The sequence below is a fragment of the Pseudomonas sp. LS2P72 genome (assembly GCF_054897865.1).
The window spans coordinates 2102778-2218120 of sequence record NZ_CM142708.1 but is presented as its reverse complement, the minus strand read 5'-3'; the positions used below and the strand labels follow the sequence as shown (position 1 = coordinate 2218120).

Here is a 115343-nt window from a genome sequence, read left to right as displayed (position 1 = left end):
TCGATCTTCGACAAGGCCTTCGGCGCATCGCCCTGCTCGGCCATGCCCAGCAGCATGCGGCTGTTGCAGTAAGTGCCGCTGTTGTACACCGACAGCGCCGCGGTCAGGACCACGAAGTTGAGGATGTGCGCAGCGGTGTCGCTGCCGAGCATCGAGAACACTTGAACGAACGGGCTGCCGCTGTAGGAATCACCCGACGCGTTCAGGGTCGCCAACAGGCTGTCCCATGGCGTCAGCGACAGCAGGATAACCAACGCACCGATGTAGAAAATCAGGATCCGGTAGATCACCTGGTTGATGGCTTTCGGGATCACGGTTTTCGGCTTGTCGGCTTCTGCTGCGGTGAAACCGAGCATTTCCAGGCCGCCGAAGGAGAACATGATGATCGCCATGGCCATCACCAGGCCGCTGACACCATTCGGGAAGAAACCGCCGTGGACCCACAGGTTGGTCACCGACGCTTGTGGGCCGCCGTCGCCGCTGACCAGCAGGTAGCTACCCAGCGCAATCATGCCGACGATGGCCACGACCTTGATGATCGCGAACCAGAACTCGGCCTCACCAAAGACTTTGACGTTGGCCAGGTTGATCAAGTTGATCAGGACGAAGAAGCCGGCTGCCGAGACCCACGTAGGGATGTGTGGCGCCCAGTAATGGATGTACTTGCCGACCGCGGTCAGCTCCGACATGCCCACCAGAATGTACAGAATCCAGCAGTTCCAGCCCGACAGGAAGCCGGCGAAACCACCCCAGTATTTATGGGCGAAGTGGCTGAAGGAACCGGCCACAGGCTCTTCGACGATCATTTCGCCGAGCTGGCGCATGATCATGAAAGCGATGAAGCCGCAGATGGCGTAGCCGAGGATCATCGACGGGCCAGCGGATTTCAGGACGCCGGCCGAGCCGAGGAACAGCCCGGTACCAATTGCGCCACCGAGGGCGATCAGTTGAATATGGCGATTTTTCAGGCCGCGTTTCAGCTCGCCTGAATGCGAGTTTTGTCCACTCATGAAAAGGGTCTCACGCAAGGTTTGATGATGTTCGTTAGACGTTACTGCTCGGTTGCGATTTCAAGCAGCGCCGATCAAACCCCAGCGAAGGCAAAAGGAGTTCAGCGTTTTTACAACGGTCATGCGTCACCTGTTTGTTTTTATCTGTGACGAAATCGAACCCGACACGCTTGTGGCGCGGCGGAGTGAACAAGGCGGATAGCCTCGAGGTTTGCGCAGATGCGCAGGAGGTCACAGTTAAAACGCGGCGCATTGTACACCTGTAACCCCCTGCTGCCAGACACCACTGGATCAGCGTGTCATTTGCCGGGATTGCCTGTGTCCGCCTCGAGGGGCTCGAGCGGCTGCAAAAATAGAGTCAGACCTTTGCGGGTCATCGACGGAAGCGACGGAAAAATCGCTCCATGGGGAGAGATGGAGATGAGTCACGGCGTACATTGCGCCTCCTTCTTGTTATGCACCTGCACGACAGGCATGGGGCGCATCTCACCCTTCAACCGCGCCTGAAACAAGCGGGCCAGAGCCCTGCGGAGGAGCGAATTGGCTGGTGGGCGGAAGGTTTTCCTTACATCCCTTCCGCAAGCGGCAAACCAAGGGCTTTGAGGCTTGATTTCGTCAGGATTTCTTTACATGCCGTAACATAAATTTTCCGAATCAGATCTGACTGTAGGCTGACTGCAAATTGACGGTAGGACGTTTCTGTAGGGAATGGTCGAGTTAGTTTTTTGTTTTTTATTAACAAATTGTCTAATTAAAAACAGAATAAAAAGTTCAAACAAATCTTATTTGATTATTTTTTTGCAATTTTAAAACCACTGAACTAGGTTTTCAGCGACTTGCCGAGACGCATCAATCAGCAAGTTGGCGGGTTGTTCAATGACTGAAAACGCGCCGCAGCACTTACCGAAAAGTCATCTAGGAGATTCACAATGCAAGCACTTGAAAAAGACTTGGAAACTGAACTGCAACTGGACGATTGGTTTGAAGCACCGACCCATGAAGCCGCCGTTGAAATGATGCAAGCCGATGCGGTTGTTCCGTTCGGCACGGCGATGTGGCCTCTGTAAGACATCCCGGCAGGCACAATCCGGCCGGTTGTGCCTGCCACTTTTTCTCGGTTTGTCAGGGAGGACTACATGGATAAGCAACGCGCCATTTCGCATTTCCTTTACTACCTCGAACATCACCCTGCCCTTGCCGGCATCAACCCGGCGAAGGTCTTGCTCGGCCACACGGCTGATTACCAGGCACTGACGGGCGCCATCGCCGAACAGGTCAGCAACAGCCCACGATTCAGCTTCAGCGCACTGCGACTGGACCTGGAACCCACGGAATTACTGGCCCAGGCGATTGCCGACAGCGACCTGTACATTTTCTTCTACGACTCCTCCACCCTGCCCAACCCACGCCCCGACGGCCCGGAATTTATCCGTGCGCTGCAAGGCGTCATGGCCGAGAACTGGAAGAAGTCGCTGCTGTTCAAGGATTACGGCGATTACTTCTACGACACGTTCAGTGTCACCCCGCAACGCATTGCCGGGTTGAACAGCCATTTGATCCAGCGCATGTCCCATGCCACCACGTTAAGTTTCAGAGATGATCACGGCTCGTGGTTCGAAACACCGTTGAGCAGTATCAAGAAGTGGACCGACATAAACGGTGTCGGCAACTTCGATCTGGCGCCCGGTGAAATTGCCACGCACAGCGAGGCCATTAACGGTCGGGTCAAGTTCATGGGGACTTTTCTCAGCACCATTCCATTTGCCCGCAAATACGGGGTGCTGGAGTCGCCACTAGAGTTGTGGATCGAGAACTCGACCATCAGCAAAATCGCCACTGATGTGCCGGGGCTGGAACATGACTTCAACAAGTACCTGGAGGCCAATCCATCCAATCGGCGGATTGAGGAGTTGGGGATTGGCACCAATGAAGGCGTGAAGACGCTGTATGCACGCAATGCAGGGTTTGAGGAGCGTCATTGCGGGCTGCATCTGGGATTGGGGGGTGGCGCGAAGGGTAGCCATCATCTGGACCTGATCTTCTCCAGCGGCGTGTTGGCGCTGGATGATGAGCCGGTGTTTGATGGGCGGTTTGTGTTTTAGCCACAAAGTAGGCGGTGCAGCTACGGGCCTCATCGCCGGCAAGCCGGTCTCGCTCCCACAGGTGACCGCGTTCCTCCCTGACATTTCGGTCCACTGTGGGAGCGAGACCGGCTTGCCGGCGATGAGGCCCGAACAGTCACCACCTTACTTAAAGCCAGAATCGAGTAGGAGGCGGCTTCACAGCCGCCGTCCTCTCACACCACCGTACGTACGGTTCCGTATACGGCGGTTCAGGTTATGCGGCTAAGCCGGTTTATCGTATCCAGTATCGAGACCAACCCGAGTCGATCCCACAGCTTCTTCGGTAGCGCCTGATTCATATGCGACGCTCCCGAGTTCCACCATGGGCCTCGGCCATTGGTCGCCGATTTCCACGCCCGCGCCTCGTCGAGTCCCAAACGTATCAAGTTGCGCGCCCTCGTAGAGGGCCGCTTCCATTGACGCCAGATGACACAACGAAGTTTGTGACGCACCCATCCGTCCAGTTCCTCAAGTGGCCGCTTGCTCTGAGTCAGCTTGAAGTAGCCAGCCCAACCACGCAGTACGGGCGTTACTTGCTCGACGATATACCTCATTGAGCGAGCCCGTATCCGACGCAAGATTTCCCTGAGTCGATCGCGTAGGCGGTGCAGGCTTATGCTCGCTACCCTCAGCTTTGGCTGTTTATGCCAGCTCATCCCATAGCCCAAGTAGTCGCAGACCCAAGGCCGTGCTACGCAGCTCTTTTCCCGATTCAGCGTCAGTTTCAGACGCTGATTCAGGTAGCGCTCAACCCCAGCCAACACTCGCTCACCCGCACGACGACTGCGCACATAAATGTTGGCGTCGTCGGCATAACGCACGAAGCGATGGCCTCGCCGTTCCAGTTCGCGATCGAGTTCGTTGAGCAGGATGTTCGACAGCAACGGCGAGAGCGGGCCGCCTTGCGGCGTCCCTTCCTGCCGTCGGCTGACGAGTCCGCCCGACATCGTTCCCGCTTCGAGGTAACGACGGATCAGCGCGAGCACCCGCTTATCTTCGATTTGACGCGTCACGTAAGCCATCAGGACATCGTGGTTGACCCGATCAAAGAACTTCTCGAGATCAAGTTCCACGCACCAGCGGTGACCCGCTGCCACATGGTCCCGAGCGGTTTCGAGGGCTTGGTGGGCGCTTCTGCCCGGACGAAAACCGTAGCTGTAGTCCGAGAACAGCGGGTCGAAGATCGGCGTGAGCTGTTGCAGCAGAGCCTGCTGGATCAGGCGATCCACGACGCTGGGGATACCCAGCTGTCTTGTGCCGCCTTTGGGTTTGGGGATGTCGACGGCGCATACACCTTGCGGGTGGTACTCACCGGCCAGCAACCGATCCTTGAGGGTCGGCCAATACTGTTTTACGTAGCCCGCCAAGTCATCGACCGTCATGCCATCGGCACCCGGTGCGCCCTTGTTGCTGACCACGCGGTGATACGCACGCTTGAGGTTCGCCGGTGCAAGCACCCGCGCCATCAGCGTGTCCGGCTCCGCGTTCGTCCACGCCACAGACGCCGTCGATACCTCTGCCCTGTCAGCCGTCATCCTCGGATACTGTCCGGGACTCGGGGTAACAGTCTTCTCTGGGAGAAATTTCTGCATTTCGATACTCGACGAGACTCTGACGCCTACTGGCGGCATAACCTGTTCGGCCCTTGGTGACGTGGTTATTCGTCACTTACTACGGCCTCGGCTGACTTCTGCACGTTCATCCCGTCGCCTCTCGACGCTCGGTAGCACAGTGGCAAACGTGCAGATCTCCCAGGGTAATTCGCGCGACCTTCCTGCTTATGCCTGTCGGATTTACGTCACAGCGTTCCGTGCAAGTATTGGGCTTTGACGATTTGGGCCGTCTTACCCCGCTGCGCCGCCTCTATCCGCTTCCTGTTCGTCAGGCCAGCATTTTGCCTCGGGCTTCCTTCAGATTCGCAGTCACCCGCGACACCCTTGCCTCTGGCTAACACTTCCCCTTGCCGGGTGTGTAGAGGACTCTCACCTCCAAGTCACCAGCGTGGCCACCACAGCCAAACTGGTTGCGCTTACGCGCAACGCGCCATGCCTGGCGCACCCAAAAAAAACGCCAACCCGAGGGTTGGCGTTTTTCATGTGCCGCTTACCGATTACTCAGGCTTGCGACGACCGAAGCCCGGACGTTGGCCCGAACCGGCTGGCGCACCGCGGCGTTTGCCCGATGGCGCGTCCTTGTCGACCAGGACGATGCCTGGACGCTTCTTCGCCGGTGCCTTGGCCGGGCGCTTGGTGTCGGAAGGACGGTCTGCCACCGGCGTACCGCGACCCGACTCACCACGAGACTCACCACGACCGGCTGGAGCGCCGCGATCGCTACGACCACCGCTTGGTGCTCCACGGCCTTCGCCGCGCTCGGTGCGACCATTGGCCGGACGTGGCGTGCGTGGACCGCGCTCGCCGTCAGCACGAGGTGCTGCTGGTTTGCGGGCTGGACGTTCGCCTTCGATATGCGGCTCACGAGTATCACGTGGAGTAGCCGCTGTCTGGTTACCGATGGCTGGACGCAACGAACGCACGCGCTCGGTCTTGCCCATCGGACGCGACGATTTACGCTGCATGCGGTCGAGCTTGTCTTTGCTCTTGGCGTTCATCTGCGGCATGGCCACAGGCGTCAGGCTAACTTCAGCACTCAGAATGTCGACTTCGTACTGGCTCATTTCGCGCCAGCGGCCCATTGGCAGGTCGGAGTTGAGGAACACCGGACCGAAACGCACGCGCTTCAGACGGCTGACCACCAGGCCCTGGGATTCCCACAGACGACGGACTTCGCGGTTGCGACCTTCCATCACCACGCAGTGATACCAGTGGTTGAAACCTTCGCCACCCGGCGCCTGCTTGATGTCGGTGAACTTGGCCGGGCCGTCTTCGAGGACGACGCCTGCTTTCAGACGCTCGATCATCTCGTCATCGACTTCGCCACGCACACGCACCGCGTATTCACGGTCCATTTCGTAGGAAGGGTGCATCAGGCGGTTGGCCAGCTCACCGTCGGTGGTGAACATCAGCAGACCGGTGGTGTTGATGTCCAGACGACCGATGTTGATCCAGCGACCTTCTTTCGGGCGCGGCATCTTGTCGAAAACGGTCGGACGGCCTTCCGGATCAAGGCGGGTGCAGATTTCGCCGTCAGGCTTGTTGTACATGATCACGCGGCGTACCGACTCGGCGGCTTCTTCGCGCTTGATCACCTTGCCATCAATGGTGATGGCGTCGTGCATGTCGACGCGCTGCCCGAGGGTGGCGTCTTTGCCATTGACCTTGATGCGGCCGTGGCTGATCCAGGCTTCTACGTCACGGCGCGAGCCGACGCCGATACGGGCGAGGACTTTCTGCAGTTTTTCGCCTGCTGGGCCGATTTCCTGGTCGTCTTTCTGGTCGTTGATACTCATCTGGGCACCTCCCGGTGTGGTCTGTTCAGGCAGCTCTGAAGTGAGGGTCCTGAAGAGTTGAAAGCTGGTACTCCGGCGAAGGTATCGCCGGAGGGTCGCGAATCATACGCTCATGGAAGCATTCGCGCATCAGAGACTAGCTGATCAATGGAGACTTACCTGGATTTCCGCCGACCGGTGGCACCAATTTCGAATTCAATACAGATCCAATGTGGGAGCGAGCCTGCTCGCGATAGCGGTGTGTCTGGCAGCAATGATGTTGACTGACACGCCCTGATCGCGAGCAGGCTCGCTCCCACAGGATCCGAGTCAATCTTCGAACTGACGACGCTCGGCCTCGATTGCTTCTGCCAAAGCCTTGGCTTCGGCTTCTTCGTCGCTCAGCTCAGGCTCGGGCTTGTGTTGTTCAAGGGCGGCAACGGCGGCCAGGAGTTTTTCGCGAGCCTCGGCAACGCCGAGCACATCATCTTCTTGCTCTTCTTCGACAGTGGCTTCGGGCTCGACCTGAAGTTCAACTGCGATGTCAGGTTCAGATTGATCCACGACCTCTTCGGTCTCGGCCACCTCACCATCGCGCAGCAGATCATCGAAATCGGTCTTGAGTCCCTCCTCCATCGTGTCCAGTTCCAGCAACAGTGTATGGAAACTGGTTTCTTCCTTCGGCTCTTCCGGCTCGGCACTGGCATCCGCCAGTTCCTGCAACCCGGCAGGCACTGGTGCGTCGTCAAAGTCGAGCACCGGATCAGGTTCAAGCTCGCGCAGCTCGGCCAATGGTGGCAAATCGTCTAGATTCTTCAGGTTGAAATGGTCGAGAAACGCCTTGGTGGTCGCAAACATCGCCGGCTTACCCGGCACGTCGCGGTAGCCGACGATGCGGATCCACTCACGCTCCAGCAAGGTTTTGACGATGTGACTGTTGACCGCCACGCCCCGCACGTCTTCGATCTCGCCCCGGGTGATCGGCTGACGATAGGCGATCAGCGCAATGGTTTCGAGCATGGCGCGGGAATAGCGCTGCGGCCGCTCTTCCCACAAACGTCCTACCCACGGCGAGAACTTTTCGCGGATCTGCAGACGATACCCGGAGGCCACTTCCTTCAGCTCGAAGGCCCGGCCGTCGCAGGACTTGGCGAGAATCGTCAGGGCTTTCTTGAAGACCGGCGGCTCCGGCCGCTCGCCTTCTTCGAAGAGTTCGAACAGGCGTTCAAGCGATTGCGGTTTTCCCGAGGCCAACAGAAAGGCTTCAAGCAGTGGCGCCAGCTCGCGGGGTTCAGTCAGGTTCATGATTCAACTCGTTATTCGGCTCGGGCCCGCACGTGGATCGCTGCGAACGGCTCATTCTGCACCAGCTCGACCAAGGATTCCTTGACCAGTTCGAGAATCGCCATAAAGGTTACCACCACCCCCAGACGTCCTTCCTCAGCGGTGAACAGTTCGGCAAAGGGCACGAAACCGCCGCCCTTGAGGCGCTCCAGCACATCGCTCATGCGTTCGCGGGTGGACAGTGCCTCGCGGCTGACCTGGTGACTTTCAAACATGTCGCCACGGCGCAACACTTCTGCCATGGACAACAACAGCTCTGAAAGACGCACGTCTGGCAACAGCTTGCGTGCCCGGGCTTCCGGGGCGTCGAGCTTGGGGACGACCACGTCACGACCCACACGGCTCAGGCCATCGATGCCTTCGGCTGCGGCCTTGAAGCGTTCGTACTCTTGCAAGCGGCGGATCAGTTCGGCGCGAGGGTCGTCTTCTTCGGCCTCGATCGTTTCGGCACGCGGTAGCAACATCCGCGATTTGATCTCGGCCAGCATCGCCGCCATGACCAGGTACTCGGCGGCCAGTTCCAGGCGCACCGACTGCATCAACTCGACATAGCCCATGTATTGCCGGGTGATTTCTGCCACCGGGATGTCGAGAATGTTGATGTTCTGTTTGCGGATCAGATATAGCAGCAGGTCCAGGGGACCTTCGAACGCTTCAAGGAAGACTTCCAACGCATCCGGCGGAATGTACAGGTCCAGCGGCATTTCCATGACCGCCTGGCCATAGACCATCGCGAAGGGCAGCTCCTGCTGGGCGCCGGCCTGACTGTCGACAACGGGTTCTACTGCAGACATCTACGCCTCGGCCATGAACGGCGTCGGGTCGCCGCAACCAACGCGGATCACTTCCGGCTCGCCGTCGGCGAGGTTGATCACCGTGGACGCCTTGATACCGCCGAAACCGCCATCGATGATCAGGTCGACCTGATGCTCGAGCAACTGACGCATTTCGTAAGGATCGGTCATCGGGTCGGTGTCGCCGGGCATGATCAGGGTCACGCTCATCAGCGGTTCGCCGAGTTCCTCCAGCAGCGCCAGGGCAATCGGGTGGCTCGGCACACGCAAGCCGATGGTGCGTTTTTTCGGATGCAACAACAGCCGCGGGACTTCGCGGGTGGCGTTGAGAATGAAGGTATACGGGCCCGGCAAGTGGGCCTTGAGCAAACGGAAAAGGCCGGTGTCGATCTTGGCGAACAGCCCCAGTTGCGACAGGTCGCTGCAAATCAATGCGAAGTTGTGCTTGTCATCCAGTCCACGCAACCGGCGCACGCGCTCCACGGCATTCTTGTCGCCGATCTGGCAACCAATGGCATAGGACGAGTCTGTGGGATAAATCACCACCCCGCCGCTGCGGATGATCTCGACAGCCTGTTTTATCAGGCGCGCTTGCGGGTTTTCCGGATGAATCTGGAAAAATTGACTCACATTCTCTACCTGTTCAGACGGCGGCAATAATTGGGTCATGTTTGAATCGACACCACAGTGGTGGCAGATCCTCCGGAAGCGGGCGGTATTCACCGATCTCGGACCAGCCTCCGGGGCCATGAAAATCACTGCCGGCGCTGACCAGCAGACCGAACTCACGGGCGAGAATCGCCAGGCTGCCCACTTGCTCGGCGGGCTGATGGCCATTGACCACTTCGATCGCGTGGCCCCCTGCTTGAATATAGTCGGCAATCAGCCGGCGACGTTTGCTGCGAGTGAAATCGTAGTGCCACGGATGCGCCAGACTGACCCAGGCCTTCGCGGCGCGCAGGGTTTCGACGGTGTCTTCCAGGGTCGGCCAGTGTTGCTTGACGTCCCCCAGCTTGCCGGCACCCAGCCATTTGCGGAACGCTTCGGCGCGATCCTTGACGTAACCTTCACGCACCATCCAGTCGGCGAAATGCGGACGGGCCGGCGCGTTGCCGCTGTCGCCCAATTCCTGCTGGATGGCCCGAGCCCCTTCGAGCGCACCCGGCATGCCTTTCAACGCCAACTTGCGGCTTATTTCTTCGGACCGTAGCCAGCGGCCATCGTGCAATTTTGCGATAGCCTCGACCAACGGTGCGGCGTTGACATCGAAACCATAGCCCAGCACGTGAATGGTCGCGCCGCCCCAGGTGCAGGATAATTCGACGCCATTGACCAATTGCATCCCCAGCGCGGTCGCCGCACTGCGGGCCTCGTCGAGGCCTTCGAGAGTGTCATGATCGGTCAAGGCCAGAACTCGCACGCCTTTCTCGAACGCACGCGCAACCAGTATTGCAGGCGCGAGAGCACCGTCGGAGGCCGTGCTATGGCAGTGCAAATCAACATTCACAGGACTTTGTTACCTCAAATCAGCTGGCGCTATCGCGCGCCCATATGTTTGTTATTATGCCGCCACATCCTGCTTCTGGCTGCCACTGTGAAACAATTCATCGATTTCATCCCGCTTCTGCTGTTCTTCATCGTCTTCAAACTCGATCCACGGGTCGTCGATATCGCCGGTCACGAGTTGACTGTAGGCGGTATTTACAGCGCCACCGCCATGCTGATCATCAGCTCCCTGGTGGTTTACGGCACGCTGTTCATCAAGCAGCGCAAGCTCGAGAAGAGCCAGTGGCTGACCCTCATCGCCTGCCTGGTCTTCGGCAGCCTGACCCTGGCGTTCCACAGCGAAACCTTCCTGAAATGGAAAGCCCCGGTGGTGAACTGGCTGTTCGCCCTGGCGTTCATTGGCAGCCACTTCATCGGTGAGCAACTGCTGATCAAACGCATCATGGGCCACGCGCTGACCCTGCCGGAGCCGGTCTGGACCCGCCTGAACATCGCCTGGATCGGGTTTTTCCTGTTTTGCGGTGCCGCCAACCTGTTCGTCGCGTTCACCTTTCAGGAATACTGGGTCGACTTCAAAGTCTTCGGCAGCCTGGGCATGACGCTGCTGTTCCTGGTCGCCCAGGGCATTTATTTGTCCCGCCACCTGCACGACGCCGATACCACAACGCCAAAAACCGAGGACTGACATGCTTTACGCAATCATTGCCACAGACGTCGCCAACTCACTGGAAGCCCGCCTGGCCGCACGGCCTGCACACCTTGAGCGCCTGCAAGTGCTCAAAGGTGAAGGTCGCATCGTTTTGGCCGGCCCACACCCGGCGGTCGACAGCAATGATCCGGGCGCTGCGGGTTTCACCGGCAGCCTGATCGTCGCCGAATTCGATTCCCTGAGCGCCGCTCAGGCCTGGGCCGACGCCGATCCGTATATCGCCGCAGGCGTCTACGCCAACGTTTCGGTCAAGCCGTTCAAGCAAGTCCTGCCGTAATATCCCTCCAGCGCGATGAACCTTATCGGTTCATCGCGCTCTCAACGCTCATTATTCTCGTTTACCGGCCGACAACCTGCCCAATACTCGTATTGGAATCAGGAGTGGCGATGCGCAAAGGTCCGTTGTGTCTGATGTTGGTGACGTTGTCGATGGTGGCCCCTGCTCACGGTGAAGAAAGCGCCGAGGGCGGTAATACCACACCGCTGTCTCTGAGCGCCGGCAGCCAGATCACCGAGTTGCAACAGCGCTTGAAGGTAAGCGAACAGCAACGAGAAGAACTGAGCAAACAACTGCAAAATACCGATGCCGAACGCGAAAGCGCCCAGCTGAGCCGGTTGCGCCAAGAGAATCAGCGCCTCAAGCTGCAGCTCAAGGAAGCCCAGGCCAGCAGCCCGCTGCCGCGTCTGTTGACCGATCAGCAACAGTGGTTCGTCATCGGCGCCGGAGTAGCGCTATTGGCGCTGCTCTGCGGTATCTTCGCCAGTGGCGCCACCAGAAAACGTAGGCAATGGCTAAATTGAGTGAGTCATGAGCGAGCTGTTATTGATTGATGACGACCAGGAGCTGTGTGAGCTCCTGAGCAGTTGGTTGAGCCAGGAAGGCTTCCAGGTCCGCGCCTGCCACGATGGTCAGAGCGCCCGTCGCGCACTGGCCGAAACATCGCCGGCAGCCGTGGTACTGGATGTGATGCTGCCGGACGGCAGCGGCCTGGAGCTGCTCAAGCAATTGCGCAGCGATCACCCGGACTTGCCGGTGCTGATGCTTTCGGCTCGCGGCGAACCGCTGGACCGCATCCTCGGCCTGGAACTCGGCGCCGACGATTACCTGGCCAAACCGTGCGACCCACGGGAACTGACAGCCCGCCTGCGCGCCGTGTTGCGGCGCAGTCATCCGGCAGCAGTCTCCAGTCAGCTGGAACTGGGCGACCTGTGTTTCAGTCCGGTGCGCGGCGTGGTCAGCATCGATGAACAGGAATTCACCCTCACCGTCTCCGAAAGCCGTTTGCTCGAAGCCCTGCTCAAGCAACCCGGCGAGCCGCTGGACAAACAGGAACTGGCGCAAATCGCCCTCGGTCGCAAGCTGACGCTGTACGACCGCAGCCTGGACATGCACGTCAGCAACCTGCGCAAAAAGATCGGCCCGCACCCCGACGGTCGCCCACGCATCGTGGCCCTGCGCAGCCGTGGTTACTACTACAGCCTCTGAAACTGACACAATTCCTTGTAGCAGCTGCCGAGCCTGCGAGGTCGCGTTCGGCTGCGAAGCAGTCGTAAAACCTGCATGCACGTTCTTTCAGATACACCGCGTCAGATGGATCACGACTGCTGCGCAGCCGAACGCAGCCTCGCTGGGGCTCGACAGCTGCTACACAAATCATGTTTCGTTAGAGAAATCGGTGAAAGTGATGGATTTGTCAGGTCAATCTGAACTCGTCTTTACCCAAGCTTTACGCTTCGCTGACCGCCGCTGACCTTGATCTCCGTAACCTGTACTCATCCGGAACGTACCGGGAACGAGACAAGGAGATTCACCATGCGCAAGACTCTTATCGCTCTGATGTTCGCTGCCGCCCTGCCGACCGTTGCCATGGCCATGCCTGAAGGTGCCGGCCCGATGGGTGGCTCGATGGACGGCTCACGCCATGGCGGTCAGATGCACGGCATGCACGGCAAAGGCCCGTACAGCCAGCTGGACCTGAGCCGCGAACAGCGCGAGCAGATCCGCAAAATCATGGGCGAGCAGATGCATGAGCGTCAGCAAGTGGTCGACAAGTACCTGGAAAAACTCTCGCCAGCCGACCAGAAGGCCATGAAAGATGAAATGGCGGCCAACCACAAGAAAGCGGAAGCCGACGTGCGTGCCTTGCTGAAACCGGATCAACAGAAGCAATTCGACGAGATCCAGAAAAAACAGGCTGAGCGTCGCGCCGAATGGGCCGAGTTCAAGGCCTGGAAAGCGCAACAGCCGCAAAAGGCGCAATAATGTTCTAGCGTCATATCACAGCCCAACGGTTAATCGCCGTTGGGCTTTCTTTGCTTGAGGATTTTCTGTGCGCTCATTGTTCTGGCGTATTCTGGCCAGTTTCTGGCTGGCCATCGCTCTGGTTGCAGGGCTCTCCATTCTGCTGGGGCACATGCTCAACCAGGACGCGTGGATTCTCAGTCGCCATCCCGGCCTCAATACCTTGGCCGAACAGTGGACGCAAACTTACGAATCACAGGGTGAAGACGCGGCCCAGGACATTCTGGAACAGCGCAAGCGCCAGTATCACATCAACGTTCAAGTGCTCAACGAGAGCGGTGATCCGGTGGTGCGCGGCACTTTCCCACGCAGAGCGGCGGCCTTCGAAGCGCGGCAGAATAACGACGACCGTCGCCTGCCATGGCGTCGTCTGACTGCGGAATACACCAGCGAAAAAACCGGCGACACCTACCTGCTGATCTATCGAATTCCGCACCCGGAACTGGACTCATGGCATCGCGAAAGCCTGCTCTGGCCATTGAGCGCGCTGGGTATCGCGCTGGTGGTACTGACCTTGTTCAGCCTGTTCGTGACGATGTCCATTACTCGCCCACTCAGCCGCTTGCGCGGTGCGGTGCATGATCTTGGGCAAACCACCTACCAACAAAACAGCCTGGTAAAACTGGCCAACCGCCGCGATGAGTTCGGCGTGCTGGCCAACGACTTCAACCGCATGGGCGCGCGTCTGCAAAGTTTGATTGGAAGCCAGCGGCAATTGCTGCGGGATGTGTCCCATGAGTTGCGTTCACCGCTAGCCCGGTTGCGCATTGCGCTGGCACTGGCCGAGCGGGCCAACCCTGAAGAACGGCAAAAACTCTGGCCGCGCCTCACTCGGGAGTGCGACCGACTGGAAGCGCTGATCAGCGAAATCCTGGTTCTGGCGCGGGTCGATGCCGACAACGCCAGCGCCGAAGAGGTTGATCTCAATGCGCTGCTCAACACTCTGCAAAAGGATGCTCAACTGGGTTCACCGGAACAGAACGTGCGCCTTGAGGCCGAGCCGCAGCTGAACCTCAAAGGCTGGCCGACGATGATCGAGCGCGCCGTCGACAACCTGCTGCGCAACGCTCAGCGGTTCAACCCGGTGGGGCAAGCGATTGAAATGCAGGCGGTGCGTCAGGGAGAACGGATTGTGGTCAGTGTGCGTGACCATGGGCCGGGCGTAGAGGCTGCGCATTTGAGCCAGTTGGGTGAGCCGTTCTATCGGGCGCCGGGGCAGGCGGCGGCTGGACATGGTTTGGGGTTGGCAATTGCGCGGCGTGCGGCGGAACGGCATGGCGGGAGTCTGGTGCTGGCTAATCATCCCGATGGCGGGTTTATCGCCAGCCTTGAATTGCCGTTGGTGCCTGGGGCCGTAGTCCAACCCTGACCCCCTGTGGGAGCGAGCCTGCTCGCGAAGGCGGTTTAACATTCAATAGATTTATTGACTGACCCGACGCTTTCGCGAGCAGGCTCGCTCCCACATTTGAACGGTGGTGTCAGGCTTTTCCGGGCCAGGCGCTGACAAACTCAGCCAGGTCGACTTTCTCCGCCACGCGCGGTTCCTTCTGCGGCGTACCCAGATAAAGAAACGCAATCACCTCTTCCCCTTCAGCCAGGCCCAACCCCTTGGCCACATGCGCCGAATACGCCAGTTCACCCGTGCGCCACACCGCGCCAATCCCTTGTGCATAAGCCGCCAGCAAAATCCCGTGAGCCGCACAACCCGCCGCCAGCAGTTGTTCGGACTTCGGATACTTGACGTGATCCTGCAACCGCGCAATCACCACAACCACCAATGGCGCGCGCAGTGGACCGTTACGCGCCTTGTCCAGTGCCGCCTCGGACACCTCACTGTCCTGCAGCTTCGCCGCTTCGGCCAGCAACTCGCCCATTTGCTCGCGCGCCGCGCCTTCGACTGTCAGGAAGCGCCAAGGCTGCAAGTGGCCATGGTCTGGCGCTCGCATCGCAGCGCCAAACAACACTTCGCGTTGTTCTGCGGTCGGTGCCGGTTCGAGCAGTCGTGGAACGGAAACACGGTTGAGCAAAGCGTCGAGAGCCTGCATCGGCCACCTCCTGAAAAAAATGTTTGGCTATTCTAGGGCCTGCCATCAATTATTGCCTGCGCCGCGTTGTCGCCTGAAAGCGGGCCAGGCAAGGCGCAGTCCGCCGGTAATGGTCGTTCCCTTGCCAAGGACTGCAACGCAGCCTGGCCCGCTTTCAGGCACAACCCGAAGGGCCGGGCCTGCTGTTGTGCAGGGCTGCGTTGCTCGGAGCTTATTTGGAATGACCAAACTACGCTCCTCGCGCCTTGCCCTGCACAACAGCAGACCCGGCGCGGCACAGGCAATAATTGATGGCAGGCCCTGCAACTGCGAAGGCGGCGCCGGTTTACATGCCCTGCCCCGCAGGTAGAATGGCGCCCTTCCCTATTTCAGCCCGAGCGGACTTCATGGCGTTGCCGACCTTACGGATTATTGGTTTCATCATCGGCATCTTCCTGATCACGCTGGCCATCGCCATGGTCGTGCCCATGGCCACTTTGGTGATTTTCGACCGCACCAGCGACCTGCCGTCGTTTCTCTGGGCGAGCATGATTACCTTTGTCGCGGGTTTGGCCCTGGTCATCCCCGGCCGTCCCGAACACATTCACCTGCGCCCGCGAGACATGTATTTGCTGACCGTCAGCAGCTGGCTGGTGGTGTGCATCTTCGCCGCGCTGCCGTTCCTGCTGACCCAGCGCATCAGCTACACCGACTCGTTCTTTGAAAGCATGTCCGGCATCACCGCTACCGGTGCGACGGTGCTCAGCGGCCTGGACACTATGTCCCCCGGCATCCTGATGTGGCGCTCGTTGCTGCACTGGCTCGGCGGCATCGGCTTTATCGGCATGGCGGTAGCGATTCTGCCACTGCTGCGCATCGGTGGCATGCGGCTGTTTCAGACCGAGTCGTCGGACCGTTCCGAAAAAGTGATGCCCCGTTCGCACATGGTGGCGCGTTTGATCGTTGCGGCCTACGTCGGCATCACCATTTTCGGCAGCCTGGCGTTCTGGTGGGCCGGGATGAGTCCGTTCGATGCGATCAACCACGCGATGTCGGCGATTTCCACCGGTGGTTTCTCAACGTCCGACCAGTCCCTGGCCAAATGGACGCAACCGGCGGTGCACTGGGTGGCGATCGTCATCATGATTCTGGGTGCCCTGCCGTTCACCCTGTATGTAGCGACCTTGCGCGGTAACCGCAAAGCACTGATCAAAGATCAGCAGGTTCAGGGGCTACTCGGCATGTTGCTGGTGACCTGGCTGGTGCTCGGCACCTGGTATTGGTGGACCACCCAGCTGCATTGGCTGGAAGCCCTGCGACATGTGGCGCTGAACGTGACCTCGGTGGTAACGACCACAGGATTTGCGCTGGGGGACTACAGCCTCTGGGGCAATTTCTCGCTGATGCTGTTCTTCTATCTGGGCTTTGTCGGCGGCTGCTCGGGCTCGACCGCCGGCGGGATCAAGATTTTCCGCTTCCAGGTCGCGTACATCCTGCTCAAGGCCAACCTTAACCAGCTGATTCACCCGCGCGCGGTGATCAAGCAGAAGTACAACGGTCACCGCCTCGACGAAGAGATCGTGCGTTCGATTCTGACCTTTTCATTCTTCTTCGCCATCACCATCTGCGTGATCGCGCTGCTGTTGTCGCTGCTCGGAGTGGACTGGATGACCGCCCTCACCGGCGCGGCCGCCACGGTGTCCGGCGTTGGCCCGGGCCTGGGCGAGACCATTGGCCCGGCGGGCAACTTCGCCACCCTGCCGGACGCTGCCAAGTGGATTCTCTCGTTCGGCATGCTGCTGGGCCGACTCGAGATCATTACGGTGTTTGTTCTGTGTATTCCGGCGTTCTGGCGTCACTGACAGGAGCAGACGCGCCCATCAGCCGCGTCCGGTACTCGCCGGGAGTGGCGTCGAACCAGCGGCGGAAAGCGCGGAAGAAGTTGCTCGGATCGGCGAACCCCAGCAGGTAGGCAATTTCCAGCAGGGTCATGGTCGGCTGCGCAAGGTATTGCTCGGCCAGTTCACGCCGGGTGTCGTCGAGCAACGTCTGAAAACTCGTGCCCTCTTCCTGCAAGCGTCGTTGCAAGGTGCGTTGCGACAGATGCAGGGTTTGCGCCACGGTATCGCGCTTGGGTTCGCCCTGGGGCAGCAAACGGCATAGCACCTGCCGCGCCTTGTGGGTTACGCGACTCTCGGAAAACCGCGCCAGGTACTCACCGGCAAACCGGTCATGCAACAGCGCCATCGCCTCGTTGGCGGTAGGCAGCGGTGCCTCCATGTCAGCGCGTTCGAAAATCAAGGCGTCATAAGGCGCGTTGAACACCAGCGGCGCATGGAAGGCTTGTTTATAGGGTTCGAGATCGACGGGTTCATCGCCCTGCACCAGCACCTTGCGCGGTTGCAGGGTGCGCCCGGTCAACCAGCCGCACAGCGCCAGGGCACAGGCCAGTGACGCTTCGGCGCTCTGCCGGGTCGGTGGCAGATGGTCGCCGTGGACGGTAAGGATCAGCGCGTAGCCTTCTTCCAGCAACCGGAAACTCAGGTCGGCACTTTCCGCAATGATCCGCTGATAGCGCACCAGCCGTTGAAAGCCTTCGGCCAGGGTCTGGCTGGACATCAAGGCGTAGCCCGCCACATGGAAGGAGGCCGGTCGCACCACCTTGCCCATGTTCAGGCCAATCGCCGGGTTGCCGGACAGCTCAACCGCGCGCTGCCACAGGCGTGTCATGGAATCTTGCGGGAAGCGCGCGTCCGGATCATCCAGTGCCGCGTAGTCGAGCCCCAGCTGCTTGAACAGCACCCGGCAATCCAGGCCGTCCATCTCCAGTGCTTTGACAATCCCCATCGCCCAGCTTGCAGAAGTCGTTCGTTCGCTCATGTCGTCCACTTACATGATGAGCCGCATGCTACGGCCAATTTCCGAAGGATACTAAAGTGGCGCCTATTGTCACTGGCTGATGCCAATGATCACTCTAGACTCAAATAAGCTACCCGCAGAACAACTTGCAGTCAGACCAATAACCACAGAGATCGCAGTCGTGGAAAACATCAAACGTTTCAACAGCTTCGCTGAGTTCTACCCGTATTACCTCAGCGAACACAGCAACAGTATCTGCCGACGATTGCACTTTATCGGCACGACGCTGGTTATTTTCATTTTTGCCCTGACCATTGGCAAAGGCGTCTGGCTGCTGTTATGGGCCCTTCCGCTGGCAGGTTACAGCTTCGCCTGGGCCGGACATTTTTTCTTCGAGAAGAACCGTCCTGCGACCTTTCAACATCCGTTTTACAGCCTGCTCGGCGATTTCGTCATGTACCGGGACATGATTCTGGGTCGCGTGCCGTTCTAGGCGCAATGAACCACAGGAGGACAGCCGATGAATGCCACCGCCCGTTTCACCCACATGCAGGACGGCACGCAGGAAGACTGGGCGATCATCGCCGCAGACTTCAGTGCCTATGCGAGGCAATTGCCGACACGGATTGTGGCGCATCTGAAATTACTGAAGGATGATTTTGGCGGCTTCCCGGTGGATCGTCTGACCCATTCCCTGCAAACCGCCAGCCGTGCCTGGCGTGATGGCCGCGATGAAGAATACGTAGTCTGCGCGCTGCTTCACGACATTGGCGACACCTTGGGTTCCTACAACCACCCGGACATCGCTGCGGCAATCCTCAAGCCGTTTGTCAGCGCCGAGAACCTGTGGATGGTCGAGAAGCACGGGATTTTCCAGGGGTATTACTTCTTCCATCATCTAGGGATGGACCGGCATTTGCGCGAGCAATTCAGTGGGCATCCGCAGTATCAGGCGACCATTGAGTTTTGCGCCAAATATGACGCAGCGGCGTTTGATCCGGCGTATGACACGCTGCCGCTGAGCTTCTTTGAGCCGATGATGGAGCGGTTGTTTGCGCATCCCAAGCATTCGATTTACAAAGCGGCGATGGAAGAACATTCGCCAGCCTGAAAACTGCTGGGGACTGCTGCGCAGTCCATTCGCGAGCAGGCTCGCTCCCACAGGTGACCGAGTTCCTTCAGGAAAATACGATCAAAAATGTGGGAGCGAGCCTGCTCGCGAAGAGGCCCGTCCAAACACCTTGTTCTTAAGCCGGCTCTGCCACCTTGACGGCCTTCAACTCCGCCTCCCGCGTCTGGGCATCCGCCAATCGATACAACTCGATCGATCCGTCCCAATGCTCGATCAGAGCAGTGCACGACTCCACCCAATCTCCGCAATTGAGGTAATCCACCCCGCCGACCTTGCGTATCTCGGCATGGTGAATGTGCCCACATACAACGCCGTGCAACTCGCGTTTGACGCATTCGTGAGCGATGGCTTCTTCGAAATCACTGATGAAGCTGACCGCGGTTTTGACCTTGTGCTTGAGGTACGCCGACAGCGACCAGTAACCGTAGCCATAACGGGCGCGCCAATGGTTGAGCCAGCGGTTGAGGGTCAGGGTGAATTCGTAGGCCGAGTCGCCGAGAAAGGCCAGCCAGCGGTGATACCTCGTGATCACGTCAAACTGGTCGCCATGAATGACCAGCAGATGGCGACCATCGGCGGTCACGTGCACGGCTTCATCCACCAGTTGGATATTGCCCAGAATCAGCTTCGAATAGCGGCGCAGGAATTCGTCGTGATTGCCGGTGACGTAGATCACCTCGGTGCCGCGCTTGCTCATGGTCAGCAAGCGGCGGATCACATTCGTGTGCGCCTGAGGCCAGTACATGCCGCCGCGCAGCTTCCAGCCATCGATGATGTCGCCGACCAGGTAGATCTTGTCCGCGTGATAGCCCTTGAGAAACCGCGACAGGTGTTCGGCCTGGCAATCCCGGGTGCCCAGATGCACGTCGGAAATCCACAAGGTCCGCACACGTTGCTTACGACTGGGTTTGGCGAGCTCGGCGCTGGTCATGGGCAACCCTCTGGAGTTTTTGCAAGCTTGCGCCGGTCGGGTTAATTGCCCATGACAGTGGCGAGTCAGTCCTGTGACAGCGCCCCACGATTACCCTCGGTGTAGACTGGCAGCCTTGCCCGGGAGACCTGCGATGAGACCGATCCTCACGCTACGCCAATACACGCATGACCTGATCGTCCATAGCCACGACCACGCGCAGTTGGTGTTCGGGCTGTCGGGTGCGCTGGATTTCGAGGTCGACGGGCGTGGCAGCCAGGTGGTCCAGCAGAGTTTCGTGGTAGTCCCGTCCGGTTTCCATCACGCCTGCGGCAGCGCCAATGGCAGCCGTTGCCTGGTGCTGGATGTGCCCAGCGACCAATGGGTTTCTCAGTCCCTGGGTGATCACGCCGAGGCCAGCCGTCGTTTGCTCGACAACGCCGGTCGCCTGCCGCTGGATGCAGGACAAAGCCAGTTGGTCAGTTGGTTGGCGGGCAGTCAGGTCAGCGATCCACTGATCGCGCAACAAGGCGCGGTGTTGCTCCTGGCCAGTCTCAACAACGCCAAACCCGAGATCGTCGGCGGTCGGCGCCTGCCTTATGCGGCGCTGAATGCGCACATCGATCAATACGCAGCCTACCCACTTCAAGTCGCCGATCTGGCGCGTATCGCTGGTCTGTCCAGCGCTCGGCTGCATGCGCGGTTCGTTGCTGAATGCGGGCAGACGCCGATGGATTACATCCGCAGTCGACGTCTGCACATGGCCGTAGGCTTGTTGCGCGATACGGGACTGCCAATCGGCGAGGTTGCCAGTCGGGTCGGTTACAGTTCGCAGAGTGCCTTTGCGGCGGCGGTGTTGCGGGAGTTCGGTGCCTCACCCGGCAAATTGCGGCGCGAGGTTGGCGACAAAAGGCAATAGTTTGCCGACAGACACAACTGGGGGTTTCACGGTTCAATGCAGGAGCTGCCGAAGGCTGCTCCTACATCTTTGTTCGCTTGTTGTTAAGGATTGCAATGACTCCCCGTACCGCCCTTGGCGCCTTGCATATTGGCGCATTGATGTTCGGCCTCACCGGTGTGTTCGGCAAACTTGCCGCGGCTTCCCCCGCCATTATCGTTTTTGGTCGTGCCGCGTTCGCGGTGCTGGCCTTAGCCGTTTTTGCGCGGTTCGCCAGCACTACTCGCTGGCAGCAACTCGAGGCTGTGGACTGGCGCCGACTGTTGCTCAGCGGTTTGCTGCTGGCCGGGCATTGGGTGAGTTTTTTCATTGCAGTGAAGATCGCAGGCGTGGCGATCGCGACCCTGGGTTTCGCCAGCTTCCCGGCGTTTACCGTGATCCTCGAAGGGTTGATCTTCCGCGAGCGAATTCGCGCCAACGAAATCCTTCTGGTGGTGCTGGTCAGTGTCGGGCTGGTGCTGGTCACCCCAGATTTCGATCTGGCCAGCGGCGCCACAATGGGTCTGCTGTGGGCGGTGGGCTCGGGTTTGCTGTTCTCTCTGCTATCGCTGACCAACCGCGCGAGCTCCGGGCGAATCCCGGCGGTGCAGGCTGCGCTGTGTCAGAACGTGGTGGTCGCGTTGTGCCTGTTGCCAGTGGCGGCACCGCAGTTGAGCGAAGTGCGCGCCATCGACTGGCTGTGGATCGGTCTGCTCGGGGTGTTCTGCACTGGCGTCGCTCACAGTCTGTTTGTTGCCAGCCTGGCGGTGATCAAGGCGCGGACCGCGGCAGTGGTTTTCGCCATGGAACCGATTTACGGCATCACCGTGGCCTGGCTGCTGTTTGATGAAAACCCGACACTGCGCATGCTGCTCGGCGGCGCGTTGATCATCGTGGCGATCGTGGTCTCCAGCCGACTCTCGGGCGGCTCAAGCAAGAAGACTGTTGCGGCAGAAGCCGCCTCTCACTGAGTGCGGTCGTTGTGCCCCAGGTCGCGGTCCGGATCAACTTGATCGCGGACCCGCTGCTTCAGCACTTTGGCCTCCGGGAAACCTCCATCAGCCTTGCGCTCCCAGATCTGCACATCGTCACAGAAAATGTGAAATACCCCACCGGTGCCGGGCACCAGAGACACTTTTCCCAGGTCGTCACCGAAGGTGCTGAGCAGTTCCTGGGCCAGCCAGGCCGCACGCAACAGCCACTGGCATTGCGTGCAATAGGTGATGATGATTTCCGGTTTGCGTGCAGTCATGATCGGCGAAACTCCTGAGCCAGAGGGCGCCGCTATGATAGCCCGGCGAGCAGGTTCCGGGCGGTCTGCTTCAACGGCTCGTTAGCTTCCTTGAGCAACTCATTGAGCAGTTCGATGGCGCTGTCCACATCGCCGTCATCAATGCAGGTCTGGGCTTGTTCCAGTTTGTCGGCACTGCTCGGCTCGGTCGGGGCCAGGTTCAGCGGTTCCAGCTCCAGCGACTGGCCGGGATCGCTGAACTCGTTGAGAAACGTGTCATCCAGAGACTGCGAATCAGGCTCGGCGACCCATTCAAGTTCGGGCTCGTCCAGCGTCGAGTCGTCGGGCATTTCAAACACCTCGGGCAAGACGTGCAGGTTCGAGACAAACGGCGGCTCGACCGGCGCGGATTCGCTCGATGGTTTCGCGGCGGGCGGAGAGTGCTCAAAAGGGCTGATCAGGTCCCAACTCGAATCCATCGACAGGTCATCCAGGTTCAACTGGAACTCATCGTTGGGCGCTGCTTCGGCAACCGCAGCCTTGGGCGGGATGCTTGACGCTGCGACGGTCAACGCTACCGCACTGCTCAATTTCGGGTGTCGGGCGCGGATATTCTGAAGTTCTTGCAGATCGTATCCGGCGTCACGCAGGTTGTTTTCCTGTGACTCATAGGCGGGTACGTCACCCTGTTTACCCAAGACCTCCAACAGCTGAACGGCCAGATCCGTGCGGTGCGGCTCCTTGATCAGCGCCTCTCGCAACAAACCGGCCGCTTCGGAAAAACGGCCATAGGTCAGATAAATATCAACCCCTTCAAACACATCGCCTGCGGGCGACTCTTCACTCGAGTCAGTTGCCGGTTGCAACGCTGACGATTGGGCAACCGGTTCTGCAGTGCGACTGAGCGCCGGTTCATCCCGTGACGGCAAAACAGGTAAAGCGTCGGGCAATGCCTGAACCTGTTGTCGTTGACGCCGAACGAACACCCCCAGCAACACCAGAGCCACCACCGTCAGCAACCCGATAATCAGCCCCCAATGGGTGGCCTCAGGTTCTTCGACCATGACCGGCGCGGGAGCCACAACGGCGGGTGCAACCGGTTCCACCGCTGCGGTCTTGATTTCCGCCAATTGGGTTTGCAGTTCCGTCACCTGCTTTTTCTGACCGGCGACCTGCTCCTCCTGGGCCTGAAGCTTCGCAGTCAATTCATCGATGGTTGCTTGCAGCTGCTGGTTTTGCAGCACACTGGCGGCCAGTTGTTCGGCAACCGGATCAATCACAGGCGCGGTGGCAGGTTGGTCGACGCGAGGAACAGGGGGCTTTTTGCTCTTCGTCGCAGGTGGCGTCGCAACGGCCGGCTCAACCGTCGGGAATCCGGAGGACTGAACGTCGTTCACCGGTTCGTCGGTGACGGGAACAATCCCCGGTGAACCCGGCGGATCGATCAGCACGGTGTACTCGCGCAGCACGCGCCCGTTAGGCTGATTGAGCTGCACCAGGAAATTCAGGAAAGGTTCATTGACCGGTTTGCTGGAGCTCACCCGGATCAGGCTACGGTTGCCACGCAGGATCGGCGTGAATTTCAGATTATTGAGAAAGAACACCCGATCGATGCCAGCGCGGCTGAACTCGTCCGCTGTCGCCAGGCTGACCGAGAGCTCGCCCTCCTCCAGTCCTGCGGCATCTTCCAGCGCAATGTCGGCACGCAACGGCTGATTCAACGCCGAATGCAAGGTGATATCACCCAGGCCCAACGCGGGGGCCAATGCCGAGTAAGTGACAGCACCACCGACCAGAAGCAGCCTGGCGCAACACCGCAAAACCATGTGCCAACTCTCAAGCATGAGCATCCCTTAGATAACCAGAACCATCTTGTACGCGTTCGCACATCCGGTACGAACACGATACTGCCAAGTAGTTCTTTATAGTCTGCCCAACGGGGTATCTCAAAAGTCCAGGGTACGTTTATGCCTCAAGACTTTTCCAGGTTGGCCAGAATGTGCCCGTGGACACGCATGCAGATCTTCAAATCCGCCTCATCGACGCCGTCGAACAACTCGTGGCGCAGTTGGGTGGCAATGGTTTCAATTTGTTCGATCAAGGGAAGGGCCGAGGCACAGAGGACGATTTTCTTCGCCCGGCGGTCTTCCAGCACCGATTGACGTTGCACCAATCCCTGGCTTTCGAGGCTGTCGAGCAATCGGGCCAGGGTCGGCCCTTCGACGCCGACACTTTGCGCCAGCTCACGTTGGGTGGGCGCATCTTCGAATCGCGCGAGGTGCAGCAGCACCAGCCAGCGCGCCTGGGAAAGACCCAGGCCAGCCAGACGGCGGTCCAGTTCGGCACGCCAGCCGCGCGACATCTGGGCCAGTTGCATGCCAAAGCGGTGTTGGTCGGTTAACGGCATAAAACACTCATGATCAGACTGAAATAAAGAAAAACTAATTATTAGTCAGCTAAGCATGACCCTTGGCCAGAGGCAAGGCTTGCTCCGTACTGAATCGTTACATCTATGTGGTAGACAACCTAAATCTCGAATTCGGATTGCAGCGCCGCCCGAACACAGTACAAAACCCCTTCCGGCACTCTCCCGGCAAACAGTGCAGTAATCTCCGACACGGGCGGCAATTCGCCCTCGCCGTCGAGGAACGCGTCCTGGATTTCGCCCATCAACTCTTCGGGCAGATCCAGCGCTTGCTCCAGCGACAACTGCTGCTTGCCAATCGCTTCGGCGAGCAGGGTGTAGACGTTCTTTTCCGAGCATTGCAGCTGACCGGCGATCTGCAACGGTGTCATGCCGGCTCGGGCCAGGGTGATCAGTTCGTGGCGCAGGTCGGCCACCACTTTCGGCGCCTCGACTTGCCCGCCGAGGACTTCGAGGAAGGCCTCGCCGTAACGCTCCAGCTTGCGCGCGCCAACGCCACTGACCGTGGCCATTTCCGACAGCGAGGTCGGTTGGCTGCGAAGCATTTCCAGCAGTGTCGAGTCGGGGAAGATGACGTACGGCGGCACACCATGCTCTTCGGCGAGTTTGCGACGCAGGGCGCGCAGGGCTTCCCACTGTTCGCGTTCTTCGCCGCGAACCAGTTGGCTCGCCTGGCTCTTGCTGCTTTTGGCTGTGGTTTGCGGCTTGAGGTCGCGACGCAGCTCCAGGGTTACTTCGCCCTTGAGCAACGGTCGGCAGGTGTCGCTCAGGCGCAGGCCGCCGTAGCCTTCCAGGTCGATGTCCGCCAGACCGCGGGCAACCAGCTGACGGAACAAGGAGCGCCATTCGCTCTCTCCCATCGCCTTGCCTACACCAAATACCGACAGATGCTGATGGCCGAAGCTGCGGACCTTTTCGTTATCCTTGCCCAGCAATACATCGACCAAATGCCCGACGCCGTAGCGCTGGCCGGTGCGGAAGATCGCCGAAAGCGCCTGACGGGCCGGCTCGGTGGCGTCCCAGGTCTGCACGCCATCGACGCAGTTGTCGCAATGGCCACACGGCTCGGGCATGTCTTCGTCGAAGTAGGCCAGCAGCGTCTGGCGACGGCAGCGGGTTTCTTCGCAGAGTGAGAGCATGGCGTCGAGCTTGTGCTGCTCCAGACGCTTGTGGCGCTCGTCGCCCTCGGAGTTCTGCAACATCTGCTTGAGCATCACCACATCTTGCAGGCCGTAAGCCATCCAGGCGTCTGCCGGCAGACCGTCACGGCCGCCGCGACCGGTTTCCTGGTAGTACGCCTCAAGGGATTTTGGCAAGTCGAGGTGAGCGACAAAGCGCACGTTGGGCTTGTCGATGCCCATGCCGAACGCCACGGTGGCGACCATGATCAGGCCTTCCTCATTGAGGAAACGCTTCTGGTGGTGAGCCCGGGTATCGTTGGGGAGACCGGCATGGTAAGGCAGCGCCGGGAAGCCTTGTTCGCTGAGAAACACCGCCACTTCGTCGACTTTCTTGCGCGACAGGCAATAGACGATGCCGGCATCGCTGCGCCGTTCGGCGAGGAACGCCAGCAACTGCTTGCGCGGCTGCTCTTTGGGCACGATGCGATAGAAGATGTTGGGGCGGTCGAAACTCGACAGAAAGCGCTCGGCATCCTGAAGATGAAGGCGGTCGACGATTTCTTCCCGGGTACGCTTGTCGGCGGTCGCGGTCAGGGCGATACGCGGGACGTTGGGGAACAATTCCGCCAACTGGCCCAGTTGCAGGTATTCGCGGCGGAAGTCGTGGCCCCATTGGGACACGCAGTGAGCTTCGTCGATGGCGAACAGGGAAATTTCAAGACTTTGCAGGAACGCCAGCATCCGTGGCTGAACCAGACGCTCAGGCGCGAGATAAAGCATTTTCACTTCACCGCGCTTGATCCGTGCCGCCAGATCGCGCTGCTGCTCGGCGCTGAGCGTAGAGTTCAATGCCGCCGCCGCGACGCCCAGCTCCTCGAGGGTAGCGACCTGGTCGTCCATCAGGGCGATCAGCGGCGAAACCACCACCGCCAGGCCTTCGCGCAACAGCGCCGGCACCTGGAAGCACAAGGACTTGCCGCCACCGGTAGGCATCAGCACCAGGGCGTCGCCGCCACTGGCCACGCGCTCAATGATTGCACCCTGACGGCCACGGAAACTGTCGTAGCCGAAGATGTCCTTGAGGACGCGTTGAGCCTGTTCGAGCATAGAAACTCCAAAAATCACAAAAACATCCCTGCAAGGCTGGTTCAGAACCACGAAGGCTGCACCGACAAATCGTAAGTGCGCATTGCATGACGCTTCACATTTCAGCCGCGACGCCGGCAGGGCATCACAAAACGCGCGAGTATACCCGACGCCTCCCTTGCGCAGGGCACCACTGATAAGACACATGAACCCAATGCCATGAAGAACCCTGTAGGAGTGAGCCTGCTCGCGATAGCGGCGCTACATTCAAAACAGAGTTGACTGGCCCACCGCTATCGCGAGCAGGCTCACTCCCACAGGGATTGCGGTGTTCCATACTCCTGCATGGGTCCAAATATCCCGCGCGGCTGGCCCAAGCGCTCAAGAAGGCCTAGAATTCCCGCATCTGTTTAATTCCCAAGGTAGCCCTTTAATGTCCTTCGCTGAGCAACTAACCCGCCTGCAAGTCTTCCTCGACGCCGACGAACTGCATGACGAGGCGCTGGACTACGTGGCCGCCCACGGCTACCTCACTGCGCTGTCGATCTGTTCCGAAACCGTTCCCGACCGTGAATGGATCGACGCCCTCTTCGCCGAAGAGCCGCATTACGCCGACGATACCGAGCGTGAAGCGATCGAATCCACCCTGTTGGCCCTCAAGGCTCACATCGCTCGCCAACTGGCGTCCGATGAAGAGTTCGAGTTGCCTTGTGACCTGGACCTGGGCGAAGAGCCGGACGATTCCGACCTGCGCGGCTGGTGCATCGGTTTCATGGAAGGCGTGTTCCTGCGCGAAGCGGCCTGGTTCGAAACCGCCGAAGACGAAGTCAGCGAAATGCTGCTGCCGATCATGGTCGGTTCGGGTCTGTTCGACGAACAGCCTGAGTTCGAAGACATCGCCAAAGACGCCAACCTGATGGACGACATGATCGTGCAGATCCCGGAAGCGCTGACTGCGCTGTACCTGCTGTGCCAGGCGCCTGACGAAAAACCGGCGATCCTCAAGCCTCGTCACCACTAAGGTTTTGCCTATGGACAACCCCATAGGCAACCGCTCCCTGATGTTGCGTTACGTGCTGCTGGCCATCGGCTGGCTGAGCGTAGCGCTGGGGGTGATCGGGATTTTCCTGCCGGTATTGCCCACCACGCCCTTCCTGCTGCTGGCGGCCGCCTGCTTCGCCCGCAGTTCGCCGCGTTTCTATCATTGGCTGGTTGAACATCCGCGGCTTGGGCCGTGGGTTCGCGATTACCTGAGCGGCAACGGTATCCCGCTCAAAGGCAAGGTCTACGCCCTCGGCCTGATGTGGGCGAGCATCCTGCTCTCCTGCTATCTGGTGCCCCTGCCGTGGGCGCGGGGGGTCATGCTGACCAGCGCGGTGCTGGTGACCCTCTACATCCTTAAACAGAAAACCCTGCAAAAGCCCTGAATTCACCACGCTCCCTGTAGCAGCTGCCGAAGGCTGCGTTCGGCGGCGAAGCCGTCGCTAGTCCATCCGCTGCGGTCTATCAGGTAAACCGCGTGTGCAGGGTTTACGACTGCTTCGCAGCCGAACGCAGCCTTCGGCAGCTGCTACAAGTCCGCGTACCAACCGACGATTTGTCCTGCCTCGCTGAAAACACCGCCTAGACTTCAGGCATCTGCACCCGAGCGGCCAGACATGTCCCGCAGTCCGCGTAGTCCAGGATGGTCAACGCTCCGACTTCGGCTCGGCGGATGGCTGTTGCTGATCACTTTTCTGTTGGCCGGGCTGGGCAGTGTCTGGGCTAACTGGAGTTTTACGCAGATTCTGCAAACCGCCGAACAACGCTACGGCACCCTCGGCCCGGGACGGGGAAGGATCGAGGCCTGGAGTCAGATGTTGCAAAGCGAAATCAACGCCCCCGAGCGCGAGCAACTGAACGCGGTCAATCGCTTCTTCAATCAGCAACTGAGCTTTCTGGACGACACCCGCATCTGGCACCAGACCGATTACTGGGCCACGCCCGTCGAATCCCTGATCAAGGGCTCCGCTGATTGCGAGGACTACGCCCTGGCGAAATATTTCAGCCTGCGTCAACTCGGAATTCCCAGCGAAAAACTACGCATCACCTACGTGAAAGCCCTGACCCAGAACCAGGCGCACATGGTGCTGACTTTCTACAACAGCCCCACGGCCGATCCGCTGGTGCTGGACAACTTGATCGGCGAGGTCCGCCCCGCCTCCCAACGCAAAGACTTGCTGCCGGTGTACGCCTTCAACGCAGAAGGCCTGTACTTGCCGGGAGCTAATGGCGGCAAACGCAGCAGCGACTCGAAAAAACTGTCGCGCTGGCAGGACGTACTCAAAAAGATGCAGGCCGAAGGGTTCGCCGTGGGCGACGGCTAGCCACCTGAGCAAGGAGCGATTTATGTCACTGCGTAAACAGTTGTTTCTCGCCATCTGCCTGTTCTTGCTGGTGGCGTTCAGCGGCAATTTTTTTGTCAGCCTGGAAAGCTCTCGCGACCAGATGCTCGGCCAGTTGCGCTCCCACGCCCAGGACGCCGCCACCGCGTTGGGTTTGTCGTTGACGGCGCAAATCGATGACCCGGCCATGATCGAGTTGATGGTCAGCTCGATTTTCGACAGCGGTTATTTCAGCAGCATTCGAATCATCAACATCGAGGATGCGCAGGTGCTGGTGGAGCGCAGTGCGCCGGGGCAAATCGACGGCGTTCCCGCCTGGTTTGTGCACCTGGTCAACCTGCACCCACCCGGTGGCGAAGCGCTGATCATGCGCGGCTGGGTCCAGGCGGCACGGGTCGAAGTGTTGAGCAATCCGCAGTTCGCCCTGGCCAAACTCTGGGACAGCACCCTCGGCAGCCTGATCTGGTTGCTGGTGTGCGGGCTGCTCAGTGCCGTGTTTGGTGGCTGGTTGCTGCGCCGGCAATTTCGTCCACTCGACACCATGGTCAAACAGGCCGAAGCCATCAGTAAACGCGAGTTTTTAAGCCTGCCGAAACTGCCGCGCACACCGGAGTTGAAACGCGTGGTATTGGCCATGAACCAGATGGTCGAGAAGCTCAAAGCGCTGTTCGCCGAAGAGGTCGCACGCAGTGAGAAACTGCGGGTCGAGTCCTATCAGGACAGCCTTACAGGCCTGGCCAATCGACGCTTGCTGGATGAAGAGTTGGCCGACGAGTTGCTGGTCTCCGAGCAGAGCAGCGACGGCCATTTGCTGATGCTGCGGATCAACGACCTGGTCGGTCTCAACCAACGCTTGGGCGGCCAGCGCACCGATGCGCTGATCAGCGCCGTCGGTGAATTGCTCAAGCGCCTGACCCAGCCACCGGAACGTCGCACCTGGCTTGCAGCGCGCAATCGCGGCGGTGAATTCAGCCTGCTGACGCCTGGCCTGGACAGCACCGACGCCGCACGCCTGGCCTGCGAAATCAGCGCCACCCTGGAAAACCTGCGCCTGACCGGCGCCAGCGACGCCATGCCGGTGGCGCATTTGGGAATCGCCCCTTACCACCCCGGTGAGCCGGCCAGTGACGTGCTCACGCGACTGGATCAGGCGTTGACCGAAGCCCGGCAACATCCCGAGCGCCCGTGGGTCCACTTGGCCGACTCCATCACCGCGCCGACCCCATCCCAAAACGACTGGCAAACCTGGATCGACGACGCCCTGAACCTAGGCAAGATGCAATTGTATTTCCAGCCGGTGGTGCAATGCGCCGACACCAGCCAGGTACTGCATCACAAAGTCCTCGCGCGCCTGCTCGACCCGCAGGGCGAGGCCATTGCCGCCGGGCACTTCCTGCCATGGATCGAGCGACTCGGCTGGTCGGCCCGGTTTGACCTGGTCATGCTCGAAGCCACCCTCGACTACCTCATCGCCAATCGTTGGCCCCTGGCGTTGAGCCTGTCCGGCAGCACCCTGCGCGATCCCGCGCAGTTGCAACACATCCTCGACATGCTCGAATCGCTGCCCGAACTTGCGCCCCTGCTGACTCTGGAAATCGACGAACGCCAACTGCCACCTCAGGACGAACTGCAACGCCTGAGCCACAGCCTGCTCAACACCGGTTACCGCATCGGCCTGCAGCATTTCGGTGGCAGCTTCGGCCAGATCGGTAACTTGACTCAACTGGGGCTGGCTTACTTGAAAATCGATGGTGCCTACATCCGTCACATTGATGAGCAGAGTGATAAAAAGCTGTTCATCGAGGCGATTTTTCGGGCGACCAACAGCATTGATTTACCGTTGATTGCGGAGATGGTGGAGACCAAAGGGGAACTGGAGGTGATCAGGGAGTTGGGATTGTTTGGGGTGATGGGCCGGTTGATTGGGCCGCCGGAACCGATGTAAGCAGTCCGACCGTTCGTCTTAAACGTGGGTTTACCTGTCATATATGACAGTAGGCAGAGACTGGAGCGCGTTATCTAATCCGACCGTATCGGTGCCGCCCATTCGGGAAGCCGGGCGCCTCTTATGGAAGGTATGCATTCATGAACAGCCCAATGACAAACGCTGACCCTGCCTCCAATCAACAAATCGTTGTATTCCCGCCCGATCGCGGCATCGGTGTGCTGGCCGTCGTCCCGCCCTACCCGGTTGGTTTCAAACCGCAAAGCGACGGTGCCTTGGGGATCAACATCAACATGGTGCACGGCGATCGTGACGGATTGCTGGTTTACATTCTGGCCTATCTGAATATGGCCATCGGCGACAACATCAAGGTTTACATCGAAACAAAAAACGCTCCTGTCGCTGATTTTTCAGTCACCGACGCGCATTTCGATGCTGAAGGTAACGCGAAAAACATTCCCTTCTATATTTCAACCAAAGACATGGAAGCCAGGTTTCTGCCCCCTGAGAACAAGGACTTCTGGTTCGAAGTTCAGCGAGTGAGCGGCAATCCCTCCGAAGGATCGCCTCCTGTACAGATGTTTTACAAACATCCGGCGCCGGGCGAAGCGGACACTGACGGTGGCAAGCCATTCAACCAGGGCCTCAAGTTGCCCATTGCCTCCGAAAGCGTCGTCGATCAGACAGTGATCGATGACGGCATGTTCGTAACCGTTCTGGAGTACTTCAATCAATCCATCGGCGACGTGGTGGTGCTTGCTTTCGGGTCTTTGCTCCTGGAGACCACTGTCACCGCATTAGGTGATGTTGTCTTTGAACTGATACCGGATGAGCTCGCCACCCTGGCACCCACCAACAGCTTGGTGGTGCGCTGGGAAGTGTTCGACGTGGTGGAGAACGCCAGCGGCTGGTCGGATGCGCTCATCCTCACGTTCAAACCCGGCGTGGTGTTGCTGACCGCACCGATCTTTGAACTGGCCGATCTCGACAACGTGGTGCATCACGATTGGCTCCTGGGCGGCACGATGCCGATTCTGGTTACGGGCGTATTCGCAGCGAATGATGTGGTCGTGCTTTTACTGAAGGGCTTCACCGAAGGTGGCGACCCGGTCAGCCACATCTATACCCAGACACTGACGGTCGCTAGCAGGACTCTGAATTTTCCGGTTGAAAACCACCGGGTGCAAAACGTGATCAGGGGGAGCTTGCGCGCCACTTACGAGTTGACCAGAGCGGGCAAGACCCAATGCTCGAAACCTGCCGATATCACCATCACCGGCGGAGCCTTTAAATTGGGCTTGCCGACTGTCTCGCCATTGGAAAACGACACGTTGCCGGTGGATACCGTCACGGCAACGGCTCAATTTGCCGACTACTGGCCCTTGAAAGAAGGCGCTCTCGTCCAACTTCTCTGGCAAACCACCGACGACGCCGGTATTGCGGTCCTGATCATTCTCCAGCAGGTCGTCACCGACCCGACATTACCGATCGTGTTCACGGTGGAGGCCAAATACATCGCGCCTCATCCCAGCGCCCCGCTGACGGTGCAATGCGCAATCACCAACCCAGAGGAGGTCAGGGTCGTTTCCGACCTGCTGCGATTGCAGATTGGCGATGAGAAAGCCATCGAGCTCGCCCCGCCGACGCTTGTAGGCGTCCAAGGACCGATTGATCCCTTGGGCGAAGATCGGACCATTCGAGTCGAGTACCCCGCGAGGATCGCGGGAGACCAGGCCAGACTGGTGCAGATGAGGGCTCCGGCCGCCCCCCCTCCTTTTGATCTGACAACGCTAAACCAGAACAACCGCGCCAACTGGGTGCTCGACGTCAGGTTTCGTGTCGCCAACCAGGGCACGAGGATTCAAAAGCGCTGGAACCTGAGGCGCGACGGCAAAAAAGTCGCTTCATCGCCGGGTGCGTATTTTGAGATCGCGCCGATTGCCCCTGGAGACTCGCGGCTCCCGACGCCGCGTATCAGCGGGGTATCAGGAGTCCTGGAGGTGAATAAGCTGACAGCCGCCAACCTGTTGGAAGTCGATCCATGGCCGGGACAGACTCAGGGACAAGCCAAGTTTCTGATATTTGAAGGCACCCATAAAAACGGCACGACAGTCAGCTATCAAGCACTTGAAGGCGAGCTGACGGGAGCGGAACAAGGTTCGAGAACGGCGTTATTTCTCGCCTGGCTCATCGAACTGAAAGATGAAACTGAATTACATATTGTTTTCTCGGTGAGGCTGGGTCAGGGGCAAGAGCCTCTGCCGTTTCCGACGCAGACATATCTGGTCGAGTCGCTGGTTGAACTACAGCCTGTGATTACCTCGTTGCAAGACCCGCAGGAGCGTGAGGTGACTCAAGGCAGCGAGACGGTAGCAACCACCATCACCGTGTACGGTCATGGAAGCGATAACGAGCAGATCCAGATTCTGGTGAACGGCGTGGTAGTAGAGACGGTGCGCACCGACGCCAGTGGCAACTTTGTCCAGGCGGTGACCGCTGAGGTCTATGACGACTCGAACACGATCCAGCTTCGAGCGCTTTATGGCAGCAACTATTCGTCCCCTACCCGCTCTTATATCCTTCGCCGTCCTCTGCAGATTCCTACGCATCAAATGAACCTGCACGGCTACAGGGTGTATACCGGCTGGCGGACCACAGGGCGTGATTTCCCTGGCAATACGGAAACCCGCACAGCGCAAAACGGCGTGGGCACGCGCCGCTTTTCGTCCAGTAATACGGGTGTGGCTACAGTCGACGCGAACGGCAAAGTCACCGGTCTTCGTAACGGCGTGGCATGGATCTACGTACAGGATCAATTCACCACCCTCGAGTTCTACGTAAGCGTGGCCAATGTTTATACCCTGGTAAAACTTGGCTATGGCCTGGATGTGGCGGCATCAGTCAGATGGATGAACAGTGTTCCTGGTTCGCAATCCGTAGTGCACGCTTTCTCGGCGATGCAGCAGGTTTATGGCCCGGAAGATAACTGGCAGCTGAGTCCACGTGATGCATGGGGCATGTGCTACCCGGCCGCCTGTCCCGCCGGCTACAACTACGCCTTCTCCTGGCGCAATGGAGGGCTTAATTGTGGTCGGGATCACCAAACTTATTTGTATTCTCCATGGTGCCTCAGGCCTTACTGAGCAGAAAAAGAAGGAAAAAGGGGACGCCCATTAGCCGTCCGATGTGTCGTCCCCGATAACTGAGTGAGAATAAGGACGTGTGGGTTCCCTCAGTTGGAACCGCCCCCTCACCCTAACCCTCTCCCAGAGGGCGAGGGGACTGACCGAGTCGTTTGGTCGAGTTACATCGACCTGAGAAACCGCGTCGAACTCAGGTTCTTGAGTGCGGTTCATAAATTGAGCCACGCAGGCAGGTCCAGGTCACCTTCAGTCATGAGAAACCCACGGTCAGTCCCCTCTCCCTCTGGGAGAGGGTTAGGGTGAGGGATGGATTCCGAACTGAACGACGAACCCACAAACACCAAAAAACCCGCCATCCCTTTTCACAGGAATGGCGGGTTTTGTCGTTTCAGATCACACCGTATCCACCTTCAACGAATGGTCATTCAACATCCCGTTGATAATCGTCGCCGTATCGTGCCCCCCCGCAATCACCCCACCCGCCCCCGGCGTAACCCCGTAATGGCTGGCCAGATTCACACCCGCCAAATCAATGGTCTGATTCGGCGCGGCGCCAGCCATGGCGCTGACATCAATACTGGTGACCAGTGAGTCGCCGCTGCCGGTGACTTTGAAGTGCAGGTAGTCATCCAGCGAAGCCGCCGTGCTGTTTTCCCCTTGCAGCAGTTGCGACAGGTCGAGTTTGTCGATGCCCGGTGTGAAGTCGGTGACCACGTCGTGGCCGCTGTTGCCTTTGAGCCACTGGAAGGTGTCGGCACCGCTGCCGCCGGTGAGGGTGTTGTTGCCCAGGCCGCCGATCAGGAAGTCGTCGCCGCCCCCGCCGTTGAGCATGTCGTTACCCAGGCCGCCGTTGATGATGTTGCTGTTGTTGTCGCCGATGAGCGAGTCGTTGAAGTTGGAACCGGTGAGGTTTTCGATCGCTGTCAGGGTGTCGGTGCCGGCGCCGACGGTGTTCTGCGCCCCGAGCACGCCCAGATTGACCGTGACCCCGGCCGTAGCGTGGGCATAGCTCGCGGTGTCGACGCCGGTGCCGCCGTCGAGCAGGTCGTTGCCCGCGCCGCTGTACAGCAAGTCATTGCCGGCGCCGCCGTGCATTTCGTTGTTGCCGGAACCGGCGGTCAGTACGTCGTTGCCGTCACCGGCATTGATCACGTTGTTACCGGCGCCCGCCACCAGTACATCATCGCCCGCCGTGCCGGTGAGGGTATGGCCGTCCTGATAGGTGATGGTCACGGCGGCGTTGTCGCTGCCGCCATGGCTGTCGTTGGCGGCGTAGGTGCCGTGGGCATCTGGCGCGGTGTCGTGGGCTCCGGCGTAGTTGACGGTCATGGTCAGCTGGTAGTTTTCCGCTCCCTTCCCGCTGTTGCCCGGACCACCATTGTCGATGTTGGTGATGTGGATCTGGTAGGTGCTGTCCGACGTTGCGGTGAGGGTTTGCCCGTCCGCGAGGGCGATCCATGCGCCGCCGTTGATTGAGTACTCCATGGCGATATGACCGGCCGCCAGATTGTGGTTCAGATTAAGGGTTTCACCCTGTTTGAGGTCGACGGTGATGCGGTCGTCATGGTGGGTGTTGCTGCTAACCGGTCCCAGCGCTCCGCTGACGACCAACACCGCCGTCATGGCTGCCGTGTTGGCGACGAATGCACTGCGGGCGAGGATCACCGCCTGCACGTTACCGCCGGTGAAGCTGAAGTTTTGCTGGGTGCCGGTAAAGTCCGCACCTTTGGCAATCCAACCGGTGCTGACGGTGGTCGGCGACGCGGTCAGCGGATCGCCATTCGGATCGGTGTCATTGGCCAGCAACAACTCGCCTGGCACCACGACACTGCCCGACAGCACGTTGGTGATGATGTGGTCATCGACCGCCACCGGTGGCGCGTTCGCAATGACTGGGGCTGTCAACGTCGAACCATTGTTCACGTCGATGGTGATGGTGGTGGTCCTCTCGTCGCCATCGCCATCGCGCAAGGTGTAGGTGAACACGTCGGTCGCACCGGGACCGTTCACGGCGTTCGGGTTGCTGTGGTAGACGGCGTTGCCGTTGGCATCCAGCGTCAGGTAACCATAGGTGCCATTGATCTGGCTGTTCAGGCCACCGATGACCGAGGTCGAGGTGTCTGAACCGGCACGCACGCCGACCACTCCAACCCCATCGGCATCGCCGAAGTCGTTCGCCAGCACGTTGCCACTGACGATGCCGCCCTCCGCTACCGAGGCTGCGTCGGGGTTGGCGGTCGGCAGGTCATCGACAATTTTGACCACGATGGTGCTGGTGGTGCTGTTGCCCAGAGAGTCAGTGGCTTTGTAAGTGAAACTTTCGCTAAGGGTGTTCGCGCCATCGTCGGCGTTCGGCGTGGTGCTTGGCGCCGATGTCAGCGTGTAGGTGTAGGTGCCGTTGGGATTGAGCAGGATTTGCCCGTAAGTGCCGATGGCGCTGCCGACAAGGGTGTAGGTGATCGCACCGACCGCGCCGCTGACGGAGCCGACCAGGGTGCCACTGGCGGTTTCAGCCGTGAGGCCCGGCTGACTGCCGGTGACGGTGCCAGGCGCCAGATCCTGGCCGTCCTGGTTCAGGTCGAGGGCTTTTTCGTACACGGTCACGTCACTGTCGCTGACCGCCGTGATCGCGCTGTTGTGCACATCGATGGTGATGGTCGTGGTGCTTTGGTCACCGTCGGCATCGCGCACGGTGTAGGTGAACACGTCGGTCGCACCGGGACCGCTCACGGCGTTCGGGTTGCTGTGGTAGACGGCGTTGCCGTTGGCGTCCAGCGTCAGGTAACCGTAGGTGCCATTGATCTGAGTGTTCAGGCCGCCAACGGCGGAGGTCGAGGTGTCTGAACCGGCACGCACGCCGATTACCGCCCCTCCTGCGGCGAGGCCATCGGCGCCGCCGACGTCGTTCCACAGCACGTTGCCGCTGACAACGCCGCCCTCTGCGACCGCGGTCGAGTCGGCGTGGGCGATCGGCTGATCATCGACGATTTTGACCACGATGGTGCTGGTGGTGCTGTTGCCCAGAGAGTCGGTGGCTTTGTAGGTGAAGCTTTCGCTCAGGGTGTTCGGCCCGTCGTTGGCATGCGGCGTAGTGCTGGCCGGCGAGGTCAGGGTGTAGGTGTAGGTGCCGTTGGGATTGAGCAGGATTTGCCCGTAAGTGCCGATGGCGCTGCCGACCAGGGTGTAGGTGATCGCACCGACCGCGCCGCTGACTGAACCAACCAGCGTGCCACTGGCGGTTTCGCCGGTGTTGCTCGGCAGGCTGCCGGTGACCGTGCCAGGCGCCAGATCCTGGCCGTCCTGGTTCAGGTCGAGGGCTTTTTCGTACACGGTCACGTCGCTGTCGCTGACCGCCGTGATCGCGCTGTTGTGCACATCGATGGTGATGGTCGTGGTGCTTTGGTCACCGTCGGCATCGCGCACGGTGTAGGTGAACACGTCGGTCGCACCGGGACCGCTCACGGCGTTCGGGTTGCTGTGGTAGACGGCGTTGCCGTTGGCGTCCAGCGTCAGGTAACCGTAGGTGCCATTGATCTGAGTGTTGAGGCCGCCAACAGCCGAGGTCGAGGTGTCTGAACCGGCACGCACGCCGATTACCGCCCCCCCTGCGGCGAGGCCATCGGCACCGCCGACGTCGTTCCACAGCACGTTGCCACTGACAACGCCGCCCTCTGCGACTGCGGTCGAGTCGGCGTGGGCGATCGGCTGATCATCGACGATTTTGACCACGATGGTACTGGTGGTGCTGTTGCCCAGAGAGTCGGTGGCTTTGTAGGTGAAGCTTTCGCTCAGGGTGTTCGGCCCGTCGTTGGCATGCGGCGTGGTGCTGGCCGGCGAGGTCAGCGTGTAGGTGTAGGAGCCATCGGGGTTGAGCAGGATTTGCCCGTAGGTGCCGGTAGCGTTGCCGACCAGGGTGTAGGTGATCGCGCCGGTGGCACCGGTGACCGAACCGACCAGCGTGCCACTGGCGGTTTCGCCGGTGTTGCTCGGCAGGCTGCCGGTGACGGTGCCAGGCGCCAGATCCTGGCCGTCCTGGTTCAGGTCGAGGGCTTTTTCGTACACGGTCACGTCGCTGTCGCTGACCGCTGTGATGCAGCTGTTGTGCACGTCAATGGTGATGGTGGTGGTGCTTTGGTCACCGTCGGCATCGCGCACGGTGTAGGTGAACACGTCGGTCGCACCGGGACCGCTCACGGCGTTCGGGTTGCTGTGGTAGACGGCGTTGCCGTTGGCGTCCAGCGTCAGGTAACCGTAGGTGCCATTGATCTGAGTGTTGAGGCCGCCAACAGCCGAGGTCGAGGTGTCTGAACCGGCACGCACGCCGATTACCGCCCCCCCTGCGGCGAGGCCATCGGCACCGCCGACGTCGTTCCACAGCACGTTGCCACTGACAACGCCGCCCTCTGCGACTGCGGTCGAGTCGGCGTGGGCGATCGGCTGATCATCGACGATTTTGACCACGATGGTACTGGTGGTGCTGTTGCCCAGAGAGTCAGTGGCTTTGTAGGTGAAGCTTTCGCTCAGGGTGTTCGGCCCGTCGTTGGCATTCGGCGTGGTGCTGGCCGGCGAGGTCAGGGTGTAGGTGTAGGTGCCGTTGGGATTGAGCAGGATTTGCCCGTAAGTGCCGATGGCGCTGCCGACCAGGGTGTAGGTGATCGCACCGACCGCGCCGCTGACGGAGCCGACCAGGGTGCCACTGGCGGTTTCGCCGGTGTTGCTCGGCAGGCTGCCGGTGACCGTGCCGGGCGCCAGATCCTGGCCGTCCTTGTTTAGATCCAAGGCTTTTTCGTAGACGGTCACGTCACTGTCGCTGACCGCCGTGATCGCGCTGTTGTGCACGTCAATGGTGATGGTGGTGGTGCTTTGGTCACCGTCGGCATCGCGCACGGTGTAGGTGAACACGTCGGTCGCCCCGGGGCCGCTCACGGCGTTCGGGTTGCTGTGGTAGACGGCGTTGCCGTTGGCGTCCAGCGTCAGGTAACCGTAGGTGCCATTGATCTGAGTGTTGAGGCCGCCAACAGCCGAGGTCGAGGTGTCTGAACCGGCACGCACGCCGATTACCGCCCCTCCTGCGGCGAGGCCATCGGCACCGCCGACGTCGTTCCACAGCACGTTGCCACTGACAACGCCGCCCTCTGCGACTGCGGTCGAGTCGGCGTGGGCGATCGGCTGATCATCGACGATTTTGACCACGATGGTGCTGGTGGTGCTGTTGCCCAGAGAGTCGGTGGCTTTGTAGGTGAAGCTTTCGCTCAGGGTGTTCGGCCCGTCGTTGGCATTCGGCGTGGTGCTGGCCGGCGAGGTCAGGGTGTAGGTGTAGGTGCCGTTGGGATTGAGCAGGATTTGACCGTAGGTGCCAGTGGCGCTGCCGACCAGCGTGTAAGTGATCGCGCCGGTGGCACCGGTGACCGAACCGACCAGCGTGCCACTGGCGGTTTCGCCGGTGTTGCTCGGCAGGCTGCCGGTGACCGTGCCGGGCGCCAGATCCTGGCCGTCCTTGTTTAGATCCAGGGCTTTTTCGTACACGGTCACGTCGCTGTCGCTGACCGCCGTGATCGCGCTGTTGTGCACATCGATGGTGATGGTCGTGGTGCTTTGGTCACCGTCGGCATCGCGCACGGTGTAGGTGAACACGTCGGTCGCACCGGGACCGCTCACGGCGTTCGGGTTGCTGTGGTAGACGGCGTTGCCGTTGGCATCCAGCGTCAGGTAACCGTAGGTGCCATTGATCTGAGTGTTGAGGCCGCCAACGGCCGAGGTCGAGGTGTCTGAACCGGCACGCACGCCGACCACTGCGCCCCCTGCGGCGAGGCCATCGGCACCGCCGACGTCGTTCCACAGCACGTTGCCACTGACGATGCCGCCTTCAGCGACCGAAGCTTCGTCGGCATGAGCAGTCGGCAGGTCATCGACGATGTTGACGTTGATTTGCCCGGTCGCCGAACTGCCGTCCGTATCGGTGGCGACGACGTCGAAATTCTCGGTGATGCTGTTGGCGCCATTACCGGCCGGATGGGTTTCATTGTCGTTGAGGGTGTAGCTGTAACTCACAACCCCTGTGGCCGGGTTGTACCCGGTGACGGTCAGGGTGTTGCCCAACGGGGTGGTGATCGACAGTGGGAAGCCCGCGGCAACGCCCCCGCTGATCACGCTGACGCCACCGATGCTCAGGCTGGTCAGCCCGTCAGGCGCAGACACGCTGAACGTGCCGGTCTTGGTCAGCGCCCCAGGGTTGGGGGCCGAACCGTCGGCCAGGTTGGCCTCATTGACGGTCAGTTCACCCCCAGCCACCGACAGGCCGGTGAGGGTGACCGGATTGTTCGGCACCTCAGGAACAACCGGTGTTACAGGAACAACCGGTGCCCCAGGAACAACCGGCGCCACCGGAAGATCGCCTGAACCTCCCGAACCACCTGAACCACCTGAACCACCTGAACCGCCAGCACCGTTGTCGCCGTTGTCCGGGTTTGCGGCCAGCCGCTCCAGGGGAAATTCGGGAATGCCGTTGAACCCTGCGGTAGGAAAACCAATAGTCGGATCGACCCGCCCGCCCACCTCTTCAAGCATGACAAACGAATGGCCGCCGCCCCCATCAGGTGCACCGCCAGAACCCGGTCCGGCCGCCGTAGCTTCAGCAGTCTGGGTCGGGTCGTCGCCGGCAGCGATCGCTTTTTGCAGTTTCTCGACATCGGTCAATTGCGCCTGAGTCGGCGTCACCGCTTCCGCGGTGTGTACAGGGGGCGCCTGATGCGCGAGTAACCGGGGCGTCAACTCCATACTGCTGCCACGCCCGAGGGTCAGTTCCTGGCCATTCTGCAGATTAACCGCCACCGCGCCTTCGGCCCCGGTGACCAGTTGATCGCCGGCGAATAACCGGTCCCCCTCGACCAGCGCGCGTCGGGTGCCATCGCTCGCAACCGCGAACACCTGACCAATGACCTTACTGACAATACCGATGAGCGTAGCCATGTGCACTTCCTCCGCTGCCAACCGCTGTCGGCATCCTGTTTTTGCGAAGAACGTGCTCCTGGTTCCAACGGGTTGCCTGGCGGAATCGCCTGCTGGCAGCGGTTACTTGAAGTAAGCCGCTGCCCTGGCGCCGTTCTCGCCAAGCGTGCCGCTCGCGGGCGACGTGTCTGCTGCGGGATAAAACCCTATGCAATCAATGGCATCGGGATCCAATTGCGCAACAAGTCGCCCTTTGAGCGATGCGTAACGGTTTTGATCCACTAAGGTGACAAAAAACCGTCACCACAAAACCGTCCGCTTCCCTCCCCTCCAGCACTTCCCCGCCCTATATCGATATGTGGTTTGGAACTTTCCTCAAGCCCTGCCAAGCGCCCTAACGCTCATAAATCAAGGGCTTTCGGAGTGAACAATGTGCTGGATTTTGCGAGTCGCATAAGTTTTTTTTGGCATAAGCCTTATGAAAAATTCTTCTATGTTTTTCCCCAAAATGTTCTTAGCTCTGTTGTTACAAGCATGAAACGGTTTTCACTATAAATGCCGTCAACTATTTGGCGGCTAATAAGCATCATTAGGAATCAGGGAGAGGCACCCATGCGCGTATTAACCCCCCTCTGCAGCGCAATTCTGCTGGCCATGGCCTGCACTTCTCAGGCTCAAGCCATGTCATTGACGGAGGCAATCCAGAGCACCATCGCGACCCACCCCGAACTGGCATCGCGTGTAGACAGCCGCCTCTCGGCCGATGAGCAAGTGAAAGTCGCCAAGGGAGGATTTTATCCATCGGTTGATCTGAATGCCGCCTACGGGCGCGGGTACAGCGATAACACCAGCACCCGGGCCTTCGGTAATCACCACACCGAAATCCTGACCTACACCCAATCGGAATTGCGTCTGCGGCAGATGCTCTTCGACGGTTTCAACACCTCCAACGAAGTCCAGCGCACCAAAGGCGTGGTCAATTCCCGGGCCTATTACGCTCAGGGCACCGCTCAGGATCTGGCCCTGCGCACCATCGAGGTCTACCTCGAAGTGCTCAAGCGCCGCGAATTGGTGACCCTGGCCAAGAACAATCTGCAAGCTCACATGCGGGTCAACGATCAGATCGGTCTGCGCACCCAGCGTGGTATCGGCAGCACCGCCGACTCCGACCAGTCCGTCGCTCGTCGGGCACTGGCACAAAACAACCTCGATACCGCTGAGGTCGATCTGGCAGATGCCGAGTCGAACTTCTACGCCGTCGTGGGGCGCCTGCCCGATGAACTCGAAGCCCCGCCCTCGACCCGCGGTGAACTACCCGCCACCTTGCAGGAAGCTCAGCAAAGCATGGTGGAAAACAACCCGTACCTGAAATCCGCCCAGGCCGATGTGCAATCGGCCGAGAGCCAGTACGAGGTTTCCAAATCGCCGTTCTACCCTCGCTTCGACGCCGAAGCCGCCGTAGGTGCGAACAACAACGTGCAGGGCGATGAAGGCCACGACAACGAGTGGCGAGTCGGCGTGGTGATGAACTACAACCTGTTCCGCGGTGGCAGCGACAAGGCTCGCCTGGCCTCCAATGCGCACCAGATCAACCAGGCAATGGACATCCGCAACAATGCCTTGCGCCAACTCAACGAGAACATTCACCTGGCCTGGAACGCCATGGTCAACGCCAAGAAACAAACCCCGACCGCCCGCGAATACGCGGATACCAGCGGTCGCGTACGCGTGGCGTATCAGGACCAGTTCGGCCTCGGTCAACGCACCCTGCTCGACCTGCTGGACAGTGAAAACGAGCTCTACAACGCCAACCGCCGCTACACCGAAGTGCGCTACACCGAGGAGTTCTCGATGTACCGCGTGCTGGCGAACATGGGCCAGTTGCTGAGCAAACAACGGGTGGTGTTGCCCGCCGATGCGATCGCCTCCACGGAAGTAAAAAACGAAGCCCGTTTGCCTGAACTCAAATGAAATAACCCTGTAGGAGCTGCCGCAGGCAGCGCCTACAGGGAGAGGTGTAGTTGTCGATGCCAATTGCCGCAGCGCGACGGGAGCGATCAATGTGACCAGCATGGAATCCGGCAACATCGGTGTCGATCCGCGCCTGAGTTTCGATGACCCGCTTCTGGACGGTCTGTTGATCCTCTGCAAACTCCACGGCGCGACGGTCAGTCGCGCCAGCCTGAGTGCCGGGCTGCCCCTGAACAAACAACGCTTGAGCCTGGACTTGCTGCCTCGCGCAGCGGCCCGGGCCAGTTTGCAGGCGCGATTGCTGCGCCGTGAACTGGCGGATATTTCCGCCCTCAACCTGCCTGTGATGCTGATCCTCAACAACGGCCGCACGGCCGTTCTACGACGCTTCGGCGATGACGGTCAGTTGCTGATTTTGCCGAGCGAAGCCGACGGCGGTGAACAATGGGTCAGCACGGATGAACTGGCCGAGAATTACAGCGGCCAGGCTTTGTTCGCGCGGCCGCGGCATGAACTCGAAGACTTGCGCTCGCCGCTGGTGCCCCGAGTTGAGGCGTGGTTTCGCGACACGTTGAAGCTGTCGAAGTGGCTGTACAGCGACGCGATTCTGGCGAGTTTTCTGATCAACCTGCTGGGACTGATGGTGCCGCTGTTCGTGATGCAGACCTACGACCGGGTGGTGCCGAACCAGGCCACGTCGACGTTGTGGGTGCTGTCCATCGGCTTGCTGATCGGCACCGGTTTCGAACTGGTGTTGCGGGTGGTCCGCGCGCACCTGCTGGACACCGCGGGGCAGAAAACTGACGTGATCCTTTCGGCCACGTTGTTCGAACGCATTACCGGCATGGCGATGAAAGCGCGGCCGGCAACCATCGGCGGTTTTGCCCAAAGCATTCACGACTTTCAGGGCCTGCGGGAATTCCTCACCGCGGTGACCCTCACCAGCCTGATCGACCTGCCCTTTGCCGTGCTGATGCTGGTGGTGATCGGCCTGCTCGGCGGCTGGCTGGTGGTGATTCCGTTACTGGCGTTTCCGATCACGATCATCTTCGCGATGGTGATCCAGATGCGCCTGCGCGACACCGTACAGAAAAGCCTGACCCTGGGCGCCGAACGCCAGGCGTTGCTGATTGAAACCCTCGGCGGCCTGGAAACCCTCAAGGCCTGCAGCGCCGAAAGCGAACGCCAGCACAAGTGGGAAAGCACCCATGGCGCCCTCACCCGCCTCGACAGCCATGCGCGCAACCTCTCGGCGCTGGCCACCAATGGCACGCTGTTCATCCAGCAATTCTCCGGCATGGCGACCATCGTCGCCGGGGTCTACAGCATCATCGCCGGCAATCTCAGCGTCGGCGCGCTGGTGGCGACCTACATGCTCGGTAGTCGGGTGCTCGCGCCGCTGGGACAGATTGCCGGTTTGATCACGCGCTATCAGCAAGCGCAACTGACCATGAAAAGTACCGATGCGCTGATGTCCTTGCCGCAGGAACGCGACGCCAAACAACGGCCGCTTGAACGCACGCAACTGCAAGGCGCGATAGACGTCAGCAGTGTGACGTTCCACTACAACGGCCAGAACGCACCGGCCCTGGCCAACATCAGCTTCAGCGTAAAACCCGGCGAGCGGATCGGCATCATCGGTCGCAGCGGCTCGGGCAAAAGTACGCTGGCGCGGCTGGTGATGGGTTTCTACGCACCGGAAGAAGGCCAGCTGCTGCTCGATGGCCTGGACCTGCGGCAACTGGACGTCGCTGACCTGCGCCAGCAAATCGGTTACGTCGCCCATGATCTGCCGCTGTTGGCCGGCAGCCTGCGCGACAACCTGACCCTCGGCGCACGCTATATCAGCGATTCACGGATGCTCGAAGTCGCCGAACTGACTGGCGTCACCGAGCTGGCCCGTCAGCATCCGCAAGGCTTCGACCGGCCGGTGGGTGAACGCGGACAACTGCTGTCCGGCGGGCAACGTCAGGCGGTGTTGCTGGCCCGCGCCTTGTTGCTGGACCCGCCGATCATGTTGCTCGACGAACCCACCAGCGCCATGGACAACAGCAGCGAAGACGTTCTGCGGCAAAAACTCCACCGCTGGGTCCAGGGCAAAACCCTGCTGCTGGTGACCCACCGCACCTCGATGCTCAGCCTGGTGGATCGGCTGGTGGTGCTGGACAACGGGCGAATCGTCGCCGACGGTCCGAAAGACGTGGTCATCGATGCATTGCGCAAGGGCCGTGTCGGCTCTGCGGCTGTCTAGGAGCTAGCCATGGCCCGTTCATCATCCGACGCGTCGCGCTCTGATTCGAAGCCGCGTGGCTACTTTGGCAGCTTCAGCAAAAGCGCCGAAAGCGAATTCATGCCGGAAACCGCGGGCGCCTCGTTGCAGGATTCCCCACGCTGGTCGCGGATCACTGTGTGGCTGGCGGCTGCGCTGATTATCACCGCGGTGGTCTGGGCCAAGTTTGCGGTGCTGCAGGAAGTGACCATGGGCGAAGGCAAGGCGATCCCGTCGAGCAAGGTTCAAGTGATCCAGAACCTGGAAGGCGGCATCGTCACTGAGATCTTCGTGCGCGAAGGGCAAATGGTGAACAAGGGCGATACCTTGCTGCGCCTCGATGACACTCGGTTCCTGTCGAACAAGGGCGAAAGCGAGGCGGACCGCTATGCGCTGACCGCGCAGGTCGAACGGCTGTCGGCCGAAGCGGAAGGCCGGCCATTCAAGCTCTCCCCCGAAGTGATCGCCAAGGCGCCGCAAGTGGCCGAAGACGAGCGCTCGCTGTACGAGCAACGACAACGCCGACTGGCCAGCGAACAGCGCACCTTGAGTGAGCAACTTCGGCAGAAAACCCAGGAGCTGGCGGAGTTCCGCTCCAAGCAGGGCCAATACAGTTCAAGCCTGGCGTTGCTGCAACAAGAGATGAACATGTCCGCGCCGCTGGTGGGCTCCGGGGCGGTTTCGCCGGTGGAAATTTTGCGCCTCAAACGCAGCGCGGTGGAGATTCGCGGTTCATTGAACGCCACGACCCTGGCGATTCCCCGTGCGGAATCGGCGATCAATGAGATCAGAAGCAAGATTGATGAGTCCGAACAATCCTTCCGCTCCGACGCGGCGAAAGAGCTGAATGAAAAACGCACCGACCTGTCGAAAATCACGGCATCGAGCATTGCGATCGATGACCGCGTAACCCGCACCACGGTGGTGTCGCCGGTTCACGGGATTATCAAAATACTGAAGGTCAACACCATCGGCGGCGTGGTCCAGCCGGGCAGCGACATGGTGGAAATCGTGCCCATTGAAGACAACTTGCTGATCGAGGCCAAAGTGCGGCCGCAGGACGTGGCGTTTCTGCACCCCGGACAGAAAGCGATGGTCAAGTTCAGTGCTTACGACTACACGATTTATGGAGGGTTGACAGCCAAGCTGGAGTTGATTGGGGCGGACACGATTACGGACGACAAGGGCAACAGCTTCTATTTGATTCAGGTGAGGACCGACAAGAATCATTTGGGCGGGGATGTGAAACCGTTGCTGATCATTCCGGGAATGGTGGCGACGGTGGACATCATCACCGGGGAGAAAAGTGTGCTGGATTACTTGCTCAAACCGGTGCTCAAAGCCCGGACCGAGGCGATGCGGGAACGGTAGTCTCTGGCCAGGATTTTCTGTGAATGTTCTACCGCTATCGCGAGCAGGCTCGCTCCCACAGTGGATCGCATTTCTTCTGGAAGAACTCGGTCAACTGTGGGAGCGAGCCTGCTCGCGATGAGGCCCGCACAGGCAATGATCATTTCGGCCCATGATTGCGCTGGTAGGTCTCCTCCCCCATCGCCGCAATCTGCCCCTCGATCAACGCTTCAAACGGTCGTAGCAACGGCTCGAAGGTCGTCGGTGCTTCGAGGGTCTGCAACGCCTGAACAATCGCCTCCACCGTCGACAACGCGCCCGGCCCTGGTGCTTTGCGCAATCGGTATCTCGACACCGCGCCGTGCGCCAACGTCACCCTCGGCAGCGCCGCCAGCAGCGGGTTGAGGTGCAGCATCTTGCGCGCCTTGCGCCAGGTGCCGTCCGGAACCACCAACAACATCGGTTCATCATTTAGCGTGTAAGCCTGCAACGGCTGCGCATCATCGGCGGGAAACAGCAGCCGCGCCTGATAACCCGGCTGATTCAACAATGCCGGCAAATCCTCGAACACCTCGCCCACTATCAACTCGGCATTCTTCAACCCCAACGCCGCCAACCGCGCGGTGTTCAGCGCGTGGTTCACTTCGCTCGGGTGCTGCAACACCAGCACTCGAGTGCGGCTGTCGAGGCTCGGAATCAGTGGGCACAAACAGTGAGTTTGCGGGCGCAGGCAGCGCGGGCATTGGATTCTGGACATTGCTTCTTCTTCCGTTAAGCAGCCTGATTGAGTTGCGCTTTGAGCAGGTCGCGGAAGGTCTGGATCAACGGCTCGCGGCTGCGGCCACGACGCACGATCATCGAGAACGGCGCCTGATAGCCGAAAGTCGCCGGCAGCAGCACTCGCAAATCGCCCTTGTCGGCCCAGGCCTGAGCGTAGTGCTCCGGCAAGTAACCGATGTAGGCGCCGGACAGCACCAGAATCAGCTGCGCCTCCATACTTTCCACGGTCGCCGCGCTGTGCTTGAAACCGTGGCGCGCCAGTTCCGCCTGGCTCCAGTAGCCGCGGCCAACCATCCGTTGCTGAGTGATCACTTGCTCGGGAATGCGCCGCTCGGTGAACAGCGGATGACGGCTACTGCAATACAACCAGTGTTGTTCGCGGTAGAGCGGCATGTAAACCAGACCGCTCATGCGCGTGGAGAACGCGCCGATGGCCAGGTCGAGGCGGTTGTCCTGCACGCCGAGTTGCAACTCGTAAGGGCTCATGACCGAGAGGTGCAAATGCACGGCCGGGTGTTCCTGGCTGTAAGCGCCAATGGCTTCGGCGAAGGGCAAGGCCTTGTCGCTGACGGTGGAGTCGATGACGCCGAGGTTCAAGGTACCGCGCAGTTCGCCCTTGAGCGCCGCAGCGTATTGTTCGAAGCCTTCGAGTTCTCCGAGCAGGCGCAGGGTTTCCTGATGGAACAGCTCGCCTTTGCTGGTCAGGCTGAAACCACCGCGGCCGCGATGGCAGAGGACCAGGCCGAGGGCGGCTTCGAGCTGGCTCATGTAAGTGCTGATGGCCGAGGTCGAGAGGTTGAGCTCTTGCTGGGCGTTGGCAAACCCCTGATGGCGAACCACGCTGACGAAGATGCGCAACAGTTTCAGGTCGGGTAATGCGTTGGCCATGGGGGCTCCAAACCAGAAGAATTTCAATACCTGTGGCGAGGGGATTTATCCCCGTTGGGTGGCGAAGCCGCCCCAAATCCTGCACACCGGGGTGTCAGATGCACTGCATGTGCAATGGGATTACGACTGCTTCGCAGCCGAACGGGGATAAATCCCCTCGCCACAAATCCCCTCGCCACAGGAGTGCGGCGCATGGCCGCAAGTTTATCTCTGTGCCAGCCATTAGTTTAGAAAAATCTGAACTAAGTATTTGCCCGTAGCGATTCTTCCCGCCCACTACATTTCGCAGAATCGCCCCACAGCGGTGCCTGCGTCTCCTCGACCTGCGCAACCGACATAAATAAAACAACGACGATGAGGCCTTACCCGTGGACAAGATTCTTCACCAACCACTGGGCGGCAATGAAATGCCGCGCTTCGGCGGCATCGCCACCATGATGCGACTCCCCCATGTGCCAACCGCTGCCGGTCTGGATGCTGCCTTCGTTGGCGTCCCGCTGGACATCGGCACGTCCCTGCGCCCCGGCACCCGTTTCGGGCCTCGCGAAATCCGCGCTGAATCGGTGATGATCCGTCCGTACAACATGGCCACCGGTGCTGCACCGTTCGACTCGCTGTCGGTTGCCGACATCGGTGACGTGGCGATCAACACGTTCAACCTGCTGGACGCGGTACGGATCATCGAAGAGTCCTACCACAAGATCCTCGAACACAATGTGATCCCCCTGACTCTCGGCGGCGACCACACCATCACCCTGCCAATCCTGCGTGCGATCCATAAGAAGCACGGCAAGGTCGGCCTGGTGCACATCGACGCTCACGCCGATGTGAACGATCACATGTTCGGCGAGAAAATTGCCCACGGCACCACCTTCCGTCGCGCTGTCGAAGAAGGTCTTCTGGATCCGGACCGCGTGGTGCAAATTGGCCTGCGCGCTCAGGGCTACACCGCTGACGACTTCAACTGGAGTCGTAATCAAGGTTTCCGTGTGGTTCAGGCAGAAGAGTGCTGGCACAAATCCCTGGCCCCGCTGATGGCCGAGGTTCGCGAGAAAGTCGGCGGCGGTCCGGTGTACCTGAGTTTCGACATCGACGGCATCGATCCAGCGTGGGCGCCAGGCACCGGCACCCCGGAAATCGGTGGTCTGACGACCATTCAGGCGATTGAGATCGTTCGCGGCTGCCAAGGCCTCGACCTGGTCGGCTGCGATCTGGTAGAAGTCTCGCCCGCTTACGACACCACCGGCAACACCTCGCTGCTGGCCGCCAACCTGCTGTACGAAATGCTCTGCGTACTGCCTGGCGTGGTCCACCGCTGAGGATTGGTCGTGAACGAACGTGATCAGGTACTCAAGGCCGCTGCTGATCTGGTAGCCGCCTTTGCCCGTAACGATCGCGAAGCCTACTTCGGCGCCTTCAGCGTCGACGCCAGCTTCGTGTTCTACACCCTCGAACAGCCCCTGCTGTCGCGCGATGCCTATCAGGCGTTGTGGGACACCTGGCGCTCGGAGGATGGCTTCGAGGTGCTTTCGTGTACCTCGAGCAACGCCTTCGTCAGCCTGCAGGGTGACGTGGCGATTTTCATCCATGACGTGGCCACCGAGCTGCGCATGCAAGGGGAGCAACACTTCAGCCAGGAGCGCGAGACGATTGTGTTTCGCCGACAACAACAAGGCCTATGGCTGGCCTGCCACGAACATTTGTCCGCGATGCCGGAAGGGCTGCCACCCCCTTAGCCAAACAGGTGACGCTCACACACGATGAGCGCGCCTTTATGATCGGAGCTGATCATGAATAACAACAACAAAGACCAAAGCCTTACGCACATTGAAACCTACGGGGTCGAACAGATCCCGGACAGTGAACGCACCGCAGGCCCGACGGATTTGTTCCGGATGATCTTCGGTGGTTCCAACACTTTTGCCACCGCCGTGCTCGGCAGTTTCCCGGTGCTGTTCGGCCTGTCTTTTCAGGCGGGCGCCTGGGCGATTGTGCTGGGTGTGTTGCTGGGCTCGCTGATCCTCGCGCCCATGGGCCTGTTCGGCCCGATCAATGGCACCAACAACGCCGTGTCTTCCGGTGCGCACTTCGGCGTGCACGGGCGGATCGTCGGTTCGTTTCTGTCGCTGTTGACCGCCATCGCCTTCTTCTCGCTCTCGGTGTGGAGTTCGGGTGATGCGCTGATCGGTGGCGCCAAGCGCTTGATCGGTCTTCCGGAAACCGACCTGACCCTGGGCCTGGCCTACGGTCTGTTCGCGATCCTGGTACTGACAGTCTGCATCTATGGCTTCCGCTTCCTGCTGTGGGTCAACAAGATCGCGGTGTGGAGTGCCAGCCTGTTGTTCCTGCTGGGCATCTTCGCCTTCGTCGGTCCGTTCGATGTGAACTACGCCGGCACCGTCAGCATGGGCCAACCGGGGTTCTGGGCGGCCTTCATCGGCGCTGCGCTGGTCGCGATGAGCAACCCGATTTCCTTCGGCGCGTTCCTCGGTGACTGGTCGCGTTACATCCCGCGTGACACCTCCAAGCGCCGCATCATGGCTGCCGTGGTGATCTCGCAGATCGCGACCTTCATCCCGTTCCTGTTCGGCCTCGCCACTGCCACCATCGTAGCGATCAAGGCACCGGACTACATCGCCGCCAACAACTACGTCGGCGGTCTGCTGGCCGTCTCGCCGAGCTGGTTCTTCCTGCCGGTGTGCCTGATTGCGGTGATCGGCGGCATGTCCACCGGCACCACCTCGCTCTATGGCACCGGGCTGGACATGTCCAGCGTGTTCCCTCGTGTGCTGTCGCGGGTCAAGGCCACGCTGCTGATCGGCGTGATGTCGATTGCCTTCATCTTCATCGGGCGCTTTGCGGCGAACCTGGTGCAGAGCGTGTCGACCTTCGCGGTGCTGATCATCACCTGCACCACCCCGTGGATGGTGATCATGATCATCGGCCTGCTGGTGCGTCGCGGCTTCTACTGCCCGGATGACCTGCAAGTGTTCACCCGCGGCGAGAAAGGTGGTCGTTACTGGTTCACGCATGGCTGGAACTGGCGTGGGCTGGGTGCCTGGATCCCGAGTGCTGCGGTGGGCTTGTGCTTTGTGAACCTGCCGGGGCAGTTCGTTGGCCCGCTCGGTGAACTGGCCGGCGGCATCGACATCAGCTTGCCGGTCACCCTTGGCCTGGCCTCGTTGGTGTACCTGGCGCTGCTGAGCCTGTTCCCGGAATCGGCCGCGGTGTTTGGTCCAGACGATCCACGCAGCAAAGGTGCCAGCACAATCACGAAATCTGAAATACGTCAGCCGGCTTGAAACCGCTTCCCCTGTGGGAGCGAGCCTGCTCGCGAAGACGGCGGCACATTCAACATCAATGTGACTGATAGACCGCTTTCGCGAGAAGGCTCGCTCCCACAGTGAGCAGCCCCACAGAACCATCTTTGTTTCACCATAAAAAAGACAATCGGAGACACGCCATCATGGCTTTGGATTTATTCGTCGTACTCATCTACGCCGCCGCGATGCTGATACTCGGCTACTACGGCATGCGCAAGGCCAAGACCAACGAAGACTTTTTGGTCGCCGGTCGTAACCTCGGCCCGAGCCTGTACATGGGCACCATGGCCGCTACCGTTCTGGGCGGCGCTTCTACCGTCGGCACCGTGCGCCTGGGCTACGTCCATGGCATCTCCGGTTTCTGGCTCTGCGCGGCCCTCGGTTGCGGGATCGTGGCGCTGAACCTGTTCCTCGCCAAACCGCTGTTGAAACTGAAGATCTACACCGTTACCCAGGTGCTGGAAAAACGCTACAACCCAATGGCCCGCTCCGCGAGCGCGGTGATCATGCTGGCGTATGCGCTAATGATCGGCGTGGTCTCGATCCTGGCCATTGGCACCGTGCTGCAAGTGCTGTTCGACCTGCCGTTCTGGCTGTCGGTATTGGTCGGCGGTGGCGTGGTGGTGATTTATTCGGCGATCGGCGGCATGTGGTCCCTGACCCTGACCGACATCGTCCAGTTCGTCATCAAGACCGTGGGCCTGATGTTCATCCTGTTGCCAATCTGCCTGTACCAAGTCGGTGGTTGGGATGAGTTGGTGCTGAAACTGCCGGCAACCGCCTTCAGCTTCACCACGATTGGCTGGGACACCATCATCACCTACTTCATGATCTACTTCTTCGGGATCCTGATCGGCCAAGACATCTGGCAGCGTGTGTTCACCGTCAAGAGCGCCAAAGTGGCTCAGGTCGCCGGTACATTTGCAGGCTTCTACTGCATCCTTTACGGACTGGCCTGCGCGCTGATCGGCATGGCCGCTCATGTCCTGATCCCGGACCTGGACAACGTCAACAACGCCTTCGCCGCCATCGTCAAACTGTCCCTGCCGGACGGTATCCGTGGCCTGGTGATTGCGGCTGCCCTGGCGGCCATGATGTCCACCGCCAGCGCCGGCCTGCTCGCCGCCGCCACCACCCTGACCGAAGACCTGCTGCCGAAACTGCGCGGCGGCAAACAGTCGACGCTGGGCATCAACCGCCTGTTCACCTTGCTGACCGGCATCGCGGTACTCGGCATCGCGCTGGTAGTCAACGACGTGATCAGCGCGCTGACCCTGGCGTACAACCTGTTGGTGGGTGGCATGCTGATCCCGCTGATCGGTGCAATCTTCTGGAAACGCGCAACCACCGCCGGCGCTATCGCCAGCATGGGAATGGGCTTCGCCACCGCGCTGCTGTTCATGATCAAGGACGGTATGGACGCCAACACCCCGATCTACTACAGCCTCGGTGTTGGTCTGGTGAGTTTCGTGGTGGTCAGCTTGCTGTCCCGTCGCCCTGCAGTGGTGGCCAGCGCCGCCTAAGCTGAACATAACGACTGATGCTTTCTTCGACGGGTGTGGCACGGGCGTGTCCTCCCTTATTTCCTGCGCCGGAAATAAGGGAGGACACGCCCACTTGCCACACCCGTTTTTTTTCGTCTGGAGAAAATCGTTTATGAAGATCGTCAGCCGCGATCAATGGTTCGAGGTGAAACAGCTCAGTGACGGCATTCGCCTGATTCACGAGCCTTACATCCGCCCCTTCTATCGCTGCAACCTCTGGCACATTCAGGGTCGCGACAAGGACTTGCTGCTCGACAGCGGTTCCGGGCTGGTCAGCCTGCGCGAGCAACTGCCGTGGATCACCGAACGGCCGCTGGTCGCGGTGGCCAGTCATTGCCATTTCGACCACATCGCAGGGCATCACGAATTCCCTGAGCGGTTGGTGCATCCGGCTGAAGCGGACATCCTCGCCGCACCCGACGGCGACAACGATTTGAGCAAAGCCTTTGTCGGCGACGACATGTTCGAGGCGCACCCGGATTGCCCGTTGTGCTACGCCGAATACCGGGTCAAAGCCGCACCAGCCACCGGACTGATCGAAGAAGGCGACGTGCTGGATCTGGGCAACCGCACGCTGCAAGTGCTGCATACGCCGGGGCATTCACCGGGCGGCATCAGCCTTTACGAAGCAGCGACCGAAACCCTGTTCAGCGGCGACATCATCTACGACGGGCCGCTGATCGAAGACGCCTACCACTCCAACCTCGACGACTACGCCCGCAGCCTGCAGCGTTTGCGCGAGTTATCGATCCGCACGGTGCATGGCGGGCATTTCGGAAGTTTTTCCGGGGAACATTTGCGCACGATGATTGACAAGTGGCAGCGCTTGCACGCCTGAAGCTTGCTGTGCTCAGCTGGGTTTGGCGGCGTTTACGGCGGAGGAAGATCAGATGTTCAAAACGCCAGGGCGGCGAATGACTTGATCCGGTTTTTGATGGAGGTTGGGCGGGATTGATGCGGACTGCCAACCATCCGCCAGTTGGCAATCAGAATAATCTGCCGACCTGTGGCGAGGGGATTTATCCCCGTTCGGCTGCGAAGCAGTCGCAAATCGCCAGACGCGGTCAACCTGATACAACCCCGGTTGAATGATCTTGGGGCTGCTTCGCAGCCCAACGGGGATAAATCCCCTCGCCACAACAGCCCGCTCGCCACAGGCACCGTGTCGGTAGTTACCGGCGGCGCTGCTGCCGTCGGCGTTGTTCGTCGTCAGTGCGAATAGGCACAGGTTGCAGAGGCGGTTCGATCAAACCGAGTGCAACACCCAGGTCGTGCAGCCAGTTTTGGATTTTCTCTTTCATGGTGCCCCCTTCAGGGTAGTGCCGAGTAGCCAAAATTCTGTAGCCACTTCGCACTGATAATAGTCCGAAGTCCTACGTAATGCTCGCCCAAAGTCGCAATGATCTGTTACTGAATTGATCAAAATACCTGACCGATAGTTCAAGCCATCGCACGAGCCTGACTCGGCGCCGACGGATAGACCCATTTTTGCTGCTCAAGCCACGCGTTCAAGTTCGCCCCGACCATGCCTTTTCGCCACATCAGCCACGTGGTGGCACTGGCAAATGGCTCGGCCAACGGATGCACCGCCACGCTTTCGCGGCCCGGCAGACTAGCAAGCATCGACTCCGAAATCAGCGCCACGCCTGAGCCGGCGATCACGCAGGCAGGTCGTGATGCAACGTTCCCGGGAACTGGCGCCCCACGCCACCCAGCGCAACGCCGGACGGCTGACGGCATGCTTTGCCGTAGGCCAGCTCATCGGGCCGTTGCTGGCGGCATTGAGCAGCCACTTCAGCGGTGGTTTGCAACCCCGCGCTGGTGTTCGCCGACAGCGGTTTGATTGTCGCTGGCGGTCTGTTATTGCGTCCGGTCAGCTCTGCCCAAGGGCTTTGCGCAAGCGACGGCGCACCCACTGCTCAGCGCTGACAAACGTGATGCCCAACAACACCAGCACCGCGCCGACAACGAAGTTGAAGCTCAGCTCTTCGCCCAGCAGCACCACGCCGAACGTGACGCCGAACAGCGGCGTCATGAACGAAAACACCGCCAGGTTCGCCGCCAGATAACGGCGCAACAGCCAGAACCAGGTCAGGTAACTGAAGAACGACACCACCAATCCCTGGAACAACACACTGGCCACCGCGACGGTGGTCAGGCTGACGTGAGTAACCTGGCCGCTGAGGATCGCGATCAGCAACAGGCCAACGAAACCGACGATCAATTGATAGAACAGCGTCAGCGTCACCGGCGCTTCCGACAGGCGCGAAGCACGCACCACCACCGTAGTTGCACCCCATGACGCGCCAGCCAGAACGCCCAGCGCATCGCCCATCAACATGCGGTGATCGAGGTTGTCCCACGACACCCCGCCGGCAAAGGCGATGGCGATCCCGACGAAGGCGAGGAAAATCCCCAGCCACTGAACGGGTCTTAAACGCTCGCTCGGCAACAGCCAATGAACGCCCAATGCGGTGAAGATCGGCGCGGTGTAAAGGAACACCGACATGTGCGCGGCCGTGGTCAGTTGCAAGCCTTCGGAAATGAAGAAAAACTCCAGGCCAAAAAGCGCGCCAGCCAGTAGTCCTCCGCGCCAGGTATTGCCCACTTGATCCCAGCCGCCCTTCCAGCAGATCAACAATCCTACGAGCAATGCGGAAATACCCGAGCGACCGGCGGCCTGCATGACCGGCGCGATGTCTGGCGCCGCCCACTTGATCATCACCTGCTGAACACCCCAGATCAGGCACAACCCAATCATCACTTGCAGGGCAAATCCATCAGCGCTGCGCCGGGTGGCGCTCACCGGAACACCTCGACAACACAATCCATGGCAGAAACTCGGCAGTCAAAAAATGGAAAGGCCGATCAGTCAAGGAACGCCCCCCTGTAGCAGCTGTCGAGCCCCAGCGAGGCTGCGTCCGGCTGCGTAGCAGTCGTAAGTCAGACTTTGCGGTGTTTCAGAAAGTCCGCGTGTGCAGGATTTACGACTGCTTCGCAGCCGGACGCAGCCTCGCTGGGGCTCGACATCTGCTACAGGGCCGGACGCTGGCTTGGCTGGACGACACAGGGCCGGTTCGGGGTCAGCTTAGTTCAATGCGATCGGCGTGAATAACGATCTGGCCGTTCTTGTACAACGCACCGATGGCCTTTTTGAAGTTGCCCTTGCTCACGCCAAACATACTGGTGATCACCGTCGGGTCGCTCTTGTCGCTGACCGGCAGGCTGCCATTGTTGTCGCGCAACTTGGCAAGAATCTTCGAGTTCAGGCTGGTGGCGGCTTCTTCGCCGACCGGTTGCAGGCTCAGGCTGATTTTGCCGTCGGCACGGACTTCTTTGATAAAGCCCTTCTCTTCTTTACCGGCGCGCATGAACTTGAAGATTTCGTTCTTGTGGATCAGCCCCCAGTGCTTGTTGTTGATGATCGCCTTGAAGCCCATATCGGTGGCTTCGGCAACCAGCAAATCAACTTCCTGGCCAGGGGTGTAGTTGGCCGGGGTCTTGTCGAGGTAGCGGTCCAGACGCGCCGTCGCGGTGATGCGGCGGGTGTGCTTGTCGAGGTAGACGTGCACCACCACATATTCACCGGCGGTCATCTGACGCTTTTCTTCGGAGTACGGCAGCAACAGATCCTTCGGCAAACCCCAATCCAGGAAAACACCGATGCTGTTGACTTCAACGACTTTTAAACTGGCGAATTCACCGACCTGAACTTTCGGCTTTTCGGTAGTTGCGATGAGTTTGTCATCGCTGTCCAGATAAATAAAAACGTTGAGCCAGTCTTCATCTTCGCTGGGAATATCTTTGGGAATATAACGATTAGGCAGGAGGATTTCGCCATCCGCGCCACCGTCCAGATATAAACCGAAGTTAGTGTGTTTAACCACTTGCAAACTGTTGTAGCGCCCGACTAAAGCCATTTCCAATACCCTCATTGCGTGGGCGGCATTCTACCCGGTTTTGCGGGCCGCGTTCGCTGGCCAGCCCGGTGGCGCAAGAAAATCCTCTGAAGGGCTTAATTTTCCTGGGCTTTACCGCGCGCGCCAGGCCGCTCGTCAGGCCGTTCTGGGGATTTCCGCGCCTGTCCACCAGGCGAAAAACTGTAATTTTGCACGACCGTTCTTAGTTAAAACAGTAGCTTAGAGACCTATTCAGAATAATAACTTGTGATTAATTCTTCATCTGCCCTGTGTATTTCGGGGGGATATTTACCAAGCAATTGTCAAGTATTTCCTGTACGATGCCTGGCCAAGTTAATTTTCTATAGGTTAATGGCCGCCATGCGTGTAAAAGCATCCAACAGCAAAGCAAAGCCAGCTCCAGCCGTTGAAACCAGCGAATCGATCAACAACCAGATTGCTGCGTTCCTCAAGTCCGGCGGAGAGATCCAGCAAATTGCCAAAGGCGTCAGCGGCCAGACGTTCGGCCCGTCCAAGCAGATCACCCTGGGCAAGAAGTAACTTCCCCAAGATCCGCCGCGACACCTGGTCCCTAAGCGCTTTGAGCTTCGAAGCGCTTGGACTGGAACCCCCTCGCAGTACCCCCGCAAACAAACCAATATTTCAAAAATCGACGAACGGCCTTCGATGCCGAGTATTCGCCGGTATGCTTGCACACGTCTAGATCAAGCGTTTCAGTAGGTTTTTAGTGCCTGCACCTCGCTGTCATGGAGTGACGCATGCTCAAACCCTCCTATTTATTGCTCGGCACCCTGCTGTCGTGTTCGGTCGCCAACGCGCAAATCTTTCAGCGTGAACTGGGCGACTTCGATCTCAAACTCGGCACCACCCCCAGCCGCAGCATGGCCCAGGGGCTGGTCAAACCTTCCAGCACCGGCTCGTTCCACGGTGGTCTCGACCTGAGTCACGACAGTGGTTTTTATGTGGGCCAATGGGCACCGAGCATGGGTTTAACGCCTGGGGCCAACCTTGAAGTCGACTCCTACATGGGCTTTAAACAGCCTTTCGACAATACCCTCGGGTACGAAGTCGGCATGATCCGTTACAGCTATCCGAAAGTGGACACCCTCGACAGCCAGGAGCTTTTCGGTGGCCTGACCTTTCTGGGCAGCCGTTTCGGCGCAGCCTTCAGCAATGACCCGGACAAACAGAACAGCACCGTGTTCGCCGACCTCGGCGGCAATCAGCCGTTCGGCATCGGGATCAGCATGAAATACACCACCCACCAGCTCAACACGCCGGCATCCGTCGACGGTGGGTACGTAGGCAGTTTCACCGACTGGTCAGTGAAACTTTCCCGCCCGTTCATGGGCGTCGATCTGGACCTGATCTACAGTGATTCCAACTTGAGTGGCAACAGTTGCTCCGCCTATTCCGGGCACAACAGCCAATGCGACGGACTGGTTACCCTCAAGGCCGAACGCGCCTTTTACTGATCGGCTGAACTGCGAGGCTCATCCTGCGTTCACATAGAAAAGCCCATTAAAAAGCCAGGCCTTCGCAAAGGATTCGCCCATGTCGCGCTGGTTGAAGTATCTCGCCGTCGTTATCACCCTCAGTCTCGCCCTCGCAGCGTGCAGCCGCGTGGGCCTGGCCTACCGCAACCTCGACGTGATTGTTCCGTGGACGCTCAGCGACTATCTGAACATGAACGGCGAGCAGAAAGATTGGTTCAACGAGCGCCTCAAGGAGCACCTCAGCTGGCACTGCACCACGCAACTGCCGGGCTACCTCGACTGGCTGGACCGCTTGCAGGTCATGGTCGAGACCAACCAGGTCACCGACGCTGCGCTGCAAACCCGCGTCCAGGAAGCCAAACAAGCCATCGCCCAGACCGCGAGGGAAATCACCCCGTCGGCCATTGAGCTATTACAGGGGTTGGATGACAAGCAAGTCGCAGAGATGAACGACGCCTTTGCCAAGGACCAACGCAAACGCCAGGACCAATACCTCAAACCGTCTCTAGATCAACAGATCAAGGCGCGTAGCCAGCGCATGGAAAAACGCCTGAATGACTGGCTCGGCCCGCTCAGCACCACCCAGCAGCAACGCGTTGTCGCGTGGTCCAACGCCTTGGGGGACCAGAATACGCAATGGATCGCCAACCGCGTCCATTGGCAGAAGCAGTTCAGTGCGGCAGTTGCGCAGCGCCAGAGTCCAGAGTTCCCACAGAGAATCGAGACACTTCTGGTCAATCGCGAGAGCTTGTGGACGCCCGCTTATCGCCAGGCCTACGCCAGCACCGAAGCCCAGGCACGGGCGTTATTTGTGGACTTGATGGCCGAAAGCACGCCGGAACAGCGCCAGCAGTTGCTGAAGAAAATAGAAGGGGTGCGCAAGGACTTCAATGATTTGAAGTGTTTGAAGGCAGCCAAACAAAGTTAAGCACTACACAACTCCATTGTGGGAGCGAGCCTGCTCGCGATTGCGGTGTATCAATAAAAATTGATGTTACTGATGTACCGCAATCGCGAGCAGGCTCGCTCCCACACTGGGTTAGGGGGTGATCGTCAGGCAATCTGCGCCTTCGACGCCACCTCATCAAACGTCACCTCATCCAAAGCATCTTCCTGCTCATCCAACACCTGCCGCGGATGGTCATTGCCCGGAATACTGCTGTCGATCAGGCTCAATAAACTCGAGCCCCGAGGCGTCAAAATGTAGTTCGAACCGTTACCACCTTGATCCTCAGGCCGAGGCTCAATATAGCCGCGCGCCAACAGTAACTTTTCATACTCACCAGCCACTGCTTTCAGGTGATCCAGGTTCTCAATCGTCTCGCCCTCCGCCGCTTTTTCCGCCGCGTACTGCTCGGCGTAGGGCCGTGGCGTGAAGCTATGGCCGGCGCTGTTCTGCACCTCGTGCAGCAAGCGTTCAATCAAATCCCAGTTATAAGTCGTCATCCTGATTCAACCTCCAGTTCCCGCGAGTGAGATGGCCTTCATAGGGTGTGACCGGCGCGGCTCGTAGCCGTTCAGCCGAGGTTTTTGCCTGTACCGACCGGCGGTATGTCGAATTGCGCATAGGCCAAACGACTAGGCTGTGTAAGTCACCTCCCAGCATCCTGCAGGAGAATCCCAATGAACATTCAGAATCATCCCGTCGTCTCTCGAGAAGAATGGCTCGCCGCCCGCAAGCAACACCTGGCCCACGAAAAAGCCTTTACCAAAGAACGAGACAAACTCAGCGCCGAACGCCGCGCCCTGCCCTGGGTGAAAATCGACAAGGACTACCACTTCCAGGGCCCGAACGGCGAACTGAAACTGGCGGACCTGTTCGGCGGCCGTAGCCAGTTGGTCATCTACCACTTCATGTTTGGCAAAGGCTGGGACGAAGGCTGCTCTGGCTGCTCGTTCCTGTCCGATCACATCGACGGCGCCAACCAACACCTGGCCCATCATGACGTCGCCGTGGTGGCGGTTTCCCACGCACCGTTCGCCGAATTCCAGGCCTTCAAACGACGCATGGGCTGGAAATTCGATTGGGTGTCGTCAGAAGGCTGCGACTTCAATTACGACTTCGGCGTCTCGGCCCGAGCAGAAGACGTCACCGCCGGTAAAGCCACCTACAACTACGAAAAATCTGACGGCGCCGAAGAAGAACTCCCCGGCCTCAGCGTGTTTTATCGCAATGATGCTGGTGAGATTTTTCATACCTATTCCACTTATGCCCGAGGTTTGGACATGTTGGTTGGGGCTTACAACTACTTGGACCTCACACCCAAGGGGCGTAATGAAGAGGAAATCATGGAATGGGTAAGGCTTCATGATCAGTATGACGACAAGGTCTCGGCCAGCTGCTGCCATGGAGGGTAGCCCTCAGGGTTCGAGCACAACCATCGGGGGCTTGGTCCGGGCTGGACACAGTCCCCATGAACACCACCCCCCCTGTGTGCGAGCCTGCTCGCGATGACTGACTAACATTCAACATAGATATCAACTGATACACCGCTTTCGCGAGCAGGGTCGCTCCCACAAGGTTGCGTGGAGTTCTGTAGGTTGCGGTTCGTTGCCTGATTGCAATTGCGGCAAATGCCCTACAACAAGCTCGGAATCAGGTGACTTGCACCGCTGGAACGATGAAACTTATAGTCCGCCCGTCGCCCAAAAGGCGACCGGGTTTGGCGACCTGATTAGAGAGAGTCCTTTTTCATTACGAGAGACTCCAACTATGGATAGATACATGCCCCTCACCGGAATCGACCTGATCCAGGCTTCTCTGCTTATTGATACCCAAGCGCCGCTCGACGTCCTGCAAGCAATGGCGGATTACCGCATTCGCACGGTCACACAGGTGCTGGAGAACATCGCCTTTCGTGCCGAGATTGGTTGCGACACGGTGGTGCTTTCGGACTTTTTCAAACTGCTGGCCATACCTTTGCGTGATGGTTGTGATTTGATGGATGTGATTGGTCGACGATTGCTGGCGCAGGCTGCGGGGCAAATGAAAACGGGCGACCTTTTGGGTCGCCCGTTTCATGTTGTGAGCAATGTCTAGTTCTGAAATAGTTTTACACCTGCTTCAGGTCTAGACACCTTCACATCGAAAGGCAAACAAATAAATCCCTCCCCTTTAGGTCGTTCCTGCCACTAAACAGTTAAAACTGCAGCGTGGGTGGGCTTTTAATTTTGACTCGAATTCTGCTAATTAAGAGTTCCGTTCCGCTCTAACAGATTCAACATTTGACGTATCTCGCCTCAGGCAGGAAAAAGCGCGCCGCCAACCAGCAAGTAGCTGTTGAAGCTACGGAGATCATAAGCATTTCAAAAATATAATCCGAGAATTTGGCGCTCTTGACTCCGTGCACTACAGCCGCAACAAACAACAATGCCCACAACATGGCAAGGCAGCTCCCCGCCAAGGAAAGAACAACACAATTGCGCGGAGTCCTGTTGATTTTCAGCCACGTGACCACTAGTGCGAACCCCAGAAACGGCAGAAAAAAAATGCCACCTGCGCGATGAGTGGAGCCACCACCGGCAGCAACAGTAGTTCCGCGCTCCTTACCTCGCCCAAACCGGGGAGTGCTCGCTAAATGGGCGAGCAGTGCAACGAACTTGAAAATATCAGCGAAAAATCCCAGTACCAAGGGGCAGAAGAAGAAGGCCATGAATACTTTACGACGCGGGTAATTTATTTCTCTCATTGTGTACAGCCCTGACTCTTGGAACATCCCAGAAATTTACAACCAAACTCCACTCTAGATTGATAATCCAAAATATTCACTCCGCAAAGAAAAAAGTGGACAGATTTATTTTCTGGCAATCACACAAGCCAAATAAATAAATCCGCCCCCCTTTACGAAAGTTCTACATATAAGTGCTTACTCTTCATTGCTCATCAACCCAGACAGCCTTAATCCAAGCACCCAGAGTTGGCCAACTTTCTGAAGAGGTACCATCGTGCGACCAAAACCTGATATCTCCTTCGTCCGATATACAGTAGTAATTTCCATTATCCTCACAAAATGGAAGCCATGTTTTAGGAACTCCGACGATCCAAGCCTCTCTTGCGGCATGTAAAAGCTCTCTAGGATGACGCTGTGCAGAAGTAACTCTTAGTGCATCTTTCCCATTAAAAACACTATCACTGGCCTCCTTAAGAAAAACTCTATACTCACCAGAAATGGCCAATCCTAGCTCTCTTTCATAGGAGTCTAGGAGACTTTCGTCTGGCAGTTCCTGCCGCACGGGCAAACTCATCCTGACGCTTTTAAGCTCGGCAATAGCTGAGTGAATATCAACAAACATCGCAACACCTCTCAGTCAAAAATCCAAAGATCTGGACTTCCAATAATTCTTCTTCCATTTTTCAAATTGCGCCCGGTTGATCCCAGACGGAATTTCGCTACCAGAGTTAATATGAATCACACCGCTGTTTTTCTGGTGGAAACTCTGGGTGACCTCAGCAATTGGACCATCCTGCGTCTGAAGCATGTGGTGAAGATTTACCTTCTTCCCGTCAGTACCATACGGCGCCAAGCCATTTTCCATCAACTGTTTGTTAGTAAAGCCGGTACTTGCGTCAACCCTGCTGGGGTCTATGAGGTCATTCCTTTGATATACCTTGTTCCCGCTAAACTGCACTGGTTCTTGTGACCAGTACGTTCGTTGCTGCCCGAAGAAAGTATCTGCTTGCTTGTCTAGTCCAGCCTTCCCTTTTTCACCCACCACCGTGATACGTGAATCACCTTTCCCCGCCACCTTCCCTGGCATCGCGCCCGTCATGATACTGGTAATCAACTCACCGCCACCAATCAGAAAACGATCGTCTACCTCCTTGGAATCAAGAGACCTCTCTTCAATAGCCTCCGCCACCATTTGGCTCAGGGTGGACTGCAGCTTTTCTATGTTCTTCGAAATCGTTTGGCCAATTTCCGTCCCGGCAAGCGCTTGCATCACAATAAATTGAGCGACGCCTTTCGGCCCTTGAGCGGCGGCCATTACATACGCTACTGCCTCTTGGCTCCCAGGATGGTCTTCGATATAGGCCTGGACCGCAGACAACTGAAGATTAAGCTTTTGAAGAGGTCGAAGCTCAGGCGGGACGACATTCGTCGTTTCCAGGTTCACTGCGTTTGGATTACGAGTGTCATTATCCGACTCAAGCGTCTTCTCAATATCCTTGACAACCTGAGGTTCAATCCCATTCATCCTGGCCAAATTGGCAAGAACGCCATCGATGAACGCGGGATCTCCCATCATCCCCAAGGCGTCTTTACGGCTCTTGCCTGACAGGAGAAGCGCCTCCAGAGTGCTTTCGGCCAGCTCCTTGCCTGCCGCATCTTGAGCGCGGGTATCCAAGGGACGGCCCAGAATGTTATCCATGCGATTGACCACGACGTTCAGCGCCGAGGCCGCTCTGTCGAAGTTGGCCAGTGCGGTCTTGTCATAGTCGAGGAATGCTTCGGTCCATTGCTGCACGGTTACAACAGGGTGGAGTACTGCATTAATCGAAGAATCACTGGCATACAGATCGGTGCGCTCCTCCTCATCCTTGGTGATCTCATACGCCTTGCTCACATCACGGTTCAGCCCTGCCGTGGAGTCAGCGCCGGTCTCGGCGTCCTTGCGCACCACGATCTCGCCTGCGCCGACTGTGGCCCGCACGATCTGCTCGCGATCCTTCTCGTAGTTCCAGCCTTCAACGCTCCCGCCCGCCTGGCCTTCCTTGCCTTTCCCTACCTGGCTGCCGTCTTGCACGGTGCCGCCATTACCGCCGGAGTTGTAGGTGCCGCCGACGTTCAAGTAGTAACCGTGCTCTTTATCCTTCCCGACGATATCGCTGAAGCCCAATGTGCCGGTGTCCAGCTTCAGGTTGCCGTTGTCGGCAGCAATCACCGCACCGTCGATCTGGGTGTGGTTTTCGGTGCGGATATCGACTTTGCTTTTGCCGATGATGCTGGTTTGTTCTTCGACCCAGTTGGTCTTGCCGGTGGTCTGGCCGTAGCCGACCGAGCCACTGACACCGACGAAGGAGCCGGTAGCGCTGATGTCGAACTCCTTGCCCTTGACCTCGCCGGTATCGGCTACCGAGGAAACATTGAGGTCGCCGCCAACACGACCGACCACTTCATCGCCGCGCAGGGTGGCACCTGCGATGTTGGTGTCTTGGCCACTGGTGAAGCCCAGGCGGTTACCGGCGTAGAGGTACGCCTCTTGTTGACGTTCGCTCTCGCGCTCCAGATTGCCCTTGCCGAGGCTGACGCTGACATAAACGCCCACCCCCTCGGAGCCAAAGGCAAGACCGGCTTCTCCGCCACCGTTGTGGCGATTGTTTTCACTGCTGCTGTCGTTCTGCGCCGAGCGGATGTTCAGTTCGTTGTCGGCAGAAAAACTGTTTTGTCAGCAACAGGAAAACACTGCGCATAGCGTGGCCCTGCTCCGAATGGCAATAGCAACTGGAATCCATCGACCAGCTATCAAAGAGCCAGCAGAAGTTTGTTGCACAAATGCTTAATGCCTTGATCTTTCAGCCACGACCAAAGCGAGCGGCGAGAGAAGGGAGGTTTTCAGTAAGCGGATAAGGCAACACCGGCACGGGGCCAGTGTTGAGTGAACTCTACGTAAAACGACTACTCATAGACTTTCGCCGCACACAATATCTTTGCAAAAGTGCTCCAGCTAGGGCTAGCAACATCACTATCACCAGAGTTCTTTGCATACATATCTATTGACCTAATCCAGGCCTCCATTGCAGCTAAAAATCTCTCTAGGTCTGGATTTTCCCAGTCGTCAGGATTAAGTATCAATCCCTCCCTGAACTCTCCAATAAAATCTGCAAGATCTTCTTTTGTCTGTATTTCCCTAACTCGCTCAGAACTCATACGCCCCTCACTTACAAACACCTCGAACACAGATAATAGAACCATTATTGGGCGTAGTCATTTTCCATCCTTCCCTAGCAACCTCTGCTGGCGTAGCTGGGACAACTTTGATTGGAACGCCAGCCTCAGACACAGCAAGCAATCGCCGATTATCTAAGCTGTAAACCGCTCCGTCCCTCTCAAATACTCGAATAGGAGGCAAGTCATCCGGAGAAATTTTTCCTGACTTCAGCCCGTCAATTGTTGACTGGAGAGTCTGACCATCTTTGAAAGTGTTCGAAACACTATCTTGCGTGAACCGGATGTCTTTTGAAGAAAGGGGGCAGATTTATTCTCTAGCCTCATCATCGACAAGCCAAACAAAAAAATCCGCCCCCCTTTTCGCTATACTTTTTGGACCTAGCCAACTACTTGATAAAAAGTCACAGTGGGTCCGTAATCTTGATCCGAGTTAGAAACATCAACAACAAACTTACTCTCCGGAAATTTATCTTTCAAGACTAGACGCCACGACAAAGCAACAACTTCAGCCAACTGTTCAAAAACCACATCATCGACATCATCACTGCAGCCTGCAAAAATATCGTACAGATGAGTGTGGTTCATTATTTTTTCAACTGCACACACATCGCCATTATATTTACTCAACCATAAAGAAAAAATCTCAGAATCATATTTAGCGCTTAGACAAACAGCGCCGTCCCTAACAAAAAAATCAGGAAACAAGAGCCTACAAAACAATAGACTGTCTTCAGGATTGCAGACAGCGCTCACATAAGAAAATATGTCTACATTATCTTTTTCAGCCCACCCTGACGCCCATTGGTCATATCTGCTCAAACCATTAAACTGCTTGATTGTATTAATCTTCATGGGATTTCATCCGGCGTGATAGGCCTCGGTGCCAATTTCGTAGAAGGGGACTGAACTCTGACTGTCCCGTCCGGTAACGTATTTCTACCATATTCTATTACATGCGGTGTTGACACATCAGCGTGAGCGGCACCTGTAACGTCAACTCTCTTAACGATCATCCCGGCTGAGTCATAAACGGCATAGCTGGTGATATTTCCTTGATTATCAGCCCGATACACCGTTCCATTAATTGGGCCACCGTCTAGCTTGAAGCGGCCACTAACCTGAGTTGCGTTTTCGAGAGGGCCTCCGGCAAGATTATTTGCGCTTCGAGGAACAGAACCGAGGTTTTTTGCGCCTTTTGCATCCCCCACCGTGATACGTGAATCACCTTTCCCCGGCACCTTCCCTGGCAGCACCCCCGTCATGATACTGGTAATCAGCTCACCACCACCAATCACATAGCTATCGCTGTCAAAGTCGGGATTGAGTTTCGTCCCCTCAATAACCTCAGCCACTTTTTTGCCAGTCTCAGCTATTGCCTTGTCGATATTGGCTGAAATTGTTTGACCAGCCTCTGTCCCTGCAAGCGCCTGCATGACAATAAATTGAGCGACACCTTTTGGCCCTTGAGCGGCGGCCATGACATACCCGATGGCCTCTGCACTCCCCGGATGCTCCTTGATGTAAACCTGGATCGCAGACAACTGAAAAAGAACACCTTGCAGCTGCCGAATACCGGCCGGGGTGACTTCCAGTGGATCCAAGTTCAGTACGTTTGGACCAGGGACGTATTTATCCGACGCAACAATCTCCTCAATGTCCTTGATGACCTGAGGTTCGATACCATTTAGCCTGGCCAGATTGGCAAGAACACCGTCGATGAACGCGGGATCGCCCATCATCGTCAAGGCGTCTTTACGGCTCTTGCCTGACAGGAGAAGCGCTTCCAGAGTGCTTTCCGCCAGGTCCTTGCCTGCCGCAGCCTCCGCGCCGGCATCCATGGGACGGCCCAGAATGTTATCCACGCGATTGACCACGACGTTCAGCGCCGAGGCCGCTTTGTCGAAGTTGGCCAGTGCGGTCTGGTCATAGTTGAGGAACGCCTCGGTCCATTCCTGCACGGTTACAACAGGGTGGAGTACGGCGTTAATGGATGAATCACTGGCATACAGATCGGTGCGTTCTTCGTCATCCTTGGTGATCTCATACGCCTTGCTTACATCACGGTTCAGCCCGGCGGTGGAGTCAGCGCCGGTCTCGGCGTCCTTGCGCACAACAATTTCGCCCGCGCCGACGGTTGCCCGCACGATCTGCTCGCGATCCTTCTCGTAGTTCCAGCCTTCAACGCTCCCGCCCGCCTGACCTTCCTTGCCTTTCCCTACCTGGCTGCCGTCTTGCACGGTGCCGCCATTACCGCCGGAGTTGTAGGTGCCGCCGACGTTCAAGTAGTAACCGTGCTCTTTATCCTTCCCGGCGATATCACTGAAGCCCAATGTGCCGGTGTCCAGCTTCAGGTTGCCGTTGTCGGCAGCAATCACCGCACCGTCGATCTGGGTGTGGTTTTCGGTGCGGATATCGACTTTGCTTTTGCCGGTGATGCTGGTTTGTTCTTCGACCCAGTTGGTCTTGCCGGTGGTCTGGCCGTAGCCGACCGAGCCACTGACACCGACGAAGGAGCCGGTGGCGCTGATGTCGAACTCCTTGCCCTTGACCTCGCCGGTATCGGCTACCGAGGAAACATTGAGGTCGCCGCCAACACGACCGACCACTTCATCGCCGCGCAGGGTGGCACCTGCGATGTTGGTGTCTTGGCCGCTGGTGAAACCCAAGCGGTTACCGGCGTAGAGGTACGCCTCTTGTTGACGTTCGCCCTCACGCTCCAGATTGCCCTTGCCGAGGCTGACGCTGACATAAACGCCCACACCCTCGGAGCCGAAGGTAAGACCGGCTTCACCACCGCCGTTATGGCGGTTGTTTTCACTGCTGCTGTCGTTCTGCGCCGAGCGAATGTTCAGTTCGTTGCCGGCATTCAGATCGATATCACGCTCTGCCCTGACCTGGGTACCGATCAGGTTCAGGTCGTTGCTGGCCTTGAGGTTGATATCGCGGCCCGCGCCCAGTTGCGTGACCGTTGCCGCGCCTTGAGCGCTGTCGCCACTGGCAGTGCCATAGCTGCCACCGACACCAATCTTGATGCCGCCACTGGTTCCGCCGTGAATGCCGCCCCAACTCTCGGTGTTTTGGGTTTCCTGACTGACACCGCCCTTGGCGACATCGAAGGTCACATCTCGACCTTTGACGTTGATGTCACGCCCGGCATCCAGCCGGCTGCCCTTGACCACTACGTCATTGTTGGCGTTCAGGTTGAGGTCGTGACCGGCATTGAGGGTCGAGGATCTGTTGGTCTGTTCGACAACCTGCTGGCTGTTGCTTTGCTTACTGTTACCTAACTTGACGTCGCCCGTCGGCCCCGCCAGGAACTGGCCAATGGCATCAACCCCCTTCAGGACACTGGAGCCTTGGCTGACGCCGTTTTCGCCTTTTCCGACCCCATTCGCAGCATCCTTCGTCTTGCCGTAGTTGTGGTTGAGGGTGACACCCAGACCATTGCGCTCGGCTTCGCGCTGCTGCTCGGTCAACAGGGTTTCCCGCGCGGCGTCGATCCTGATATCACGGCCAGCGTTCAGGTTGATGTCGTTGTCGGCTTTCAGGTCGGAACCGATCTGGTTGATATCGCGCACGGCTTTGATCGTCAGGTCTTGCCCGGCACTGATCTGGCTGGCGGCGGCGGTCTGCTGTTCGAGACGATTTTTTTCCTTGAGCTTATCGGCGCCAACGAACAGGCTCACGCCGTTGGCGTCACTGGAAACGCCGATACCTGCCTGCTTGGATTTTGACCAATCCTGCTCGGCATTCTCGTTCTGCGCGGCGGCCACATTCACGTCGCGTCCGGCATTCAGACTGACGTTACGCCCGGAATTGATACCGCTGCCCAAAACGTTGATGTCACGCTCGGCCTGCAAGGTCGCATCACGATCAGCCACCACTTGGCTGCCCACGCTGGTACTGCTTTGCGCCTGACGACCGGACTCCTTGGCCGAAGAAATGGACAGGAACCCACCTGAAGTGGAAAGACCGGTTTTTTTCTTGTATTGCTCGCTGCGGCTATAAGCCGTGTCATTGGCCGAAACCAGGTTGATGTCACCGTCCTTGTTGACCAGGCCCGCCCGCAGTTCAACATCATTGCCGGCCGAAGTTTCGCTGGCACGTAGACGGAAGTCATTACCCGCCGCGACGACCACATCGTTGCCCGCTTCCAGCTCACTGGCCACCTGACTGGCGGTGGTTTTCAACTCGCTCTTGCCACTCTTGGACATGCCGAAGAGGCCGGATTTGGTTTTCTTGCTGTAGGAACCATGCTCCTCAATGCCCGAAAGCACCGCCACATCACGAGTCGCACCGACCATCAGATCATTGCCGGCTTTCAACTGACTGCCGATAACCGTGACATCACGACCGCCATCGAGGGTGATCCCACCGCTGGCTGTTTTGCTGGTGTTGACGGTCAGGTCCTGGCCGGCCTCGATCACCGAAGCGATGTTAGTGCTGTCATAGCTCTCTTTTTGGGTGGTGCTGCCGCGACCAAACGAGCCTTTTTTCTTCTTGTAGTAGTAGGAAGAACTCTCGTCTATTGCCGAGGCGACGGTGATGTCCTGCACCGCGTCCAGGCTAACGTCTTCCTGGGCCTTGATCCGACTGGCAATGATGCCCAGATCGTTGCCCGCATTGAGGGCAATGTCACGACCGGCGTTCAGTACGGAGGCCTGTTGAGTGGTGCTATGGGTTTCCTTCGCTTGCCTCTTGCTGCGCGAGACGTAATCACTCTCGTTGGCTGCCGAGGCGATGACGATGTCGTTGCCTGCATCGACCCCGATATCACGCTTGGCGTCCAGGCGACTGGCAACGATGGCGACGTCACGATCAGCACTGATCGACAGATCCCTACCCGACGTCACCTCAGCAGCATGCTGGGTGATGGTCTGGTTCAGAAAATTACTGCCACGCGCGTTGGTGCTACGATCCTGGACCGAGGTGATGTTGACGTCACGATCGGCGATAAGCTCAAGATCACGCCCGCTCTGTAAAACGCCACCGATGTTGTTGATGTCCCGACCGGCATCGATCGTCAAATCATTGGCCGCCTCGATCCGCGCCGCGTTATCGAGATAATCGCGATGCTGCAGACTTCCACCCCGACGGACATCAACACCGGTCACGTCACGCTGGTTGATCACATCGCCATTGGTTGCCGTCAGACTGACGTCGCGACCGGAGATGATCCCGCCCGATTTGTTGACGATGTTGTTGCCCGCCTTCAGCGTCAGGCGATCACCCGCCTCGATCAAGCCGGTGTTGGTGAGGTCGTTGCCGGCCTCGGCCGAAAGGTTGTTGGTGGCGCGCAGGGTGCCGGCGTTGTTCAGGTCCTGGCCGGCGATCAGCTTGACGTCGCCGCCCTGGATCAATGCGCCATTGGGTGCCAGACGATTGTTCGCCTGGGCCAGGTAAAGCACCGGCACCAAGACTTTTTCACCGTTCACCACATGCTCTTCCAGCCAGACGATGTCGTGGGTCAGCGCCGCGACTTGCTGTGCGGTGAGGGTTACACCCATGGACAAGTTCAGTTGGTCCTTGCTGGCGATGGCGTTGTTCATCAGGTACTTGAACATCGCTTCGTCGGAGGTCTGACCGTCGAGGAAGCGCTGGCCGGTGCGGGCCACTATCGATTGCTGGACCAGGCGTTGCTCGAACAAACCATCGCCCAGTCGTTTGGCGCTGGTGTCCGGGTCGTAACCGAGGTTCGCCAACAGGTAATCCGAACTCATGAATTGCTTGAGGTTGGTCAGTACCGGGTTGGTTTCGATCAGATACTTGTGCGGGTTGGAGCGCACGCTGGTGTCGGGCAGCCCCTGCACACGCGGCACGTCGAAGGAAATGTTCCCGCGATTGGGCAACAACACACCGACCGGACCGTCACCGGCGGCGGCATTGACGTTGATCAGAGCGGTCTTGTCGTTGAGATTCACCGACGGGCGACTGGCCAGGGCCAGCTCGCGATTTTTGACCGAGACCGGGTCGTTCTTGTCGAACTGGAATTCGGTGGCTTGCCTGACAGGCATGCCGTCCGAACGCTGCGTGGTATTGGCCGTAACGGAACCAATAGTCCAGCTCTGTCCGGGTACGATCGTTTGCTCGGTGCCGCCTTTACCGCTAAGGCGGAACAGGCCGTTATCGCCGGTCGGCAGGGTGAAGCCAGGCAACGTCAGCGGGTTGACCTGTTGTTGGGCCAGGTCCGGTGGCAGGTGGGAATTGATGCTGATGACGGTCGGGGTAACTTGACCGGCGAGTTGCGTAGACCCCAGACGAGAGGCACCGGCACCCGCGGCTACACCGTCACGAACCACGCTGTTGGTCAGGTTCTGAGTGGCGTTGATGTAAACCTTGCCACCGGCCTGGACGACAGCATTGGCATAAGACGACGGACCGCTGTAGGTAATGGTGTTTTCAGAAAAGGTGGCGTTTTTGACAAAGTCAGGGGCTTCGCTCCTGACTCCATCACTGTAATGTGGACGTGTAAACTCGTATCTCCCGTCATATTCCACCCATATTGACCCGAACCTAATGTAACGGATCGCCTCACCACCACTGGAACGCCCCCCTATGCGCTCGAGAGACTCAACACCTTCGCTGTTCCATACACGCAAGTTTGGACTGATCAAACGTCCATCCCTATACCCGGAGGGACCCGGATCATAAGACGGGTCATTGGCAGCGTTGTAATCCATGATCTGCCGCCACTGATGCAAGGAATCCTTCGCCCCACCAAGCGAGCGTCTTATGCTGTAATCGCCAACCGCCGCCCCTTGGTTAGTGAAGTTCTGCAGATTTAACGACAGGTCGTTTCCTGCACTGATAGTGGAGGCGTTATTCAGTAGCTCTCGACCGTTACCAGTAAAGTTTCGACCTGCTGTCAAACTGGCAGATGCCGAGTCCTGAATGATCTGAGATTGGTAGTTTTCCACCCAAACCAGATATCCAGGAAAATGAGGTTCAAAGCCATCAAACGATGAACATGAGTAGCACTGCAGCCCAATTGCACCCGAAACCAGCCCGCCACCGGTTACCTGAAACACATCCTTGCGGTTCTCGATGTGATCCGCCGCCAGGGTCATATCGCCGACACTTTCGATGGTCGCCGAGATGTTGTTGATCGATGAACTCCAGCCATTGCTGTCATCCCGGGCGATGCTGATGTTGCCCAGGCCATAGATGTCCGCGTAGCGGTTGGTGAGCGTCCCCACCCGCAGGGCCATGTCGCCACCACTGAAAATCAGTCCATTCTGGTTGAGCAATGAGTTGCTGCTGATGCGCAAATTGCCGGCACCACCGAGGGTGCCGTTGTTGGTCAGAGAGGCGGCATTGACAGTCAGACTGTCAGCCGAAGTGATTCGACCAAAGTTGTTCAGACTGCCACGACTGGTAACCGTAGAAGCCGAAGCGCCGGTGATACTGGCCGCCGAGGTCAAGTCGATCTGAGAGGCGGTAAGCCCCAGATTCCCGACGCTGCTGACCCGCCCGTTTCCGCCGTATGCTCCGCTCAAGTCGAGGCTGAAGGTGCCGTTACTGGCCAGCAGGCCTTCGTTGGACCAATTGACCCCGCTGCCGATGAAACTGTCGGAGCCCAGCAACTGGCCGCCTGCGGTTTGTACCAGGTTATTGACGTTAACTCGCAACCGCCCCGCCTGGATCACACTGCTGTTAGTCCAGCTATCGGCATTCAACGTCAGCCCGCCACGCGTCACCAACGAACCGCCAGCGTTCATGACGTTGGCTGTCGAGATGTCGAACTCACCCACGCCCACATGAGTCACGGTGCCGCCTGCGTTCAAGAAGCTCGGCGTCGCGAGGGTAAGGTCGGTGTTGGCCGTTTCCACCAGGCCATTGCGGTTATCGAACAGGCCGCCGATCTGGAAGTTGGTTTTCCCGCTGATACCCAGCGCACGCAGTTTGCCCGTCTGGTTATCGAGGCTGGCGGCACGCACTGCGAGGGTGCCGGCGCTTTCAATCAGGCCGCCGCGGTTCGTGAGGTGGCTATCGAGAACGACGTCGATACCATCGCCGCTGATCTTGCCGGCGTTGTTGTTCAGCGCGCCGCCAATAACCTTGACCTGGCCTTTGGCGTAAATACCGCCGTTGCTGTTATCGATAGCAGCGCTACCAGCGTTAAGCAGAATGTTGCCGGTATTGGCGGCGATGCGTCCGCCGTCGCTGTAGATTCCGCCCAAGGCCTGAAGGTCGAGGCGATTGCCTTCGATCTTGCCGCCCTGGCCGTTGCGCAATACACCCGTCAGGCGGGTCTGCAGCAAACCTTTGAGGCTCGACAGCACACCGGCGCGGCTGTCGAGGCTGGCGGCGGTGATGTTCAGCTCACCGTTCTGGGCGATGACCTTGCCGCCCTGGTTGTCGATGGCGCCGCCCTTCACGTCCAGCGTCAGTGCGCCCTGGCTTTGCAGCGCGCCGCCGGCATTGTTGAGGGAAGCGGCTTTGACGTTGAGGCCTGCATCGCGACTGGAGATCAGGCCGCCGGCGTCGTTACGAACACTGCCGGTGGCGGTGAGGTCGAGCTGCCCATTGGCAGCCACGGTGCCCTCTTGGCTGTTATTAAGGTTTCCAGTCAACAGGCTCAATAAACCTTGACTGAGTAGCTGGCCGCCCTGGTTATCGATGCTGCTGGAACGCTTGATCACCAGCGGCCCCGTACTGCCCAGCGCACCTTTGATGTTGGTCAGCGTACCGAGCAGATCGAGGGTGACGCTGTCTTCACCGACCAGGCTGCCGTTGCTGTTGTCCAGGCTCGTACCGGTGAAGGTCAGCGCTTTGTTCGCGGTGACTTTCCCCGACGCGTTGTTCAAGGAGGCCGCGCTGATATCCAGTGTGCCGCTGCTTTCGATCAGGCCACCCGATGCGTTGTTGATTGCACCTTGAGTCATTGTCAGCGTCTGCTTGCCGCCACTGGTGACGATGCCGTTGCTGTTGTCGAGGCTGGCGGCAGTGATGGTCACGTCGCCTAAGCCCGCCAGGCCGCCCTTGGCGTTGTTGATCAGCGCACCGCTGAGGTCGATGTTCAGATTGCCGAGCAGGCTGGAGAGCGTGCCTTCCTGGCTGTTGTCGAGGCTAATGCCGGCAACGGCGAGTTTGTTCCAGCCGGAAACCAGGCCACCCTGGTTATTCAGGCGGGTGGCGTTGAGGGTCAACTGATCATTGCTGATCAGGTTGCCACCGCGGTTATCCAGCGTTTTGCCGGTCAGGCTGAAGCTGTGAACGCTGGAGATTTCGCCTTTCTGGTTATTCAGGTCACGCAGGTGCGCAATGCTCAACACGCCCTTGGTGTTGATCAGGCCGTTCTGGTTATTCAGGTCGGCAGGTGTTGCACCCAGATCGATGCTCAAGCCAGTGCCGCCCAGCAACGTACCGCCCTGATTATCCAGACCGTTGCTGTTGAGGGTGAGTTGTCCGGCCGCTTTGACCAGGCCTTTGTTCTGGTTGGTCAGCAGACCGTCGACGGTCACTTGCAGATCGCCATCGCTGAGCATTGTGCCGGCGCTGGTATCGAGACTCGCGGCACGAACCTGCAAGGTAGCGGCGGCGATTTTGCCTTTGACCGAGGTCAGCGCATTGTCGATTTGCAGGGTAAGTTTCTGGTTGCTGAGCAGTTGACCGTCGCTGTTGTCCAGTTGCTTGGCCGCCAGTAAGAAGGCTTCTTCGCTGGAGATTTCGCCGTTGCGGTTGTTCACGTTGGCAAAGTTTTTCAGCAGCAACTGGCCCGGTGCGCTGATAAAGCCATCCTGGTTGTTCAGCGCTCCGCCGTTCACGTCCAGGCTCAAGGCGCCCTTGCTGAAGAGCTTGCCGCCTTGCTGATCCAGGCCACTGACGCTGGCAACCAGCGAGGTCGCCGCGCCGATGCTGCCGCCGGTGTTGGTGACCTGGCCGGCGCTCAGTTCCAGGCGATCACCCGCGTAAATACTGGCCTGGCTGTTATTGAGTGCGCCGGTGGTAATGCTCATTCCACTTTTGCTGCTGATCGCACCTTTTTGCTGGTTATCCAGGCTGGTGCTGGTGAGGGTCAGTGTGGTGTCGGTCAGCAGTTTGCCGCCCTGGTTGCTGACCGCGCCTTTGCTATCGATTGTGAGCACCTTGGCGCTGGAAATCGTGCCGCCGTTGTTGCTCAGGCTCTGGGCATTGATCGCCGATTTACCCTCGCTGACGAGGCTGCCCTGATTGTTGTCCAGATCCGAAGTGAGGTTCACCGTGAGGTTGTTCAGCGTGGTCAGTCGACCGCTGTTTTCCAGCGTCTGTCCGGTCAGCGTCAACCCGGCGTCGCCGGACAGCAGCCCTTTGTTGCGGTTGATGACCTTGTCTACAGTCAGCGCGAGGTTGCCACCGGCCAGGATGTAACCGGCGTCGCTGTTGTCGAGTTGTTGGCCGATCAGTGTCACATCAGCCTTGCTCGACAGTTCGCCGTTACGGTTATCGATGTCATCGACGGTCAGTTTCAGCGCTTTTGTGGCCCCTACCAAACCCTCCTGGCGGTTATCGAGGCTGGCGGCTTTTACGGTCAGCCCGTCATCGGCAATGACCACACCGGCCTGGTTATCGAAAGCGTCGGTGACCGTCAGATCGACTTCACCACGGACACGGATTTCACCACTGGCGTTGTTCAGGCTGGTACTGCGATTGTCGAGGCCGGCGGAGGCGATCAGTCCTTTGACGTTGCTCAGTGCACGGTCGATAACGAGGGTGAGTTTCTCGTTGCTCAGCAGCTTGCCGCCATCGTTGTTCAGGCTTTGCGCAGTGAGGCTGTAGGCCTTGGCACCGGAGATTTCGCCGCCGCGGTTGTTCACCTCCTTGAGGTTTTTCAACAGCAACAGACCCGGTGTATGGAGGTTGCCACGCTGGTTGTTCAGCAGGCCGTTGTTCAGGTCGAGGGTCAGGTCGCTGTTGCTGAACAGCTCGCCGCCGTCTTGATCCAGGCTCGTGACCGAGACGTTCAACTGTTGCTGACTGCCAATTTGCCCGGCCGAGTTATCCAGGTGTTTGGCGGTCAGGTCGAGAGTGCCGTCAGTCGCCAGACTGCCGCCCTTGCTGTTGTTGAATTCACCCGTAGTGACGGTCGATGCCGCCTTGGCGCTGATGATGCCTTTAACGCTGTTATCGAGACTGGCGCTAGTCAGCGTCAGACCTTTTTGCGAAGCGATCAAACCACCCTGATTTTGCAGGGCTGCCGCTAAGTTGAGCGTCATGGCTTCGAGGCTCGAGAGTTTGCCCAGACGGTTGTCCAGACTGCCGCCGCTGAGCACCAGTTTGCCTTCGCTGCTGATCAGCCCCTGCTGGTTGTTCTTGATGTCATCGAAGGTCAACGCGAGGTTGTTCTGGCTGACGATCTTGCCGCCCGAGTTGTCGAGGCCGACGCCACTGAGCGTGTTCGCGCCTTTGCTGAAAATCAGCCCGGCGGTCTGGTTGATGATCTGATCGACCTTCAGCGCCAGGGTCGTGTCGGACAACACTTTGCCGCTGTCGCTGTTGTTCAGGCTCGCACCGTTGATGTGCAGGTCGGCCTGGCTGGACAGTGAACCGCCACGGTTGTCGATCTGATCGACGTTGACCGTCAGCGATTTGAGCGATGCGACCAGGCCTTCTTTACGGTTGTCCAGCGTCTTGCCGGTCAACTTCAGATTGCCCTCGGCAACCAGTTCGCCAGCCTGCTGGCTCAAGGTATCGATATTGGCTTCGATATCACCCTTGCCGGAGATTCGGCCGCCATCGTTGGCGACTTCTTTGGCTTTAAGGGTCAGCGGACCGGTGGCGGTCAGCAGGCCACCGTTGCGGTTGTCCAGTTTATTACCGTCCAGGCTCAGTGCAGCCTTGCTTTCGAGCCGGCCTTTGTCACGGTTGTCCAAGTCAGTGATCAGCAGCTTCACCGCCTGATCGGCACGAATCACGCCATTGCGGTTGTCTGTGTTATTGCTGCTGACTGTCAGTGTGCTGATGCCGGAAATCTTGCCTTCGCGGTTGTCCAGTCGTGTGGCCTGCACATCCATAGCGCCGTTGGCCTGGATCAGCCCTTTGCTCTGGTTGTTCAGGAGACCGCTGACTCGGGTGGTTAGCTGGCCTTCGCTGCTCAGCTTTCCTTGTTGGCTGTTGTCGAGGTTTTGTGTGCGGACTGTCAGAGCTTGTTTCGCCCCCAGGGTGCCGCTGACGTTGTTAACTCCACCACTGGCGGTGATGTCCAGCAGGCGACCGGCTGTCACAAGGCCGGCGACGTTATCCAGTGAGGTTACGTTCAGGACAACATCAGCCAGGCTGCTCAGCTCACCGCTGCTGTTGCTCAATCGACCGACGTTGCCAGTGAGATTGCCAGTGCTGTTGATCACGCCTTTCGAGTTGAGTACCTGATTGGCATTGAGGCTCAACGTGCTGTTGCTCAGCACTCGCCCGTTGTTTTGATTGTCCAGGGTTGCAGCGGTGATGTGGGTGCTTTGCCCGCTCAGCGTGCCGCCCTGGTTGCTCAAGGTCTGCGCGGTATTGATGGTGAGAGTGCGGCTGGCGACCAGGCTTTTGCCGGTGTTGTTGAGATTCTGCGCGCTGAGGCTTACATCGCCGTTGGCGTTGCGGCTACCGTCGGCGTTGACCCCGGCCTCGATGACGCCGCTGTTGGTCAACTGACCGCCGGCGCTCAGCACAATGCTGTCGCGGGCGGCGAGGGTTTGCTGGTTGCTCAGGTTGCCTTGGGTTTGTACGTTTAGCGCCGTGCCCGCGTAGAGCGGACCGCGTGCATCAAGACTGGCGGCTTTGACATTGACTGCGCCGTTAGTCGCCGAGGTGTCGACCAGGCTCAAGTGGCCGTTGGCATCGAGCTGAATATCGCCACCACTGGCGATCAGTTTGCCGTCGAGTTTCACCCCGACACCCGACTCGGTGCCGACCAGTTTGATCGCCCCAGCGTACATCCCGCCCAAGGCCGAGGAGTCGATGGCCAATTGCGGCTTGGCACTGCCGTCATCGGCGCGGGCGGTGGCATTGAGGCTGTCAGCGTTAACGTCGTTGCGGCCGGCGACTATGGTCAGGTTCTTCGCCTGAATCTCGGCATTGATCTTCGCGCTGCGGGTGATGATTTCGAAGCTTTCGACGTTGTTGGCGTTCAGCCCGGTGCCGTCGATGGACACGCTGCCCTGATCGACCTGAAAGCGATCGAGGCGACCGTTGTCCAGCACCGGTTTGCCGGTGGTCAGGGTCACGCGCGGCGTGTTAATGAAGCCGCAACCGTTGCAGCTGATGCCGTAAGGGTTGGCGACGATGACCCGCGCTGACTGCCCCGCCACTTCGGTGTAACCGCGCAACTGGCTCGGGCTGCCGCCGATCACTTCGTTGAGGATGGTCTGCGCTGCCACTCGGTTGGTGAGGTTGGGGTTGCCGACGATGATGCCGCCCAGTTGTGTCGCACCGGTCTGCGCGGCGACGTTGTTGAGGATCACACCCTGGGTGCCGACGTTGTAATCGTGGAACTGGTTATGCGACAGCCCGGTGCCATTCGGCGTGGCGATATTGACGATCGGCACCCCGTTGCCCGCCTGACCGAGACTGGTGCCCGGCGTGGCCACAACGATCCCTTCGGCCTGGGCCCACATCGGTTGCCAGAACATCACGTTGGCCAACAGGAACGCCAATCCGCGCTTGGGCATGCCCCAAAAGTGCTCGCGGGTTTTCACGGCAGCAGAAGGCTGACGAGCGAGAAAAGCGTATTGGCGGACGTCCATGTTGAAGGTCTCGATGGGGCGAAATTAGAGAAAGAAATCCATGCGGAAATAGATCGGCGCTTCGCGCTCGGTCAGGGTGTCCGGACGTTCGAGGGAATGGGCAAAAGTCACGCTAGCGGCCAGGTGCTGACCGCGAGCAAACAACTCCACCGAGTTGCTGGACATGCGTCCGTGCTGATCACCGTTGTAGCGATCGCCCCGGATCACGCCTTGGTCGTAACCGAGGCTGGTGCCATATTCGGCGAACACCGGGCGCAGCCATTCCAGGGTCACCGGGCGGCTCCAGCGCAGGTCGTTGCGCCAGTAACCGCCGCTGTCGCCGGACAAGGATTGATCCTTGTAACCGCGAATCGACGATTGCCCGCCGAGGCTGGTGCGCTGAGGGCTGAACAGCACGTCTTCACTGCGCTGGCCGGTCATCAGGCTGCTGAAACTGAACGACTCGCCCCACACCTTGAACGGTTGCAGGTAGCTCGCGGTCGCGGTGTATTTGCGGTAGCGCGCATCCGGTTCGCCGGGGCCCGGGTGACCGTTGCCCTGCGCATCGAACGCGCCGATGCCTTGCTGCATGCCGAGGTCAATGTTGACGAACGCGCTGCCGACTCGCCGACCGTGGTTGATGCCGAACTGCGCTTCGCTGAGGCGGTTGCTGCTCAGCTTGAGCTTGCTGTCTTCGATGAAGTTGTTGGTACGCAGGTAAGAGAGACCGGTGCTGAGGGATGTCTTGCTCACGGCATCGCGATGGATCACCCGCTCGGCGCGCAGTTGATGGTTTTCGCTGTCGCCGGTCTGCTTGAAATTGAAGCCATTGGCTTGAGCCTGCGAGCGGTACTCACTCTGGCTGTAGGTGTAATTGAAGTTCCACCAGCCCCACGGCAGGTTGTAATTGAGCATCGCGTTGTTGGAGGTGTGCTGGTGATCAGTCATCGCATCGTGACCGCCGCGCAACATCAACTGATCCGCCAAACCCAGCGGGCTGTCCCAATCAAATGTCGTGCCCCACTGCTGCTCGCCGGTGCTGCGCTGGCCATCGTTGCTGCGGGACAACCCGGCACGCCACGGCTTTTGCGGCGTGTTCTTGACCAGCACTTCACTGCCGCCGACGTTCTTGCCCGGTGCCAACTCCATCTGCGCCTGGTTCGACGGCAAGCGATTGAGTTGATCGACCAGTTGCTCGATTTCCCGCAGGTTGACCAACTCGCCAGTCTTGCCGGGAAAAGCCATGCCCAACTCGCGGTCCGACAGCTTGCTGCCCTCCGCGCCTTTCAAGCCTTCAAGCTTGCCTTCGACCACCAGCACCTTTAGATGCCCGCCGGACAAATCCTGCTGCGGCAAATAGGCACGGCTGGTGACCAGGCCTTTTTCGATGTAATGGTCGGTGATGACTTTCAGCAGTTCATTGAGCTGAGTGACGCCCAGGCATTGGCCGATGTACGGCTTGAGCAGGCGATTTTTATCGCTGTCCGAGAGACTGTCAGCGCCTTTGAGTTCGATGTCCTTGATGGGGAAACAACGCGCGTCGGCCGGGGCCGTCGGTTGCGTTGGCTTGGCTTCCTTGCCCGGCAACTCCTTGAGTTCTTCGAGACGCCTACGCTGCTCTTCGAGCAGGCGATCCTGGCGTTCGCGGATGAGGTCGGTTTCACCGGGAGTGGGGGCGGCGTGAGCAAGATTTAGCGGAGAAAGGCACAGCAAAGCCAGGCACAACCTCGCCACGAGGGCGGGTGGGTACATGTTCGATCCTTTGAAATGAAGACTGATAGCACAATAGTGGCGCGATATTAGAGAGCCACTATTCTGGCGTCAATGAATAGGCGGATCCAGAGAGCGTAATTGACGAGCGGAAACACCTAAACCGGACGGTTCCGGCGCAACAGCGGGAAATGTCTTGAAGTGATGTCGAAAGCGCCAGGAACACGTAGGAAGGTTCCGAGGACCGTTCTACGGGGTTAATCATGAGTGAACTTTCACATCCCCGCGGCCTCAACCGATTAACCGCCCGACACGGAACCGAGGCCTGACCGATGAAAACTCTGCTGAAACTCACCCTCGCCGCCACCCTCGCCTGTGCCCTCCCCGTTTGGGCCTGCCCCCCCGAGGAAGCCACCGCCAAGCGCGAACAGCTGGCCAAGGAGGTCGCCAAGATCACTGAGCAGAACCCGGCCAAGGCCAAGGAGATCAATGATGAGTTGCAGAAGATGGACCTGGAGACGGCCAGCAAGGATTTGCCGGACAAGTGCCAGTTGATTGATCAGCGCCTCAAGGAGCTGCAATCAGCAGAGAAAAAGGCCGAGAGCTAAAGGGCAAGATCAAAAGATCGCAGCCTTCGGCAACTCCACGGGTTTGAGCGTGCTGCTGCGATCTTTTGACGAAAAAAAACCCGGACACTGTCCGGGTTTTTATTGGATCGCTACCGCGCCTTATTCAGCAGCTGGCGCTTCCGGCTTGCGGCGTTTCAACGGCGCCATGCCGTCCTTGCTGACCAGCGACAGGGCGTCGGTCTTCGGGCGATTGGCGATTTTGCGTTTGGTCGGTGCCTTGGCGCCGGTTTTCTTCTTGTCGCCTTTGGCGTCGACTTTTTTCTTCTTCACGCCAACGGCTTTGCCCGAGGCCTTGACCTTTTTCGGTCCGCCGTAGGTGCCTTTGACTTCCTTGATGGTGCGGCGCTCGAAGCTCTGCTTGAGGTAGCGCTCGACGCTCGACATCAGGTTCCAGTCGCCGTGGCAGATCAGCGAGATGGCCAGGCCATCGTTGCCGGCGCGGCCGGTGCGACCGATGCGGTGAACGTATTCGTCGCCGCTGCGTGGCATGTCGAAGTTGATCACCAGGTCCAGGCCTTCCACGTCGAGGCCGCGAGCGGCGACGTCGGTGGCGACGAGGATTTTCACGCCGCCCTGCTTCAGACGGTCGATGGCCAGCTTGCGATCCTTCTGGTCTTTGTCACCGTGCAGGACGAACGCTTTGTATTCCTGCGCTACCAGGCGGCCGTAGATACGGTCGGCCATGGCCCGGGTGTTGGTGAACACGATGGCCTTCTGGTAGGTCTCGTTGACCAGCAGCCAGTTCACGATCTGTTCTTTGTGCTGGTTGTGGTCAGCGGTGATGATCTGCTGACGGGTGGTCGCATTCAGGTCGCTGACGTTGTTGAGCTGCAGGTGCTCAGGGTTGTTCAGCACCTTGGCGACCATCTCGCGCAGACCCGAACCACCGGTAGTGGCAGAGAACAGCATGGTCTGCTGGCGGTTGGTGCACTCTTCCACCAGACGCTGGACGTCTTCGGCAAAGCCCATGTCGAGCATGCGGTCGGCTTCGTCGAGGACCAGTACTTCGACTTCCTTGAGGTCGAGGTTGCCGGCGTTCAGTTGCTCGATCATCCGCCCCGGCGTACCGATCAGGATGTCCGGCACCTTGCGCAGCATGGCGGCCTGGACCTTGAAGTCTTCACCGCCGGTGATCAGGCCGGACTTGATGAAGGTGAACTGAGCGAAACGCTCAACTTCCTTGATGGTCTGCTGGGCCAGCTCGCGGGTCGGCAGCAGGATCAGGGTCTTGATGCTGACGCGGACTTTTGCCGGGCCGATCAGACGGTTGAGGATCGGCAAAACGAATGCAGCGGTTTTGCCGCTGCCGGTTTGCGCTGTCACCCGCAGGTCACGCCCTTGGAGCGCCAGCGGAATAGCCGCTGCTTGCACTGGCGTTGGCTCGACAAATTTAAGCTCGGCCACGGCTTTGAGCAGGCGTTCGTGCAGGGCGAATTGGGAAAACACGGGTGCTACCTCGAAGAAATACAAAAAAACAGCTGCATAGGGTAACGGTTTCGAGCGCTCAGGCCGAGTTTCTTTATACAAACGGCGCTAAACAGTGGTTTTTTTGTTGTGTCTTTTGTCCTCAAACGTCATCCAAAGCGTCTTAAATGCTCTAATCGCCCGTCGCGTCCTACAGAAGAACCGTTTTTACCCATGGATATCAAACAGCTCTGGCTCAACGTCCAAGACCTTTGGGGTGCCCTTGATCAGCACCCGCTCCTGCATTCCAGCCTGGCATTGGTGGTATTGCTGGTGGTTGCGCTGGCCCTCGGACGAGTGGCGCGCTACCTCATTCTGCATGCGACCAAAATGCTCGGTCGCCAGCCGGCATTGCACTGGATCAATGACTTTCGGCATAACAAGGTCTTTCATCGTCTGGCGCAGATCACACCCTCGCTGGTGATCCAGTTCGGCTTGCACCTGGTGCCGGAGTTGGGCAAGACCAGTCTGATCTTCCTTGGTAACGTCGCGCTGGCATTCACCATTCTGTTTTTGCTGTTGGCGGTCAGTGCCCTGCTCAGCGCGCTGCTCGACATCTACGCGCGCACCGAACATGCCCGTACCCGCTCGATCAAAGGCTACATACAACTGGCGAAAATGGTCTTGTACGTATTTGGCGCGATCATCATCGTCGCCACGCTGATCGACCGTTCGCCACTGTTGTTGCTGTCGGGCCTGGGCGCCATGTCGGCGGTGATTCTGTTGGTCTACAAGGACACCCTGCTGTCGTTCGTCGCCAGCGTGCAGCTGACCAGCAACGACATGCTGCGGGTCGGCGACTGGATCGAGATGCCGCAAGTCGGCGCCGACGGTGACGTGGTCGACATCACGCTGCACACGGTCAAGGTGCAGAATTTCGACAAGACCATCGTTTCGATTCCGACCTGGCGCCTGATGTCCGAGTCGTTCAAGAACTGGCGCGGCATGCAGCAATCCGGTGGGCGACGGATCAAGCGCAGCCTGTTTATCGACGCCAGTGGTGTGCGGTTCATCCGCGATGACGAAGAGCAGAAGCTGTCCCAGGTGCATCTGCTGACCGACTACATCAGCCGCAAGCAGGCTGAACTCAAGGCCTGGAACGAAGCCCAAGGCAACGTTGCAGCGATGTCGGCCAACCGTCGGCGGATGACCAATATCGGGACTTTCCGCGCCTATGCACTGGCGTATTTGAAGAGTCACCCGGAAATCCAGCCAAACATGACCTGCATGGTTCGGCAGATGCAGACCACCGCTCAGGGGATTCCGCTGGAAATCTACTGCTTCACCGGCACCACGGTGTGGGCGGATTACGAGCGGATTCAGGGGGATATTTTTGATTACCTGCTGGCGGTGCTGCCCGAGTTTGGCTTGAGCCTTTATCAGCAGCCAAGTGGCGGGGATCTAAGGGCCGGGTTACTTCCGGCCATGTTAGGCGCTAGCCATATCCCCGGACCCGAAAAACACATCATGTAACACCGCTCCCACAGTGTTACGGGTCTATTTTTTGAAGAGTCGGCGCACCTGAACGGGATCGGCATTACCGCTTTGGTCAAGCGCAAGGAAGTATTTGAGCTGCCATTGCTGCGTCTTCACAGCTTGTTTAGCGACGGGCCTGGACCATGGCGGATAGACACGAATCGCTCGTTTGCCACCTTCACCGTCAATCGACATGACCCCTTTGGCGGCCAGTATCTTTTGGTCAAACACAAACTGCCCGCGATGGGTTTGATCAGCAACGCTCACCACCACAAAGGCGACGCCATCGCCGCTATCGAGCGGTGCAATCTCGCTGGTCGGCGTTGGCCGCTTCCACAGCGTGACGAACTGACCCATCTTGGTCGGCGTGGTTTTCGCCACTCGGAAGACCATCGCCTGGCCATCGAGGCCGAAGCGGCAGGCGCCGTAGTCGGCACTCTCCTCCTCGCACCGAGCTTCATCCGTTAACGTCATACCTGCGGGCTTGTAGATCTGCTCGATGGCGGCGATCAGGTCCGTCATGGTCGTTCCTGCAACGGCAGCACTTCTCGCCTGACGCCCAACCGACTGATCCACACCGCCATCAGAATCACCGATCCACCGAGGAACAACCGCCCCAGCTCTTCATGCTGATTCCAGATCAGCAAATTGATCAACAACCCCACCGGCACATGCAGGTTGTTCATCACCGCCAGCGTCCCGCCATTCACCAGGCACGCGCCCTTGTTCCACCAATACAACCCAAGCGCAGTCGAGACCAGACCGAGGAACACCAGCACACCCCATTGCAGAGGCGCTTCGGGCAGGAAGTTCTGTTTGCCAAACAACAGAAACGCCGGCAACGCCACCGCCAATGCCCCCAGGTAGAAGTATCCAAAGCGCCGGTAGTGCGGCAAATCGCTCGGATGGCGGGCCACCAGATGTTTATAGAGCACTTGCCCGGCGGCGTAGGTGAAGTTGGCCAGTTGCAGCAACAGGAAGCCCATGAAGAAATCCGGACTGATCCGGTCGTAGCGAATCACCGCCGCGCCCATCACCGCCACCAGTGCCGCGACCAATGCCCACGGATTGAAACGCCGGTTCAGCGCGTCTTCAATCAAGGTCACGTGCAGCGGCGTGAGGATGGTGAACAGCAACACCTCTGGCACCGTCAAAACCCGAAAGCTCAGGTACAGGCAGACGTAGGTCACGCCGAACTGCAACGCGCCAATCAGCAGCATGCCGCGCATGAACGCCGGTTCAACCGAACGCCAGCGGGTCAACGGAATGAACACCAGCCCCGCCAGCACCACTCGCACCAGCACCGCGAAGTAACTGTCGACATGACCGGCCAGGTACTCGCCGATCAAGCTGAAGGAAAACGCCTGAATCAGCGTGACAAAAAGTAGATAGCCCATGCTCGCCTCGTCTCGAATGGCGGCGACGATAGCGGTTTTTGCCCGTTATCGCGAGAACACACAAATCCCTGTAGGAGCTGAGCTTGCTCGCGATAGCGATGTGTCAGCCAACATCAATGTTGAATGTGATACCGCTATCGCGAGCAAGCTCGGCTCCTACAGAACTGCGTGCAGCCAACCAAATCGCAGGCAAAAAAAAGCCCGATCTCGCTAAGGCGTTCGATCGGGCTACAGCACTCAGGAGCAACAAGTGCAAAGGGAGGTTCGATGCGCGTAAAGCCATGAAGGGGTTGCGCCAGGACACTTGAACATCAAGGGATTATCTGGCGATTAACGTCCTAGGCGACCTGGGAAAGCTTGGCGTTGGCCTGGCTCAGGCCTTTCTCCTGGAAGTCACCGCCCAGGTTCATGCCTTCGGCGTGAATGAACGTCACGTCGTGAATCCCGATGAAGCCCATGACCTGACGCAGGTACGGTTCCTGGTGATCAGCGGTGCTGCCAGCGTAGATCCCGCCGCGGGCGGTCAGCACGTAGGCACGCTTGCCGCTGAGCAAACCTTGCGGGCCGGTGTCGGTGTACTTGAAAGTCACGCCGGCACGCAGCACATGGTCGAGCCAGGCTTTAAGGGTGCTCGGGATGGCGAAGTTGTACATCGGCGCGGCCATGACCAGTACATCGGCGGCCAGTAGTTCGTCGGTCAACTGGTTGGAGCGTTCCAGGGAAACCTGTTCGATGTCGTTGCGCTGCTCGGCAGGTTTCATCCAGCCGCCCAGCAGGTTGATGTCCAGATGCGGCACCGGGTTGACGGCCAGGTCACGAACGGTGATCTGGTCGTTCGGGTGCGCGGTTTGCCACTGGCTGATGAAGGTCTGGGTCAGTTGACGCGAAACCGAGTCTTGCTGACGAGCGCTGCTTTCGATGATCAGAACGCGGGACATGGGATGTAGCCTCCATCTGAGAAAGTTGTAAGTCGATGGAGTGAAGGTTAAACAGAGTTAAATCGATGAAAAAGCGCAAATAACTGCTATAAACCATCAATAAATTCGTTTATAAGCTGAGCATGCCTTGTGGGAGTGAGACCGGCTTGCCGGCGATAGCGGTGTGTCAGCCAACATTAAATTAGATGACACACCGCTATCGCCGGCAAGCCGGTCTCACTCCTACAGGGGATTGATGTCATTTGGGCGTGCAGGTCAGCTCGATACGCAGCTTGATAATGCTGCGGGTGAACTTCGCAGTGGCGTTTTTGTGTTTGCCCGCCGGCACATCGATCTTGCGCGTACGCGGCGCTTCCGGGCCATTGGTGAAAACTGCCTTGCAGCTCGCATCGATGTCGCCGTAGTTGGCCACCCGGATGGAGCCGATGTCGTTATCCGTGTCGAAGGTCTCGTAGTCAATCTTCAAGCCGTTGAGGTTTTTCTTCACATCGATCGGATAAGCAAATGCCGTCAGCGGCAGCATCGCCAGCAGTACACAACCCGATACCACACAACAAAGCTTTTTCATTCAGCAGTCTCCATAAAGGGCTGCCAGCTTAGGACAAGAGGAGCTATTCATGAAAGCGCCCCGCGTGACCCTTGATCAATGGCGAACGTTACAGGCCGTGGTCGACCACGGCGGTTTCGCCCAGGCCGCCGAAGCGCTGCACCGCTCGCAATCATCGGTGAGCTACACCGTGGCGCGCATGCAGGACCAGCTCGGCGTACCGCTGTTGCGCATCGACGGCCGCAAAGCGGTGCTGACCGAAGCCGGCGGCGTGCTGCTGCGCCGTTCGCGGCAACTGGTGAAACAGGCCAGTCAGCTGGAAGACCTGGCCCATCACATGGAACAAGGCTGGGAAGCAGAAGTACGGCTGGTGGTCGACGCCGCCTACCCGAGCGCCCGTCTCGTCCGCGCCTTGACCGCGTTCATGCCGCAGAGCCGCGGATGCCGGGTGCGTCTGCGCGAAGAAGTGCTGTCGGGCGTAGAAGAAGTCTTGCTCGAAGGCGTGGCCGATCTGGCCATTACTGGCTTCAGCATTCCCGGTTACCTGGGTGCGGAATTGAGCGACGTCGAGTTCGTGGCTGTCGCTCACCCCGAACACCCGCTGCATCGTCTGAACCGCGAACTGAACTTCCAGGATCTTGAATCCCAGATGCAAGTGGTGATCCGCGACTCCGGTCGCCAGCAGCCACGGGACGTCGGCTGGCTCGGCGCGGAACAGCGCTGGACCGTCGGCAGCCTGGCCACTGCGGCAACTTTTGTCAGTAGCGGCCTGGGTTTCGCCTGGTTGCCTCGGCACATGATTGAACGGGAACTCAAGGAAGGTCTGCTCAAGCTGCTACCGTTGGACCAGGGCGGCAGCCGCAACCCGAGCTTCTACCTGTACTCGAACAAGGACAAACCCTTGGGTCCGGCCACGCAGATTCTCATCGAACTGCTGCGCACTTTCGACACTGCGCCGCTGGATGCACCTTTCGCCGCCCCTGAACAAGCCTGACACGGAGTGTACGCATGGCCTATTTCGAACACGAAGGTTGCAACCTGCACTATGAGGAATATGGCCACGGCACGCCGTTGCTGCTGGTCCACGGGCTCGGTTCCAGCACCCTGGACTGGGAAAAGCAGATCCCGGCGCTGTCGGCCCGCTACCGGGTGATCGTGCCGGATGTGCGCGGCCACGGTCGCTCCGACAAACCCCGCGAGCGATACAGCATCGCCGGGTTCAGCGCCGACCTGATCGCCCTGATTGAACACCTGAACCTCGGCCCCACTCATTACGTGGGCCTGTCCATGGGCGGCATGATCGGTTTTCAACTGGCCGTGGATCAGCCGCAATTGCTCAAAAGCCTGTGCATCGTCAACAGCGCGCCCGAGGTCAAACTGCGCAGCCGCGACGATTACTGGCAGTGGTTCAAGCGCTGGAGCCTGATGCGCGTCCTCAGTCTGGGCGCCATCGGCACGGCCCTGGGTGGCAAGCTGTTTCCCAAACCCGAACAGGGTGACCTGCGACAAAAAATGGCCGAGCGCTGGGCAAAAAACGACAAACATGCTTATCTCGCCAGCTTCGATGCGATTGTTGGCTGGGGGGTTCAGGAACGACTTTCGAGGGTCTCCTGTCCAACCCTCATCGTCAGCGCCGACCGTGACTACACACCGGTCTCGCTGAAAGAAACCTATGTAAAACTGCTGCCCGATGCGCGGCTGGTGGTGATCGCCGATTCGCGCCACGCTACCCCGCTGGATCAACCCGAAATGTTCAACCAAACGCTGCTCGAGTTTCTCACCGCAGTCGACACCACCTCACTCAGGATCACTGACCCATGCTGAAAAAAATCGCCCTCGTCGCTGGCTCCGTTCTGTTTGCCGCCAACCTGATGGCCGCAACGCCCGCCAAGGCGCCGCACGTGCTGCTGGAGACCACCAACGGCCAGATCGAAATCGAACTGGACCCGGTCAAGGCGCCGATCAGTACCAAGAACTTCCTTGATTACGTCAACAGCGGCTTCTACAACAACACGATTTTCCACCGTGTGATTCCGGGCTTCATGGTCCAGGGCGGCGGTTTCACTCAACAAATGCAGCAGAAAGAAACCAAGGCACCGATCAAGAACGAATCCAAAAACGGTCTGCATAACGTCCGTGGCACGCTGTCGATGGCCCGCACCTCCAATCCTGATTCGGCCACTAGCCAGTTCTTCGTGAACGTCAAGGACAATGACTTCCTCGACCAGGGCGACGGCTACGCGGTGTTCGGTAAAGTCGTGAAAGGCATGGACGTGGTGGACGTCATCGTCAATTCGCAAACCACCACCCGTGGCGGCATGAAAGATGTGCCAGCCGACCCTGTGTTCATCAAGTCGGCCAAAGTCATCGACTAAGCTTCACAGGAAGTCTTGAGCGGCTGCCGGAGTGCGCCGCTCACACTGTTCAATGGAGAGCCCGTGCGCGGGCGGAGAACTGATGCTTTATCGCCGTTTCGAGAAACTGATCGACATTTTCCGCGAGGCCCCGACGGCCGCTCCGCCGGATCGGGTTCTGCCGTTTTATACCTATTACTTGAAGCAGGTCTGGCCGAGTTTCGCCGTCCTGCTGCTCGTCGGTCTGATCGGTGCGCTGATCGAAGTGGCGCTGTTCAGCTACCTGAGTCGCATCATCGACCTGACCCAAGGCACACCTAACGTCGATTTCTTCAAGGAACACGGCATCGAGCTGGCCTGGATGGCGGTGGTAGCCCTGGTTTTTCGGCCGATTTTTGTTGGCCTGCATGACCTGCTGGTGCACCAGACCCTGAGCCCCAGCATGACCAGCCTGATCCGCTGGCAGAACCACAGTTATGTGCTCAAACAGAGCCTGAATTTTTTCCAGAACGACTTCGCCGGGCGCATCGCCCAACGCATCATGCAAACCGGCAACTCGCTGCGCGATTCGGCCGTGCAAGCGGTGGACGCGTTGTGGCACGTGCTGATCTACGCGATCAGTTCGCTGGTGCTGTTCGCTGAAGCCGACTGGCGCCTGATGATCCCGCTGCTGGTCTGGATCGCCGCCTTCATCAGTGCCCTTTACTACTTCGTGCCACGGGTCAAGGAACGCTCGGTGGTGTCCTCCGACGCGCGCTCCAAACTCATGGGGCGGATCGTCGACGGCTACACCAACATCACCACCCTGAAGCTGTTCGCCCACACCAACTTCGAGCAGCAATACGCGCGCGAAGCAATCAAGGAACAAACCGAAAAAGCCCAACTGGCCGGCCGCGTGGTCACCAGCATGGACGTGGTCATCACCAGCATGAACGGCTTGCTGATCGTCGGCACCACCGGCCTGGCCCTGTGGCTGTGGACGCAGTCGCTGATCACCGTAGGCGCCATTGCCCTGGCCACCGGCCTGGTGATCCGCATCGTCAACATGTCCGGCTGGATCATGTGGGTGGTCACCGGCATTTTCGAAAACATCGGCATGGTTCAGGACGGTTTGCAGACCATTTCCCAACCGGTCAGCGTCACCGATCGCGAGCAGGCCAAACCGTTGCTGGTCACCCGTGGCGAGGTGCGTTTCGAGCACGTGGATTTCCACTACGGCAAGAGGAGCGGGATCATCGGCGACCTCAACCTGACCATCAAGCCCGGCGAGAAAATCGGCCTGATCGGTCCGTCCGGTGCCGGCAAGTCAACCCTGGTCAACCTGCTGCTGCGCCTCTATGACGTGCAGGGCGGACGCATCCTCATCGACGACCAGAACATCGCCGAAGTCGGCCAGGAAAGCCTGCGCGAGCGCATTGGCATGATCACCCAGGACACGTCCCTGCTGCATCGCTCGATCCGTGACAATTTGCTGTACGGCAAACCCGACGCCAGCGACGCCGAACTCTGGGAAGCGGTACACAAGGCCCGCGCCGACGAGTTCATCCCGTTGTTGTCGGACTCCGAAGGTCGCACCGGTTTCGATGCCCACGTCGGTGAACGCGGGGTGAAACTCTCCGGCGGTCAGCGTCAGCGAATTGCGATTGCTCGCGTGCTGCTCAAGGACGCGCCGATCCTGATCATGGACGAGGCCACCTCGGCGCTGGACTCGGAAGTCGAAGCAGCGATCCAGGAAAGCCTCGAAACCCTGATGCAGGGCAAAACCGTGATTGCCATCGCTCACAGGCTCTCGACCATCGCCCGCATGGACCGGCTGGTGGTGCTGGAAAAAGGCAAGATCGCCGAAACCGGCAGCCACGCCGAACTGCTGGCCCATGGCGGCTTGTATGCGCGGTTGTGGCAGCACCAGACGGGTGGGTTTGTCGGCATCGATTGATCCTGCGGACCACCACCGACCCTGTGGGAGCGAGCCTGCTCGCGAAGAGGGAGTGTCAGTCGACATCAATGTTGCCTGACCCACCGCTATCGCGAGCAGGCTCGCTCCCACAGCGATCAACACAGAAAACCGCCACAATCCTTTAACCACGGGCTCTGGCGGTTTTTACTACATCGCCAATGGCAAGGAAGGCAGCTGAAGCCCGGGGCGAGGATCAGTCTTGCCGGTAAGGCAAGGCCGTCCTCGCTTCCTCGGCATACGCCAACACACCAACGCGCTCCTGCTGCAGAAAGTCTTTGACGGCCGCTTTCAGGCCGGGATGGCGCAAGTAATGCCATGAATGAGTGATCACCGGTTCAAACCCGCGAATCAACTTGTGCTCGCCCTGGGCACCGGCATCGAATCGCTGGAAGCCATTGGCAATCGCGTAGTCCATGCCCTGATAGAAACAGGTCTCGAAGTGCAGACGGTCGAACTCCGCCAGACAGCCCCAGTAACGACCGTAAAAGCTGTCGCCCCCCACCAGACTGAAGGCCATGGCCACCGGCCGTGAGCCTTGCTTGGCCAACACCACACGAATCGACTCAGGCATGCGCTCGGCCAGCAAACTGAAAAACTCCCGCGTCAGATAGGGCCTTTGCCGACGCACTGCGTAGGTGTTGGCGTAGCAGGCATAGACAAAATCCCACTGCACCTGATCGAGTTGCCTGCCTTCAAGCCACTCGAATTCAATGCCCTGCCCCGCCACTTGTTCGCGTTCCTTGCGCATCTGCTTGCGCTTGCGCGAACTGAGGACGTCGAGGAAGTCCTGAAAGTCCCGATAGCCACGATTCTGCCAGTGGTATTGACAGCCGATTCGCTGCAACCAGCCCGGCTGCTCGGCCATGGCCGCGTCTGTGAACGGGTCGGTGAAGTTGATGTGGGCACTGGAAAGTTCTTCGATCTCAAGGTAGCCCGGCAGGCTTTTCAACAGTTCGAAGCCGTCCTCGAGCGTGGCCGCCAGCAAACGCGGGCCACTGACCGGACTGAACGGCACAGCCGTCAGCAGTTTGGGGTAGTAATCAATACCGGCACGCTCACAGGCATCGGCCCAGGCGTGATCGAACACGTACTCGCCGTAGGAATGCCATTTGCGGTAACTGGGCAGCGCGGCGATCAGGCGATCGCCTTCGATGTGCAGCAAATGCTCGGGTTGCCAGCCGGAATGAGGGCCGACGCTGCCGCTGTCTTCCAGTGTGCTGAGAAAGGCGTGGCGCAGAAAGGGCTGATTCTCGGGCACCAGGGCGTCCCACGTCTGCGACGCGATTTCGGACAGACGTTCCAGACGTTGCAGCGGCATCAGTTCTTCCCTACTTCGTTGCGTGAAAGCCCGGCGAGTATCGCCCATCGCCAAAAAATCCACACGAGCAATCCGCCGACAGGGCTCTGGACCAGGGTGTACGCCATATTTGTATCGTCATCGAGACGCCATCACATTGCCACTGCTCTGTCATAAACCATCGCGATACTGGCGCCTGTTTTTAGAGCGCCGGGTTCTAAACCTGGTCACTGTTTTCCGTCCGTCAACGGTCGGTTGTGTCCTGGATGGCTCAGTCATCCCATTACATCTTCGGAGATTGATATGCGTCTTGCTTCCACGAAAACTGCGGCGGCCTTGTGTGGCGGGTTGCTGCTGGCCATGAGTGTTCCGGCCAGCGCCGCAGTCGACGCCAAACTGCTCGACATGCTCAAGGCAAACGGCTCGATTTCGCCTGCGCAGTACACCGAACTGCAAGCCGAGCTGGCCAGGGATCAGAAAGACCAGCAAATCGCCCGCCAGGCTCAACAAGAGACTAACGAGCAGATCGCAGCGACTGCGAAGAAAACCAATGAACTGAGTACCTTCGACCAGAAACTGGCGTGGGCTGCCAAGACCCAATTCAAGGGTGACGTGCGTTTCCGTCAGGAAACGGTCAAGAACGATGGCGTACCGAACACCGGTGACCAGGATCGTCAACGTATCCGTGTCCGCCTGGGTGCCTACACTGCAATCAACCCGCAAGTGGACACCGGCATCCGTATTGCCACTGGCAGCGACAACGATTCTCGCTCCACTAACCAGAGTCTGGACAACAATTTCACCAAGAAGGATATCTGGCTGGACCAGGGTTACGTCGACTACCACCCTGACGCCATCAAGAACCTGCACCTCGTTGGCGGCAAGATGCCACAACAATGGGTGAGCATGGGCGACATCATCTGGGATAGCGACATCAGCCCGGAAGGTCTGGCACTGACTTACAAATACCCGCTGGGCGGCAGCACCGAACTGTTCGGTAGCGCCGGCCACTACACCCTCAAGGACAACGTCGACGGTGAAGGCAAGCAGTTCCGTCACGACCTGCGTCTGTACGCAGGTCAGTTGGGGGCGCGCTTCGCGATCACCGACAACTTGAAAATGACGCTGGGCGGCAGTCTCTACGCTTACGACAACGACAACGACATCAGCAATACCTGTACGGCGAACACCTGCCGACTGGCCATTAACGGCAACTCGGCGAACGAACAGTTCAAACTGTACGAAGGCTTTGGTCAGCTCGACATCGGCGGCCTGCCAATGCCGCTGTCGATTTACGGTCAAGTGGTCAACAACGACGATGCCAGCAACGATCAGGACATGGGCTGGTTGGCCGGTGTCAAGACCAACGTCTTCGGCTTCGGCGTGGACTACAACTACCGTGACGTACAGCGTAATGCCGTGGTCGGCGCCTTCACCGACTCCGACTTCGCCAACGGTTTCACCGGTTCGCGTGGCAGCAAGTTGAAAGTGAGCTACGAGATCGACAAGAACTTCGCCCTCGGCGCGACATACTTGATGGCTGAATCCGACTACACCAACGCCACCCTGCGGGACTCGAAAATCAACACCCTGCAACTGGATGCTGAAGCCAAGTTCTGATTCCCCGCTACACGACTCGGGCAAGGAAGCCCGAGCCGCTTTTACAAACTCGCGTTGTGGTATCGGTCCCCATCATCCGTCCGATACTGCAGCGCGAGTTTTTTTGTTGGCGAACCCTGCGGACACCTGTGGTGAGGGGATTTATCCCCGTTCGGCTGCGAAGCAGTCGTAAAACCATTCGCTGCGGTCAGTCTGGAAAATGCGGTTGCCTGTTTTGGGACCGCTTCGCGCTCCAACGGGGATAAATCCCCTCGCCACAGAAAAATCCCCACACACAAGTAAATCCCCTTGCCATAAAGCCCTTCGATCGCATCAGCGCTTGCGCAGAATCACGCTACCAATCGAGTAACCGGCGCCGAACGAGCTGAGCACGGCCAGCGAACCGGCCGCCAGATCGTCCTGGTTCTTGTGAAACGCAATCACGGAACCGGCGGAGCTGGTGTTGGCGTAGGTGTCGAGAATCACCGGCGCTTCTTCTTCGGTGGCTTCGCGGCCCAGCAGTTTCTTGACGATCAGGTGGTTCATGCTGAGGTTGGCCTGGTGCAGCCAGAAGCGTTTCACGTCGCTGATGTTGAGCGTGTTCTCTTCCAGGTGCGTAGCGATCAGCTCGGCGACCATCGGGCAGACATCGCGGAACACCTTGCGGCCTTCCTGCACGAACAGTTTGTCCTTGGCACCGATGCCCTCTTCCGCCGCGCGGTTGAGGAAGCCGAAGTTGTTGCGGATGTTGTTGGAGAACTTGGTCAGCAGCTTGGTGCTGACCACATCGAACTGATACTTGGACGTTGCCAGGTCAGCACGCTCGATGATCACCGCGGTAGCGGCGTCGCCGAAGATGAAGTGGCTGTCACGGTCGCGGAAGTTCAGGTGACCGGTGCAGACTTCCGGGTTGACCATCAGGATCGCCCGGGCCTGGCCCAGTTGCACGCTGTTGGTCGCCGCCTGAATGCCGAAGGTCGCCGAGGAGCAGGCGACGTTCATGTCGTAACCGAAACCCTGGATGCCCAAGGCTTCCTGGACTTCGATGGCGATGGCCGGATAGGCCCGTTGCAGGTTGGAGCAGGCGACGATCACGCCGTCGATGTCCGCGGCGGTTTTGCCGGCACGCTGCAAGGCTTGCTCGGCGGCGCCGATGGCCATTTGGCAAAGCACCGACCACTCGTCATTCGAGCGTTCCGGCAGGCGTGGCGCCATGCGTTGCGGATCGAGAATGCCTTCCTTGTCCATGACAAAGCGGCTTTTGATGCCAGACGCCTTTTCAATAAACGCCGCGCTGGACTCGGTCAACGCTTCGATTTCGCCGCGCGCGATGGCGTCGGCATTGTCGGCGTTGAATTGCGCGACGTAAGCGTTGAAAGACTGCACCAGCTCTTCGTTGGAGATGCTGTTGGCCGGGGTGTACAGGCCGGTGCCGCTGATGACGACGTTATGCATGGTCGTTTCTCTAATCTGTTCAGGCAGAAAGTGTTGGCACCGACGTACCAACACACAAAGGATCTGCTCCCGTCAGGGGGAGCAAACCTGGCATCGCTTATTCCGATCCGCCCAGACCTGTGAAGGCTCAAAACCGCGGGGCCGGCGTTTATAGGCGCGAAGTTTGCCATAAACATTGGGTTTTGGCGCCTTTTTGCTGGATCAAACGCCTGCCTCAAATGCAACCGCGTACCTGTAGGAGCACGGCTTGCCGGCGATGGCGGCCTTGAGATCGCTATCGCGAGCAAGCTTTGATCCTACAAGTGTTCGACTCAGGGTTCGACCTGGGTCCACTGCTTGTTCAGGCGCTTATCGGAGATCGGCACCTTGGTCCCCAATTGTTGGGCGAACAGGGAAACCCGGTATTCCTCCAGCCACCAGCGGTAGAGTTCCAGCTGCGGATCGCGTTTGCCTTCCTGGGCATGTTTGTTGGCGCGGGTTTGATATTGCGTCCACAGGCCAGACAACTCGCCACTCCAGACCCGATCCCTTTGCACCTGAGCGCCGATTTTCTCGAAGCGCTGCTCGACCGCTTTCAGATAGCGCGGCAGCTCCTTGAGCCACTGCATCGGGGTTTCCCGGACAAACCCCGGATACACCAGATGACTGAGTTGCTGCTTGATGTCATTCAGGGCCACGGCTTGCGCCAGGTCAATCTTGCCCTTGAAGCGTTTTTGCAGGCCGTGCCAGAGCTTGAGAATCTCCAGCGTCAGCTTGGCCAGCCGTTCGGCGTGCTCGGTCCAGCCGCTGCGCTTGCGTTCGGCCAGTGAGGCCAACCCGGCGCCATCACGCGGCAACGGGTCTTCGCCATCGAGAATGCAGCTGTCGAGGCTGGCCAGCAGGATGTCTTCGACCAGGCTGTCGATGCGCCCCATGTCGCGGTACATCAGGCCCAATTCGGTCAGCCCCGGCAACTTGCTGCGCAGGAACTTCGCCGGTTCGGCCAGTTGCTGCATCAGCAAACGCTGCAAGGCCCGACGATGCTGGAACTCGGCTTCGGCCGGCGTCGAGAAACGTCCTTCCTTGACCGTACCGCTCTCTTCCACCAGCGCCGGATACACCGTCATCGATAGCCCGGCGATCTTCTGCTGGGTTTTCTCGGCGACGGCGGCAAACACTTTCGGCTCCACCGGTTGCTGGTTTTTCGCGGTTTGCGGCACGGCCAACGCAGCCTGACTGGCTTCGGCAAAGCGTGCGGTCAGTTCCGCCAGATCACGCCCCTCGCCCAGGAACTTGCCTTGGCCGTCGACGATTTCCAGGTTCATCCGCAAATGACTGTCGACCTGCTGCGACGCTTCGGCCCAGGCTTCATCGCTGACCCGCGCACCGGTCATGCGCAACAATTCGCGACCCAACGCCTGCGGCAACGAGCCCTCGGCGAAAGTCATGCGTTGCAAGGCGGCTTTGACGAAGTCCGGCACCGGCACGAAATTCTTGCGCAACGCTTTGGGCAGGTTGCGCACCAGCGCGATGCACTTGGCCTCGATCACGCCGGGCACCAGCCACTCCAGGCGTTCTGGCGGCAGCATCGGCAACAACGGCGCCGGCACACGCAGGGTCACGCCGTCACGCGGGTGGTTCGGTTCGAAGTGGTAGCTCAGCGCCAACTCGAGATCACCGATGTGCAAGGTGTCCGGGTAATGCAGCGCGGTGACTTCACTCGCCTCCCGGGCCAGCACGTCTTCTTCGCGCATGATCAGCAGTTGCGGGTCTTTCTGGCTGTTGACCCGGTACCAGCTGTCGAAGGTCGCAGTCTGGTGGATCTCCGCCGGCAGTCGCGCATCGTAGAAGGCGAACAGGGTTTCTTCGTCAGCCAGAATGTCGCGACGGCGAGCCTTGGCTTCCAGTTCGTCGAGCTGTTCCAGCAGCTGCGCATTGGCCGTCAGGCACTTGGCTTTGGACTGAATCTCGCCGCGCACCAGACCTTCACGAATGAAAAACTCACGAGACACCACCGGGTCGATCGGCCCGTAATGCACCGGCCGGCGACCGACCACGATCAGCCCGAACAAAGTGATCTGCTCGAACGCCACGACCTGTCCGCGCTTCTTCTCCCAATGGGGTTCGAAGTGGTTTTTCTTGATCAGGTGCCCGGCCAAGGGCTCGATCCAGTCGGCGTCGATCTTGGCGACCATGCGCGCGTAGAGCTTGGTGGTTTCCACCAGTTCGGCGGCCATCAGCCATTGCGGACGCTTTTTACCGAGGCCCGATGACGGGTGAATCCAGAAACGCCGCTGACGGGCGCCGAGGTAGTCGCCGTCTTCGGTTTTCTGGCCGATCTGGCTGAGCAGCCCCGAGAGCACGGCTTTGTGCAGTTTCGGGTAATCCGCCGGCTCTTTATTGAGGCTCAACTGCATGTCGCGGCAGATCAGGCTCAGTTGACGGTGAGAGTCGCGCCATTCGCGCAGACGCAGGTAATTCAGGAAATTCTTGCGGCACCAATTGCGCAGCGGGCTGGCGGTCAGGGCCTGTCGCTGTTCTTCGAAACCGCGCCACAGATTGACCAGCCCGGCGAAGTCCGAGTCCACGTCTTTCCATTGCGCGTGCGCCTGATCGGCCGCTTGCTGACGTTCCGGCGGCCGTTCACGCGGGTCCTGAATCGACATGGCGCTGGCGACGATCAGCACTTCCTGCAAGCTGCCGAGTTTTGCCGCTTCCAGCAACATGCGGCCCATGCGCGGGTCCACCGGTAGCCGCGCCAATTGGCGGCCAAGCGGTGTCAGCTGGCTGTTGCGGTCGACCGCCGAGAGTTCTTGCAGCAGGTTGAAACCGTCGCTGATGGCTTTGCCATCCGGCGGTTCGATAAACGGGAAATCGGTGATCTCGCCGAGGCGCAGATGCAGCATCTGCAAAATCACCGCGGCGAGGTTGGTCCGCAGGATTTCCGGGTCGGTAAATTCCGGGCGACCGATGAAATCTTCTTCGCCGTAAAGGCGGATGCAAATGCCGGGCTCGACCCGCCCGCAGCGACCTTTACGCTGGTTGGCGCTGGCCTGGGAAATGGCTTCGATGGGCAGGCGCTGGACCTTGGCGCGGTAGCTGTAACGGCTGATGCGCGCGGTGCCGCTGTCGATCACGTAACGAATGCCCGGCACGGTCAGCGAGGTTTCCGCGACGTTGGTCGCCAGGACCACGCGTCGGCCTGGGTGCGACTGGAAAATTCGCTGCTGTTCGGCCGGCGACAGCCGTGCGTAGAGCGGCAGAATTTCGGTGTGCTTGAGCTGAGCCTTGCGCAGCATGTCGGCGGCGTCGCGAATCTCGCGCTCGCCGGGCAGGAACACCAGCACATCGCCGGGGCTCTTGCGCTCGCTGCGTTCGAACGCGGCGATTTCGTCGAGGGTGGCGAGGATCGCCTGATCCACCGTCAAGTCATCCTCGACGCGGTTGCCCTCTTCGTCTTGCTCCAGGGTCAGCGGGCGGTACCAGGTTTCCACGGGGAAGGTGCGGCCGGAGACTTCGACAATTGGCGCATCATCGAAATGCTTGGAGAAACGCTCCAGGTCGATGGTCGCCGAGGTGATGATGACTTTCAGGTCCGGGCGACGCGGCAGCAGGGTTTTCAGGTAACCGAGCAGGAAGTCGATGTTCAGGCTGCGTTCGTGGGCTTCGTCGACGATGATCGTGTCGTAGCGTTCGAGGTAGCGGTCGTTCTGGGTTTCCGCCAGCAGGATGCCGTCGGTCATCAGTTTGATCAGGGTGTTGGAATCGCTCTGATCCTCGAACCGCACCTGATAGCCGACCAGTGCGCCCAAGGGTGTTGCCAGTTCTTCGGCGACCCGGCTCGCCACGCTGCGGGCGGCGATTCGACGGGGCTGGGTGTGGCCGATCAGACCATGCTGACCGCGACCGATTTCCAGGCAGATCTTCGGCAACTGGGTGGTTTTACCCGAACCGGTTTCACCGGCAATGATCAGCACTTGATGCTTGAGCAGCGCTGCTTTGATTTCGTCGCGCTTGGCGGCGATCGGCAGGCTGTCGTCGTAACGAATCACCGGCAGGCTGGCCCGCCGCGCCAACACCTGATCACAGGACGCCTGCGTGCGCGTCACCCACTGGGCCAGCTTGGCCTCGTCAGGTTTCTTGCGCAGCTCAAGCAACTGCCGCCGCAGCCGGTGGCGGTCGGCGAGCATGGCGTGATCGAGGTTTTTCAGCAGTTTGTCGATGGAAGGCGATTCGTCAGTCATCAGGTACGCAATAAGTCGTCTAGTGGCGCAGGCTGCGGATTGTCGCAGATTTTACGACCGCTGCGCGGCCGATCGCGAGCAGGCTCGCTCCCACATTGGATCTATAGCGACCACAAAATCGGGGGCACCACGGTCAAAGGTGGGAGCGAGCCTGCTCGCGATCGATTGCGCAGCAATCGCAGAGAACTACTCGTTATCCAACCCCTTGCGGCGATACGGGAACACGTCGATGACCTTCCCGGCGCGAATGGCTTCTTGAAGGCTTTTCCAGTAATCGGCGTTGTACAACTCACCATGCAACTGATCAAACAACTTCCTTTGCCCCGAATCAGCAAACAAAAACGGCGGAAACTCTTCAGGAAACACATCCAGCGGCCCGATCGAATACCAAGGCTCCGACGCCATCTCGTCTTCCGGCGTGCGCGGTAGCGGGATGTGCCGGAAGTTGGCCTCGGTCAGAAAGCAGATCTCGTCATAGTCATAAAACACCACCCGCCCGTGACGGGTAACGCCGAAGTTCTTCAGCAGCATGTCGCCGGGGAAGATGTTCGCCGCCGCCAGTTGCTTGATCGCCAGGCCGTAATCCTCCAGTGCCTCGCGGACCTGAGCGTCGTTGGCGTTCTCCAGATACAGGTTCAACGGCGTCATCCGCCGTTCGGTCCAGCAGTGGCGGATCAGCACGGTGTCACCCTCTACCGACACGGTGGACGCTGCCACTTCGAGCAATTCGTCCAGACAGGCCGGGTCGAACTTGCTCAACGGGAAACGGAAGTCGGCGAATTCCTGAGTGTCGGCCAGACGCCCGACCCGGTCGACACTTTTCACCAAACGGTACTTCTCGATCACCGTGGCGCGGTCGACGTTCTTTGACGGCGAGAAGCGGTCCTTGATGATTTTGAATACGGTATTGAATCCCGGCAGGGTAAACACGCTCATCACCATGCCACGCACGCCCGGGGCCATGATGAACTGGTCGTCGGTGTTGGCCAGGTGATTGATCAGCGCCCGGTAGAACTCGGATTTTCCGTGTTTGTAAAAGCCGATCGAGGTGTACAGCTCGGCGATGTGTTTGCCCGGCAGAATGCGCTTGAGGAAACCGATGAACTCGGCCGGCACCGGCACGTCGACCATGAAATACGAACGGGTGAACGAGAAGATGATCGATACGTCCGCTTCATCGGTGATCAGCGCATCGATCTGAATCCCGCGACCTTCGCGGTGCAGCAGCGGAATCACCAGCGGCCATTGTTCGTCCTGGGTGTAGATGCGCCCCACCAGGTACGCGCCTTTGTTGCGGTAAAGCACCGAAGAAAACAGCTCGACGCTCAACTCCGGATCCTTGCAGACCCAGTCCGGCAGGTTCTCGCGCAATTGCCCTTCGAGTCGAGACAGGTCGCCCGCCAGATTGGCGTAATCCTCGCTGAAGCGGTAGTCGGCAAAAATGCTCGCGAGCATTCCGGACAACTGGCCGTGGGGCTTGTACGTGCGGGTTTGTGCGGCGCGGGCACGGCGCAGGCTCGGTCGGGTGGTGTGGATGAACATGCAGCCGTCGCTGATCAGGTCGTGGCTGAACAGCCCGCAGAAGATCGAGTTGTACCAGGTTTCGGACAGTTCATCGTCGAAGCGCAGGTCGATGAGCGTGATGTAAGCGCTTTTGACCAGCGGCCAGCAGCTGACATCCAGCGTGTCGTCGTCGAAAGCGATGTGTAGCCGCCCCACCGTTTCGCTGACTTTTTCTTCGTAGAGATTGATCCGCGCGGCCGACGCCGATTGCGTCTCCTGCCACTTGGCCTGCTCGAAGCGGGCCCGGGCGCCGTCGGTGATCTGGCGGAAATGCTCGCGATAATCGTCAAAGCCATCGAGGATCATTCGGGCGATGTCGGCGGCTGGCCATTGCTGCGGCATAGGTAAAACCTCGGCGGCTGATTCTTATCGTTGGGGCCTGAGCTTAGTGGCCCTTTGTTACGCAACGCAACCATTGCCTTGCGTCCTGACTGGCGCGACACTTGCGCGCCAATCAAGGAAGGAAAGCGCTGTGAACCCCGTCGATACTCTGCGTTTGTTGTCGCTTGCCGCCATTTGGGGCGCGAGCTTTCTGTTCATGCGCATCATCGCCCCGGTGATTGGCACAATCCCCACTGCTTTTTTCCGCGTGTCGATTGCCGCGGTCGGTCTGTTGGTGATTCTCGGGCTGATGCGCATCAGTTGGGACTTCAAAGGCAAACTCAAAACCGTGATGCTGCTAGGGGTGATCAACTCCGGGATTCCGGCGACCCTCTATTCGGTGGCCGCGCAAGTGCTGCCGGCCGGTTATTCGGCGATTTTCAACGCCACCACCCCATTAATGGGCGTGCTGATCGGCGGTCTGTTCTTCCATGAAAGGCTTACCGCCGCCAAACTTGGCGGCGTGTTCCTCGGGCTGTTGGGCGTGGGCATCCTGACCCGAGCCGGTCCGGTGGCGTTCGACATGGAACTGCTGATGGGCGCCCTCGCCTGCCTGCTCGCCACGACCTGCTACGGTTTCGCCGGGTTCCTCGCGCGCCGCTGGCTTGATCAGGCCGGTGGTCTCGACAGTCGTCTATCGGCGGTGGGCAGCATGCTCGGCGCGACGTTGTTTCTGTTGCCGCTGTTCGGTTACAGCGTGATCAGCCAGCCACCGGAGAGCTGGGGCGGCTGGAGTGTCTGGTTGTCGCTGCTGGGTTTGGGGCTGGTATGTACGGCGCTTGCGTACATTATTTACTTCCGGTTGCTCAGTTCGGTCGGGCCGGTGAAGTCGATGACCACAACCTTTCTGATTCCGCCGTTCGGGGTGTTGTGGGGGGCGTTGTTGCTGGATGAGCCGTTGTCGATGGCGCACATCTATGGCGGGGTGTTGATTGCGGCGGCGTTGTGGTTGGTGTTGAAGACGGCGGTGGTGAAGTCGAAAGAGGTGGTTGCCAGGTAGTTTTGCGGTGCGGGCCGAGCAAGCGCTAGCCAAATAAAAAAGGCCTGGAACTCATGCCCCAGGCCTTGTTTTGTTTCAGCCGTTTTTACGGAATACGAACACCAGACCGATGATGATCAGCAACATGCCAAGCATGCTCAACGCCGCCAGCCGGTTGCCGAAAATCAGGTAGTCCATCACCGCCGTCACCGCCGGCACCAGGTAAAACAGACTGGTGACATTGACCAGGTTGCCCCGGGCGATCAAGCGATACAGCAGCAAGGTTGCCAGCACCGACACCACCAATCCCATCCACAACACCGGTACGATAAAACCGGTGCTGTGTTCGAAATGAAAGGGTTGGAACGGCACGAAGACTCCGCAGAGCAACAGCCCCGCCAGGTACTGTACTGGCAGCGTGCCGAGTGGATTGTCGGTGATGCGTTTCTGCATGATCGAGCCGAATGTCATGCTCGCCAGCGCCAGCAAACCGAAGAGCATACCGGCCAATGACATACCAGCCAGACCGATGCCTTGGTAAACCACCATGATCAACCCGGCCAAACCCAGCGTCAGACCAAACATTCTGCTGGCTGAGCGCTGACGCTCCATGATCACCACCGTGAGAATGGGCTGCACGCCCATGATCGTGGCCATGACGCCGGGTGTGACTTTCAGGTCCAGGGCCAGCAGATAGAAAATCTGATAAGCCCCCAGCAACACCACGCCTGTGGCCATCGCATACACCATCGGCTTGCCAGCCTTGGGCAGCTTCAACTTGAGCAACGGCACCAGCAGCACCAATCCGCAGATTGCGATAGCGAAGCGAAACAGCAGAAAGGCAAAGGGTGACGCGTGGGCCAGGCCCCATTTGGAGAAGATCGCCCCGCTGCTCCACAGCAGAACGAACAGGCTCGTGGACGCCGCCGCGAGCGCGGATTGTTTCGAAAGGACAAACATGAATACCACCTGTAGTCAGGCAAAAAGCCAACTCAGCCGAAGCTGAAATTCAGTAGTTTTTTCAGGCGGGCGCTTTTTCAGACGGGCGTGGGAACAGCAGAAAAAAGCTGATCAGCCCGAAAAGCCAACGCCTGGCGGTGATACGACTGCGCACACCGGCGTGCTACTGACAGGTGGAGGGTAATGACTGATCTGCGCAGGCTGCAGATTCCCACACGGCACGACGCCAGCGTTGACCGCTGAATCGACTACCGCGTTGATGAGGGAAGCTGGCATGGGCTGATCTTTTTTGAAGGGTGGAACGGCTAGTTGGAAAACCGCCGAGCGCCGACTATAACCAGCGACTGACATGGATTGCAATGGCCAGTAAAAACAGCTCGCTGCAACGCCAGCTGCTACGGATCGCGTTTTGGCTTAACTGATTGGCATTACTCACAAGGAGCGGTTTTTTTATCCAGGAATCGGTATCAGCCAAACAACCAATACCCCAACAACGTCAGCACCACCACCGCCAACACCGGTCGCAGTACACGGTAGGCCTTGGGATTTCGACGCTTCCATCGTTTGATCACACCGCTGAACCTGTCGCTGGAGGTCTTGCTCCAGGCATAAACCTGGTTAATTCCGCCAACACGTTCATCATCAAGATTCTGCGGCGCAGTGGCGCGCCCCAGAAATCCGCTGATCCAGCGATTGGCGAGGGTCATCAGGCGGTTGCTCAGCGGTCGTTCGATGTCGCAAAACAGAATGACCCGAGTCTTGTCGGTTTCATTCTTGACCCAATGCACATAGGTTTCGTCGAACATCACGTCTTCGCCATCGCGCCAGGCGTAGACCTGACCGTCGACGAAGATCCGGCAATCGTCGGAGTTCGGCGTCGACAGCCCCAAGTGATAACGCAGGGAACCGCCGAACGGATCACGGTGCGGGTTGAGGTGGCTGCCGCCTGGCAGCAACGCGAACATGGCGCCTTTGACGTTGGGAATGCTGCTGAGCAGTGCCACGGTTTTCGGGCACAGGGTTTCGGCCGATGGCAGCGGTTTGTCGTACCACTTGAGGTAAAAACGCTTCCAGCCTTTCTTGAAGAACGAACCGAAGCCGGCGTCGTTGTTTCTTTCGGCGACGCGGATATAACCCTCGTCGAACAAATGCATCGCTTCGTCGCGGATGACTTCCCAGTTGTCCTTGAGCACATCCAGTTCCGGGAACTTGCTGCGGTCAAGATAGGGTTTGGATGGCACGCTGGAGAACAGGTACATCAAGGCGTTATAGGGTGCGAACAAAGCCGAGTGGTTGACGAACTGACGCAAGACCGGCAAACGCGCCTTGCCGCGCAAATGCACATAGAGCGTGCTGCCGAAGAACAGCAGCAAAAACGACGCCTTTGCGGCAAGGGAAACGGTCATCAACAACTCCTTGATAGTAGACAACTTTGCACCATGCCATTTACCCGACGTGGCAGCCGGCCATCATCCACACTACCGGCCTTGGGAAGAACCCGTGTATCTCAACATTCAGTGTTAAGGATTACTCAGTAAAGCCCTTCTTAACATAAGGTTCCTGAACGGGGGCTGACCTGAATCATCCCCCTCCCACTGGATCAAAAAATCGCAACGCCTATTGCTGATTCTCCTGCTCGGTAAACAGATCACTGAACAGCATGCTCGACAGGTAGCGTTCACCGGAGTCCGGCAGGATCACCACGATGGTCTTGCCCTGCATTTCCGGGGTTTCTGCCAGGCGGACGGCCACCGCCATGGCGGCGCCGCAGGAAATGCCGCTCAAAATCCCTTCTTCCTGCATCAGGCGCCGGGCCATGGCCTTGGATTCTTCATCGCTGACCAACTCAACCCGATCGACCATCGACAGATCGAGATTCTTCGGCACAAAACCGGCACCAATACCCTGGATCTTGTGAGGGCTCGGCTTGATTTCTTCACCGGCCATTGCCTGGGTGATGACCGGCGACACCGCTGGCTCCACCGCCACCGAAATAATCGGTTTGCCCTGGGTGTTCTTGATATACCGCGAAATCCCGGTAATGGTTCCACCCGTTCCGACGCCTGCCACCAGTACGTCAACTGCACCGTCGGTGTCGTTCCAGATTTCCGGACCGGTCGTTTTTTCGTGGATGGCCGGGTTGGCCGGGTTTTCAAACTGCGACGGCATGAAGTAGGCAGCCGGGTCGCTGGCGACAATTTCAGCAGCCTTCTCGATGGCTCCTTTCATGCCCTTGGCCGGTTCGGTCAGCACCAGTTCGGCCCCCAGTGCCTTGAGCACTTTGCGTCGTTCGATACTCATGGACGCCGGCATGGTCAGCATCAGCTTGTAACCGCGAGCCGCAGCAACGAACGCCAGGCCGATACCGGTATTGCCTGAGGTCGGTTCGACGATGGTCATGCCAGGCTTGAGTTTGCCGGTGCTTTCGGCGTCCCAGATCATGTTCGCACCGATCCGGCACTTGACCGAGTAACCGGGGTTACGCCCCTCGATCTTGGCCAGGATGGTCACGCCGCGCGGGGCGAGACGGTTGATCTGCACCAGCGGTGTATTGCCGATGGAATGGGCGTTGTCAGCGTAGATACGGCTCATGGCTGGGTCCTTATACAGCGTTAAATAAGCTCACAAAGGTATGCCTGTTGCCCTTGATCGTCCAGTCAGTCGAACGTCCTGTAACCACAGCAGTCAATGGCTTTACAACGCCAGAGATTTGCCATCATGAAACGCCGATACAGTTGGCCCCTATGGATCCTCGCCGGCCTCGTTGTGTTGCTGGTTGCCCTGCACATCGCCCTGCCCTATATGGTGCGCGACTACCTGAATGACAAGCTGGCAGACATGGGTGACTACCGTGGCCAGATCACTGATGTGGACCTGGCCCTGTGGCGCGGCGCCTACAAAATCAATGGACTGAAAATCGTCAAGGTCAATGGCAAGGTCCCGGTGCCTTTCGTCAACGCGCCATTGATTGACCTCTCCATCAGCTGGCACTCGCTCTGGCATGACCACGCAGTGGTGGCCGAGGCGCAGTTCGACAAACCCGAGGTGAACTTCGTCGACGGCGGTGCCAACAAGAAAAACTCCCAGACCGGTGAGGGCACCGACTGGCGAGCACAATTGGAAAAATTGTTGCCGATAACCCTTAACGAAGTGCGGATCAACGACGGGCGGATCACCTTTCGAAACTTCAATTCAAAACCGCCCGTGAACATGAATGCCACCCAGGTTAATGCCAGCATTTACAACCTGACCAACGTGGTCGACACCAAAGGCAAACGCGACGCTCGCTTCGAGGGCAAGGCGCTGTTACTCGGGCACGCGCCACTGGAAACCACCGCAACCTTTGACCCTTTAAGCAACTTTGAAGATTTCGAGTTCCGCCTGCGGGTCAAGGACATCGAACTCAAACGCATGAACGACTTCGCCTCGGCCTATGGCAAGTTCGACTTCAATGCCGGTCACGGTGATGTGGTCATTGAAGCCGAGGCTAAAAAAGCTCAATTGACGGGTTACATCAAACCGCTGCTGAAGGACGTCGACGTGTTCAATTGGCAGCAGGACGTCGAGAACAAGAACAAAGGGATTTTCCGTTCCATTTGGGAGGCCATCGTCGGGGGCACCGAGAATGTGTTGAAGAACCAGCCGAAAAACCAGTTTGCCACTCGCGTCCAACTCAGGGGCAGCGTGCATCAGCGAAATATCAGCGCATTCGAGGCTTTTTTGCAGATTTTGCGTAATGGTTTCATCCAGGCGTTCAATGCCCAATACGAACGGCCAAAACCGGATGCGGGCTAGGGTTTTCGGGTGACGATGTAACGACCGGTGTCTTCCGCCGCCCGCGCCGGATTCGATTGCTGCTGCAAGAAATCCCAGCCCAGGCAGGCCAGTGCCAGCGATCGCGGAACGGCTTCACGACCACTGCTGTAACGCGTGATGCTGCGGGCACTGACCCCCAACGCTTCGGCCGCCTGATTGAGCGGCAGCCCGGTGCGAGCGCGCCAGTCGATGAAGATCCGGGTGTTTTCGTCCAACGCATTTTGTGCGAGTGCATCCAGATAAAGGGTGTCAGCGCCGATCTGGATGTCCAGTTCGGGCCACTCAACGCTCCAGCCTTCATCACCCAAGGTTGCCCCTTCGAAAGCGCCAGCCTCCAGCAATGGCTGCAACCCAGGGTAGGCGCGCAGGTCCCGACTCAAATCGAGGTTCAGTTGCTGACCGTCGATAAAGGTCAGCATAAGGCGGTGATCCGGCAACGCCTGCACGGACGACAGCCGTGGTCGTTTCATGGGTAACATCGTTTCCAATCCTCCAGCAATTGCACCTGATGGGCCCTGACCCACTCCAGCGCTTCCTTGATAATCAGCGGCGGCGCCTTGCCCACCATCACTTCGACGGTCTCAAGGCTGAGCATGACGTCCAGCCCACCACCCGTCAGGTGGACATGGGGTGGCGGATGATCCTTCTCGCGCAACTGAATGCGGTACGTATCGCGAAACCGGTATTTAGTAGACATGCCCCGCAAGCTATCGCCAAAATGGCGATAGCTCAATACTGGCTAGCGGCCGAGACTGAGTCAAGATGTGACGCCCCATTCAGAGACTGAATAAGCCGTCTGCGTTCACAGTCGACCGGGCACCGCGTTATAGTCGGGTACTACAATTATTGCGCCCCGCCCTGCCCCGTTCAGGTCGGCATCACCGTTCGAGGATTAGCAGATGAAGTTCGAAGGCACCCAGGCCTACGTCGCCACCGATGACCTGAAGCTGGCGGTCAACGCCGCCATCACGCTGGAGCGTCCGCTGCTGGTCAAGGGCGAGCCGGGCACTGGTAAAACAATGCTCGCCGAGCAACTGGCCGAGTCCTTTGGCGCCAAATTGATCACCTGGCACATCAAGTCCACCACCAAGGCGCATCAAGGCCTGTACGAGTACGACGCGGTCAGCCGTCTGCGCGACTCGCAACTGGGCACGGAAAAGGTTCACGACGTTCGCAACTACCTGAAAAAGGGCAAGCTCTGGGAAGCCTTCGAGTCCGAAGAACGGGTGATCCTGCTGATCGACGAAATCGACAAGGCTGACATCGAGTTCCCGAACGACCTGCTGCAAGAACTCGACAAGATGGAGTTCTACGTTTACGAGATCGACGAGACCATCAAGGCCAAGAAACGCCCGATCATCATCATTACCTCCAACAACGAGAAAGAACTGCCGGACGCCTTCCTGCGCCGCTGCTTCTTCCACTACATCGCCTTCCCGGATCGCACCACGATGCAGAGGATCGTCGATGTACACTACCCGAACATCAAGAAAGACCTGGTCAGCGAAGCGCTGGACGTGTTCTTCGACGTGCGCAAAGTGCCGGGCCTGAAGAAGAAGCCATCGACCTCCGAACTGGTGGACTGGCTGAAGCTGCTGATGGCCGACAACATCGGCGAAGCGGTACTGCGCGAGCGCGATCCGACCAAGGCCATTCCACCGCTGGCCGGCGCCTTGGTGAAGAACGAACAGGACGTGCAATTGCTTGAGCGTCTGGCGTTCATGAGCCGTCGCGGCACTCGCTGATCCCTCTGTTTAACAAGATAGAGGGCGATAGCCATGCTGCTTAACCTGTTCAATGAAATGCGCGCAGCCAAAGTACCGGTCTCGGTACGGGAGCTGCTGGACCTGATCAACGCGCTGAAGCAGCGCGTGACCTTCGCTGACATGGACGAGTTTTATTACTTGTCCCGGGCGATTCTGGTGAAGGATGAAAAGCATTTCGACAAATTCGACCGGGCGTTTGGTGCCTATTTCAATGGCCTGGAAAAACTCGATGATCATCTTCAGGCATTGATCCCGGAAGACTGGCTGCGCAAGGAATTCGAGCGTTCGCTGACCGACGAAGAGCGGGCGGCGATCCAGTCCCTCGGCGGGCTGGACAAGCTGATCGAAGAGTTCAAGAAACGCCTCGAAGAACAGAAAGAACGCCATGCCGGCGGCAACAAGTGGATCGGCACGGGCGGTACCAGTCCGTTTGGCTCCGGCGGCTTCAACCCGGAAGGCATTCGCGTCGGCGATGCCGGCAAACGCCAGGGCAAAGCGGTCAAGGTCTGGGATCAGCGCGAGTACAAGAATCTCGACGATTCGGTGGAGCTGGGCACGCGCAACATCAAGGTCGCCCTGCGGCGGCTGCGCAAATTCGCGCGCCAGGGTGCGGCAGAAGAACTGGACATCGATGGCACCATCGACCACACCGCACGCGATGCCGGGTTGCTGAATATTCAGATGCGTCCGGAGCGGCGCAATACCGTGAAATTGTTGCTGCTGTTCGACATCGGCGGCTCGATGGACGCCCACGTGAAGATCTGTGAAGAGCTGTTTTCGGCCTGCAAGACCGAGTTCAAGCATTTGGAGTACTTCTACTTCCACAACTTCATTTATGAATCGGTGTGGAAGAACAACATGCGGCGCACGTCCGAGCGCACCTCGACCCAGGATCTGCTGCACAAATACGGCGCCGACTACAAAGTGATCTTCATCGGTGACGCCGCCATGGCGCCGTACGAAATCACCCAGGCCGGCGGCAGCGTCGAGCACTGGAACGAAGAAGCGGGTTATGTGTGGATGCAGCGGTTCATGGAGAAGTACAAGAAGGTCATATGGATCAACCCGTATCCGAAAGATACGTGGGGCTATACGTCGTCGACCAACATCGTGCGGGACTTGATTAACGACCAGATGTACCCGCTGACGTTGCGGGGGTTGGAAGAAGGGATGCGGTTTCTTTCCAAGTAATCTCTGTTGTCTGGTCTGACGCTATCGCGAGCAGGCTCGCTCCCACAGTTGATCTCCAGCGAACACATTATTTGTGTACGACCAAAATCCATTGTGGAAGCGAGCCTGCTCGCGAAGCTTTTAGCGCTCTAAAAACCGGCGTAGATACTCGATTTGTTCCCGATGTGCGACATCCTGCACCACCGGTTTTAACCGCACCTTTGTCCCCGGCAGACACTGCGCCAATCGCGCCAACGCCAACGGCGTCAACGCCCCCAATCGCGGATAGCCACCAATGGTCTGCCGATCATTGAGCAACACAATCGGCTGCCCGTCCGGCGGCACCTGAACCGCACCCAGCGGGATGCCTTCGGAAATCATCGGCTTACCCTGATACTGCAACGCCGTTCCCAGCAAGCGGATGCCCATTCGGTCGGCACGGCTGTCGAGGGTCCAGACGCTGTTGAACGCATCGAACAAACTCTGTCCACTGAACTCGCCGATCTGGGCACCGAGCACCAGGTCCAGTGGCGCGTCGAGTTTGAAATCCGGCACCTGTTCGTGCGCCAATTCCCGCAGCAGGAGCAGCGAGCTGCCCGAGTAGCTCAACTGCGCATCTTTGGCCAACGCCCGGCCCATGCCATCTAGTCCGCCAAGTTCCTCACGGACCACCGTTGCGCTGCTGCCCAACACCTTTGGCGCATCAAATCCGCCCGGGGCTGCCAAATAAGCCCGAGCACCCAACACCGGTTGAATGAATTGCAATTGCTGACCTTTGTTCAGCCTGAAGCTGCGCCACGGCGCCACCGCCTCGCCATCCACCTGCGCCCCCAGATCCGCCCCGGCCAATGCCAGCACGCAATCCTCTTCGGCAACGACAGTAAACCCGCCGAGGGTGATTTCAATCACCGGTGCATCCAGGCCATTGCCCAGCAACCAATTGGCCCACGACATCGATCGCCAATCCGCCGCCCCACCCTGGGTCACGCCCAGATGCCGAACGCCGAAACGGCCAGCGTCCTGCAACAGGCACAGCGGTGTACTCGCTTCTATTGATAGACGGCTCATGCCTGCGCCTCCAACGGCGTGTCATCACCGCCCAGATTGATGAATTCGGCATGGCTGACGGCTTCGAAGCGCACCGTGTCGCCGGGTTGCATCAGGCTGTAGCCGTCGCGTTCGCGGTCGAACAATTTGGCCGGGGTGCGACCGATCAGATTCCAGCCACCGGGGGATACCACCGGGTAAGCGGCGGTTTGGCGTTCGGCGATGCCGACGCTTCCCGCAGCCACTTTTTTACGCGGAGTGTTCAGACGCGGCGCGGCCAGCGCTTCTTCCACCAGCCCCATGAAGGCGAAACCCGGCGCAAAACCCAAGGCGAATACCTGATATTCGCGCTCGCTGTGGCGACGGATCACTTCATCCATGGCCAATCCGCTGCGCTGGGACAACAGGCTCAACTCCGGGCCAACGCTCAAGTCATACCAGACCGGCAGCACATGACATTTGCCGTGGGTGCAGGCGTTGGGCGACAGATCGATCAAGGCCTCGGCGATCAGCTCCCGAGCCTGGGCCGGACTCAACGCGGTCAGATTGTAATGCACCATCAACGTCGTATAGGACGGCACCAGATCGATCAGATGCCCGGCGAACGCAGCACGCAGACTTTCACTGGCGGCGAGCATCCACGGCATGTTCGCTTCGGCTATCTCATCGAACAGGCGCACCATCAAGCAATCCAGCGCCACCACTTCTACCCGGATTTTCATGGCGCGCTCTGCTGATCAAGTGCTTCGCGAATACGCCGCACAGCGGCTACCGAACTGGCATTGTCGCCGTGTACGCAAAGGGTGTTGGCTTGCAAGTGCAAGGCGCTGCCATCGCTGGCCGTGAGGTTGCCGCCGCGGGCAATGGTCAGCGCCTGTTCGATGATTGTTTCGGGATCGTGATGCACCGCGCCCGGCAGTTGCCGCGAAACCAGCATTCCCGCGCTGTCGTAAGCGCGATCGGCGAAGGCTTCGAACCACAGGGTCACGCCGTATTCATCGCCCAACTGTTGGGCCGCGCTGTTGTCGCGAGTGGCCATCAACATCAGCGGTAACTCGCGATCATAGGACGCCACGGCCTGAAGCACCGCGCGCAATTGCGCCGGGTTGGCCATCATGTCGTTGTACATCGCGCCGTGCGGCTTGACGTAACTCACCCGCCCGCCCTGTGCCCGGCAAATGCCGTCGAGAGCGCCGATCTGGTAATGCACAATGTCCTGAAGTTCCTGGGCGGTGTAGGCCATGGAACGGCGGCCGAACCCCACAAGGTCCTGATAGGCCGGGTGAGCACCGATCTGAACCCCGTTGCTCAAGGCCAGGCTGACGGTCTTGCGCATGATGCTCGGGTCGCCGGCGTGGAAGCCGCAGGCGATGTTGGCGCAATCGATGAAGGGCATGACCTCGGCGTCCAGACCCATGGTCCAGTTGCCGAAACTCTCGCCGATGTCGCAGTTCAATAGCAGGCGGCTCACGGTGAACACTCCTGTAAGTTTTGTTCTTTTCTATCTAGAAGGCATTTGCCCTCAGATTATCAGTTACTCGGCTTCGAGTTGTTTGCCACGGGTTTCCGGCAAGCTCAGAGCCGCCAGGATCACCACCCCGTAGGACACCGCCGCAAAAGCACCGATTCCCACGCTCAATGGCACCTTCTGGCTCATCAAGCCGATCAACAGTGGGAACAACGCCGCCAGCGCCCGGCCAATGTTGTAGCAAAAGCCCTGACCCGAACCGCGAATCCGCGTTGGAAACAGCTCGGTCAAAAATGCGCCCATGCCGCTGAAGATCCCCGAAGCGAAGAAGCCCAGAGGAAAGCCCAGCCAGAGCATCACGCCATTGCTGACCGGCAATTGGGTGTAGAGCAGAACAATGGTGAACGAGCCGACCGCGAACAGAATGAAGTTCTTTTTACGCCCGAGGATGTCAGTCAAATACGCGCTGATGACGTAACCGACGTAGGACCCGACGATCACCATCGCCAGATAACCGCCCGTACCGAGTACGCTCAAACCGCGTTCGTTCTTCAGAAAGGTCGGCAACCAGGAGGTGATCGCGTAGTAACCGCCCAGAGCACCGGTGGTCAGCACCGACGCGCGAATCGTGGTGAACAGGATGCCGGGAGCGAAGATCTCGTAGAATTTTGCCGTGTTGCTGGGTTCTTCCTTGGCCTTGGCTTCGCGATAGATTTCCGGGTCCTTGACCAGTCGGCGGACGAAGATCACAAAGATCGCCGGCACGATGCCAAGGATGAACAGAGCGCGCCAGGCGTCTTCCGGCGGCAGTACCGAGAACAGCAGCGCATACAAAATCGCCGTCAGCCCCCAACCCAATGCCCAGCCGGATTGCACCATGCCCACCGCTTTGCCGCGGTCCTTGGCGCGAATCACTTCACCCATCAACACCGCGCCGGCGGTCCATTCACCGCCGAAACCGAAGCCCATCAGCGTGCGGCTGATCAGCAGTTGTTCGTAGTTTTGGGCGAAACCGCAGAGGAAGGTGAAGAAAGCGAACCACAGAACGGTCAGTTGCAGAGTGCGTACGCGACCGATGCGGTCGGACAGAATCCCCGCCACCCAACCACCAATGGCCGAGGCGATCAGGGTGCTGGTGTGAATCAGCCCGGCCTCGCCGGTGGTGATGCCCCACATCGCAATCAGGGTTGGCACCACGAAGCTGAGCATCTGCGTGTCCATGCCGTCCAGGCCATAGCCAATCTTGCAGCTCCAGAAGGTGCGACGTTCCTGTTGATTGATGTTGCGGTACCAGTCGAAAGGTCCCGGGCGAACCGTGGCTTTGGGGATGTCGAGCGTGTCGGGCGCACTCATGGCAAATCTCCGCGCTAATTTTTATTGGTATTGTTCTGAGCCCCGACGACGCCTATCGTGGGAACCGGATGGCCTGATTTTTGGGCGCCTTGCCCTGCTGCGTCCAACTAATAAAAACCCGCCCTAGACATAAGAAATCTTTGTTGCAAGAGCTGACCCCATGAACCTGAAGTTTCTCGAGACCTTTGTCTGGGTCGCTCGACTCAAGAGTTTTCGCCTGACGGCAGACAAGCTCTTCACCACCCAGGCGTCGATTTCCAGTCGCATTGCCGTACTCGAAAGCGAGCTCGGGGTGAAGCTGTTCCTGCGCGACTCACGCGGCGTGAGCCTGACGCCCGAAGGCTTGAAAGTGCT

Annotated in this window: 87 protein-coding genes and 4 pseudogenes (2 of these 91 cut by a window edge); 44 read left to right on the top strand and 47 right to left on the bottom strand. The window is 58.9% G+C overall.

The window, feature by feature from the left end; genetic code table 11:
* Positions 1-1010, bottom strand: partial view of an amino acid permease gene (locus tag ACYZUA_RS10255; RefSeq protein ID WP_461962999.1) — the 5' portion only. The gene continues 412 nt to the left of window position 1, outside the view; 1010 of the gene's 1422 nt are visible here — the first part of the coding sequence; its start codon is at positions 1008-1010; its stop codon lies beyond the left edge, outside the window.
* 929 nt (positions 1011-1939) lie between these two features.
* On the opposite strand from ACYZUA_RS10255, the gene ACYZUA_RS10250 reads away from it, so the two are divergent.
* Positions 1940-2077 carry a hypothetical protein gene (locus ACYZUA_RS10250; RefSeq protein ID WP_010461921.1) on the top strand — a complete coding sequence of 46 codons (138 nt, stop codon included), beginning with the start codon at positions 1940-1942 and terminating at the stop codon, positions 2075-2077.
* Positions 2078-2146: 69 nt separating this feature from the next.
* On the top strand, positions 2147-3112 hold the full coding sequence (locus ACYZUA_RS10245; protein ID WP_461962998.1) for a M29 family metallopeptidase: 966 nt from the start codon (positions 2147-2149) through the stop codon (positions 3110-3112).
* A 230-nt stretch (positions 3113-3342) separates the two neighbouring features.
* Here the strand turns inward: ACYZUA_RS10245 and ltrA are convergent, their stop codons facing one another.
* The 6 genes from ltrA to ACYZUA_RS10215 form a co-directional block, all read right to left on the bottom strand.
* Entirely contained in the window at positions 3343-4764 is a 1422-nt protein-coding gene (ltrA, locus tag ACYZUA_RS10240) for a group II intron reverse transcriptase/maturase (protein ID WP_461959972.1), read from the bottom strand.
* Between the two features lie 479 nt (positions 4765-5243).
* Positions 5244-6542 carry a 23S rRNA pseudouridine(2605) synthase RluB gene (rluB, locus tag ACYZUA_RS10235; RefSeq protein WP_461962996.1) on the bottom strand — a complete coding sequence of 433 codons (1299 nt, stop codon included), beginning with the start codon at positions 6540-6542 and terminating at the stop codon, positions 5244-5246.
* A 309-nt stretch (positions 6543-6851) separates the two neighbouring features.
* Entirely contained in the window at positions 6852-7826 is a 975-nt protein-coding gene (scpB, locus tag ACYZUA_RS10230; protein ID WP_461962995.1) for an SMC-Scp complex subunit ScpB, read from the bottom strand.
* Between the two features lie 11 nt (positions 7827-7837).
* Positions 7838-8536 carry a segregation and condensation protein A gene (locus tag ACYZUA_RS10225; RefSeq protein ID WP_176471533.1) on the bottom strand — a complete coding sequence of 233 codons (699 nt, stop codon included), beginning with the start codon at positions 8534-8536 and terminating at the stop codon, positions 7838-7840.
* A gap of 123 nt (positions 8537-8659) precedes the next feature.
* On the bottom strand, positions 8660-9289 hold the full coding sequence (locus tag ACYZUA_RS10220; RefSeq protein WP_111451925.1) for an L-threonylcarbamoyladenylate synthase: 630 nt from the start codon (positions 9287-9289) through the stop codon (positions 8660-8662).
* A gap of 13 nt (positions 9290-9302) precedes the next feature.
* Positions 9303-10166, bottom strand: a complete 864-nt coding sequence (locus ACYZUA_RS10215) for a PHP domain-containing protein (RefSeq protein ID WP_461962994.1) — start codon at positions 10164-10166, stop codon at positions 9303-9305.
* Positions 10167-10253: 87 nt separating this feature from the next.
* On the opposite strand from ACYZUA_RS10215, the gene ACYZUA_RS10210 reads away from it, so the two are divergent.
* The 6 genes from ACYZUA_RS10210 (at position 10254) to ACYZUA_RS10185 (ending at position 14545) form a co-directional block, all read left to right on the top strand.
* A complete protein-coding gene (locus ACYZUA_RS10210; protein ID WP_461962993.1) occupies positions 10254-10850 on the top strand; it encodes a septation protein A in 597 nt (198 codons plus the stop codon).
* A gap of 1 nt (position 10851) precedes the next feature.
* A complete protein-coding gene (locus ACYZUA_RS10205) occupies positions 10852-11151 on the top strand; it encodes a YciI family protein (protein WP_008156126.1) in 300 nt (99 codons plus the stop codon).
* 110 nt (positions 11152-11261) lie between these two features.
* Positions 11262-11675: a translation initiation factor 2 gene (locus tag ACYZUA_RS10200; RefSeq protein WP_461962992.1), complete on the top strand. Its 414-nt coding sequence runs from the start codon at positions 11262-11264 to the stop codon at positions 11673-11675.
* Between the two features lie 7 nt (positions 11676-11682).
* Entirely contained in the window at positions 11683-12360 is a 678-nt protein-coding gene (locus ACYZUA_RS10195) for a response regulator transcription factor (protein WP_027922300.1), read from the top strand.
* A 327-nt stretch (positions 12361-12687) separates the two neighbouring features.
* Complete coding sequence (locus ACYZUA_RS10190) at positions 12688-13137, top strand: LTXXQ domain protein (RefSeq protein ID WP_461962991.1); 450 nt, start codon at positions 12688-12690, stop codon at positions 13135-13137.
* A 67-nt stretch (positions 13138-13204) separates the two neighbouring features.
* On the top strand, positions 13205-14545 hold the full coding sequence (locus ACYZUA_RS10185; RefSeq protein ID WP_461962990.1) for a sensor histidine kinase: 1341 nt from the start codon (positions 13205-13207) through the stop codon (positions 14543-14545).
* A 109-nt stretch (positions 14546-14654) separates the two neighbouring features.
* Here ACYZUA_RS10185 and ACYZUA_RS10180 read toward each other — a convergent pair whose 3' ends face one another.
* The gene (locus ACYZUA_RS10180; protein ID WP_149632127.1) at positions 14655-15221 is read right to left on the bottom strand and encodes an NAD(P)H nitroreductase; all 567 of its coding nucleotides are present in this window, start codon (positions 15219-15221) and stop codon (positions 14655-14657) included.
* Between the two features lie 386 nt (positions 15222-15607).
* Here ACYZUA_RS10180 and ACYZUA_RS10175 point away from each other — a divergent pair, with 386 nt between their 5' ends.
* Positions 15608-17062 carry a TrkH family potassium uptake protein gene (locus ACYZUA_RS10175; RefSeq protein WP_461962989.1) on the top strand — a complete coding sequence of 485 codons (1455 nt, stop codon included), beginning with the start codon at positions 15608-15610 and terminating at the stop codon, positions 17060-17062.
* On the opposite strand, the gene ACYZUA_RS10170 is transcribed toward ACYZUA_RS10175, so the two are convergent.
* Complete coding sequence (locus tag ACYZUA_RS10170; RefSeq protein ID WP_461962987.1) at positions 17019-18080, bottom strand: AraC family transcriptional regulator; 1062 nt, start codon at positions 18078-18080, stop codon at positions 17019-17021. The genes ACYZUA_RS10175 and ACYZUA_RS10170 overlap by 44 nt on opposite strands.
* A 160-nt stretch (positions 18081-18240) precedes the next feature.
* On the opposite strand from ACYZUA_RS10170, the gene ACYZUA_RS10165 reads away from it, so the two are divergent.
* Together ACYZUA_RS10165 and ACYZUA_RS10160 are read left to right on the top strand one after the other, a co-directional pair.
* Positions 18241-18552 carry an Mpo1-like protein gene (locus ACYZUA_RS10165; RefSeq protein ID WP_461962985.1) on the top strand — a complete coding sequence of 104 codons (312 nt, stop codon included), beginning with the start codon at positions 18241-18243 and terminating at the stop codon, positions 18550-18552.
* A 27-nt stretch (positions 18553-18579) separates the two neighbouring features.
* Positions 18580-19170: an HD domain-containing protein gene (locus tag ACYZUA_RS10160; RefSeq protein ID WP_461962984.1), complete on the top strand. Its 591-nt coding sequence runs from the start codon at positions 18580-18582 to the stop codon at positions 19168-19170.
* Positions 19171-19306: 136 nt separating this feature from the next.
* Here the strand turns inward: ACYZUA_RS10160 and ACYZUA_RS10155 are convergent, their stop codons facing one another.
* Positions 19307-20122, bottom strand: a complete 816-nt coding sequence (locus tag ACYZUA_RS10155) for a UDP-2,3-diacylglucosamine diphosphatase (protein ID WP_461962983.1) — start codon at positions 20120-20122, stop codon at positions 19307-19309.
* Positions 20123-20255: 133 nt separating this feature from the next.
* Here ACYZUA_RS10155 and ACYZUA_RS10150 point away from each other — a divergent pair, with 133 nt between their 5' ends.
* Both ACYZUA_RS10150 and ACYZUA_RS10145 read left to right on the top strand, forming a co-directional pair.
* On the top strand, positions 20256-21020 hold the full coding sequence (locus ACYZUA_RS10150; protein WP_461962982.1) for a helix-turn-helix transcriptional regulator: 765 nt from the start codon (positions 20256-20258) through the stop codon (positions 21018-21020).
* A 95-nt stretch (positions 21021-21115) separates the two neighbouring features.
* The gene (locus tag ACYZUA_RS10145) at positions 21116-22009 is read left to right on the top strand and encodes a DMT family transporter (protein WP_461962981.1); all 894 of its coding nucleotides are present in this window, start codon (positions 21116-21118) and stop codon (positions 22007-22009) included.
* Here ACYZUA_RS10145 and ACYZUA_RS10140 read toward each other — a convergent pair.
* The 4 genes from ACYZUA_RS10140 to recQ form a co-directional block, all read right to left on the bottom strand.
* Positions 22003-22290, bottom strand: a complete 288-nt coding sequence (locus tag ACYZUA_RS10140; protein ID WP_461962980.1) for an Rdx family protein — start codon at positions 22288-22290, stop codon at positions 22003-22005. The two genes, ACYZUA_RS10145 and ACYZUA_RS10140, sit on opposite strands and share 7 nt — an antisense overlap.
* A 32-nt stretch (positions 22291-22322) precedes the next feature.
* Positions 22323-24113: a FimV/HubP family polar landmark protein gene (locus ACYZUA_RS10135; RefSeq protein ID WP_461962978.1), complete on the bottom strand. Its 1791-nt coding sequence runs from the start codon at positions 24111-24113 to the stop codon at positions 22323-22325.
* A 128-nt stretch (positions 24114-24241) separates the two neighbouring features.
* Entirely contained in the window at positions 24242-24676 is a 435-nt protein-coding gene (locus ACYZUA_RS10130) for a MarR family transcriptional regulator (RefSeq protein ID WP_283190222.1), read from the bottom strand.
* A 119-nt stretch (positions 24677-24795) separates the two neighbouring features.
* Positions 24796-26922, bottom strand: a complete 2127-nt coding sequence (gene recQ / locus ACYZUA_RS10125) for a DNA helicase RecQ (RefSeq protein ID WP_461962977.1) — start codon at positions 26920-26922, stop codon at positions 24796-24798.
* Positions 26923-27334: 412 nt separating this feature from the next.
* Between recQ and ACYZUA_RS10120 the strand changes: the two genes are divergently transcribed.
* The 5 genes from ACYZUA_RS10120 to ACYZUA_RS10100 all read left to right on the top strand — a co-directional run bounded on the left by ACYZUA_RS10120 (position 27335) and on the right by ACYZUA_RS10100 (position 34373).
* Complete coding sequence (locus ACYZUA_RS10120; RefSeq protein WP_008156162.1) at positions 27335-27922, top strand: UPF0149 family protein; 588 nt, start codon at positions 27335-27337, stop codon at positions 27920-27922.
* 10 nt (positions 27923-27932) lie between these two features.
* Complete coding sequence (locus ACYZUA_RS10115) at positions 27933-28328, top strand: YbaN family protein (RefSeq protein ID WP_461962976.1); 396 nt, start codon at positions 27933-27935, stop codon at positions 28326-28328.
* Positions 28329-28559: 231 nt separating this feature from the next.
* The gene (gene lapG, locus ACYZUA_RS10110) at positions 28560-29267 is read left to right on the top strand and encodes a cysteine protease LapG (RefSeq protein WP_461962975.1); all 708 of its coding nucleotides are present in this window, start codon (positions 28560-28562) and stop codon (positions 29265-29267) included.
* 22 nt (positions 29268-29289) lie between these two features.
* The gene (gene lapD, locus ACYZUA_RS10105; RefSeq protein ID WP_461962974.1) at positions 29290-31230 is read left to right on the top strand and encodes a cyclic di-GMP receptor LapD; all 1941 of its coding nucleotides are present in this window, start codon (positions 29290-29292) and stop codon (positions 31228-31230) included.
* 140 nt (positions 31231-31370) lie between these two features.
* Positions 31371-34373, top strand: coding sequence for a hypothetical protein (locus ACYZUA_RS10100; protein WP_461962973.1), 3003 nt, complete (start codon positions 31371-31373; stop codon positions 34371-34373).
* Positions 34374-34766: 393 nt separating this feature from the next.
* On the opposite strand, the gene ACYZUA_RS10095 is transcribed toward ACYZUA_RS10100, so the two are convergent.
* Positions 34767-41342: a retention module-containing protein gene (locus ACYZUA_RS10095; RefSeq protein WP_461962972.1), complete on the bottom strand. Its 6576-nt coding sequence runs from the start codon at positions 41340-41342 to the stop codon at positions 34767-34769.
* A gap of 591 nt (positions 41343-41933) precedes the next feature.
* On the opposite strand from ACYZUA_RS10095, the gene ACYZUA_RS10090 reads away from it, so the two are divergent.
* The 3 genes from ACYZUA_RS10090 (at position 41934) to ACYZUA_RS10080 (ending at position 46932) form a co-directional block, all read left to right on the top strand.
* Positions 41934-43292: a TolC family outer membrane protein gene (locus ACYZUA_RS10090; RefSeq protein WP_461962971.1), complete on the top strand. Its 1359-nt coding sequence runs from the start codon at positions 41934-41936 to the stop codon at positions 43290-43292.
* A gap of 91 nt (positions 43293-43383) precedes the next feature.
* A complete protein-coding gene (locus tag ACYZUA_RS10085; protein ID WP_461962969.1) occupies positions 43384-45543 on the top strand; it encodes a type I secretion system permease/ATPase in 2160 nt (719 codons plus the stop codon).
* A gap of 9 nt (positions 45544-45552) precedes the next feature.
* On the top strand, positions 45553-46932 hold the full coding sequence (locus ACYZUA_RS10080) for an HlyD family type I secretion periplasmic adaptor subunit (protein ID WP_461962968.1): 1380 nt from the start codon (positions 45553-45555) through the stop codon (positions 46930-46932).
* Between the two features lie 139 nt (positions 46933-47071).
* On the opposite strand, the gene ACYZUA_RS10075 is transcribed toward ACYZUA_RS10080, so the two are convergent.
* Together ACYZUA_RS10075 and ACYZUA_RS10070 are read right to left on the bottom strand one after the other, a co-directional pair.
* Positions 47072-47668, bottom strand: coding sequence for a tRNA-uridine aminocarboxypropyltransferase (locus tag ACYZUA_RS10075; RefSeq protein WP_461962967.1), 597 nt, complete (start codon positions 47666-47668; stop codon positions 47072-47074).
* A 14-nt stretch (positions 47669-47682) separates the two neighbouring features.
* Positions 47683-48579 (bottom strand): LysR family transcriptional regulator, encoded by an 897-nt coding sequence (locus tag ACYZUA_RS10070; RefSeq protein WP_008153227.1) that lies wholly within the window; start codon positions 48577-48579, stop codon positions 47683-47685.
* Between the two features lie 368 nt (positions 48580-48947).
* On the opposite strand from ACYZUA_RS10070, the gene speB reads away from it, so the two are divergent.
* From speB to ACYZUA_RS10045, 5 genes are all read left to right on the top strand, one after another.
* Positions 48948-49898, top strand: a complete 951-nt coding sequence (gene speB / locus ACYZUA_RS10065; protein WP_008153224.1) for an agmatinase — start codon at positions 48948-48950, stop codon at positions 49896-49898.
* Positions 49899-49907: 9 nt separating this feature from the next.
* Positions 49908-50315, top strand: a complete 408-nt coding sequence (locus ACYZUA_RS10060; protein ID WP_461962966.1) for a YybH family protein — start codon at positions 49908-49910, stop codon at positions 50313-50315.
* Between the two features lie 54 nt (positions 50316-50369).
* Positions 50370-51881 (top strand): purine-cytosine permease family protein, encoded by a 1512-nt coding sequence (locus ACYZUA_RS10055; protein ID WP_461962965.1) that lies wholly within the window; start codon positions 50370-50372, stop codon positions 51879-51881.
* 164 nt (positions 51882-52045) lie between these two features.
* Positions 52046-53425: a sodium:solute symporter family protein gene (locus ACYZUA_RS10050; protein WP_461962964.1), complete on the top strand. Its 1380-nt coding sequence runs from the start codon at positions 52046-52048 to the stop codon at positions 53423-53425.
* Between the two features lie 133 nt (positions 53426-53558).
* Positions 53559-54284 carry an MBL fold metallo-hydrolase gene (locus ACYZUA_RS10045; protein WP_461962963.1) on the top strand — a complete coding sequence of 242 codons (726 nt, stop codon included), beginning with the start codon at positions 53559-53561 and terminating at the stop codon, positions 54282-54284.
* A 334-nt stretch (positions 54285-54618) separates the two neighbouring features.
* Here ACYZUA_RS10045 and ACYZUA_RS10040 read toward each other — a convergent pair whose 3' ends face one another.
* Positions 54619-54747: a PA1414 family protein gene (locus ACYZUA_RS10040; protein ID WP_007914492.1), complete on the bottom strand. Its 129-nt coding sequence runs from the start codon at positions 54745-54747 to the stop codon at positions 54619-54621.
* 139 nt (positions 54748-54886) lie between these two features.
* Positions 54887-55114: pseudogene (locus ACYZUA_RS10035) on the bottom strand (LysR substrate-binding domain-containing protein); the annotation flags it as partial.
* On the opposite strand from ACYZUA_RS10035, the pseudogene ACYZUA_RS10030 reads away from it, so the two are divergent.
* Positions 55114-55375: pseudogene (locus ACYZUA_RS10030) on the top strand (YbfB/YjiJ family MFS transporter); the annotation flags it as partial. The pseudogenes ACYZUA_RS10035 and ACYZUA_RS10030 sit on opposite strands and share 1 nt — an antisense overlap.
* On the opposite strand, the gene ACYZUA_RS10025 reads toward ACYZUA_RS10030, so the two are convergent.
* Positions 55320-56252, bottom strand: a complete 933-nt coding sequence (locus tag ACYZUA_RS10025) for a DMT family transporter (RefSeq protein ID WP_046048101.1) — start codon at positions 56250-56252, stop codon at positions 55320-55322. The pseudogene ACYZUA_RS10030 and the gene ACYZUA_RS10025 overlap by 56 nt on opposite strands.
* 277 nt (positions 56253-56529) lie before the next feature.
* Positions 56530-57366 carry a CvfB family protein gene (locus tag ACYZUA_RS10020; protein ID WP_309674159.1) on the bottom strand — a complete coding sequence of 279 codons (837 nt, stop codon included), beginning with the start codon at positions 57364-57366 and terminating at the stop codon, positions 56530-56532.
* A 351-nt stretch (positions 57367-57717) separates the two neighbouring features.
* Here ACYZUA_RS10020 and ACYZUA_RS10015 point away from each other — a divergent pair, with 351 nt between their 5' ends.
* The 3 genes from ACYZUA_RS10015 to ACYZUA_RS10005 all read left to right on the top strand — a co-directional run bounded on the left by ACYZUA_RS10015 (position 57718) and on the right by ACYZUA_RS10005 (position 59790).
* Positions 57718-57906 (top strand): hypothetical protein, encoded by a 189-nt coding sequence (locus tag ACYZUA_RS10015; protein WP_017337097.1) that lies wholly within the window; start codon positions 57718-57720, stop codon positions 57904-57906.
* A 218-nt stretch (positions 57907-58124) separates the two neighbouring features.
* Positions 58125-58841, top strand: a complete 717-nt coding sequence (locus ACYZUA_RS10010; protein WP_461962962.1) for a TorF family putative porin — start codon at positions 58125-58127, stop codon at positions 58839-58841.
* Between the two features lie 79 nt (positions 58842-58920).
* A complete protein-coding gene (locus tag ACYZUA_RS10005) occupies positions 58921-59790 on the top strand; it encodes a DUF6279 family lipoprotein (protein ID WP_461962961.1) in 870 nt (289 codons plus the stop codon).
* A 125-nt stretch (positions 59791-59915) separates the two neighbouring features.
* On the opposite strand, the gene ACYZUA_RS10000 is transcribed toward ACYZUA_RS10005, so the two are convergent.
* The gene (locus ACYZUA_RS10000; protein ID WP_461962960.1) at positions 59916-60308 is read right to left on the bottom strand and encodes a transcriptional regulator; all 393 of its coding nucleotides are present in this window, start codon (positions 60306-60308) and stop codon (positions 59916-59918) included.
* A gap of 177 nt (positions 60309-60485) precedes the next feature.
* Between ACYZUA_RS10000 and ACYZUA_RS09995 the strand changes: the two genes are divergently transcribed.
* Together ACYZUA_RS09995 and ACYZUA_RS09990 are read left to right on the top strand one after the other, a co-directional pair.
* Positions 60486-61220, top strand: a complete 735-nt coding sequence (locus ACYZUA_RS09995; RefSeq protein ID WP_461962959.1) for a DUF899 domain-containing protein — start codon at positions 60486-60488, stop codon at positions 61218-61220.
* 355 nt (positions 61221-61575) lie between these two features.
* Complete coding sequence (locus ACYZUA_RS09990) at positions 61576-61902, top strand: hypothetical protein (protein ID WP_461963932.1); 327 nt, start codon at positions 61576-61578, stop codon at positions 61900-61902.
* Positions 61903-62080: 178 nt separating this feature from the next.
* Here ACYZUA_RS09990 and ACYZUA_RS09985 read toward each other — a convergent pair whose 3' ends face one another.
* From ACYZUA_RS09985 to ACYZUA_RS09955, 7 genes and pseudogenes are all read right to left on the bottom strand, one after another.
* The gene (locus tag ACYZUA_RS09985; protein ID WP_461962958.1) at positions 62081-62551 is read right to left on the bottom strand and encodes a hypothetical protein; all 471 of its coding nucleotides are present in this window, start codon (positions 62549-62551) and stop codon (positions 62081-62083) included.
* A 184-nt stretch (positions 62552-62735) separates the two neighbouring features.
* Positions 62736-63155, bottom strand: coding sequence for an SMI1/KNR4 family protein (locus ACYZUA_RS09980; RefSeq protein ID WP_461962957.1), 420 nt, complete (start codon positions 63153-63155; stop codon positions 62736-62738).
* Between the two features lie 15 nt (positions 63156-63170).
* A pseudogene (locus ACYZUA_RS09975) lies at positions 63171-65234 on the bottom strand (HNH/ENDO VII family nuclease); the annotation flags it as partial.
* 245 nt (positions 65235-65479) lie between these two features.
* Positions 65480-65731, bottom strand: coding sequence for a DUF7660 family protein (locus ACYZUA_RS09970; RefSeq protein WP_102616595.1), 252 nt, complete (start codon positions 65729-65731; stop codon positions 65480-65482).
* A gap of 399 nt (positions 65732-66130) precedes the next feature.
* On the bottom strand, positions 66131-66604 hold the full coding sequence (locus ACYZUA_RS09965) for a hypothetical protein (protein ID WP_256581352.1): 474 nt from the start codon (positions 66602-66604) through the stop codon (positions 66131-66133).
* Positions 66601-79461 (bottom strand): hemagglutinin repeat-containing protein, encoded by a 12861-nt coding sequence (locus ACYZUA_RS09960; protein WP_461962956.1) that lies wholly within the window; start codon positions 79459-79461, stop codon positions 66601-66603. Before ACYZUA_RS09960 ends, ACYZUA_RS09965 begins: the two co-directional genes overlap by 4 nt.
* A gap of 24 nt (positions 79462-79485) precedes the next feature.
* Positions 79486-81192, bottom strand: a complete 1707-nt coding sequence (locus ACYZUA_RS09955) for a ShlB/FhaC/HecB family hemolysin secretion/activation protein (RefSeq protein ID WP_461962955.1) — start codon at positions 81190-81192, stop codon at positions 79486-79488.
* Between the two features lie 290 nt (positions 81193-81482).
* Between ACYZUA_RS09955 and ACYZUA_RS09950 the strand changes: the two genes are divergently transcribed.
* The gene (locus ACYZUA_RS09950; RefSeq protein ID WP_454868895.1) at positions 81483-81758 is read left to right on the top strand and encodes a hypothetical protein; all 276 of its coding nucleotides are present in this window, start codon (positions 81483-81485) and stop codon (positions 81756-81758) included.
* Positions 81759-81878: 120 nt separating this feature from the next.
* Here the strand turns inward: ACYZUA_RS09950 and ACYZUA_RS09945 are convergent, their stop codons facing one another.
* Positions 81879-83225 (bottom strand): DEAD/DEAH box helicase, encoded by a 1347-nt coding sequence (locus ACYZUA_RS09945; protein ID WP_461962954.1) that lies wholly within the window; start codon positions 83223-83225, stop codon positions 81879-81881.
* 192 nt (positions 83226-83417) lie between these two features.
* Between ACYZUA_RS09945 and ACYZUA_RS09940 the strand changes: the two genes are divergently transcribed.
* Positions 83418-84716, top strand: coding sequence for a mechanosensitive ion channel family protein (locus ACYZUA_RS09940; protein WP_461962952.1), 1299 nt, complete (start codon positions 83418-83420; stop codon positions 84714-84716).
* Positions 84717-84740: 24 nt separating this feature from the next.
* Here ACYZUA_RS09940 and ACYZUA_RS09935 read toward each other — a convergent pair whose 3' ends face one another.
* From ACYZUA_RS09935 to ACYZUA_RS09920, 4 genes are all read right to left on the bottom strand, one after another.
* Complete coding sequence (locus tag ACYZUA_RS09935; RefSeq protein ID WP_461962950.1) at positions 84741-85241, bottom strand: MepB family protein; 501 nt, start codon at positions 85239-85241, stop codon at positions 84741-84743.
* Entirely contained in the window at positions 85238-86116 is an 879-nt protein-coding gene (locus tag ACYZUA_RS09930) for a carboxylate/amino acid/amine transporter (protein WP_461962949.1), read from the bottom strand. The genes ACYZUA_RS09935 and ACYZUA_RS09930 overlap by 4 nt, the downstream gene beginning before the upstream one ends.
* A 338-nt stretch (positions 86117-86454) precedes the next feature.
* Complete coding sequence (locus ACYZUA_RS09925; RefSeq protein ID WP_461962948.1) at positions 86455-87054, bottom strand: FMN-dependent NADH-azoreductase; 600 nt, start codon at positions 87052-87054, stop codon at positions 86455-86457.
* 238 nt (positions 87055-87292) lie between these two features.
* Positions 87293-87622 (bottom strand): 3-phosphoglycerate kinase, encoded by a 330-nt coding sequence (locus tag ACYZUA_RS09920; protein ID WP_461962947.1) that lies wholly within the window; start codon positions 87620-87622, stop codon positions 87293-87295.
* A gap of 49 nt (positions 87623-87671) precedes the next feature.
* Between ACYZUA_RS09920 and ACYZUA_RS09915 the strand changes: the two genes are divergently transcribed.
* The 4 genes and pseudogenes from ACYZUA_RS09915 to ACYZUA_RS09900 all read left to right on the top strand — a co-directional run bounded on the left by ACYZUA_RS09915 (position 87672) and on the right by ACYZUA_RS09900 (position 91891).
* Positions 87672-88595 carry a LysR family transcriptional regulator gene (locus ACYZUA_RS09915; protein ID WP_056742659.1) on the top strand — a complete coding sequence of 308 codons (924 nt, stop codon included), beginning with the start codon at positions 87672-87674 and terminating at the stop codon, positions 88593-88595.
* A gap of 14 nt (positions 88596-88609) precedes the next feature.
* Positions 88610-89415 (top strand): annotated as a pseudogene (locus tag ACYZUA_RS09910) (alpha/beta fold hydrolase).
* Positions 89416-89418: 3 nt separating this feature from the next.
* Positions 89419-89976 carry a peptidylprolyl isomerase gene (locus tag ACYZUA_RS09905; RefSeq protein ID WP_461962946.1) on the top strand — a complete coding sequence of 186 codons (558 nt, stop codon included), beginning with the start codon at positions 89419-89421 and terminating at the stop codon, positions 89974-89976.
* 82 nt (positions 89977-90058) lie between these two features.
* Positions 90059-91891: an ABC transporter ATP-binding protein gene (locus ACYZUA_RS09900; protein WP_461962945.1), complete on the top strand. Its 1833-nt coding sequence runs from the start codon at positions 90059-90061 to the stop codon at positions 91889-91891.
* 214 nt (positions 91892-92105) lie between these two features.
* Here ACYZUA_RS09900 and ACYZUA_RS09895 read toward each other — a convergent pair whose 3' ends face one another.
* A complete protein-coding gene (locus tag ACYZUA_RS09895) occupies positions 92106-93230 on the bottom strand; it encodes a GNAT family N-acetyltransferase (RefSeq protein ID WP_461962944.1) in 1125 nt (374 codons plus the stop codon).
* Positions 93231-93512: 282 nt separating this feature from the next.
* Between ACYZUA_RS09895 and ACYZUA_RS09890 the strand changes: the two genes are divergently transcribed.
* Positions 93513-94829: a putative porin gene (locus tag ACYZUA_RS09890; protein ID WP_309677317.1), complete on the top strand. Its 1317-nt coding sequence runs from the start codon at positions 93513-93515 to the stop codon at positions 94827-94829.
* Positions 94830-95141: 312 nt separating this feature from the next.
* On the opposite strand, the gene ACYZUA_RS09885 is transcribed toward ACYZUA_RS09890, so the two are convergent.
* The 3 genes from ACYZUA_RS09885 to aceK form a co-directional block, all read right to left on the bottom strand.
* Positions 95142-96263, bottom strand: coding sequence for a beta-ketoacyl-ACP synthase III (locus ACYZUA_RS09885; RefSeq protein ID WP_461962943.1), 1122 nt, complete (start codon positions 96261-96263; stop codon positions 95142-95144).
* Between the two features lie 311 nt (positions 96264-96574).
* Positions 96575-100486 (bottom strand): ATP-dependent RNA helicase HrpA, encoded by a 3912-nt coding sequence (hrpA, locus tag ACYZUA_RS09880; protein WP_461962942.1) that lies wholly within the window; start codon positions 100484-100486, stop codon positions 96575-96577.
* Between the two features lie 186 nt (positions 100487-100672).
* Positions 100673-102391, bottom strand: a complete 1719-nt coding sequence (gene aceK / locus ACYZUA_RS09875; protein ID WP_461962941.1) for a bifunctional isocitrate dehydrogenase kinase/phosphatase — start codon at positions 102389-102391, stop codon at positions 100673-100675.
* Between the two features lie 130 nt (positions 102392-102521).
* Between aceK and ACYZUA_RS09870 the strand changes: the two genes are divergently transcribed.
* The gene (locus ACYZUA_RS09870) at positions 102522-103430 is read left to right on the top strand and encodes a DMT family transporter (protein WP_461962940.1); all 909 of its coding nucleotides are present in this window, start codon (positions 102522-102524) and stop codon (positions 103428-103430) included.
* 75 nt (positions 103431-103505) lie between these two features.
* On the opposite strand, the gene ACYZUA_RS09865 is transcribed toward ACYZUA_RS09870, so the two are convergent.
* The 3 genes from ACYZUA_RS09865 to cysK form a co-directional block, all read right to left on the bottom strand.
* Positions 103506-104369: a DMT family transporter gene (locus ACYZUA_RS09865; protein ID WP_461962939.1), complete on the bottom strand. Its 864-nt coding sequence runs from the start codon at positions 104367-104369 to the stop codon at positions 103506-103508.
* A 467-nt stretch (positions 104370-104836) separates the two neighbouring features.
* A complete protein-coding gene (locus ACYZUA_RS09860; protein WP_461962938.1) occupies positions 104837-105775 on the bottom strand; it encodes an aspartyl/asparaginyl beta-hydroxylase domain-containing protein in 939 nt (312 codons plus the stop codon).
* Between the two features lie 211 nt (positions 105776-105986).
* A complete protein-coding gene (cysK, locus tag ACYZUA_RS09855) occupies positions 105987-106961 on the bottom strand; it encodes a cysteine synthase A (protein ID WP_461962937.1) in 975 nt (324 codons plus the stop codon).
* Positions 106962-107087: 126 nt separating this feature from the next.
* Here cysK and ACYZUA_RS09850 point away from each other — a divergent pair, with 126 nt between their 5' ends.
* Entirely contained in the window at positions 107088-108164 is a 1077-nt protein-coding gene (locus tag ACYZUA_RS09850; protein ID WP_461962936.1) for a DUF748 domain-containing protein, read from the top strand.
* On the opposite strand, the gene ACYZUA_RS09845 is transcribed toward ACYZUA_RS09850, so the two are convergent.
* A complete protein-coding gene (locus ACYZUA_RS09845; protein ID WP_461962935.1) occupies positions 108161-108664 on the bottom strand; it encodes a DUF2442 domain-containing protein in 504 nt (167 codons plus the stop codon). The genes ACYZUA_RS09850 and ACYZUA_RS09845 overlap by 4 nt on opposite strands.
* A complete protein-coding gene (locus ACYZUA_RS09840; RefSeq protein ID WP_033047627.1) occupies positions 108652-108882 on the bottom strand; it encodes a DUF4160 domain-containing protein in 231 nt (76 codons plus the stop codon). Before ACYZUA_RS09840 ends, ACYZUA_RS09845 begins: the two co-directional genes overlap by 13 nt.
* A 202-nt stretch (positions 108883-109084) precedes the next feature.
* Here ACYZUA_RS09840 and ACYZUA_RS09835 point away from each other — a divergent pair, with 202 nt between their 5' ends.
* Positions 109085-109930, top strand: coding sequence for an AAA family ATPase (locus tag ACYZUA_RS09835; RefSeq protein ID WP_008153159.1), 846 nt, complete (start codon positions 109085-109087; stop codon positions 109928-109930).
* A gap of 33 nt (positions 109931-109963) precedes the next feature.
* Positions 109964-111142, top strand: a complete 1179-nt coding sequence (locus ACYZUA_RS09830) for a vWA domain-containing protein (RefSeq protein ID WP_046046088.1) — start codon at positions 109964-109966, stop codon at positions 111140-111142.
* 120 nt (positions 111143-111262) lie between these two features.
* On the opposite strand, the gene ACYZUA_RS09825 is transcribed toward ACYZUA_RS09830, so the two are convergent.
* The 4 genes from ACYZUA_RS09825 to ACYZUA_RS09810 form a co-directional block, all read right to left on the bottom strand.
* Positions 111263-112189 (bottom strand): 5-oxoprolinase subunit C family protein, encoded by a 927-nt coding sequence (locus ACYZUA_RS09825; RefSeq protein ID WP_461962933.1) that lies wholly within the window; start codon positions 112187-112189, stop codon positions 111263-111265.
* Positions 112186-112890 (bottom strand): 5-oxoprolinase subunit B family protein, encoded by a 705-nt coding sequence (locus ACYZUA_RS09820; protein WP_461962932.1) that lies wholly within the window; start codon positions 112888-112890, stop codon positions 112186-112188. Before ACYZUA_RS09820 ends, ACYZUA_RS09825 begins: the two co-directional genes overlap by 4 nt.
* Positions 112887-113639, bottom strand: a complete 753-nt coding sequence (locus ACYZUA_RS09815; protein WP_129442002.1) for a 5-oxoprolinase subunit PxpA — start codon at positions 113637-113639, stop codon at positions 112887-112889. The genes ACYZUA_RS09820 and ACYZUA_RS09815 overlap by 4 nt, the downstream gene beginning before the upstream one ends.
* A gap of 63 nt (positions 113640-113702) precedes the next feature.
* Entirely contained in the window at positions 113703-114989 is a 1287-nt protein-coding gene (locus tag ACYZUA_RS09810) for an MFS transporter (RefSeq protein ID WP_461962931.1), read from the bottom strand.
* 160 nt (positions 114990-115149) lie between these two features.
* Here ACYZUA_RS09810 and ACYZUA_RS09805 point away from each other — a divergent pair, with 160 nt between their 5' ends.
* A protein-coding gene (locus ACYZUA_RS09805; RefSeq protein WP_461962930.1) for a LysR family transcriptional regulator crosses the window boundary here: on the top strand, positions 115150-115343 show its 5' portion. 736 nt of this gene lie beyond the right edge of the window; only the first 194 of its 930 coding nucleotides appear in the window; its start codon is at positions 115150-115152; its stop codon lies beyond the right edge, outside the window.

Bases quoted from the DNA above. Each gene is read 5' to 3' on its own strand.
- ACYZUA_RS09970 (WP_102616595.1), bottom strand. From the start codon at position 65,731: ATGAGTTCTGAGCGAGTTAGGGAAATACAGACAAAAGAAGATCTTGCA.
- ACYZUA_RS10245 (WP_461962998.1), top strand. From the start codon at position 2,147: ATGGATAAGCAACGCGCCATTTCGCATTTCCTTTACTACCTCGAACAT.
- ACYZUA_RS10175 (WP_461962989.1), top strand. From the start codon at position 15,608: ATGGCGTTGCCGACCTTACGGATTATTGGTTTCATCATCGGCATCTTC.
- scpB (WP_461962995.1), bottom strand. From the start codon at position 7,826: ATGAACCTGACTGAACCCCGCGAGCTGGCGCCACTGCTTGAAGCCTTT.
- ACYZUA_RS09890 (WP_309677317.1), top strand. From the start codon at position 93,513: ATGCGTCTTGCTTCCACGAAAACTGCGGCGGCCTTGTGTGGCGGGTTG.
- ACYZUA_RS09955 (WP_461962955.1), bottom strand. From the start codon at position 81,192: ATGTACCCACCCGCCCTCGTGGCGAGGTTGTGCCTGGCTTTGCTGTGC.
- ACYZUA_RS10250 (WP_010461921.1), top strand. From the start codon at position 1,940: ATGCAAGCACTTGAAAAAGACTTGGAAACTGAACTGCAACTGGACGAT.
- ACYZUA_RS10205 (WP_008156126.1), top strand. From the start codon at position 10,852: ATGCTTTACGCAATCATTGCCACAGACGTCGCCAACTCACTGGAAGCC.
- ACYZUA_RS09915 (WP_056742659.1), top strand. From the start codon at position 87,672: ATGAAAGCGCCCCGCGTGACCCTTGATCAATGGCGAACGTTACAGGCC.
- ACYZUA_RS10020 (WP_309674159.1), bottom strand. From the start codon at position 57,366: ATGGCTTTAGTCGGGCGCTACAACAGTTTGCAAGTGGTTAAACACACT.
- ACYZUA_RS10200 (WP_461962992.1), top strand. From the start codon at position 11,262: ATGCGCAAAGGTCCGTTGTGTCTGATGTTGGTGACGTTGTCGATGGTG.
- ACYZUA_RS09965 (WP_256581352.1), bottom strand. From the start codon at position 66,604: ATGAAGATTAATACAATCAAGCAGTTTAATGGTTTGAGCAGATATGAC.
- ACYZUA_RS09835 (WP_008153159.1), top strand. From the start codon at position 109,085: ATGAAGTTCGAAGGCACCCAGGCCTACGTCGCCACCGATGACCTGAAG.
- ACYZUA_RS09895 (WP_461962944.1), bottom strand. From the start codon at position 93,230: ATGCCGCTGCAACGTCTGGAACGTCTGTCCGAAATCGCGTCGCAGACG.
- ACYZUA_RS09960 (WP_461962956.1), bottom strand. From the start codon at position 79,461: ATGGACGTCCGCCAATACGCTTTTCTCGCTCGTCAGCCTTCTGCTGCC.
- ACYZUA_RS10050 (WP_461962964.1), top strand. From the start codon at position 52,046: ATGGCTTTGGATTTATTCGTCGTACTCATCTACGCCGCCGCGATGCTG.
- ACYZUA_RS10190 (WP_461962991.1), top strand. From the start codon at position 12,688: ATGCGCAAGACTCTTATCGCTCTGATGTTCGCTGCCGCCCTGCCGACC.
- ACYZUA_RS09995 (WP_461962959.1), top strand. From the start codon at position 60,486: ATGAACATTCAGAATCATCCCGTCGTCTCTCGAGAAGAATGGCTCGCC.
- ltrA (WP_461959972.1), bottom strand. From the start codon at position 4,764: ATGCCGCCAGTAGGCGTCAGAGTCTCGTCGAGTATCGAAATGCAGAAA.
- cysK (WP_461962937.1), bottom strand. From the start codon at position 106,961: ATGAGCCGTATCTACGCTGACAACGCCCATTCCATCGGCAATACACCG.
- lapG (WP_461962975.1), top strand. From the start codon at position 28,560: ATGTCCCGCAGTCCGCGTAGTCCAGGATGGTCAACGCTCCGACTTCGG.
- ACYZUA_RS10070 (WP_008153227.1), bottom strand. From the start codon at position 48,579: ATGGCCAACGCATTACCCGACCTGAAACTGTTGCGCATCTTCGTCAGC.
- ACYZUA_RS10100 (WP_461962973.1), top strand. From the start codon at position 31,371: ATGAACAGCCCAATGACAAACGCTGACCCTGCCTCCAATCAACAAATC.
- ACYZUA_RS10145 (WP_461962981.1), top strand. From the start codon at position 21,116: ATGACTCCCCGTACCGCCCTTGGCGCCTTGCATATTGGCGCATTGATG.
- ACYZUA_RS10095 (WP_461962972.1), bottom strand. From the start codon at position 41,342: ATGGCTACGCTCATCGGTATTGTCAGTAAGGTCATTGGTCAGGTGTTC.
- ACYZUA_RS09940 (WP_461962952.1), top strand. From the start codon at position 83,418: ATGGATATCAAACAGCTCTGGCTCAACGTCCAAGACCTTTGGGGTGCC.
- ACYZUA_RS10075 (WP_461962967.1), bottom strand. From the start codon at position 47,668: ATGTCCAGAATCCAATGCCCGCGCTGCCTGCGCCCGCAAACTCACTGT.
- aceK (WP_461962941.1), bottom strand. From the start codon at position 102,391: ATGCCGCAGCAATGGCCAGCCGCCGACATCGCCCGAATGATCCTCGAT.
- ACYZUA_RS10010 (WP_461962962.1), top strand. From the start codon at position 58,125: ATGCTCAAACCCTCCTATTTATTGCTCGGCACCCTGCTGTCGTGTTCG.
- recQ (WP_461962977.1), bottom strand. From the start codon at position 26,922: ATGCTCGAACAGGCTCAACGCGTCCTCAAGGACATCTTCGGCTACGAC.
- ACYZUA_RS09845 (WP_461962935.1), bottom strand. From the start codon at position 108,664: ATGTTACCCATGAAACGACCACGGCTGTCGTCCGTGCAGGCGTTGCCG.
- ACYZUA_RS10140 (WP_461962980.1), bottom strand. From the start codon at position 22,290: ATGACTGCACGCAAACCGGAAATCATCATCACCTATTGCACGCAATGC.
- ACYZUA_RS09920 (WP_461962947.1), bottom strand. From the start codon at position 87,622: ATGAAAAAGCTTTGTTGTGTGGTATCGGGTTGTGTACTGCTGGCGATG.
- ACYZUA_RS09980 (WP_461962957.1), bottom strand. From the start codon at position 63,155: ATGTTTGTTGATATTCACTCAGCTATTGCCGAGCTTAAAAGCGTCAGG.
- ACYZUA_RS09830 (WP_046046088.1), top strand. From the start codon at position 109,964: ATGCTGCTTAACCTGTTCAATGAAATGCGCGCAGCCAAAGTACCGGTC.
- ACYZUA_RS09820 (WP_461962932.1), bottom strand. From the start codon at position 112,890: ATGAAAATCCGGGTAGAAGTGGTGGCGCTGGATTGCTTGATGGTGCGC.
- ACYZUA_RS10005 (WP_461962961.1), top strand. From the start codon at position 58,921: ATGTCGCGCTGGTTGAAGTATCTCGCCGTCGTTATCACCCTCAGTCTC.
- ACYZUA_RS09885 (WP_461962943.1), bottom strand. From the start codon at position 96,263: ATGCATAACGTCGTCATCAGCGGCACCGGCCTGTACACCCCGGCCAAC.
- lapD (WP_461962974.1), top strand. From the start codon at position 29,290: ATGTCACTGCGTAAACAGTTGTTTCTCGCCATCTGCCTGTTCTTGCTG.
- ACYZUA_RS09840 (WP_033047627.1), bottom strand. From the start codon at position 108,882: ATGTCTACTAAATACCGGTTTCGCGATACGTACCGCATTCAGTTGCGC.
- ACYZUA_RS10160 (WP_461962984.1), top strand. From the start codon at position 18,580: ATGAATGCCACCGCCCGTTTCACCCACATGCAGGACGGCACGCAGGAA.
- ACYZUA_RS09985 (WP_461962958.1), bottom strand. From the start codon at position 62,551: ATGAGAGAAATAAATTACCCGCGTCGTAAAGTATTCATGGCCTTCTTC.
- ACYZUA_RS09810 (WP_461962931.1), bottom strand. From the start codon at position 114,989: ATGAGTGCGCCCGACACGCTCGACATCCCCAAAGCCACGGTTCGCCCG.
- hrpA (WP_461962942.1), bottom strand. From the start codon at position 100,486: ATGACTGACGAATCGCCTTCCATCGACAAACTGCTGAAAAACCTCGAT.
- ACYZUA_RS09990 (WP_461963932.1), top strand. From the start codon at position 61,576: ATGGATAGATACATGCCCCTCACCGGAATCGACCTGATCCAGGCTTCT.
- ACYZUA_RS10130 (WP_283190222.1), bottom strand. From the start codon at position 24,676: ATGCCGTTAACCGACCAACACCGCTTTGGCATGCAACTGGCCCAGATG.
- ACYZUA_RS10015 (WP_017337097.1), top strand. From the start codon at position 57,718: ATGGCCGCCATGCGTGTAAAAGCATCCAACAGCAAAGCAAAGCCAGCT.
- ACYZUA_RS09925 (WP_461962948.1), bottom strand. From the start codon at position 87,054: ATGTCCCGCGTTCTGATCATCGAAAGCAGCGCTCGTCAGCAAGACTCG.
- ACYZUA_RS09850 (WP_461962936.1), top strand. From the start codon at position 107,088: ATGAAACGCCGATACAGTTGGCCCCTATGGATCCTCGCCGGCCTCGTT.
- ACYZUA_RS10045 (WP_461962963.1), top strand. From the start codon at position 53,559: ATGAAGATCGTCAGCCGCGATCAATGGTTCGAGGTGAAACAGCTCAGT.
- ACYZUA_RS09900 (WP_461962945.1), top strand. From the start codon at position 90,059: ATGCTTTATCGCCGTTTCGAGAAACTGATCGACATTTTCCGCGAGGCC.
- ACYZUA_RS09860 (WP_461962938.1), bottom strand. From the start codon at position 105,775: ATGACCGTTTCCCTTGCCGCAAAGGCGTCGTTTTTGCTGCTGTTCTTC.
- ACYZUA_RS09865 (WP_461962939.1), bottom strand. From the start codon at position 104,369: ATGTTTGTCCTTTCGAAACAATCCGCGCTCGCGGCGGCGTCCACGAGC.
- ACYZUA_RS10195 (WP_027922300.1), top strand. From the start codon at position 11,683: ATGAGCGAGCTGTTATTGATTGATGACGACCAGGAGCTGTGTGAGCTC.
- ACYZUA_RS09825 (WP_461962933.1), bottom strand. From the start codon at position 112,189: ATGAGCCGTCTATCAATAGAAGCGAGTACACCGCTGTGCCTGTTGCAG.
- ACYZUA_RS10180 (WP_149632127.1), bottom strand. From the start codon at position 15,221: ATGCAGGCTCTCGACGCTTTGCTCAACCGTGTTTCCGTTCCACGACTG.
- ACYZUA_RS10090 (WP_461962971.1), top strand. From the start codon at position 41,934: ATGCGCGTATTAACCCCCCTCTGCAGCGCAATTCTGCTGGCCATGGCC.
- ACYZUA_RS09905 (WP_461962946.1), top strand. From the start codon at position 89,419: ATGCTGAAAAAAATCGCCCTCGTCGCTGGCTCCGTTCTGTTTGCCGCC.
- ACYZUA_RS10155 (WP_461962983.1), bottom strand. From the start codon at position 20,122: ATGACCAGCGCCGAGCTCGCCAAACCCAGTCGTAAGCAACGTGTGCGG.
- ACYZUA_RS10170 (WP_461962987.1), bottom strand. From the start codon at position 18,080: ATGAGCGAACGAACGACTTCTGCAAGCTGGGCGATGGGGATTGTCAAA.
- ACYZUA_RS10055 (WP_461962965.1), top strand. From the start codon at position 50,370: ATGAATAACAACAACAAAGACCAAAGCCTTACGCACATTGAAACCTAC.
- ACYZUA_RS10080 (WP_461962968.1), top strand. From the start codon at position 45,553: ATGGCCCGTTCATCATCCGACGCGTCGCGCTCTGATTCGAAGCCGCGT.
- ACYZUA_RS10120 (WP_008156162.1), top strand. From the start codon at position 27,335: ATGTCCTTCGCTGAGCAACTAACCCGCCTGCAAGTCTTCCTCGACGCC.
- ACYZUA_RS10115 (WP_461962976.1), top strand. From the start codon at position 27,933: ATGGACAACCCCATAGGCAACCGCTCCCTGATGTTGCGTTACGTGCTG.
- ACYZUA_RS09935 (WP_461962950.1), bottom strand. From the start codon at position 85,241: ATGACGGACCTGATCGCCGCCATCGAGCAGATCTACAAGCCCGCAGGT.
- ACYZUA_RS10040 (WP_007914492.1), bottom strand. From the start codon at position 54,747: ATGAAAGAGAAAATCCAAAACTGGCTGCACGACCTGGGTGTTGCACTC.
- ACYZUA_RS10150 (WP_461962982.1), top strand. From the start codon at position 20,256: ATGAGACCGATCCTCACGCTACGCCAATACACGCATGACCTGATCGTC.
- ACYZUA_RS10000 (WP_461962960.1), bottom strand. From the start codon at position 60,308: ATGACGACTTATAACTGGGATTTGATTGAACGCTTGCTGCACGAGGTG.
- ACYZUA_RS09950 (WP_454868895.1), top strand. From the start codon at position 81,483: ATGAAAACTCTGCTGAAACTCACCCTCGCCGCCACCCTCGCCTGTGCC.
- ACYZUA_RS10135 (WP_461962978.1), bottom strand. From the start codon at position 24,113: ATGCTTGAGAGTTGGCACATGGTTTTGCGGTGTTGCGCCAGGCTGCTT.
- rluB (WP_461962996.1), bottom strand. From the start codon at position 6,542: ATGAGTATCAACGACCAGAAAGACGACCAGGAAATCGGCCCAGCAGGC.
- ACYZUA_RS09930 (WP_461962949.1), bottom strand. From the start codon at position 86,116: ATGGGCTATCTACTTTTTGTCACGCTGATTCAGGCGTTTTCCTTCAGC.